The sequence below is a fragment of the Brucella rhizosphaerae genome (genome assembly GCF_002252475.1).
GTDB lineage: Bacteria > Pseudomonadota > Alphaproteobacteria > Rhizobiales > Rhizobiaceae > Brucella > Brucella rhizosphaerae.
This window is the reverse complement of sequence record NZ_NNRK01000029.1, coordinates 284,373-399,715: the sequence shown is the minus strand read 5'-3', so window position 1 is coordinate 399,715 and position 115,343 is coordinate 284,373. Positions and strand designations below refer to the sequence as shown.

Below are 115,343 nucleotides of genomic sequence, written 5' to 3'. Positions count from 1 at the left end.
CAAGCATACCCATGCACCAGCCGGGACGGGTTGCCATCTGCCAGATGTGCTTTGGTGTGAACTTTGGCGGAGCGGACAGCCCATTGCGCAAATCTTTGTGGCGCTGGCCGAGAATCTGAAGGTCAAGCGTGAGGACCAATGCGGAACAACCGGCAGCCTTGGCGCGGCTGATCAGGTTCTTCACGAACTCGCGGTCTTTCATCACATAGAGCTGGAACCAGAATGGCTTCCTGGTCACCGATGCCACATCTTCGATGGAGCAAATGCTCATCGTGGAAAGTGTGAAAGGAACGCCGAAGGCTTCAGCAGCCTGCGCTGCGAGCATTTCACCGTCTGCGTGTTGCATGCCGGTGAGGCCAGTTGGGGCGAGGGCGACAGGCATAGCTACCTTTTCGCCGATCATTGTTGTTTCAAGCGAGCGATTGGTCATGTCGACCAGCACGCGTTGACGCAACTTGATCTTTGCGAAATCAGCCTCGTTTGCGCGATAAGTAGACTCAGTCCATGCGCCGGAATCTGCATAATCGAAGAACATTTTCGGGACACGGCGCTGTGCAAGCCGCTTTAGATCGGCGATCTCAACGATGTTGGGCATTCTCCCACCCCTTGTGGTCAGTTTTCTTTACCAATCGCATGAAGGATTGCGCGCCTGAAATCAAGTGCGAACCATCAGCGCAACCGCAATCACTCCAATGTTTTATTCTGATGCACAGTTTCGCCCTGAACTCGTTGCACACTTTTTGGGGAGCGCACTATTTGATGGCTTGCTTAATTCCACTATACTACCAGATTAGTTTTCTGGGCTATCAGACGCGTTGTATGATTGGAATTTTGATGTCCTGTCAGAACGAGCAAAGAGACCTTTGCGACAATGATTGGCTATTTTTGGCGCATTGTGGTCGTTGAAAGAGTGAAAAATGTTGCATGGTTATGAGATACTCGTTGAGTGTGAAAAGCTATGCGATTGAGGATGATGACATGAGCAAAGCTGCGGGAACCAAGTTCATTGGCAAGCGATCAAGCGCCGCAGGTGGCTGGGGTGCATTGAAGAGCTGTGGCAAGCAATTGCTTGCCAGCGGGGCGCCGCTTACGGGTGCACGCGCTCTTCTCAAGGCTAACCAGCCCGACGGGTTCGATTGCCCGGGTTGCGCATGGGGTGATCCGGAGCATGGTTCGTCGTTCGAGTTTTGCGAAAACGGTGTGAAAGCGGTGGCCTGGGAAGCAACCGACAGACGCACAACGCCGAAATTTTTCACCGAACATACAGTTTCCGAACTGCAATCATGGACCGATTATACGCTTGAGAATACCGGACGCCTGACGCATCCGATGCGCTACAATCCAGCAACCGACAAGTATGAAGCGGTTGAATGGGATGAAGCTTTTGCGGCTATTGGCGACATATTGAATAGCTTTGATACGCCGGATCGTGTGGAATTTTACACATCGGGTCGCGCGTCTAATGAGGCGGCATTTCTTTATCAGCTTTTCGTACGTGCTTATGGCACGAACAATTTTCCTGACTGCTCGAACATGTGCCATGAGGCCAGCGGTGTGGCACTCAGTCAATCGGTAGGGGTGGGTAAAGGCACAGTTCTGCTTGAGGATTTCGAACAGGCTGACGCGATTTTTGTGGTTGGGCAGAATCCCGGTACAAATCATCCCCGCATGCTTGGTGATCTGCGCCGCGCTGCTGAGCGCGGTGCCCGTATTGTTGTTTTCAATCCGGTCCGGGAGCGTGGGCTGGAGCGTTTTGCTGATCCCCAAGACAAGCTTGAAATGATGCATGGCGGCAGCGAAGCTATCGCCAGCGATTATTATCAACCACGTCTGGGGGGCGACCTTGCCGCATTTCGTGGCATGGCCAAAGCGGTTTTTGCGGCTGATGATGCCGCTCTTGCCGCCGGAGAGCCTTCCGTTCTCGATCGAGCATTTTTAGCGGAGCACACGGCAGAACTTGAAGCCTATCGGACCGCTGTTGATGCGACATCGTGGGAAGATATTGAGGACCAGTCGGGCCTTTTGCGCCAGTCGTTGGAGCATGCTGCGCGTATTTACATGCAGGCCGGCAAGGTCATTTGTACCTGGGCCATGGGCATTACGCAGCATCGTCACTCGGTAATCACGATTCGTGAGATTACCAATTTTATGCTGCTACGCGGCAACATTGGAAAGCCGGGAGCCGGTCTGTGTCCGGTTCGCGGCCATTCCAATGTGCAAGGCGATCGTACTGTGGGTATCAATGAACGCCCTTCCGCAGCGTTTCTTGATGCACTGGAAAAGGAATTCGGCTTTAAAGCACCGCGCGAACCGGGCCACAATGTGCTTGGCGCAATTGGCGCGATGCTCGACGGATCGGCGAAAGCTTTCATCGCGCTGGGCGGAAACTTCGCGCGTGCAACGCCTGACAGTCCGATGATTATCAAGGCACTTTCAAGCCAGAGACTGACCGTTCACATTGCTACGAAGCTCAACCACTCGCATCTTTTGCCGGGACAGGATTCGTTCATTCTTCCATGTCTGGGGCGTACAGAGATTGATCTTAATTCCATAGGTGTTGCGCAGATTGTAACGGTCGAGGATTCCATGAGCATGGTTCATGGATCGGGTGGCATCAATCACCCCGCTTCGGCGCTACTTCGCTCGGAAGTTGCGATCGTTGCCGGTATGGCGAATGCAACATTGGGTCCAAAGCCGGTCGATTGGCTGGAGCTTGCCGATGATTACGATCTGATCCGCGATCACATGGCGCGCGTCTTGCCCGGCTTCTACGATTTTAATGTGCGTGTTCGGGTACCGCGTGGATTCCATTTGCGCAATGCAGCGCGGGAACTGGAATGGGTGACGCCAAACGGTAAAGCGAACTTCTGGAGCGGTGCGATGCCGGAGGCTGTCGAGCATCAGCAGGCGCGTGAGAAGCCGGGACACTATGTCTTGCAGACTTTCCGCAGTCACGATCAGTACAACACGACAATTTATGGCATGGATGACCGCTATCGGGGTATTTATGGCGAGCGACAGGTTGTTTTTATGAACCCCGCCGATATGTCGGACATCGGTGTCGAAGCTGGCGATCGTGCCGATATTGTTGGCGACTTTAAAGACGGTGTTGAGCGGATTGCACGCGACTTCCGCTTTGTTCCGTATGATATACCGCGAGGATGTATTGCCGGCTACTATCCGGAGATGAATGTGCTGGTGCCGCTCGGTAGTGCTGGCGACGAGAGCGACACCCCAACATCAAAATCAGTAATTGTTTCCTTCCGTCCTTTGCAGACGGTGAGCGCTTAATGGAAGAAGCCGAATATATGGCAATGGTGGATGCCATTGAGGCTGCATCGGGCAAGATTTCGCGGCTGGGCGCTGGTATTGTTGCTGCGCTCGCGCTTGATATAGCATCGGATAGCCGCAGTTTTTCACGAATACTTGGAGTAGCTCACGCTCTTGTGTTGCGTGAGGTTGTAGCACTTAGCGCCGATGGAGGTTATATCGACGTTCGACAGCGTGATGAACGAACGCAACGCACACGTTATGAGCTGAACAGAACGGGCAATCGGCTTATTGAAGAAATACAACTGTAGTTTATTTTGATTTATTATTTAGTTCTCTGCGTTCTCTTAAAACCTCTTTTGAGAGACGCATTTTTATATGCGAATATGATGATTAATGATGTTTTTAAAGCATGCTTTTCTCAGCATTCTTTTGGTTGCATTGTGCACTCCAGGAAACAAGCGAGAATCGTTTAAATGGCCACAAAACTTTATCCTCTTGTGAAAGCTGCACATGGTGCGCTTCAAGCGGTTGCGGGCGTTCTCGTCGTTACGACAGCGATCCTGGCTTCCGGGTTAAATGCGCATTCTGAAACGAGCGGTGTTGTTGCTGTGGCCGTGACAGAAAGCAAGTTGATCGACTATCAGCCAAAGCTGACGCTATCGGGTGCAATTGCAGCCCGCTCGCTGGTCAATGTATCATTCCGCGTCAATGGACAGGTTGTCGAGCGTATGGTCGAAATCGGTCAACATGTGGATAAGGGTGCCATCCTCGCGCGGATCGACAATGCAGAGCAGCAGTCCAATATGCGTGTGGCACAGGCATCCAAGGATGCGGCTCAGGCCCAGCTTGTGCAGGCAGAAGCGAGTTTCAAACGTCAGAAAGCCCTGCTTGCGCAAGGTTTCACCACACGTTCTCAATATGACCAGTCCGAGCAGGTGTTGCGTACAGCGCAAAGCACGTTGATGAATGCCGAAAGCCAGCTTGGCAATGCGCGTGACGAGCTTTCCTACACGGAGCTTCATGCGCCGGTTTCCGGTGTGCTGACGGCCCGCAATATTGAAACCGGGCAGGTTGTGCAGGCAGCGCAGACAGCCTTCGCTATCGCAGAAGATGGCCCGCGTGATGCAATCTTCGACGTGCAGGAAACGCTCGTAAATTATGCCAAAATTGGCATGGACGTCACCTTGGCTTTGCTGTCGGATGAAACGATCCAGTCAGAAGGCAAAATTCGAGAAATTTCGCCGGTGGTTGATGCACAGACTGGCACAGTGCGAGTCAAAGTTGGCATTGCCAATACACCCGCGCAGATGGCGCTTGGGGCGACGATAACCGGTACGGTCCATATGGAAAATCAGCAAGTTGTGATCTTGCCCTGGAGCGCCATGACGTCCGATTCCGGTCGTACTGCTGTCTGGAGAGTGGCAAAAGATACGCAGGTGGCGACGCTCGTGCCAGTCAAGGTGCTGGCCTATGAAAAAGAGCGAGTCATTGTTGCGTCCGGCCTTGGTGTCGGTGAGCTCATCGTTACCAAAGGTGCACAAATGCTTCGTTCAGGTGCTCAGACCGAGATTGTACAAGGTGCTGAAGGAGCGGGCGCACAATGAAACCGACCATGAAGCTCTTGAGCTGCCTCGCTCTTGCTGGTTCGCTCGTCACACTTGCGGCGTGTGGAAAGGATGATGACAAATCATCCGAAGTCGAAACAATTCGCCCGGTGCTTTACACGATTGCAACCCCCAGACCCGCAACCCAAACCAGTTTTGCCGGAACAATAGAACCGCGATATTCGACGGATCTCGCCTTTCGTGTGCTGGGACGCATCATTGCGCGCCCGGTTATCGTGGGTGATCTCGTCAAGAAAGACGAAATGGTTGCGATGCTCGACCCTTCCACGCTCGATCTTGCGGTGCAGTCCGCAAAGGCTGACCTTTCGAGTGCCGAAGCACAATATGCCAATGCCGCCGCCAGTGAAGAGCGTCTGCACATCCTGCTTAAAGGCAACAATATCTCGCAGGCCGATTATGATGCTGCAAAACAGGCGCGTGACAGCGCTCAGGCCGGGCTTGAAAAGGCACAGGCTGGTTTGCGGAAAGCCGAAGATCAGCGCGGCTATGCTGTATTGAGCCCGGATTTTGACGGTGTCATTTCCGCAACCAATGCCGAAGTCGGCCAGGTGGTCGCCGCCGGGCAGGCGGTTATGACGGTTGCAAGACCCGACATTCGTGAAGCTGTTCTCGATATCCCGGACAGTATGACAGAATATTTTGTGGCCGGAACGCCGTTTAATGTCCAACTGCAAGCTGATCCTACCGTGACCGGGCAGGGGACCGTGCGTGAGGTTGCGCCGCAGGCAGATGCTCAGACCCGCACACGTCGTGTTCGGATTGCTCTTGAGAACCCGCCGGAAGGTTTCCGACTTGGTGCGACCATCAGGGCGGGGCTTGCAAGAGCGGAAAAAGATCATGTGCTTTTGCCGATACAGGCTTTGCTCGAAAAAGATGGCAAAACCCAAATCTGGGTCATTGATCCCAAAGCACAAATTGTAAGCCTCCATGACATTCAGGTTGTCGAACGTCGCAGCGAAAATTTTATTGCCGATAATGTTGAAGTTGGCAGCTATGTGGCGATTGCCGGAGTAAACGAGCTCAAGCAAGGGCAAAAAGTCCGTCTGGATGCAAAGGGAAGCAGCCTATGAAAAAAGGTTTTAATCTTTCCGATTGGGCTTTGAACCACCGGTCGCTTGTCTGGTATTTCATGCTTGTTTTTCTGGTCGCAGGGCTTGTTTCCTATCTCGACCTTGGCCGTGCCGAGGATCCGGAATTTACCGTGAAAACAATGGTCGTTCAGGCTAACTGGCCGGGCGCATCCATTGATGAGACGATGAATCAGGTCACAGACCGGATCGAAAAGAAGCTCGAAGAGCTCGATACTCTGGACTATACGCGCAGTGTAACCACAGCGGGCAAGTCGGTCGTATTTGTGTTTTTGAAGGATACGGTTCGCAAGGAACAGGTCACAAAAGCCTGGTCTGAAGTGCGTCATATGCTCGATGACATCAAGCCAAACATGCCGGAAGGCGTTTATGGTCCTTATTATAACGACAAGTTTGGCGATGTTTTTGGCAATATCTTTGCGTTCACTGCGGATGGGCTGTCGATGCGGCAGCTGCGTGATTATGCCGAGGACGTGCGCACAAAAATTCTGACCATCCCCAATGCGGGTAAGGTTGAACTCATCGGGGCGCAGGACGAGGCAATCTATCTTGAGTTCTCGACACGGCAGGTGGCGGCACTCGGCCTTGACCAGCAGGCCATCCTGAAGGCGTTGCAGGATCAGAACGCCATCACGCCATCAGGCGTTGTGCAGGCCGGTCCTGAGCGGATCAGCGTTCGTGTGAGCGGTCAGTTCAACTCGGAAGCCGATCTGCGTGCGGTCAATCTGCGTGTAAATGATCGCTTCTTCCGCTTGTCCGATGTCGCAACAATCACGCGCGGTTATGTTGATCCACCATCATCGATTTTCCGGGTCAATGGTCAGGATGCGATTGGTCTTGGCATCGGTATGAAGCCGAACGGCAATCTGCTTGAGTTCGGCGAGAAGCTCGATACGCTGATGGAACAGGTGAAGGCGGAACTGCCGGTTGGTATCAATGTCTCGAAGGTTGCCGATCAGCCTGAAGTCGTTCAAGACGCGGTTTCAGGGTTTACGAAGGCACTCTTTGAAGCGGTTGTGATCGTTCTGGCTGTCAGCTTCATCAGTCTTGGCTTGCGGGCAGGCTTTGTGGTGTCGCTGTCGATCCCGCTGGTGCTGGCAATCACTTTCCTTGCCATGTCTTTGATGGATATTTCGCTGCAACGTGTGTCACTCGGTGCACTCATTATCGCGTTGGGGCTTCTGGTCGATGATGCGATGATTGCGGTGGAAATGATGGTCGCGCGATTGGAGCAGGGCGACCCCATCAACAAAGCCGCGACCTATGTTTATTCGCACACGGCTTTTCCGATGTTGACGGGTACGCTGGTGACCATCGCGGGCTTCATTCCGATTGGCCTCAATACCAGTCAGGCGGGCGAATATACGTTCACGCTTTTTGTCGTGATTGCGGTTTCTCTGATCGTTTCATGGATTGTGGCCGTGTTGTTTGCACCGCTTCTCGGTGTGACACTTCTTCCCAAGAAAATGAAGCATCACGAGGAAAAGCGCAGTCGCTTTTTTCAAGCCTTTGCGAGGACCCTTCTTTTGGCGATGCGCCATAAGTGGATCACTATTATCACGACAATCGCTCTGTTTGTCGTCTCGGTTTTCGGCATGGGCTTCATCGAACGTCAGTTCTTCCCTCAGTCCGATCGTCCAGAACTGGTGATCGACTGGACCCTGCCGCAAAACAGTTCCATTGCCGATACCAAGGCACAGATGGAGCGTTTTGAACAGACAATGCTCAAGGGCAATCCAGATATCGAGCATTGGAGCACCTATGTCGGCCAAAGCGCGATCCGTTTCATTCTGTCTTTCGATGTGCAGCCAGCCAATCCGTATTTCGGACAGATGGTGGTTGTGGCCAAGGATGTGGAAGCGCGCGATCGCCTGAAAGCCAAATTTGATGACGTCTTCCGCAAGGATTATGTCGGTACCGACGTTTATGTGAAATTCCTTGAACTCGGACCGCCGGTCGGGCGCCCGGTTCAGTATCGCATCTCAGGCCCTGATATTCAGAAACTGCGTGGCATTACGCAGGATTTTGCGGGCATCATGAGTGCGGATAAGCGGCTTGGCGTCGTCAACTACAACTGGAATGAACCGGGACGTGTTATCCGTGTCGACGTGATGCAGGATAAGGCGCGTAAGCTGGGCATTTCCTCAAAGGATATTGCCACGACATTGAATGGTGTGGTCGGTGGCATCAGCATCACGCAGGTTCGGGATTCGATCTATCTCATCGATGTAATTGTTCGCGCCCAGAAGCATGAACGCGATTCCATTGACACGTTGCAAAGCCTGCAGATTGCGACGGGTAACGGTAGCTCGGTCCCACTCGCAGCGATTGCCAATTTCCGCTACGAGCTTGAACAGCCGGTGATCTATCGTCGTTCACGCATTCCAACCATAACTGTTGCTGCTGGTATTGTTGATAAAACGATGCCCGATACGATCGTTAAGGAGCTGGAACCTTCGGTGAAAGCGTTCGTTGACAAGCACCCTGCAGGCTATTCCATTGCCACAGCTGGCACGGTTGAGGAAAGCGGTAAGAGCCAGGGACCGATTGTAGCCGTGGTGCCACTGATGCTGTTCGTGATGGCAACGGTGCTGATGCTGCAATTGCAGAGCTTCCAGCGTTTGTTCCTCGTGGTGGCAGTCGCTCCGCTGGGTTTGATTGGTGTGGTCGCGGCACTGCTTCCGAGTGGCAAGCCGCTTGGCTTCGTGGCGATACTTGGGGTGTTGGCACTCATCGGTATTCTCATCCGTAACTCGGTCATTCTGATCGTGCAGGTCGAGGAGCATATAACCGATGGCATTCATCCCTGGGACGCTGTGGTGATGGCCAGTCAGCACCGTATGCGGCCGATTGCGCTGACAGCAGCGGCCGCAAGTCTGGCACTGATCCCTATTGCGCGCGAAGTGTTCTGGGGACCGATGGCCTATGCCATGATGGGCGGCATCATTGCCGGTACAGCAATTACGCTTCTGTTCCTGCCAGCGCTCTATGTGGCATGGTTCCGCATTAAGGAACCTGACGCGGAACACACCGAAACAGCGGTGGAGCCGCAGCCACAACATTGATATGAAGAAGGCCCGCTTAAAGCGGGCCTTTACTTGTTTTGGAGAATGATCATGCAAACTGCTCCATCCCTTATGCTGAAAGAAACTGAACAGTCACCAGGTGTTGTGGCTAAACTTCTTGAAGCCGAGGCTGGAACATTTTCTGAGATTGGGCGACTGTTTGAGAAGTCACCAGCCGTCATAACCACTGCTGCGCGTGGTTCTTCCGATCATGCAGCTACATTTTTCAAGTATCTGATGGAAATTGCGACGGGTATTCCTGTTGCATCCATCGGCCCGTCCGTTGCTTCTGTCTATGGCGCAGAGTTGAAACTGAACGGTGGCCTGCACTTCACTGTATCGCAATCAGGCGCAAGTCCCGACATTATCGCCGTGCAGGAAGCGGCAAAGCGGGGCGGTGCAACAACTGTCGCCGTGGTGAATGTCACGGATAGTCCGCTGGCAAAATCTGCCGATATTGTTCTGGCACTTCATGCTGGCGAAGAAAAAAGCGTTGCGGCAACCAAGTCTTTCATCGCGTCGGTGGCCGCTCTGTCCGGGGTTGTTGCTGTGGCAAGCGAGGACAAAGGCTTACAGGCCGGATTGGGTCGCTTGCCAGAAGCTCTCGCTGCGACAAAGCCCGAAGGTCGTGAGATAGTCGAAGATCTGCTTTTCGATGCCCGGTCGCTGTTCACAGGCGGACGTGGCACGGCCTATGCTATTTCGCTTGAAGCGGCGCTGAAAGCCAAGGAAACTGCGAACATCCATGCAGAAGCTTTTTCGCTTGCCGAACTGATGCATGGCCCGATGCGTCTGGTGGAAGATGGCTTTCCGATCCTCTCTTTTATCCCGCAGGACGAGGCATTGAAAACAAGCCTTGAAGCACTCAACCGGCTCGGCTCGTTTGGTGCCAGTCTTGTATCATTCGGCAATGCTGAGGTTCCTGGTTATCGCATACCATCGGCCAGTACGGGCAATGGGCATCTCGATCCGCTGGTCTCGCTTATCAACTATTACCGCATCATCGAAGCTGTAACGCGTCGCAAGGGGTTCGACCCGGACAAGCCGCGTAATCTTGCCAAGGTAACGTCCACCGTTTGATGGTTCTCAATCGGCGGTTCACACTTTCCAGTATCTTTCCATCGATCTCTTCATCGTGACGCATTATCGACTTGATAGCGCAATCCGGTCAGTGCATTACGCATTCTGGCATGGCTTGTGCTGCGTCGTGCAGTAGAAATCACGATGTGGTTGTGCCTGCACGATAGAGTAGTTTCGGTTGAACGAAATCATAAGAACCACTCTATCATTTAGTTTTACGCACTGTCCGGCGCATTCGCTCCGTACTTTTGCTGGAAATGCTTTTGAGGAAGTCCGATGCATAACTTTGTCCTGACCGTCACCTGTAGATCCACGCGCGGTATCGTTGCCGCTATTTCCGGTTATTTGTCGGGCAAGGGTTGCAACATCGTCGACAGTGCTCAGTTTGACGATTTGGACACAGGTCGCTTCTTCATGCGCGTCAGCTTCATTTCTGAGGAAGGTGTGCCGCTTGAGGCATTGCGCGACGGCTTTACGCCGATCGCCGCTCCTTTCGAGATGAATTTTGATTTCCATGACAATGCACATCGCACAAAGACGCTGCTCATGGTGTCGCGTTTTGGCCATTGCCTCAACGATCTTCTTTATCGCTGGAAGATCGGGGCGCTGCCAATTGATATCGTCGGTGTTGTGTCGAACCATTTCGATTACCAGAAGGTCGTCGTGAATCACGACATTCCCTTCCACCACGTGGCTGTCACCAAAGCCAACAAGCCCGAAGCCGAACAGCGCCTTCTTGATATAGTCAATGAGACCGAAACAGAGCTGGTTGTTCTTGCGCGTTACATGCAGGTTTTGTCAGATCCGCTTTGCCAGAAAATGTCGGGCCGCATCATCAATATCCATCACTCGTTCCTGCCGTCCTTCAAGGGTGCGAACCCTTACAAGCAAGCCTATGAGCGCGGCGTGAAGCTGATCGGCGCTACCGCGCATTACGTGACCGCTGATCTTGATGAAGGCCCGATCATTGAGCAGGATGTTGCGCGTGTTACGCATGCGCAGAGTGCGGCGGATTATGTGTCCATCGGACGCGATGTCGAAGCACAGGTTCTGGCGCGCGCTGTTCACGCGCATATTCATCACCGCTCGTTCCTCAATGGCAATCGTACCGTTGTATTTCCGGCTAGCCCCGGCTCATTCGCATCAGAACGTATGGGGTGATCGACCAGTCGATATTTACGCACTGACGGCCTGCAAATGGCGCTTCTCTGCGCTTCCGGTGCTCATGTACCTTAAAGTACACTCCGCTCCGGTTCTCGAGAAAGCACCATTTTCGCCGCGTCATTGCAAAAATCTCAACCGGTCGATGCGTTGTGCCAATTCAAAGATTAAGCCAAAAAAACCCCGCCGGAGCGGGGTTTTCTTTTAATCTGAGATAAGACCAATTAGTCGATATCGAAGGAAACGCCCTGTGCGAGCGGGAGAGCCTTCGAATAGTTCACAGTGTTGGTTGCACGGCGCATATAGCCCTTCCATGCATCCGAACCCGATTCACGACCGCCACCGGTTTCCTTTTCGCCGCCGAATGCGCCGCCGATTTCAGCACCCGAAGTACCGATATTGACGTTTGCAATGCCGCAATCCGAACCTTCAGCCGAAAGGAAGCGCTCTGCTTCTTGCAGGTTCAGCGTGAAGATCGACGAGGACAGGCCAGCGCCAACTTCATTGTGGCTCGCCAGAACGTCGTCGAAGTCAGAATACTTCATGACGTAAAGGATTGGCGCGAAGGTTTCTTCGAGAACCGGACCCTGCTGCTTTGGCATTTCAACGATAGCTGGACGCACATAATAAGCATCTTCGTAACCAGCATCGACGCGTTCGCCGCCCTGTACGTTGCCGCCATGTGCTGATGCATCTTTCAATGCCTTCTGCATGTTGTCGAAAGCAGCCTTGTCGATCAATGGACCAACCAGTGCAGTGGTTTCGAGCGGCGAACCAACGGAAACGCTGGCATAGGCCTTCTGCAAACGCGGAACGAGCGTGTCATAAACGCTTTCATGCACGAACAGACGGCGCAGGGTGGTGCAACGCTGACCAGCTGTACCCATGGCACCGAAAGCAATTGCGCGCAGCGCCATGTCGAGATCGGCTGACGGGCAGACGATGCCTGCATTGTTGCCGCCGAGTTCGAGGATCGCACGAGCGAAACGCTTTGCAAGGCGTGGACCAACTTCGCGGCCCATACGGGTCGAACCGGTTGCCGAAAGAACCGGAACCTTCGGGCTGTCAACGAGAACTTCGCCAATGGTGCGGTCGCCGAGGACAACTTCTGAAAGACCTTCCGGCGCATCGCCAAAGCGCTTGAGGGCGCGTTTGAAGATTGCGTCACAGGCAATAGCGGTGAGCAGGGTCTTTTCCGAAGGCTTCCAGACAACTGCGTTGCCACAAACGATGGCGAGAGCAGAGTTCCATGCCCAGACAGCTACGGGGAAGTTGAATGCCGAGATAACACCAACTACGCCAAGCGGATGCCAGGTTTCCATCATGCGATGGCCAGCACGTTCGGTTGCGATGGTGAGGCCGTAGAGCTGACGCGACAGACCAACTGCGAAATCGCAGATGTCGATCATTTCCTGAACTTCGCCGAGACCTTCCGAAGGAATCTTGCCAGCTTCGAGCGAAACGAGACGGCCCAGATCGTCCTTGGAAGCGCGGAGTTCTTCACCGAGCAGGCGAATGAGTTCGCCACGCTTTGGTGCCGGAACATTGCGCCATACGCGGAAAGCTTCATCAGCCTTGTCGATGATCCTGGCTGCATCTTCCTTGCTGTGGGTCTTGACCGAAGCAATCTGTTCACCGGAAACCGGGCTGAAACCAGCAAGGTCACCCGACGTGTAGATCGAGGCTTCAACGCCGAGCTTCGAAAGCAGCTCTGCGGCTTCTTTCTTCACGTCGAGTTTTTTTACAGCGGTGTTCATGTTTTTCCTCTTGGTCTCTTTGTACTAGGGCAGTTCAAATTAAAACGCGTATCGCAGATACTGCTCTAGTTGTTCATCTTTACGCATTGTCCGACGCAAAACCGCGCCGCGCTTTTGCTGGAAATGCTTTATTCTGCTGCTTCAAGGCCACTCAGGCGAGCCTGTACAGCTTCGATGGATTCGCGCTCGATGCGACCATAATGCTCGAACTCATTAAGCACTTTGGCGCCAAGGTCTTCTTCGAAACGCTTTTGGTTCGGGCTTTCCACAAAATCCTGTGCGTCGTTGTCACCCAGATTGGACTGGAAGATACCAGCAGCACTGACCGGCAGGAAGTCTTCATAGGTGATAGGGTCGAACTGGACTGCGCCGCCTTCGATCAAGGTCTCAATATCGGTATCTGTTCTGAAGGCTGCAAGGCGTGCGGCATCCTTGACCGAGTAAGCGAAGTAGCCAAGGCCTTCTTCGCGAATGCCGGCCCAGGTGTCGGGGAAGGCCGCAAAAGTATCGCTCAGAGCCTGCACATAGGCAGTTGAGTTCGAGCCGTCCGGTGCAGGACGTGCAATAGCGCGAGTGTCGTTGAGCAGTTTGTCGTAAAGCGCGCGACCCTTGGGGGTGAGCGCTACGCCGCGCTGTTCGATTTCGCCGAAACGAGCGGTGTGCGAGCCAGGTGTCCATTTGCCATCTTCACCGATGAACGAGACTTCTTCTTCCAGCGCCTTGAAAGATGTCTGGCGCAGAAGAATCGCACATTTGCGCGTTGGTGGGCCCTCAACCACGGCTTTCGGATTAATGCCGCGTTCTGGCATCTGATTTTGAACGGCATCGATGTCGAGCGTGCGTGGGGTCAGGTGGTTGATATGTGGGCCCTTGAAGGACACGACGTCTGCAATCAGGCGATGTGCATCGTGGAGGCGATGATAAAGATCGGCGCTGACATTGGCATGATCGTGCCAACGGAAAGTTTCCAGAACTTCCTGGACGAGAGACTTGGCGTCTGCGTCACTAAGACCGCCTTCAGCTTCTGCCTTTTCGACGAGAGCGATTGCGCCCGGCGTGAAGATATTACGCTTGGAAAGAACCTCTTCCGATTCTGCACGCAGCTTTTCGTCAGAGATCAGATCAAGACGCAGCAACGATGTAAAAACACGGAATGGATTGTGCTTGAGTGCAGCATCGTCAATCGGACGGAATGCAGTTGAATGCACAGGCACGCCAGCAGCACTCAGATCGTAATAACCGACCGGGAACATGCCCATGACAGCGAAAACGCGGCGCATCATGGAAAGTTCGGCAGCGGTGCCGAGGCGGATTGCACCGTGACGCTCTTCGGAAATGCGCTCAAGCGAGTCGGTTTCCGTCAGGCGTTCGTGCAGATGAGTATCATCCGCCAAAACCTTGGCGTTAACGTCGGCGACGAGCTCCATCAGCGTGCCATAGGCGGGCACTTCTTGCTTATACATGGCCGACATCGCTGCTGAGAATGCAGAGCGAATGGCGTCTGGCGAAATGAATTTATGCTCGTTCATTGCGAAAGCTTCCGTAGAACTTGTGTCATCTTGGGGACGGACATGTTATTTGCGGGAGGAACATGCCGGGATTATGATGAAAATGTATCATATCAGCCGTTTTGCCGTTATGATCGCGACGAACGCAACTATGTTAATGCGAGATTGGAATGAAGCTTAGCAGGAGACTGATCCCTGACATTGCCACGCTACAGGCGTTTGAATGTGCGGCCCGACATGGCAGTTTCACGCAAGCGGCCAATGAACTCAATCTGACCCAGAGCGCTGTCAGTCGCCAGATCAAGGATCTCGAAAGCCAGCTTGGTGTGCTGCTGTTTGAACGTATCCGCCAGCGCATTCTCTTGTCGGATGCCGGGCGCAAATTCCTGCCGGAAGTGCGGCGTCTGCTCAACCAGACGGAAGACACGATGCTGCGCGCCATGGCGTCTGCACAATCGACCTCCTCTTTCAGTGTCGCAACTTTGCCCACCTTTGGTACGCGCTGGCTGATGCCGCGTATTCCGGATTTTATTGAAAAGCATCCCGGTATCGCGATCAATGTCGCGTCACGTTCCGGCGTTTTTGATTTTGAAGAGCAGCCCTTCGATCTTGCCATTCATTATGGTCAGCCGGTTTGGGCGCACGCGACCTGTACCTTTCTTTGCAGCGAAGTCATTGTGCCAGTGGCCAGCCCAAGCCTTCTCAAAGCACGTCATCCAGCCAGTCCCGAAGAGCTTGAAAACGAGCCGCTCCTGCATCTGGCAACGCGTCCCAAAATGTGGGCGCAATGGTTTGAGAGCTGTGGCGTTGAAGGCAAATCCGCCTATCGCGGCCATCGCTTCGATCAGTTTTCCATGGTGATTGGTGCAGCACTTGCCGGGCTCGGCTTCGCTTTGCTGCCACTTTATCTGATTGAGCAGGAACTGCGTGACGGCGAACTGGTCATGCTTTTCGAGCAGCCGATGCGCACCGAGAATGACTACTATCTCGTTGTGCCTGAAGGTAAACTCGAAAACCCACTGACCCAGGTGTTCTGTCAGTGGATTGCAGGGCAGGTCGGTAATACGGATTATTCAGGCTTGGTGGTCTGATTCCGACATTTGCATCCTCGATACAAGCGTTAAACAAATGTCGGAATCAAAAAGACCACTAGCAAGCATATGAATCTAGTGGATTTTTGGAATTTGACGTTTGAAAGAGCATTTGTGTCAGTCGGGGTTCAAACGTCAAACTCGATCCACTCGTTCATTCCGAACTGGAATGAACTGTTGCGTAAATATTGCTGTCCTTGAGACTTCCAGCGCGTGAAATAGTTTTGGCGGTAATTGCCGTCTGTTTTTCATTATATGAAATGGTTGCCGTTCATGCTCAACGATCCACGCTCTCATGGCCTTTGGGAAAAGACCGCTCCAGCCGCACCTGAAACCACCACGCTTAAAGGCGATCTGACTGCCGACGTGGTGATTGTCGGTGGTGGCTTCACCGGGCTTTCCACCGCGTTGCATCTCGCGGAAAAGGGCACGAAAGCAATCGTGCTGGAAGGGATCGAAATCGGTTATGGCGGTTCGGGCCGCAATGTCGGTCTGGTCAATGCAGGCATGTGGGTCATGCCCGACGATCTGCCGGGTGTGCTGGGCCAGAAGCATGGCGACCGTCTGCTCGACGTGCTTGGCAATGCGCCGAAGCTGGTTTTTGAACTGATCGAAAAGCACCGGATCGCCTGCGAAGTTGAAAAGCAGGGAACCTTGCATTGCGCAGTTGGCAAGGACGGGCTTAAGGAGCTTGAAGATCGCCATGAACAATGGGCGCGTCGCGGCGCTAATGTGAAGCTGCTCGATGCGAAGGAAACCGAAGCCAAGGTTGGCACCAAAGCCTATGCTGGTTCATTGCTCGATTTGCGGGCCGGAACAATTCAGCCGCTTGCTTATGTGCGCGGTTTGGCACATGCAGCGGTCGCCGCAGGTGCGCAAATCTTTACGGCAAGCCCGGTAACCGGTGCCAGCGAACAGAACGGCAAGTGGGTCGTGAAGACCGCCACAGGTACCGTGACAGCGGATTGGGTTGTGGTTGCAACCAACGCCTACACCAATGTGCCGTGGGCTGAGGTGCGCGCGGAACTGGTACATCTGCCTTACTTCAACATGGCCACCAAACCCCTTTCTGACAATGTGAAAAAGAGCATTCTCCCAGAACGTCAGGGCGCCTGGGATACAAAGGAAGTTCTGTCGTCTTTCCGTTTCGATCAGCAGGGCCGTCTTGTCTTCGGTAGCGTTGGTGCGTTGCGCAATACGGGTGCGGCTGTTCATACGGCATGGGCGAAAAAGTCATTGAAGCGCTTGTTCCCGCAAATTGGCAATGTCGAGTTTGAAGCTGAGTGGTATGGCAAGATTGGTATGACCAATGACAGTCTGCCGAAGTTCCATCGTCTTGACCGGAATGTCGTTGGCTTCTCCGGTTATAATGGTCGCGGTATCGCACCGGGCACCGTATTCGGACGTTTGCTGGCAGAACTCGTTTCCGGCGCCATCTCTGAAGATGATTTGCCTTTGCCCGTCAGTGATCCGAAGGCACAGAATTTCCGCAGCTTGCGTGAAGCCTATTATGAAGCTGGAGCACAGGTGGCACACGCAGCTGGGATAATCATCTGAAGCTGCCTCACACTGTCATATAATTGAAGCCAAAGCCCGTTATGGCATCCGCATCGCCTCCTGGTTGGAAGTGATGCGGAAGGCGAAATTGATCTATTCAAGTGATAGATGCCCTTCTGCAGAGTAGAAATCTGCCGGAGGGCATTTTGCTTTTCAAAATCGGTTCCGATTTTGAAGCATATGTTTTAGAGCTTGTTTGACAGGTGAGTCATGAACAGGAATGATCGCGCTTCTCAATACGACAGTATCTGCGCCCTTTCGGCCCGTATGCAGCGCCGTCACGCCGGAGCGGCAGGACACACTGCGGAAAATCACACGGAAATTCGAGGAGCCAACTCCATGAACAAGATGCTGAAGCGGGCCAGTGCCATCCCGGCTCTTCTTGCTCTCTCTATCGCCGTCGCTCAGGCCGATACGCTGACGCTTTATACGTCGCAGCCCGAAGCAGACGCAGCAAAGACCGTCGAGGCTTTCCGCAAGGCAAACCCCGATACGGATGTTCAGATTTTCCGTTCGGGCACGAGTGAACTTCTCACCAAGCTTGCCGCTGAATTTTCGGCTGGCGCACCGCAGCCTGACATTCTTCTCATCGCTGATGCCGTGACGATGGAAGGTCTGAAGAAGGACAAGCGTCTTCTTGCCTATCCGGAAGCTAAGGTCGATGGTTTTGCCGCAGATAGCTATGATGCCGACAAGACCTATTTCGGCTCAAAGCTCATTACCACTGGTATCGTCTATAACACGGGTGCCACGCAGAAGCCTGAACATTGGGCTGATCTTGCGACCACTGAGTATAAGGGGCAGGTGGTTATGCCAAGCCCGCTTTATTCGGGTGCTGCGGCTTACCTTCTGAGTGGTTTTGCGCTTAACAAGGATCTCAGCTGGGACTACTTCAAAAGCCTCAAGACCAATGAACTTGCGAGCGTTAAAGGTAACGGCGCCGTGCTGAAATCGGTTGCCAGTGGTGAGAAGCCTTACGGTATTCTGGTAGATTTCATGGCATTGAATGCCAAGGCAAAGGGTTCGCCAATCGAGTTCGTCTTCCCGTCGGAAGGCGTGCCAGCGGTAACTGAACCAGTTGCGATTATGGCGACTGCCAAGAATGTTGACGGCGCTAAGAAGTTTGTAGACTTCATCCTGTCCGATGATGGTCAGAAGCTTGCGCTTGAACAGGGCTATCTGCCTGCCAAGGAAGGCGTTGGCCGCCCTGCATGGCTGCCGGAAGGCACCAAGATCAACATTATGCCCATCGACACCCAGAAGGTGCTTGAACAGACTGACGCTGACAAGAAGCAGTTTTCCGAGCTCTTCGGCGGATAAGGCAAGACGTTTTTATGCGTATGTTTCGAGATATTCAGGGCCGTGATGCGGCCCTGATCGTTGGAATAACCCTGATTGTGGCGCTGCTATCGCTTTTGCCGATGGCACGCTTGCTCATTGAGCTTGTCGCACCGCAGGGCAGGTTATCTGCGTCCGTGCTGATCGAGACACTCGGCAACCAGTCGACATGGGTTGCGACCTGGCACTCCTTGCAGATCGGCATTGGCGGCACCTTGCTGGCGCTCATCTTCGGTATTGCAGCCGCATTGCTTGTCGGTCTCACCAATATGCGCGGGCGCAACGTCTTCGTCCTTTTCTATGTCACACCGCTGCTCATTGCCCCTCAGGTCACTGCATTGGCGTGGCTGCAATTGTTTGGGCCATCAAGCCAGCTTCTTAAAGTCATCGGTATGGCTCCGCCGCTCGGTAGCCGCAATCCACTCTATTCGGTCTGGGGCATTATCTTTCTGCTAGGCGTACAATACGGGCCGCTGGTCTTCCTGATCGTGCGGGCAGGCTTGCGCAAGCTGCCGCGTGAGCTGGTCGAAGCGGGCTTAAGTGCCGGTGCCAGCAAATGGATGGTCCTGCGCACGATCATTCTGCCACTGATGACACCTTCAATCATTGGTGCAGCCGCATTGGCCTTTGTCTCTTGTGTTGGCAATTTCGGCATTCCCGCGTTTTTAGGCATTCCATCGAATTATCTGGTCCTGCCGACGCTGATTTATCAGCGACTTGCAGGTGGTGGGCCAGCCGTGCTTTCGAGCGTTGCAGTGCTTTCTGTGCTGATCGGACTGATTGCCATGGCAGGTATTGCCGCGCAGGATTATGCGTCGCGCCGCCGTGATTTCCGCATTGTTTCGACATCTCTGCCAGCCGCACCCTTTATGCTGGGTCGTTGGCGGTTGCTGGCGGAAATTGCCGCGTGGCTGCTTATTATTATTGTGCTGTTTCTGCCGCTAATCGGGCTCACGCTGTCGGCTCTTGTTCCTGCTTACGGCGTGCCGCTGACATTTGCGACTGCAACGTCCGAAAACTTCCGTTTTGTGCTGCTTGAACATGGCGGTGCTGCGCGGGCATTTGCCAATAGTATAATGCTCTCTCTGGCTGCGGCCTTGTTTGCAGTTCTGCTGGCTGTGCCACTTGCCTATATGCTGGTATGGCGCAAGCGACGCTGGACGCCGATCCTTAATTTTGCAGCTGAGATGCCTTATGCATTGCCGGGTGTAGTGCTGGCCATCGCTTGCTTGTTGTTGTTCCTGAAGCCGTTGCCGGTGGTTGGCGTCGGTCTTTACAACACGATCTGGATCATCCTGTTTGCCTATCTTGCGCGCTTCTTCGTTCTGGCTTTGCGGCCAACGGTTGCCGGGCTTCACCAGATAGACCGAGCACTGGAAGAGGCGGCACGAATTGCAGGGGCTGGGCTTTTCTATCGCCTGAGAACCATTATATTTCCGCTGGTGGCTCCGGCTACGCTTGCAGGTGGCGTGCTCATCTTCATGACCGCTTTTTGCGAACTGACAGTTTCGGCGCTTTTGTGGGCGTCCGGATCAGAGACGTTGGGCGTGGTCATGTTCTCGTTTGAGCAAGCCGGGGATTCTGCTTATGCAGCAGCCATTTCCATTTTGGCTGTTGCGGTAACATTCATACTGATGCTTGCAACCAATCTGTTTGCGCGACGTCTTCCAAATGGAGTGCTGCCATGGCGCGACTGAAAATTGATCAGGTTTCCAAAACCTTTAATGACTTCCAAGCCTTATCCGAAGTGTCGTTGGACGTGAAGGATGGGGAGTTTGTCGCCATTCTTGGGCCTTCGGGCTGTGGCAAGACCACACTTTTGCGCATGATTGCGGGCTTTGAAGAGCTGGATGGCGGTGAAATTCATATCGGCGAAAAGCGCGTCTCGCATGTTGATGGCTCCAAAGGGGGCAGTGTGCCACCGGAAAAACGGCAGATAGGTATCGTCTTCCAGAATTACGCGCTATGGCCGCATATGACGGTTGCCGAGAATGTCGGCTATAGCCTGCGCGTGGCAAAGGTTGCGAAAGCGGAACGTGAACATCGCGTCAAGGAAGCCTTGGCGCTCGTCGATCTTGACGGGTTCGGGGATCGCCGCCCGGCTAATTTGTCCGGCGGTCAGCGACAGCGTGTGGCCCTTGCCCGATGTCTGGTGGCTGCGCCATCGCTCGTGCTGTTCGATGAGCCGCTGGCCAATCTCGATGTGCACTTGCGCGCTTCGATGGAAGATGAGTTTGCGGCATTCCATAAGCGCACGGGTACGACGATTATCTACATCACTCACGATCAGGCTGAGGCCATGGCGCTCGCTGATCGTATCGCGGTGCTTGATCAGGGCAAGCTTCAACAGTTTGACACGCCACGCAAACTTTATGAAGAACCGGCAAGCGAAATGGTCGCGTCCTTTATCGCCCATGGCATGGTCCTGCCTGGGGAGGTGCTTTCGTTCGCCGAGCGTGGGCATTGCGAGGTGTTGGCACTGGGAAGCCGCGCTCAGGTGCGGTGCTCTGGTATTGAAGTGCCACGTGCGAACGCGAAGCTCTGTGTCCGGGCAGAAGACTTGCAGTTGACTGAAACCGGCGGCATTCCGGTTCGGGTCAAACGTTCGGTTTATCGCGGCGGAGGTTCACGCATTGAAGCTCATGCGATCGCAAAGCCGGACATCCAGCTGCATTTTGAAGTGCGTGATCCTGTACGCCTTGAAGAGGGCGACGAAGTACGCGTCGCCATCCGCGATGGCTGGATTATCCCCACCGACGAGATGCCAGTGAGAAAAGTCTCAACCGGTTTTCCGATTGGCAATAAGATCTGAATGTAAAAAGGGCGGCTTTTTAAATCGCCCTTTTTCTTACTTCTTTTTCATCGCTTCCAGCAATGCAGCTCCGAAACCTCCTGTTGAAGGCTGTTCCTGCTTGCGCTGCTGGGCGAAGTTTTTGGTTCCATTCTGAGCAGGCCGTTGATCGCGGCTCGATGGCGCGCGAGGGGCAGGTGCTTCTCCGCCATCTTTACGCCCGGTAGCTTCGCCACCATCCTTGCGCATTGTGAGGCCGATGCGCTTGCGCGGCACATCTACTTCTGTAACGCGGACCTTCACCACATCGCCAGCCTTGACCACTTCATGCGGGTCTTTGACGAAACGGTCGGCCAGTTGTGAGACATGGACAAGACCATCCTGATGTACACCGATATCGACGAAAGCGCCAAAGGCCGCAACATTTGTCACAGTGCCTTCCAGCAACATGCCAGGTTTCAAATCCTTGATGTCGTCAATGCCGTCGGCAAAGGTCGCGGTCTTAAAGCCCGGACGCGGATCGCGACCTGGTTTTTCAAGTTCGGCAATGATGTCACGCACGGTCGGCAGACCAAAACGCTCGTCAACGAAAACGCGTGGATCAAGCGCCTTAAGTGCTGCGCTATCTCCCATAAGGCTGCGTACATCGCGGCCACAGGCGGACACGATTTTCTTGGCAACGCCGTAGGCTTCAGGGTGAACGGATGAGGCATCAAGCGGCTCCGTACCATTCGGAATGCGCAGGAAGCCCGCGCATTGCTCGAAAGTACGATTGCCAAGTCGCGCGACTTTCAGAAGTTCCTTGCGGCTTTTGAAAGCGCCCGCTTCATCGCGGTGGGCAACGATAGCTTCGGCCAAGGACTGTCCGAGCCCGGATACGCGTGCGAGCAGAGGTGCAGATGCCATGTTGAGGTCAACACCAACGGCATTCACCGCATCTTCCACCACAGCATCCAGCGCGCGTGCAAGGCGGATCTGGTCGACATCGTGCTGATATTGGCCGACACCGATGGATTTTGGCTCGATCTTGACGAGTTCTGCCAATGGGTCCTGCAAGCGGCGGGCGATGGAAACGGCACCACGGAGCGACACGTCGAGTTGTGGGAATTCAGCAGCAGCTGCTTCTGATGCCGAATAGACTGATGCGCCTGCTTCCGAAACAATGACTTTCAGCGGCTTTGGTGCCGGCATATCGGTAAGCATGTCGATGACGAGGCGTTCAGTTTCGCGGCTACCTGTTCCGTTACCGATAGCGATCAGTTCGATTTTGTGTTTGCGGATAAGGCTTGCCAGTGCTGCCTGTGTACCGCGCACATCGTTCTTTGGCGGGAAGGGGTAGACGGTCGTGGTGTCGAGCAACTTGCCGGTATCATCGACAATCGCGACCTTGACGCCGGTGCGGATGCCCGGATCAAGCCCCATTGTGGCGCGCGAACCGGCAGGCGCTGCAAGCAGCAGGTCTTTGAGGTTTCGGGCGAACACGTTGATTGCTTCTTCTTCTGCGCGCTCACGAAGATCCCGCATGAGATCAAGTGATAGAGAAAGAGACAGTTTGACGCGCCAGGCCCAACCTGCGACTTCCATCAGCCAACGATCACCGGGCAGTGTTGATCCAACATTATAGGCGGCGGCAATCTTGCGTTCGACAGGTTTCACAGGCGAAGTGTCGTCGGCATCGACTTCGATATCAAGTGACAGGAAATCTTCATTGCGGCCGCGTAGCATGGCAAGGGCACGGTGGCCCGCAACATTCGTCCAGCGTTCGAAATGATCAAAGTAGTCAGAGAATTTAGCGCCCGCTTCCTGCTTTTTATCAACCACACGTGAGCGCAGAACAGCTCGGTCTTTCATGTAGTTACGCAAGTTACCAATGAGTTCGGCGTTCTCTGCAAAGCCTTCAGCAACGATGTCGCGTGCACCATCAAGCGCTGCTTTGACGTCCGTGACTTCGCCGACCACATATTGTGCGGCGATATCAGCAGGTACAAGGCTGCGATTAGAGAGGATTGTTTCAGCGAGTGGACCAAGGCCACGTTCGCGGGCGATTTCTGCACGCGTGCGGCGCTTGGGCTTATAGGGGAGATAAAGGTCTTCAAGCTCCGCCTTGGTGGCAACGCCGGCAATTTTCAGTTCCAGCTCAGGCGTCAGTTTGTTCTGCCCGCGGATCGATTCCAGAATAGAGCTGCGACGTGCTTCGAGTTCACGCAAATAGCCGAGGCGCTCGGAGAGCTGGCGCAATTGCGTGTCATCAAGTCCGCCCGTGACTTCCTTGCGGTAGCGGGCGACGAATGGCACGGTCGAGCCCTCGTCAAGCAGGCCGATGGCGGCAATAGCCTGCTCCGGTCTTGCATTGATTTCCGCTGCGATAATCCCGGCAATGCGCTTTATGTCGTCGGCCATATACATTCCAATCTCAAATATTTGCAGCGAACATAGTCAGATGCCCGTTCGGCGCAATCAAGGCCGAAATGATGTTCCACAGAAAAGCAGCTATTAGAGCGGTTCCAGTTAAGATTGAATCGTTGGAACGGCTCCGACCATTTGTTTGACGCATTATCCAACGCGAAACCGCTTCGCACTTTTGCTGGGAAAGCTTGATCGTGTTCACGCGCATGTGAAGAGTTCGCCTCTTTTTAAATCGAATACAAGCGATACATATATCGTGAAATGACGATATGAACGAAGATTAGCGAGGTGATCATGATGTCGAACGTTCAAACCATAGAATTAGCTATGCCTTTGGACGAAATTCTCAAGGCGCTCGCTCATCCCGTTCGTCTCGAAATTTTAAGCTGGCTCAAACAGCCGGAGAAGCATTTCTCCGCTCAACACATGCCTCTGGAGATGGGTGTGTGTGCCGGTCAGTTTGAACGGTGTGGCCTCTCCCAGTCCACCGTTTCTGCCCATTTGTCCGTGCTGACAAAAGCGGGGCTGATCTCGCCCCACCGTGTCGGTCAATGGACGTTCTACAAACGCGACGAGGAGGCTATTGCAAGCCTGCTTAAGTCGCTGTCCGATCTTTGACCAACTTTTCCAATTCGCCCAATCTTTCCAATTTGAAGGAAATGCATCTATGGCCACATTGTTTGATCCCGTCACCATTGGCGATTTGAAGCTTGCCAACCGTATAGTTATGGCGCCCCTGACGCGCAATCGCTCGCCAAAGGCAGTGCCAAACGATCTCAACGTTACCTACTATGAGCAGCGTGCGAGCGCAGGTCTTATCATCACCGAGGCAACACCGATCAGCCATCAGGGCCAGGGCTATGCCGATGTTCCCGGCCTTTATTCGCCTGAACAGCTTGCTGGCTGGAAGCGTGTGACAGATGCGGTGCACAGTGCTGGCGGCAAGATTGTCGTTCAGATGTGGCATGTGGGTCGTATTTCGCACGACACTTTGCAGCCCAATGGCGGTAAGCCCGTTGCGCCTTCGGCCATCACAGCAAAGTCGAAGACTTATCTCGTGCATGATGATGGCACCGGAGAGTTTGCGCCAACGTCCGAGCCACGCGCGCTTGAAAAGAGCGAATTGCCGGAAATCGTTGCGACCTACGCCAAGGCTGCCAAGGATGCGGTAGAAGTTGCCGGTTTTGATGGTGTCGAAATCCACGCAGCAAACGGTTATCTGATTGATCAGTTTTTGCGTTCAGGCAGCAATCACCGCACCGACGAATATGGCGGCTCCATCGAAAATCGCGCACGCTTCCTTTTTGAAGTGGTTGACGCAATCACCAAGTCGGTTGCGCCGGGCAAGGTGGGCATTCGTCTTTCACCAGTGACACCGGCAAATGATGCTTCGGACCCGGATCCACAGCCACTGTTTGATTATGTGATCGAAAAGCTTGCCGATTATGGTCTTGCTTACATCCATATCATCGAAGGTGCGACTGGCGGTCCACGTGATTTCCAACAGGGTCCGCAGCCATTTGACTACGCGCGTCTCAAGCAGGTTTATCGCGATGCAGGCGGTCAGGCTGCCTGGATGGTCAATAATGGCTATGATCGTGAGCTGGCGGAAGAAGAGATCGAAAGCGGACGTGCTGACGTGGTTGCCTTTGGCAAGCCATTCATCTCGAACCCTGATCTTGTTCGTCGTTTGCAGGACAATTCCCCACTTAACGAGCTTGATCAGCAGAACATGTATGGCGGTGGTGCCAAAGGCTATACGGATTATCCGATCCTCGCCTGAGCATAAGAATAAAGAAGGCCGGAGTGTTCTCCGGCCTTTGTTTTCTGGTTTTTTTAAAAGCGTATATTGACCGAAACAGTTTTAGAGCCTTGCTCGCGTTGAGCGGGGTGTCGCAAGCAGAAGATTGGTTTCGCTGGCCTTGATGCCCGGCACCAGTCGGATCCGGCGCAAAACAGCATCGAAATCTGTGAGCGTTGCTGCACCCAGCTCAACCACCAGGTCGAAACGGCCATTCGTGGTGTGGATGGCGGATATTTCCGAAAAACCACCCAGGGATTTCACCACTCGGTCGGCAACATGCCCTTCGATTTCGATCATCATGATGCCGCGAACCGGCAGGTCAACGGCATCTGAGCGCAGGATGACGGTATAGCCGATAATGTCGCCAGAGCGTTCCAGTCGCTCCATGCGCGCGCGCACCGTTGCGCGGGAAACGCCAAGATCGATAGCGACATCCGAGATGCTGCGACGGCCATTATGGCGCAGGACGGTGATCAGCTTTTCATCCAGCTCGTCCATGATTTCTCCAATTTGAAATATAAATCTGCCATTTTGATAAAGCAAATCGATAAATTTGCCAATCCGTATGGTTCACATCGCCAAGGGTAAATGGTCAACCTTATCTAATAATTTCTCAGGAGTAGCACTTTATGCATTGCAAGATTTTGGGATTGCCTGTTCAGGAAGGCACTGGTCGTCTGGGCTGCAATATGGGCCCTGATGGTTATCGGGCGGCGGGCATTGCAGAAGCCATTCGTGAACTCGGGCACGAATTCACCGATCTTGGCAATCTGGTACCTGCTGAACTTCGTCCATTGAGCCATCCCAATCCTGCGATCAAAGCACTCCCGCAAGCGGTTGCCTGGATCGAAGCGATCAGCGAAGCAGCTTATCGTGAAAGTGCGGAAGGGTTTCCGATTTTCCTCGGTGGCGACCACCTTCTTGCTGCAGGTACCGTTCCGGGTATTGCGCGACGTGCAGCCGAACTAAACCGCAAGCAGTTTGTGCTCTGGCTTGATGCCCATACGGATTTTCACACACTCGAAACAACTGACAGTGGTAATCTGCATGGCACGCCTGTTGCATACTACACAGGCCAGAAGGGCTTTGACGGATATTTCCCGCCGCTGGCAGCAGCAATCGACCCGGACAATGTCTGCATGATGGGTATTCGCAGTGTTGATCCGGCAGAACGGGCCGCGATCAAGCAGACGGGCGTGGCTGTCTATGACATGCGCCTGATCGATGAGCATGGCGTAGCAGCACTTTTGCGCCGGTTCCTTCAGCGCGTGAAGGAAGAAAACGGCCTTCTGCATGTCAGCCTTGATGTCGATTTCCTTGAGCCCTCGATTGCGCCTGCCGTGGGAACGACTGTTCCGGGTGGAGCAACCTTCCGCGAAGCGCATCTCATTATGGAAATGCTGCACGACAGCGAGTTGGTGACGAGCCTTGATCTGGTGGAACTCAACCCGTTCCTCGACGAGCGCGGGCGCACTGCGACAGTGATGGTTGATCTGATGGCCAGCTTGCTTGGCCGCAGCGTTATGGATCGTCCGACTATCAATTATTGATCCACGAGACTGCATCCTGCGGCCAGATGCAATCGTCAGGCCGCGGGATGTTCTATCTCTTCGTTTTTACGCGCATCTTGTTCCGAAAACCGTTTCGCACTTTTCGGGATGCGCTTTAGGAGTAATGATGACGCAACCTAACCTCAATATCGTTCCTTTCGTCAGTGTCGATCACATGATGAAGCTGGTTCTTTCCATTGGCGTTGAGACCTTTCTGAAGGAACTCGCCGACTATGTGGAAGAAGATTTCCGTCGCTGGGAAAGCTTTGACAAGACGCCACGCGTCGCGTCGCACTCTGATGAAGGCGTGATTGAGCTGATGCCAACAAGCGACGGCACACTCTACGGCTTCAAATATGTGAATGGTCATCCAAAAAATACGCGTGACGGTTTGCAGACGGTAACCGCATTTGGCGTTTTGTCGGACGTTGGCAACGGCTATCCGATGCTTCTGACCGAAATGACAATCCTGACCGCGTTGCGCACGGCTGCAACATCAGCGGTTGCCGCCAAGCATCTCGCGCCAAAGAATGCTCGCACCATGGCGATCATCGGTAATGGCGCGCAGAGCGAATTTCAGGCAATGGCGTTCAAGGCGATACTGGGCGTCGACAAGCTGCGTCTTTACGACATTGATCGTAGTGCTTCAGAGAAGTGCGCACGTAATCTCGAAGGTGCGGGTTTCGATATTATGATCTGCAAGGACGTCGAGGAAGTTGTCGAGGGTGCGGAAATCATCACGACCGTTACCGCAGACAAGCTGAATGCCACGATTCTGACCGACAACATGGTTGGCGCAGGCGTCCATATCAATGCCGTTGGTGGCGACTGCCCCGGCAAGACGGAATTGCATGGCGATATTCTGCGTCGTTCGGATATTTTTGTCGAATATCCACCACAGACCCGCATCGAAGGTGAAATTCAGCAGTTGCCGGAAGACTATCCGGTCAATGAATTGTGGGAAGTTATTACCGGCAAGACTGAAGGTCGCAAGGACGCCCGCCAGATCACATTGTTCGATTCGGTTGGCTTTGCGACTGAAGATTTCTCCGCCCTGCGTTACGTTCGTGACAAGCTGCAGGATACTGGCTTCTACGAGCAGCTCGACCTGCTGGCTGATCCGGATGAGCCGCGCGATCTTTATGGAATGTTGCTGCGTCACAAACAGCATCTTCAGGCAGAGAAGACCAAACCTGCTGCATGATCGGAGCGGGTTCCCAATAAGACGTGCATTGATAACGATTGAACCGCCTGTCTCTGTTATCAGAGGCAGGCGTTTTCTTTTATAGCGGCTTGCGCGAATGGCGCGGTGCTGCGATCTGCCCGGAATGCGTGGCTATCGCCATTTCAAAACTGTCGGCGATGCGTCGGGCGCGATCAATAAAAATGATTGCACCTTCAGGCGGGAAAATATCGCGAGCCGTCTGTTCAAACAATTGCAGCCAACGATCGAAGTGTTCGTTTTTGAGGCCCAGGCGAAGATGCGGTGGCATCGGGCGGCCATCGTAACGGCCTGTTTTCAGAATGACGGATGACCAGAATTCGCTGATGCGTTCAATGTGATGGTCCCAATCCTCGACCGCTTTTGTAAAGACGGGACCGATGATGTCATCTTCGCGTGCTCTCCCATAAAAAGTGCTGACCAATCTGTCGATGGACGCTCTGTCTATGGATGGATGAGGCTGATTGATAAGAAGGGTCATTCTCTCTTGCCGGTTTACGTTGCGCCGAGGGAGGGCTCTCGTTCCTGATATAGTCTCGCAGAGTTGCTCTACCCAGTGAAGCATTGCCGCATGATGATGTCGAAGCGCGCGCTATCCGGTTTTACGCACGTCTCCATTCCAAATCCGATCCCCGTTTTCTAACAAACCGACGTTGCCATAGTTTCTCATAAAGAGCGGCTTCATGCGGATCGCGAAAAAACTGCCTTCCTGATCCAAGGGGTCTGCGCGAGTAGCAACGGTGAGTATGTATACCCTGATAAATGAGGTTAGAGCTTGGCATTCAAAGACCGTGAAGCTTGGCTTTTTCCAGCCCCAAATAACCATGGAATTATTGCTGCGTAGCTAATTTTCTACCCGTGCAACGGGTATTTTGCATATATCCATGACTTGAAGACTAAGTTTTTCTTTTGTCCGAATGAAACTGTGAAATAGAAAAAAATAACCGATCGTGTAAAATATATCCATTTATTGTATTTTAGAACGCGCTAAATATCAAACTACATCGAATTATGGGCTGGAATTAATTTCCAGGATTATATTATCGATTAATTTTAAAGATATTCACACAATTGGTAGGGAACGCATTTGATTTTTTTTATATTATTACTAGCTTGTCATGATCCAAAGTATCGATAACTATGGAGGGTATATGCCGAATACTGAGGGGAATTTGGTTGCATTCCACGACGTAGAAAATGTTGACGCGATTGAAGTCATTAGGACCAGCTCCAGCCAGGGTTGGAAGAATTTATACGCCTACACCGCACGGCTTCAGCCGTTCAGGTCGACATTCAAGCCTGTGGACTCGCTACTGGTTGCCATGGTTCTTGACGGCCATTTGCAGGGAACCTGGCAGATTGGGGATGAGCTGTCGGAACTATATTTACAGCCGGGATCGATAATTATAATCCCTCCTGACGAATCAGTAAAAGTATCCATAAATAGCAATGCGGAAATCATAAATATATACATTTCCAAGAAATTGATGGATGATATATTTATAGAGTTCTCATCTGTCAGTAACAGTCTTTTCAGGCTTGACTATAGTTTATCTATATTTGACGAATTTCTTGGTCAGACTATAAGTTCTATCAAGGATATATTGTATTCTGGAGGGCGTTTTTCTTCTATAGAAGTGCAATACATAGCGCGCGTTCTTGTGGCGCGGGTACTCTCGAAATATTCTACGCTGACCTCCGGTGATCTGAATTCTGAAGTAGGGCTTTCTCTTTCGACTATTCAGAAGACATTCGATTATATTGAGCAGAATCTGCATCGCCGTATCGTTATAGACAGGCTTGCGAATACAGCAGGTGTCGGGGCGGCGCAGTTTGCTCGATTATTCAAGCGAGCGACGAATGTAACTCTACATCAATATATAATACGGCGACGTGTGGAGAAGGCGCGAGATCTGTTGGTTGAAACGCAAATGCCCATTGCTGAGATCGCTCATGAGTGCGGATTTGCGGATCAGGTTCACCTCACTCGGTTTTTCGGACGAATTATAGGTACAAGTCCAGCATCATTCAGAAAAAAAGCCCAACGATAGTCTGTTAAAAATAAACAACTTAATTAGTAGCTTTTGTATTTATCGTACAAAAGGCGTCAATATCAGCATAGACAAACTTCTTCTGATAACGAAATTTTGAAACGGGTAGTTATCGTCTTTGAGGGGTGGTTTCAGCAACTATTGTGAAATGCAGGTTTTTGGCATTATTTTTTTCGAGAAGTTTTATACTTCTCGGCTAGGCCAGTTTGTATTTAATATTTAGTTCATATTTGAATCAATATTCCAGCCATAAAACAGTGCAGTCTCAATAGCCTTTGTTCTGTTTCACATCGACCCTCGAAGCTCAGTTTCGGATTGAGGAGAGAGTCATGGTTGCAGTTGTAACGAATAAGGCGAGTGGCAGTTCTCGCACCGTTGCTGGTAATGACATCATTTTGTCGGGGCCAAGCGTTGTAAAAATATCGCTTAATCCTAATGCAATTGCTGAATACCAGAAAATCGGTGACGATCTCCTTATTCGACTACACAACGGCGAAACAATTCGAATTGTTCATTTTTATACGCATTATCAGGATGGTCAGGACAATGACCTTGTCCTTCAGGATGAAAACGGCAAGTTGTGGGCCGGTAATCACAGTGATGGTCTTACCGATTTCAATTTCTCAGAAATACAATCTGTTGACCAACTCGCCGGCGGCGGTGGTGATCTGGGCCCAATTCTATTGGGCCTTGCTGGTTTGGGGGCTCTGGGTGCTGCAATTGGTGCAGCTTCTGGTGGCGGCGATGATAATGATGCGGATGCGGATTCCGATGCGGATGCCGACGCAGACGCCGATACTGAAGCACCGAATGCTCCAAACGTAACGATTGGAGAAGATGGTCGCACTCTCACGATCAAAGGCGAGCCCAATTCAACCGCTAAAATCTACAATGCTGCCGGTGATGTCATTGGTACGGTTGTTCTCTCGGGTGCAGGCACCGCTACATTCACACTGCCTGCAAGCAATGGGCAGGATGTCAAGGTTACGCTGACTGACGGATCAGGAAACGAGTCTTCCGAAACACCTGCTACTTTGCCAGATACGCTCGCACCCGGCGCACCGACGGTTGATGTGGGTGAGGACGGTCGCACGCTCACGATAACGGGCGAGCCGAACTCGACGGCAAAGATTTACAACGCTGCCGGTGATGTCATTGGTACGGTTGTTCTCTCGGGTGCAGGCACCGCCACGTTTACGCTGCCAGCAAGCAATGGGCAGGATGTCAAGGTTACGTTGACGGACGGGGCCGGTAACGCTTCTCCTGAAGCTCCGGCCACTTTGCCAGATACGCTCGCACCCGGTGCACCGACTGATCTTGTCGTGAGCGCAGATGGGACGGAGCTTTCCGGTAAGGGTGAGCCGGGTACAAAGGTGATTGTACGAGATCCCGACGGAAATATTATCGGCGAAGGTGTCGTTGGTGAAGACGGCAACTTCACAGTCACTCTTGATCCGTCACAGGGCGAGGGGCAGCAACTCTCAGTTACTCTCACTGATGCTGCAGAAAACGAGTCGGGTCCTGGCTCTGTGACTGCTCCTATTATTGATGATGGCGACGCAGATGCAGATGCCGACGCTGATGCTGACGCAGATGCGGATGCTGACGCCGACGCGGATGCCGACGCAGATGCTGACGCGGATGCGGATGCTGACGCCGATGCCGATGCCGATGCCGATGCAGATGCAGATGCTGATGCCGACGCGGATGCTGATGCCGATGCCGATGCCGATGCGGATGCTGATGCCGACGCCGATGCCGACGCAGATGCTGACGCTGATGCTGACGCAGATGCCGACGCCGACGCGGATGCTGATGCTGACGCCGACGCGGATGCTGATGCTGATGCCGACGCAGATGCGGATGCCGATGCTGATGCTGACGCCGATGCGGATGCCGACGCCGACGCTGATGCCGACGCAGATGCTGATGCGGATGCCGACGCTGATGCTGATGCTGACGCTGACGCTGACGCAGATGCCGACGCCGACGCTGATGCGGATGCCGACGCGGATGCTGATGCCGACGCGGATGCTGACGCAGATGCCGACGCTGACGCTGACGCTGACGCGGATGCCGATGCTGACGCAGATGCAGTCGATGACGATGTATCAGCAAAGGTAACGATCCAGCCGACGGAAACGGACGTTAATCACGGCAATGCGTCGTATCTTCTTCTGCTCGGCCTCGTTGGGCTTGATCTGCGGGTACTCAGTGTCGACGCTGTTGGGTTCCAGGTGCAGCAAGGTCACCAGCAAACCCTGACATTTGATTATTCTCAGCTGCTTGGATTGGATCTGGCTGCTGGAACTTCTATCATTGTCCAGAAACTAATGCCTGATGGCACTTGGGCAGCCGTTGAAGGTAGCGGTGATGCCACATTTCTGACGTTGAACCTTTTGGGCAATCGCGCGACAGCGGAAGCTACATTTGGGGAAGGCACCTATCGAGCATTCGTTGCGGTCAATGGTCTCGCGAATGTGGGCTTGGCTGGGAATCTCGGTGTTCAGGGCGAAGACCTGAATTATCAGGAACCAAGTGGCGTTACCGTAGAAACCATTCAGGGCAATGTTCTGGATAATGACGGTACTGCGATCGAAAATGGTCATACCGTCACCAGCGTTTCCGTAAATGGTGTCCCGACTGAGGTGCTTGATACACCACAGGGAACAACCATCGTCGGGCAGTATGGTACTTTGACCATCCATCAGGATGGTACATATAGCTACACACCGAACAGCGATATCTCGGCCATTGGTCAGGTCGATGTGTTCACTTACACATTGCACGACCCGATCAGTAATACCGATACGACTGCCAACCTGAACATTCGGATTGATAGTGATGGTCAGGGACTTGTCTGGAATGAAGAAAACTTCTCCGAGCCGGCAACCTATGACTTCGTGGCAACTGACGATGCAGCGACATCTGGGGTCGTGTGGATAAATCCGACTGACAATAATTTCTTTAATCAGACACAGGGTCTGCTTGCAGCTCTGGGCATCCAGCAGACAGCCAATGGTAATACGTTTACCATCGGTAACAATATGGATGCTACGGGAACGGTAGTCGTTTCGGTCACGGTGGCTGCAGCCGCAAATGGTACGGTTGCCGTCCAGCAGTTAGTTGGCGGTACGTGGGTGGATGTTGCTGGCACACGAGCACCCTTCACTATGGTGGTCGGTCTTCTCGGACCGGTGAGGACCATCGATTTAGATAGTCTCAACCTACCAGCAGGTCAGTATCGCATTCAAACGACGCTTACCGGTTTGCTTGGAACAGTCAGCACAGTGACGGATGTCAACGTCACTCATACGGATCAACATGTGATCCAGAGCAATCCAGGTGTTGAAGGCAATCTGTTCGAGAATGACGGAACCTTGCCGCTGAGTGCTAAATTGCAGATTCAGGGTTCTGGTGGGTTCGTAACGGTTAGTTCTGCCGGGACGGTCATTCAGGGTGTGCATGGCGATCTCACGATCTACAGCAACGGCGAATACAAGTATCAGCCGCATGCCAACCTGAGTTACGCAGATCGCGAAGCCAGTGAAAGCTTCACCTACAAGATCGTGTTGCCGAATGGTCACGAAACGACGGCTGAGCTTACTGTAGGGCTGCAGGATGGCGTTGTTGTTGCGAGGATGGCCGCTTCTGAGGACATCGTTGATGATGCGGTGGTTGCAGATCATCATGCAAATGATGTTGCAGCAGCCGATGATCATACGACGACAGATAAAGAGACGGATCATCATGCAGCTGACAACAGCCAGAGTGACGATGCTTCGCCTGATCATCAGAACGACGATACCACTCAGCCGGTGGATGAGCTGACAACTGCAAGCTCAAGCGATGTTGTGCCGCTAAGTGACAATCCAGATCACACAGATACGGATAGTGGACAACCTACGGGCGAGCATAATCTGACCGAAGCACTCATGCTCGACGATGGCAACGGCGATGTCACCCTGCCGTTCAATGATGATCAAACATCGGACGATGGCAGTGTGACGACTGAGACCACGGCGAACACGGAGGCTAGTGCGGAAACGCCAGTGGTCACCACCGATGAGACGATCGCAGTTGACGATCCGCTTGCTCATCTGGTGCCGAACCCGCTCACGCAGGAGGATGAGCTCAACAATCCGACGCATACGGTCTGATCTTCCAGCTTCAATCCTTCGCCGCTGATTTTCTCAGCGGCGGGGGCTCAGATGACAGATCACCGGTAATATGCCGGTCATAATGGAAAATAAATGCGAAAATTCCTAGTTTTTAGACGTTTCGCGGCCATATCCTTTACTTCATGCCTTTTGGCTGCGTGCCAAATGTCTGCAAACAATCTTGCTTTGACTACGGACACGCTTTCCCAGTCAAAGAAAACCGAGGCCTCACGGCCCCTGTCAATGGCGGGTTCCGCCCCCGTTCCTGCCGTTGACAGGGCAAACGTGACAAGTGCACTCCCTCCCAAGTCGCCGGACCGTGGTTCCCTGACAATGGAAACAGCGGTCCGGCGGGCCGTCGGGTGGCATCCGGTTGTTGATGAAGCTTCCGGCCGGATTTATCAGGCCGATGAACGCATCCGTGCTGCACAGGCTGGCTATTATCCAAAACTCAACGCGGGTGTAAATTCGGGCTATCAAAGCACCAATCGCGAAGGCTGGCGCCCGCAATTCAATGTCTCTGCCTCCCAATTGCTCTATGACTTCGGCAAGGTTTCAAGTGCTGTAGATGCGGAGCGGGCAGGCAAGGACATTAATCAGGCGCGCCTGCTTCTTGCAGTCGATAATCTGTCACGGGACACGGCCAATGCAGTGGTGGAAGTGCAGAGATATCGCAAGCTCTCTGCTTTCGCGCAGGAGCAGGTTGACGGCGTCAAGCGCATAGCCGGGTTGGTCACCGAAAGAACGGATAAAGGTGCAAGCACTATGTCCGACAAAGTGCAGGCGGACGCGCGTGTGGAATCGGCTCTCGCAACCCAACTGCAATATCAGTCCGAACTCAATCGCTGGCAGGTCGCCCTTTCCACACTGATTGGCGGTGGCTCTGCAAATCCCAGTTCCGATGTTCCTGCATGGCTTGGCAAGGCGTGTAATGTTGCGGCTCCCGATTGGGAAGACGTTCCGGCAATGCTGCAGGCCAAGGCTGAGAAAGAAGAAGCTGCCGCCCAATTGGCAGCAAGCAAAGCTGACGCTTTTCCGACCGTGTCACTTGAAGCGACAACCGGTTATGACCTGAATGCTTCCCGCGATAATACGTCGAGCAATGATCGTCAGCCGGAATATTCCGTTGGCGTGAATGTCTCCTCGAGCCTTTATAATGGTGGCCAGACAAGTGCACGCAAACGCGCTGCCACCTATGGGCTGCAATCCGCTGAAGCGGCAATTCTCACCGCGCGTATCGATATGGAGCGCAGTCTCATGGAAGCGCGTAGCCAGATCGGCACATTGAGCCGGCTCATGTTGTCTTTGGAATTGCGCGCCGAAATGATGGTCAAGACACGCGATCTCTATCGGGAACAATATGTGGAACTGGGCACGCGAACTTTGCTTGATCTGCTCAATGCAGAGCAGGAGCTGCACGAAGCGCGTTTTCAGACAGCCAATACAGTGCACGATATCAGACGGCTTAATCTGAATTGCCTCTATAGCTCGGGCAAGATGCGCCAGGGTTTTGGTCTTCAGGCATCAGCATTGCGAGGAGGCGGGAGCAATCAATGAAGCGTGGCGAAAACCCTCCTATCGTGGATCCGTTGCTTGAGCTTGGCCTGACTGGTGAACAGCTGGGCTCCGACGCAGCTTCCAGTTTCAATGTTGAAGATTGGCTGGAAGCTCTGCAACTTATTGCCAAGCATTACCGCATGCCGATGTCGGTGCAGGGTACGAAGCTCGCGGCAGCTGCGGATCTGAACATTGATGACAATGCAAAAATTCGTGCAATGGCCCGTCATATGGGACTTGGCGTCAGGTTGGTTGACCCCGCCAAAATAAGTCTCTCAACCTGGCATCTGCCTTTTGTTTTGATGTTTAAAGATAAGCAACTCGCGGTGGTTCACACACTGTCCAAAGATGGGCAGGCGAGCGTCTGGCTGAGTGGCGAAGAGGGCTTGGAACAGCCGTTTGCGCTGAACGATCTTCTTGCCGAGACTGAGCGGGTTGTTCTCGCCCGGCCATCGAAAACGGTACCGGATGCGCGTGTTGATGCTTACATCAAACCCTATGAAGAGAACTGGCTTCGACGGATCGTGTTTCGCGATATCAGCTCCTACGGACATGTGCTGATCGCATCGCTGATAGCGAACACGTTGGGTTTGGCGGGTGTTCTTTTCTCAATGCAGGTCTATGACCGCGTTGTTCCGGCACAGTCCTTCAATACGCTTTATGTATTGTTCAGCGGGGTTCTGCTGGCAATATTTTTTGATTTCATGATGCGCCGGGCAAGAATGGGCATCATCGACATGCTGGGCAAGCAAAGCGATTTGCAGATGTCCGATGTGGTATTTGGCCATGCTTTGCGCGTGCGCAACCGGGCAAGGCCAACATCGACGGGATCGTTTATTGCGCAATTGCGTGATGTCGATCAGGTGCGCGAATTGCTGACGTCGACAACAGTTTCGGCACTGGCCGATCTTCCGTTCTTCTTCCTGTTTCTCGTTATTTATTCAGCGTTGGTCGGCTGGATGGTCTTCATCCCGCTTGGCGCATTGGTTTTGCTTATTCTGCCGGGATTGTTCCTGCAGCGGCGCTTGAGGGTATACGCCAACGAGGCCATGCGCGAAGCATCTCTGCGTAACGCAATGCTGGTTGAAACTGTGCAAGGCCTTGAAGATATCAAGGGCCTACAGGCTGAAGATCGTTTTCAGCAGCAATGGAATCATTTCAATGCCGTTACGGGCGAAGCTCAGATCAGGCTTCGTGCGCTGACCAATAGCCTCAGCGTCTGGACACAGAATGTGCAAGGCGGCGTTTATGCTCTCACTGTGTTTGTGGGTGCGCCGCTGATCATTTCAGGGGATATGACCACGGGCGCGCTGGTGGGCGCATCTATTCTCGGTTCACGTATGTTGGCGCCGATGGGGCAGTTGTCTCAGATTATGGGGCGCTTGCAACATGCCCGTATTGCCAAGAAGGGCCTTGATCAGCTCATGAAAATGCCGGTCGATCACCCCGATAGTGAAACTCGTATTCACTGCCCGAAAATCGACGGTTCGTATCGGCTGAAAGATGCACTTTTCCGGTATGGCGACGAAAATTCGCTTCCGGTTCTTTTGATTAAGGATTTGAAGATCAAGCATGGCGATCGCATTGCTGTGCTTGGTCGCAATGGTGCTGGTAAATCCACGCTGCTGCTGGCTCTTTCGGGCCTGCTTGATGCAACCGAAGGCGAGGTGCTGCTTGACGATCTGGCACTTCCACAGATCGATCCGGCTGATGTGCGCCGCGATGTCGGGTTGCTGACACAGAATTCGCGTCTGTTCTTCGGCTCGTTGCGGGAGAATATCACTATGGGTGCGCCTGATGCTTCAGATGCGGAGATCCAGCGTGTCCTCGCTATGGTGGGCGCAGACAGCTTTGTGCGCCGTTTGCCCAAAGGATTGGAGCATCTTGTTCAGGAAGGTGGCGGGGGGCTTTCCGGTGGTCAAAAACAAGCGATCTTGCTGGCGCGCCTTCTGATCCGCGATCCATCGGTTGTACTGCTTGATGAACCGACATCGACAATGGACGAAGCAACAGAGCGCCACTTCATCGCACAGTTTGCGAAATGGAGCGTCGGGCGAACCGTTATCATAGCGACGCATCGAATGCGTGTGCTTGAGCTCGTGCACCGTCTGATTGTGATCGAAAACGGGCAGGTGGCGCTTGATGACAGCAAGGAGCGTGGTTTGCAGAGCCTGCTGGGGATGAGCAAAGTAGAGACACCGAAACAGGCGTAATCCGGAGGGATGCAGTATGGCGGCCATTGGCGGAGACTTTGGTGCCTGGGTAAACGGAAGCGAGCAGGGGCTTCAGCTTAAAAAGAAGAAGCGTTTTGTCCGGCTTGTCTTCGTTTTCTTTATCGTTTTGGTGGGTTGGTCTTATTGGGCTTTGCTTGCCGAGGTATCAAACGGCACAGGCAAGGTTGTGCCAACTTCCCAGGAACAGGTCATTCAGTCGCTCGAAGGCGGCGTTGTGGCAAAACTCATGGTGCGACAGGACGATGTCGTTGAACCGGGTCAGATACTGGCGCAACTCGATCCGACAGTAACTGAATCGAACGTGCAGGAAAGTGCTGCAAAATATCGAGCTGCTTTGGCCAGCTCAGCCCGCCTCAAAGCCGAAGTTGGCCAGACGGATCTCGAATTCCCTGCCGAGCTCAACTCATTTTCCTTGTTGAAGGCCGCTGAAATACAGCTTTTCGAGGCCCGTAAGCGCAGTCTCAAGGATGCTTTGTCATGGATAACTGAATCCAAGCAACTTGTGCAGGATGAACTCAACATCAGCCAGTCTCTGAGCAAGATGGGTGCTGCCAGTAATGTCGAAGTTATCCGGCTGAAACGACAGCTGGTCGAATTGCAGCTCAAGGAAACTGAGATAAAGTCCGATTATATAGTGAAAGCACGCGAAGAATTGGCAAAAGCAAATGCGGACGTGGATTCGCTTTCGTCTGTTGTTCGGGGGCGTTCGGACGCGCTTGCGCGACTGACCCTGCGTTCTCCGGTTCGCGGTATCGTCAAGAATATCGAAGTCTCGACAATCGGGGGTGTTGTGCCTCCAAATGGCAAGTTGATGGTTATCGTCCCACTGGATGAACAGTTGCTTATAGAGACGCGCATATCACCGAGAGATATTGCGTATATTCATCCTGATCAGCCGGCGACCGTCAAAATCACTGCCTATGATTATTCAATCTATGGCGGTCTCAAAGGTAAGGTTGTCAGCATTTCCGCCGACACAATCCAGGACGAGGCAAAACCTGAAAATTACTATTATCGTGTGTTCATCAAGACCGACACTGATGCGCTTCTGAACAAGCACGAAGAACGCTTTCCCATCGTGCCGGGTATGGTCGCAACTGTTGATATTCACACGGGCAGCAAGACGGTTCTCGACTATCTCATCAAGCCACTGAACAGAGCGAGCGAAGCTCTGCGTGAACGCTAGGGCACTTCAGTTCGATTGAACCAAATCTGGGCTCTAACTGTTAGTTTTAACGCGCATTCCGCAAACCGTTTCACACTTTTCGGGATGCGCTCAAGGGTTTCTGTCATGCGCATCATAGGCAGCAGGAAATGTTGGTCTGGGTCAGGGCGGGTTTTCTCGCTTGGCTTGTTTATGATCCTGTTCATCTGTCTCAATGCAAAAGCAGAGCAGTTACAGTGGAGCTCAAAGCCAGATTTCGCGATCTGTGAGCAGACGGACGATGCAGTCTGGGCTGAATATACTGCCGGACAGGATTGCATCCGCTTTTTCCCCGCAGGCGCTCTCAAAGATGCTCCTGTCGCAGTGGTCCTTCTGCGCGGAGATACAGAAGGCTGGGTGAGGCGCAAACCCGCTGATATTCCCGATAATACCGCTGAGGCGCAAAAGAACCGCGCGGATAGAACCGCTCAGGCCATCGGCCTGCCGGTGATCGTACTGGCACGGCCTGGAACTTTTGGTTCAAGTGGCAATCATTTGCGACGACGACAGGCAGCGGAGTTTCTGGCACTCAATGCAGCGCTTGATGCCATCCAGAAACGATACGGCATCAAAAGATTCGTGCTGATGGGGCATAGTGGGGGCGCAACGGCTGCAGCAGCGATTCTGACGCTCGGGCGAAAAGACGTTTCCTGTGCTGTTCTGACATCCGGTGCCTTTGGTCTTCTGGAGCGCGCGCAGATCTTGCGTGCCGAAGCCGGTGTTAAACAACGTCCGGGACGGGACACGACCGGTCTTACTTCGCCCTATGATCCGCTTGAGCATATAAGTGGGATAGCGCAGGATTCGCATCGCTCGATCATTGTCATTGGAAATCCAAGAGATCGGGTTGCGCCATTTTCTCTGCAACGGCGCTTTGTTGAGCTGCTCAATCTGAATGGACACGCGGTGCATCTGGTGACCCATGATGCTTTTCCGCCGAATTATCACAATCTGCGTGACAATATCGGTTTGAAGGAAGCCGCCGCCTGCGCGAGAAAAGCGTGATAAAGAATTTGCGCAATGTTGTGGGAGTAAAAGCTACTTCACAGTGAAGTGATGGTAGCGGAGGACGGATTCGAACCGCCGACACAAGGATTATGATTCCTCTGCTCTAACCTACTGAGCTACTCCGCCACACGCGTTGCAGTGAAACAGTTTCGGCGCCGTCTCCAGCGTTTTCCTGAACTGTGTTCATGCAAGGAATGGCGGCGGTATATGTGGGGAATGAAACCCTGTCAAGCACTCTTCGCATAGCTTTCGTCTTGTTTTCCATGATTTGCGTAGATAAGTAACTAGCGGAAAGCAAAGGCTTAGTTTTATGGCACCTCGTATTGCGGTTTTGGGTTGTGGCTATTGGGGCGGCAACCATATTCGTACCTTGAAGAGCCTCGGTGTGCTTCAGGGTGTATCTGACGCCAACCCGGAGAATGCGGAACGATTCGCCTCCGAGTTCAGTGTCCCCAATATTCCCGTCGATGAACTCTTCACGCATCCCGACATTGATGGCATCGTTCTGGCGCTGCCTGCGCAGTATCATGCGCAATATGCGATCGAAGCGGTGAAGAACGGCAAGGACGTTCTGGTTGAAAAGCCGATTGCGCTTGAAGTAGCGGATGCCGAAGCGGAAGTTGAAGCCGCACGCGCAAATGGCCGTATCTTCATGGTCGGGCACATTCTCCGTTTTCATCCAGCTTTTGAAAAGCTGCTCGAAATGGTCAAAAGCGGTGAACTTGGCGATATTCGCTATGTGCATTCGCACCGTGTCGGCTTCGGCAAGTTCCACGACAAGTTCGATGCACTCTGGGATCTGGCGCCGCACGATCTTTCGATGATTCTTGCTATTACTGGCGAAGAACCTTCATCTGTTCGTGGCGAGGGTACAGCTGTTATCGATAAGATCAGCGATTTCGCTCATGTGCATCTCGAATTCCCAAGCGGTATTCGCGGGCATCTTTTTGCCTCCAGACTGAATTCATATCGCGAGCGCCGGCTGAGTGTGACTGGAACCAAGGGCATGCTGGTTTTCGATGATGCTGAACCGTGGGATCGCAAGCTCGCCTTCTACAAGCACGAAGTATGGCGCGAGAATGATCAGTGGGCTTTCAAATCGGTCGATCCGGTCTATATCCCGGTTGAAGAAGGAATGCCGCTAACACGCGAATTGCAGCACTTCCTGCATTGCATCGAAACGCGCGAAACGCCGCGTACCGATGGCAGGGAAGCAATCAGCGTTCTGCGTATTCTGACCGAAGGTTCGGTAACTCATTCCAGGTAATCCGCTTGTGACGAAAGTTTCTGTCAAGCGGTGTTACGAAGTCAGTAAAACTTTGAACGCTCCACCCATGGCAGGGCGGGGCGTGAACGAATAAACAGGTTGCCGTGGATTCGTCTGTTCAGTGGGGCGAACCAGATAAATTGGAGCCAACATGCAGTTTATTGATCTTGGAGCGCAGCGCGCGCGTATCGAAGACCGTCTTAATGCCGCCGTTTCCAAGGTTGTTGCGGAAGGCCGTTACATTTTGGGCCCTGAAGTGGCTGAGTTCGAAAAGAAGCTCGGTGAATATCTCGGCGTTGAACACGTGATCGCCTGCGCCAACGGCACCGACGCCCTGCAGATGCCATTGATGGCGCGCGGCATTGGCCCAGGCCATGCAGTCTTCGTTCCGTCGTTCACATTTGCCGCGACTGCCGAAGTGGTCGCACTTGTTGGTGCGGAGCCGGTTTTCGTCGATGTCGATGCCGACACCTACAACATGAATATCGAGCAGCTGGAAGCCGCTATAGCAGCCATTCGCAAGGAAGGCCGTCTTGAGCCAAAGGCAATCATTCCAGTTGATCTGTTCGGCCTTGCTGCCGATTACAACCGTATTAGCGCAGTTGCGGATCGCGAAGGTCTGTTCGTGATTGAAGATGCAGCTCAGTCAATCGGTGGCAAGCGCGATAACGTCATGTGCGGCGCTTTCGGTCATGTCGGTGCGACAAGCTTCTATCCTGCCAAGCCGCTGGGCTGCTATGGCGATGGTGGCGCCATGTTCACCAACGATGCTGAACTCGCCGACACGCTGCGCTCTGTGCTGTTTCACGGTAAGGGCGAAACTCAATACGACAATGTTCGCATCGGTCTCAATTCGCGTCTCGACACGATTCAGGCAGCAATCCTTCTGGAAAAGCTTGCGATCCTGGAAGACGAGATGGAAGCGCGTGACCGTATTGCCAAGCGCTACAATGAGCTGCTCAAGGATGTGGTCAAGGTTCCGGGCCTGCCTGCGGGCAATCGTTCGGCCTGGGCCCAGTACTCAATTGAAAGCGAAAACCGCGATGGCCTGAAGGCTCACCTTCAGGCGGCGGGTGTTCCATCGGTTATCTACTACGTGAAGCCTCTGCATCTGCAGACAGCTTATAAGCACTATCCGATTGCACCAGGTGGCCTGCCTGTTTCGGAAGCTCTGCCTGCACGTATTCTGAGCCTGCCAATGCATCCGTATCTGTCGGAAGAAGATCAGGACAAGATTATCGGTGCGATCCGTGGCTTCCACGGCAAATAATCCGGGTCGAATATCTACTAGGAAAAGCCCGGCGAAAGCCGGGTTTTTTATTGGATCGCGTTTCACTCTGGTCGGATTATGCACTGGTGTAGTGGTTCTACTGAACAAGGTATCGTTGGAACCGCTTACTCGCTTTTGCTGGAAATGCTTTGTCGTTTGGCGATGCGCGAGGCAACGAAGCGCGCGATAGCCGGGCCTGCAAGCAGTACGATGAAAAAGCGGCTGGTTTGCATGGCGATGATAAACGGCAGATCGACATTACTTGACGCAGCAATGATGGCGACAGTGTCGGCCCCGCCGGGGCTGGTGGCGAGATAAGCGGTGAGCGGGTCAAGACCCAGCACATGGCCTAGTGTCATGCCAAACAAGCCGCAGACGGCAATCAGGATGAGGGCTGAAGCCAGAACCGCCGGAAAGGCTCGCGCTGCGTGCGCGATGATAGCGCGTGTGAAACCCAGACCAATGCGCCAGCCGATGAAGATGTAACTTGCAGCCAGCAGCCAGGGCGGAAGATCAATGATCATCAGACCGGTATCTTGCAGCAATGCACCAAGAGCCAGCGGTACGAGCATCGCTCCCGTCGGAATACGCGATATTTCGCCCAGAAAGGCACCGCAGACGATCAGGGCGAGCGTTGGGCCAAGGGTGTGCCAGTTAATCGCTGGGAACCATTCTACGGCTGCTGGAGTGATTGTTTCGACATCGGCCGTAAACATCACCACGAGCGAAGCGGTGGTTGCGACCAGAACAACCCGCAAATATTGCATGAATGCGATAAGCCGGGCGTCTGACCCGAATGATTCAGCCATCAGCACAATCGCAGTCGCAGCGCCCGGCGAGACACCCCATACGGCTGTGGTGCCGGGCAGGACACGGAAGCGTGCGAGAAGATAACCAATTGTCGTGCTGGCCAGCAGCGTAAAGCCGGTCGAAAACAGGATGATCGGCAGATGCTGCCCCATATTGCTGAAGAATTCAGCGGTCATCGCACGTGCGATTAATAGGCCGACGATAGCCTGTGCAAGCAGGGAAAAAGTTTTATGAACCCGGATCGTGCTTTCACGAGAAGCAAGCAAAATCGCTCCCAGCATTGCGCCTAATAGCAGCGCGGCGGGTAGACCCAGCCATTCCCCGATGAAGATCAGAAATGCAGATGCGATCAGCAGCAGACCCCACTGGACTGGCTTTGGTGTGTTGCTGAAAGTGAATTTATTGCGGGCCTTTTCTTGCCCGGGGGGGACGGGTTTCTGCATCGCGCTTCTTCCCTACAACTAGCCAAGGGCGGAATGCAAATGCGATTTCGTCTTTTTATGCAGATGCCGCGAGATGAGACTATCTCGCGGCAAGCTTCGATTGGAAAATAATCTGCCCGAAGTGAAACGGGGAACGTCGAGATTGTGCTTCAGAAAAAGCGCGCTTTAGAGGACAGTGCCGAATTCCATGCTTACGGGCTCAATGAAAGACAAAAAGGCATCGCATTCGGCGTTGCCTTGCCAGCTTGCGCAGATTTCGATTGCGCGGGGCTGGCTTGCGGCAAAAGCCAGATCAACGAATGTTTCGTCCGCGAGCTTTATGAGGTGTTGTGTGTGCCAGCCTGCCTGATGCGAAAGATGTTTGCTTACCATTGCAGCGTAAGCGTCGCGCATGGCTTGCTCACTTGCGTCTGCTTTTAATCGGAAACGCCCGATTTCTACGCCTTTTCCTGAAGATACCGGCTGTTGAAACACTGTCTGGGTTTCGTAACGGCCTATCGAAACCATCTGTTTCAAGGTTGCTCTGAATGCGGCAAATTCCGGGGCTGTGCCAATGCGCTTCGCGGCCTCAAGGGCATCATCGAGACTGGCCCAGGCGAGGAGATCAACGCGATCCTCGGTGGCGTTGGAGCCGGTAAACGGCATCCAGGAGATGAAGCCGGAAAGGGCGCTGATGTGTTCGCGTGCAGCCTCGCGTTCTTTGTCGGCGGTGGCGGCATCGTTAATCTTATAAACGACGATCTCGAAATATGGGCTGGTCATGATTTGCTCCTGTTTGTTTGGAGCGCTGCAAATACACGGGACCCCTGACAGTTTCTGTCAGGGGTGTGCTATAGGCTTTGCGCATGAAAACACTGCGGCTCTTCTCTCTGCTGGACCGGCTCCGCACTGCATCTGTGCCTGTTTCGGCGGAGGCACTGGCAAATATGCTGGAAGTGTCGGCGCGAACGATCTATCGCGATGTTGTGACGCTGCAATCTATGGGCGCCCCGATCAGAGGTGAATCTGGTCTGGGGTATCAGCTTGAGAAAGGCTATTTTCTCCCACCGCTCCATTTTGATGCCGATGAGCTGGAAGCGATCATGCTTGGAGTGAGGTTGATCGTTGCGAGAGGGGATGGTGAACTGGCGAGCGCTGCTCAGCGGGTTTCGGGTAAAATTAGTGCGTCGATGCAGGCCGGGGCAGGGGAGGTTTATAAAAACCTGCCGCTCAGAGCCGTGTCAAAACTGAGCGACGAGAATAGCAAAGCCAATCTGCATTTATCATTTCTGCGCCGCTGCGTACGCGACAGACTGGTTTTGAAGCTGGAATACCTCGATCTGAGAAATAAAACCACTGAACGCTATGTCCGCCCACTTGGGCTAACAATGTTTGACGCCGTCTGGCTGCTGACCGGATGGTGCGAGAGTCGCAATGATTTCCGGAATTTTCGTCTGGACCGTATCAACAAGGTTGAAGCTACCGGACAGGTGTTCAGGCACCAGAAGGGACAACGCTTCGAGGATTATCTGCTAACATTGTAGCGGACAGGCGCGAAAAAGGCACGGCTTCCCCTCAGAAGCCATGCCTCATTTTCGACTTTGAGAAAGACGCAGTAGCTTTAGCCGATCATGGCGCGGCGCTGGTTGACTGGGCGTTCGACGATTTCGCGAGGCGCTTTGCCACCATCACGTTCTTCGAGTGCTTCTGCCTTTGACAACTCAGTCTCAGCATACACCAGCTCTGCTTCTGCGGCTTCTTTCTGTGACATCAAATCGCGAATCGACCCGAAGAGGTTATCGCGTCGTTGGCGCGCTGCCTTTGCGAAGGTCGGATAGGCGAAATGATTGATGTCAGTGATGCCTGCCTTCTTCTCTTCGGATAGAATCTGGGCGTCGAGTTCTCCCGCCATACGTTCGAACTCGCCGATCATCAGGTCGAGCTGGCCCAGTTGACGGCGCTTTTCCTTCACCTGGAACAGTTTAAGCCTGACGAGGCTTTCACGTGGCTTCATACGCAATACTCCTTGAACACCAACCAGCTTTATCAGAGCCTGTCTCGATCTGGTTTCTGCCAGATCGGCGCCCTAACATTTTGTATTAACGTGCATCTTGTCCGAAAACCGTTTCGCGCTTTTCAGGATGCACTCTAATGTTGGGGCGTTCCCCCCGACTTTATTAACAGGCACATATGCCGGCGATTTTCCTGCAATATGCCGCGAAATCCGTTGCAACGCCTGGCTTTTCAGGGCCTGGGCTTTGCCGCCAATCATAAGAACAGTCTCCATAAGCGAAACAAAAAGTTAAGATTTTGCGCTTTTGGTAACCATTCCTTTACCGGCAACGTTAATCATACGCGTTAGGAATTAAGGCTCGGTAAATCTTGTGTGGTTTTTGGGTAACAGGTGAAACATAGAGTCGAATGAATCACTTAGAAGAATTTCTTAATGTGATTCATAAGCCTCAATAGAATTGAATAATTACATATGATTCAGTCGGATAAGAGTTTTTTCTAAACAGGATAGAATTATGCTTGCCAACACGAATCATATTTTGTTAACCATTTGCAGGCACCTTCATGCTATGGCAACGACAGTTCCGTCAGCTGCCGTGAGGGATATCTGGTCAGCGGCGGAAAGGGGATAAGATATGCGCGTCCTTTTAATTGAAGACGACAGTGCTATCGCACAGAGCATTGAGTTGATGCTGAAGTCCGAGAGTTTCAATGTCTACACCACCGATCTGGGTGAAGAAGGCATCGATCTTGGCAAGCTTTATGATTACGACATCATCTTGCTGGACCTGAACTTGCCGGACATGTCCGGCTACGAAGTTCTGCGTACCTTGCGCCTTTCCAAGGTCAAGACGCCAATCCTGATCCTTTCCGGTATGGCCGGCATTGAGGACAAGGTTCGCGGCCTTGGTTTCGGCGCAGATGACTATATGACGAAGCCGTTCCACAAGGATGAGCTGATCGCTCGCATTCATGCGATCGTCCGCCGCTCAAAGGGCCATGCTCAGTCGGTCATCACCACGGGCGACCTGGTTGTTAATCTTGATGCCAAGACGGTTGAAGTTGGTGGCCAGCGCGTTCACCTGACCGGCAAGGAATATCAGATGCTCGAGCTTCTTTCCCTGCGTAAGGGCACGACGCTTACCAAGGAAATGTTCCTCAATCACCTTTATGGCGGCATGGACGAGCCTGAGCTGAAGATTATCGACGTGTTTATCTGCAAGCTGCGCAAGAAGCTTGATGCCGTTTCCGGCAGCCAGAGCTACATCGAAACCGTTTGGGGTCGTGGCTATGTGCTGCGCGAGCCAGATGGCAGCGAGCTGCGTGAAAGCGCATAAGCGTTTTTGATTGCGAAATGAAAAAAGCTCCGCTTCGGCGGAGCTTTTCTTTCTAGTAAGAACCAAAGCAAAAGGCGCAGGGTAAAACCTGCGCCTTTTGCTTTGGTTAGTGCGTGCTCCGAAAAATTCGCAGCACGCTTTGAATCTGACTTATTGCGCTGCGAAAACGATGTCTTCCGCGGTCGCATGAATGGAAATCTCCATACCGGCTTCCTGAGCGAGCAGCAGCGTGTAATAGGGCTGCACGGAATGCGCATCGATAGGCTCTTCTGGTTCAGCACCTGAATGCAGTTCCAGGAATTTTGGCGGTACGCGCAGCATCCGGCCCTTGGCTGTAATGACAAAGCGTGGATCGGTATCGCCATTTTCCAGACGAACAGCCAGTGAGCCGCCACGCGGAATGGCAGCATTGCTGATAAGAAGCAGGTTCAGCAACAGCTTGACCTTGTTCTTAGGCAGCAGAACACGGGCGCCTTCCCAAGTCAGTTCTGGTTTTTCATTTTTGAAATATTCGGAGGCGACATGCTGTGCATCGCCGGTATCAATCTGCACGCCGGCTGAGCCCGCGGCACCAAAAGCAATGCGGGCAAACTGAAGGCGGGCGGAAGCATTGCGCGCACTGGATTTGATGAGCGCCATTGCGTCTTCATCAGCGCCGCCTTCTTCCAGCAATTCGAGGCCATTGTTGATCGCGCCGACCGGCGAGATGATGTCATGACAGATCCTGCTGCACAGAAGCGCACCGAGATCGAGTGCGGAAAGGGTAACGGGCATTGGCATGGTGATTTCTCCAGGCGCGAACCGACCCTGAAAATCGACACTCAAGCCGAATGACGGGTCGCTATCAGTTGGTGAGCATAAACCCTGACGAATCATCATCAGGAACCTTGGGAATCTGGATACACGCGACGTCCAGTTGCCGCAACAAAGCTGTTTTTCGCCGCCATTCTAAAGCCAATTTCGGAGCATAAAGATTTAGACAATAAATTCGCGGTTAGAATAAGCGCGATTCGGCAAAGCGTTCGCAAGAGACGTAGCAGCCAGGCTTTTAACAGGGCCGTCAGACAGAGAAGCTGGTAGGCAAAAGGAATTATAAATGGCCATACCGTCCCTGTCGCAGATCAGGTTCCGCAACGCGGCGTATTTTGTAGCGTTTTTTGCGGCATTTCTGATCTCCACTATCATCGTGCCGCACAAAGCGCAGGCACAGAGCAGCAACGCATACACGGCCGAGGAAGTTGTAGAATCCGGACATCGGTTCTTTGGTTCGACGTCTGGCGGAATTGCCAGTGCTGTCGAAAAAGCATTTCAGAGCTTTGGTCTCCCGAATGGATATATTCTGGGTGAAGAAGGGTCCGGTGCATTCATAGGTGGTCTCACCTATGGCGAAGGCACGCTTTATACGAAAAATGCGGGTGATCATCGCACATTCTGGCAAGGCCCGTCGCTGGGCTGGGATTTTGGCGGGCAGGGCTCACGCGTGATGATGCTCGTCTATAATCTTGACGATATCCAGAGCCTGTATGGCCGTTATGCGGGTGTTGCAGGTTCGGCCTATGTGATCGCAGGCGCTGGTTTTAATGTACTCAAGCGTCAGAACATTATGCTGGTGCCTATCCGCACGGGCATTGGCGCGAGGCTGGGCGTGAATATCGGTTATCTTAAGCTTTCAGCCGCACCGACCTGGAACCCATTCTGATACATGCTGCGCGGCGTAAGTCGCATGGATAGAGCGGTTTCGGTTCAAGCGAAATCACTGGAATCGCTCTACCGATCTGTTTCGAGCATGTAGCTCACGCAAAACCGCTTCGCACTTTTGCTGAAAATGCTCTAGCATCGTGGTTAGTGACCTATGAATAGCAACCAGCCATATCCTTTGGCTGGTCCTTTTTTCTTTTTGTGAAAAAGCCGTGATCCAGTCTGCGCTCATTTTCATACTTGGCGTTCTCGTGGCGGTTTTCGTCGTGGTTCTGCTTGGTCCTTCGGTTTGGCGACGTGCTTTTTTTCTGGCACGACGGCAGGTGCACGCCGAACTCCCTGTAACACTTGCTGAAATCAGGGCGGATCGTGATGGTCTGCGTGCTGAGCACGCGGTCGCTTTCAGCAAACTGGAACAACAACTCAGGCAGGAGCGTGAGAAATCTTCCGGGCAACTCATCCAGCTTGGGAAGCAGTATGACGAACTCAAACGTCTCGCTTCGCTTGAGAACGACATTGCTCAGCTTAGAAAGACGTTGAGTGAGCGCGATAAGGCGGTTGAAGAGACAATTATCGAGCGCGATAATGTTGCAGAAAAGGCCGAAATCGTTGAAGCCGAAGTGGAACGCCTTCAGAAACATCTTTCATCTCTGCAAAATCTGTCCGATACGCTTCGGATTGAGATAAGTGCCAAAGAGGCCGAACATGGTCGTCTGGTGAATGAGATGAGCGAAATGCGCCGGGAGCGTAAAGATGCGTCTGCCCGCTATAATGAGGTTTCGACACAATTGACCGCAGCACAGACTGAATTGAAAAGCGAGAGGCGTCGCAACACCGAGCTGCAGCAGAAACTGGATAAGCTGATTTCTGATTTTTCTGACGCGCAGGAGAAGCTGGAGCGTCATACGCGCAACGGCTCCAATTCAGTTGTAGGGGCAGTGCAATCTTCGGAGATTTCCCAAGAAAATGCTGCGCTCCGCGAAGAAATGGCTGCCTTGGCTGCGCGGATGGTTGCAGCTACTGCGGAAAAAGAAGGCGAAGGCTCGCCCATCGACGCTCTGTTAAATACAGACGGTTCGGAAGCCAGACTTATGAGCCAGGAAGGACGTCCTAAAAGCCTCGCCAGCCGTATCCGCGATCTGCGCTAAAGCACATCGCGAAAGTACTTTCCATTCCTGGAAAACGTTGACTGGCTGTCTGATTCTGAGATTTGCAACGGGATCAGACCGATCGCTTAGGGCGTTCACCTATTCAGTTTCTATTACATCTGACCAATCTGCATGCCGTTTGACCTGCACCCGCATGAAGCTGCAGCGCGGAATGATTTTCCAGCCGGTTTTGCGAGCATCTTCAACTGCGTTCAATGCCAGTGCCTGTGCGACGCCTTTGCCGCGCATCGAATCGGGCACGAATGTGTGATCAATGGAGATCAGAGCCGGTCCCAGCTTGGTGTAGGTCATCTCTGCTTCGTCACCATCGATGACGACAAAGTAACGCCCACTGTCAGAATCATCGGTTTTCTGAATTTGGATATTTTCGCTCATCTGCGATCTCCTTCACATGGCTTGCGGTTGTCTATCCAATATAGGTGGGATCGGCCAAAGAAAAACCCCGGCCGATTGAACCGGCCGGGGCTTAATTTGCACATCTGCTGTTTCCGGAGAAACTGGCAGAATCTTAGTGTCTATACTGCTGGATACGTGTGGTCCGTAGACCGGCGAGACCATGCTCATCGATCGAAGACTGCCAGCCAAGAAATTCCTCCACCGTCAACGTATAACGCTGGCATGCTTCCTCAAGGCTGAGAAGGCCACCGCGTACAGCGGCGACAACTTCGGCCTTTCGGCGAATGACCCAGCGCCTCGTAGTGGCGGGGGGAAGGTCTGCGATGGTCAGCGGACTGCCATCAGGACCAATAACATATTTTATACGCGGTCTTGTCAGATCGGTCATTGTACTCTCTACACAACACTCAAGGACCTAATCGAGACCGAGACTAGCGCGACAGCTTTAAGAATTACCTAAACAGGCGGTAACTCTCTGGTAACACTTGCAAAAAAATGCCTTATTTGGAGCGAAAGTCATAAAAAAACCCGGTTATGCCGATATTTTTTTGTTTGTCTCACGCGAAATTGTGACTGTAACGCTGCAAAATGCGCGTTGTTTTTACTGCGACATCTTGGCAAGCACCCTTTGTGTGACCTATATAGGGCGCAAACCTAAACTATGAGAAGCAGGGCATTTGCCCGGAAGCTGGAATCAATCATGAGCCTGAACAGCCTCGATCTGCCGGGAAAGCCGGAAGACACGCGCGTTGTCGTTGCCATGTCGGGTGGCGTCGATTCTTCCGTTGTGGCGGGGATACTCAAACGTGAGGGCTATGATGTCGTCGGCGTAACGCTGCAGCTTTACGATCATGGTGCGGCTGTGCATCGCGCCGGTTCATGCTGCGCTGGCCAGGACATTGAAGATGCCCGTCGCGTTTCGGAAAGCCTTGGCATTCCTCATTATGTACTGGATTACGAAGCACGCTTCCGCGAAGCGGTCATCGATCCATTTGCCAACTCCTATGTGAGCGGCGAGACGCCGATTCCGTGCGTTTCTTGCAATCAGACAGTGAAATTTGCTGATCTTTTGCAGACTGCACGCGAACTGGGTGCCGATGCACTGGCGACAGGTCATTATATCCGCAGCAGCCTGAATGGCGATCATCGCGCGATGTTCCGTCCGGTAGATTCCGACCGGGACCAGAGCTACTTCCTGTTTGCGACCACGCAGGATCAGGTTGATTATCTGCGCTTCCCGCTGGGACATCTGCCAAAAGCACAGGTTCGCGAAATTGCTGAAGAAATGGGCCTGACCGTCGCTAAAAAGCAAGATAGTCAGGACATTTGCTTTGTTCCGCAGGGCAAATATTCAGACATCATTTCCAAATTGAAGCCGGAAGCAGCGACGCCAGGTGATATTGTGCATATCGATGGCCGCGTGTTGGGTCGTCATGAGGGTATTGTGCATTATACCGTTGGCCAGCGTCGCGGGATTGGTGTCGCTACGGGCGAGCCGCTTTATGTGGTGCATCTGGATGCTGCCAATACGCGTGTGATTGTTGGTCCGCGTGAGGCGCTGGAAACGCATAAGGTGTTTCTGCGCGATGTGAATTGGTTGGGTGATAGTTCACTTGATGCGCTTCCTGAAGGCGGCGTAGAGGTATTCGCCAAGGTTCGGTCAACGCGTCCGCCACGTCCGGCTGTTCTTCATCATGTTGATGGAAAGACATGGGTGGAGCTCGTGGACGGCGAAAGCGGAATTGCACCAGGACAGGCTTGCGTTCTTTATTCCGACGACAGCAATACGGCACGCGTGTTTGGCGGCGGATTTATCGGGCGCTCAGAGCGCGAACCACACGCAGAGGAAATGCTTCGTCGTCTGGTTGCCAATGCAGCGAATGTATCAGCCGCCTGAAAGTGAAAACCTTTCGACCATGAATATCAAAGCCTTCGACATTGGTCGGAGGCTTTTTTCGTGGGCGCGGTTCCAGTCAGATCCCAAAGCAATACGTCCGTATTTTCGGGATGCAGTTTTATTCAGCTAAAACGGCTAAAACGGGAGAGGGCAATGCCGGAAGCGGTCGCGACATTCAGGCTGTCGAACTCTTTGGACATAGGAATACGCGCGCCGGTCAGCCGCTGCAGCAGATGAGCGGGAAGGCCGTCCCCTTCAGTGCCGAGCAGCAGGGCTTGGCGTTTATGGTGGGGAGTCTGATAAATATTCATTTCTGAAGAAGGGCTTAGCGCCAGTATGTCAAAATTGGCTGACTGCAGTGCGCTGATAATGTCTTCGATGGGTGATCCGTGAAAATAGGGCGTCTTCAACGTTGCGCCCACTGAAACGCGGATTGCTTTTCGATAAAGCGGGTCGCAGCAGGTTTCGTCCAGCAGAACGCAATTGGCTTCAAAAGCGGCGGCGTTACGAAAAATGGACCCGACATTGTCGTGATTGGAAATACCGCATAAAATTACCACAAGTGCCGTTTCCGGCAGGTGTGCTATCATTTCCGAAAGCTGAGGCTGGGGTCTGCGTCTTCCAACTGCCAGAATGCCGCGATGTACATGAAATCCCGCCACCTCATCCATGACGGACTGGGGCACGGAATAAACGTGAACCCCTGCTGGTAACTGCTCGAATTGTTCTTGAAGTCCATTCAGACGATTTTCGAGAATGAGCAGCGATTCTGTTTCGAACCGGGCTTGTTCAGAAAATAAAACATTCAGAACGACTTTGCCTTCAGCAATGAAACGCTGTTGGCGACCGACAAGATCTTTTTCCCGAATATTCGTATAGGGGGATAAACGACTATCGCTAGAATCAGTAATCCTTACGACAACGTCGTGCGATCCGGTTTGTTCTTCCTTCATCGCACGACGTATGCCTCATGGATGTGCGTTACTGATGTATGACCGCCGCCATTTCACGTCGACGCGAAACAGGACTCATATAGAGACTTGAAAGCGTAGACAACATCAACTCAATGTGGGGTGAAGATACCATATAATAAATTGTTTGCGCATCACGTCGCGTGGATACGAGATCAAGTGCCCGTAGTTTTGCGAGGTGCTGAGATAATGCTGATTGGCTAAGATCAATCGCCTTTGCTAAAGCACCAACAGACATTTCATTGTGAAGTAACTTGCACAAAATAAGTAGTCTTTTGTTGTTAGCAAGAGCTGAAAGAAAATCAGCCGCTTGATCTACGTTTTCTATCAAATCAAAAAAATTATGTTCATTCGTCATTTGCAGTCATACCCCCGTAAGACAGCATTAGGTTAAAAAAATGCCCACGTAACATTTGTCGAAGGCATCCCAAAATTAATACTATACGGAGAAATTGAAAAGGGGTTGCTTATATTTACCAACTAAAAAAACTATAAATTTGTCCCAAAACTATCGGAGTTTTGTTTCAGCTGTCGGTTTTGAGCAAGCCTGTCAGCATTTCCAGTGCGTTATCGCCAGAATCGGCCTGTGCTGGAAAATGAGAACGAGTGATGTGATCACCGCTCGACAGATTGAAGCCATCGCGATCGATGCTTGTTATTTTCCACCGGCCGGATGCCGCATGATTATGGCGTTTCGCATAGCGGCCGATTTCGCCTTCGTAATTGCTGTTGAGGCCATCAATGACGTCTTGTTCAGACGAGGCAATGTTTTCCGCAATTTCCGGCGTATTTATAAGGTCGTCACGGCCCAGATTGAAGGCTTTGCCAAAGCCACCATTGAGGCTGGCTGATTCTACAATCAGTTTGAAGAATACGAAATCACCCAAATCGACATACAAGGCACCCTTGGAATTATGGTTCAGATAGCGCCGTCGTGTTTGAGGATAGTCGGTTGAGAGGCGTTCAATTTTGAGCGTCTGACAATGAAGTGTGATGCGAGGGTGTGCAAGAGGGTCTCCTTTTCCTGCTTCTCCTAATAACAGTGAGCAGGCGGGATTGGCGATCAAACCCGGCGTATGAGCTGCCAGTCCCGACACAAGAATAATAGGTGTTCCATCGGCGTCTGTGGCAACAGCTACGCGACTGGCCAGTGGTCTTCCCGTTAGTGGATCGAGTACGGCGATTGCACCATAGCGAGAGGTACGCATCAGCGTTTTGGCCAGCTGAATTGCTTCCGGAGTAGTCGGTCGAATGGGATTCTTGTCTTCGGACATGAACACAGGCTCGAATATGATGAGAATTCTGCGGTTCATAGCTGGGTAGGCTGAAAGAGTATAGCGCCATATCGATTTAGTTTTTCCACAGCGCGGTGCAATATGACTGGAACACATTCTTGGATCGTCAGCCCATAGCAATCACCAACTTCTGACACAATGGAAACGAGGAAATGGGAGGATTCTGGCCACGCGCCTATACCTCGCCATACTAAATGAGCGCGTGGTTTTGCATATATTTTAAGCGCGAAGATTATTATAATTATGTGGCATTTAGCGCAATTTTCTAAAACATACCCTCTCAGTGGAATATGAATCTAATAATTCTGGGCAAAATCGGTTGAGAATATGACTGGATTCTAAAAATTGCGCTTGCATTGTGACAAGGCAAGCGTTTCGATAAGGCCTGGTTGCGCGCTTAGGGTGCGCGCAATATTATTTCCGTGGAGGCGGGCACTAAATGAAATTCTATAAAACACTTCTGGCGGCAACGGCAGTCGTCGCTCTGATGAGCGGCGCGGCATCGGCAAAGACCTTTGTATATTGCTCGCCAGCCTCTCCTGAGGGTTTCGATCCAGCAGCTTATACCGGCGGTGACACGTTCGATGCGTCTGCGCATCCGGTCTATAACCGTCTTGCAGAATTCAAGAACGGCACAACAGAAGTTGTGCCCGGTCTTGCAGAAAGCTGGGAAGTTTCGGAAGACGGCAAGGAATACACCTTCCATCTGCGCAAGGGCGTCAAGTTTCATTCGAGCGATTATTTCACACCGACCCGTGATTTCAACGCTGACGATGTGATCCTTTCCTTCGACCGCATGGGCAACAAGGAAAATCCTTGGCACGAATATACGGCTGGCATTTCCTACGAATATTTCGATTCGATGGAAATGGGCTCTCTCATCAAGGAAATTCAGAAGGTTGACGACAACACCGTTAAGTTCATTCTGAACCGTTCGGAAGCTGCCTTCCTCGCCAACATCTCTATGCCTTTCGCTTCGATCATCTCGAAGGAATACACCGACAAGCTCGCAGCTGACGGCAAGCAGAGTGATCTCAATCAGGTTCCAGTTGGCACTGGTCCTTTCCAGTTCGTGGCTTACCAGAAGGACGCCGTCGTTCGTTTCAAGGCCAATGAAAACTATTGGGGCGACAAGCCGAAGATCGATGATCTGGTTTTCGCAATCACGACCGATCCTGCCGTCCGCGCGCAGAAGCTCAAGGCTGGCGAATGTCACCTGATGTCCTATCCTGCTCCAGCAGATATCAAGGAACTTCAGGCCGACAAGAATCTCAAGGTTGATGAGCAGGCTGGTCTGAACATTGCTTACTTCGCTTACAACACGCTCGTTCCGCCATACGACAAGCCGGAAGTGCGCAAGGCCCTCAACCAGGCTGTAAACAAGCAGGCAATTGTTGATGCAGTATTCCAGGGTCAGGGACAGGTTGCCAAAAACCCGATCCCGCCGACAATGTGGAGCTACAACGACAAGATCAAGGACGACGAGTACGATCCAGATGCTGCCAAGGCGGCTCTCGAAGCCGCGGGCGTCAAGGATCTCAAGATGAAGCTCTGGGCTATGCCTGTCAGCCGTCCTTATATGCCAAACGCACGTCGTACTGCTGAACTCATGCAGTCGGATTTTGCCAAGGTTGGCGTCAATGCTGAAATCGTTTCGATGGAATGGGGTGAATACCTCAAGAAGTCGGGCGAAAAGGATCGCGACGGCGCTGTCATTCTCGGTTGGACGGGCGACAATGGTGATCCGGATAACTTCCTCGGTACGCTGCTCGGTTGCGCTGGTCTTGGTTCAAACAACCGTGCACAGTGGTGCTACAAGCCGTTCGAAGACCTGATCCAGAAGGCAAAGGTTTCGACCAACCATGAAGAACGCGTCAAGCTTTACGAAGAAGCTCAGGTGATCTTCAAGGAGCAGGCTCCTTGGAACACCATTGCGCATTCGACCGTTTTCGTGCCGATGTCTGCTAAGGTTACGGGCTTCAAGCAGAGCCCGCTTGGTGATTATCGCTTCGAAGATGTCGATATCTCCGAGTAAAATCTGACAACACCAGCGGCCGGGTGTGGAGGTTTCCTCCACACCCGGTCGGAGTTTTTGTATGTTTCGTTTTATTTTAAACAAACTCCTCTATCTGGTGCCGACCTTTATCGGCATCACGATCGTTGCATTCGCCTTCGTCCGCGTATTGCCGGGCGACCCGGTGCTATTGATGGCAGGTGAACGCGGCGTCAGCCCCGAGCGCCATGCGCAGCTATTGGCCCAGCTCGGATTTGACCGTCCGCTTTGGGAGCAATATCTCAATTATGTCTGGAACCTTCTGCACGGTGATTTCGGCCAGTCTCTGGTAACGAAGAAGCCGGTGCTGGTGGAATTCTTCGCTCTGTTCCCGGCAACGATTGAGCTTGCTGTCTGTGCGATCATTGTCGCCATTCTTGTCGGCATCCCAGCGGGCGTTATCGCAGCTGTGAAGCGCGGTTCATGGTTCGATCAGGGTCTGATGGGCATCTCGCTCGTCGGCTATTCGATGCCTATTTTCTGGTGGGCGTTGCTGCTGATCATCTTTTTCTCAGGCACAATGCAGTGGACACCGGTTTCAGGCCGCATCTCATTGCTTTATTACTTCCCGTCAGTCACGGGCTTCATGCTGATCGACAGTTTGCTGTCGGGGCAAAAGGGCGCATTCGCCTCTGCCGCCTCGCATCTCATCCTGCCGACCATCGTGCTTGCAACAATCCCGCTTGCGGTGATTGCACGTCAGACACGTTCGGCGATGCTTGAAGTTCTCGGTGAAGATTATGTCCGTACAGCACGCGCAAAGGGCTTGCCGGTTCGCCGTGTCATTGGTCTGCATGCGCTGCGCAATGCGATGATCCCGGTTATTACCACGATCGGCCTTCAGGTCGGTGTGTTGATGGCGGGTGCTATCCTGACGGAAACCATCTTCTCATGGCCCGGAATTGGCAAATGGATGCTCGATTCCATTTCGCGTCGCGACTATCCGGTCGTTCAGAGCGGATTGCTGATCATTGCGTTCATTATCATGATCGTGAACCTGATCGTCGATCTGCTTTACGGCCTGATCAATCCGCGTATCCGGCATAAGTGAGGGTATCATGACACACTCAGCAATTCAGCCGGAAGCCGTGAGCGAAGTCGGGAAAATCCGTGCTTTGAAAGACTTCTGGTTCTATTTCAGCGTCAATCGTGGCGCTGTCATCGGTCTTTTTGTATTCATGGCGCTTGTCGTTGTGGCAATTCTTGCGCCTGTTATCGCTCCACACAATCCTTCGGAGCAGTTCCGCGATTTCATGCTGGTGCCTCCATTCTGGGAGCAGGGTGGCAACACCCAGTTCCTTCTCGGTACAGATGCTGTCGGTCGCGATATGCTGTCTCGCCTGATCTATGGCGCTCAGTATTCGCTGCTTGTCGGTTTTGTCATCGTCATCATTTCGATGTGCATTGGCATCACTATCGGCCTTATTTCCGGTTATTTCGGCGGTGGTGTTGATACGGTCTTCATGCGTATCATGGATGTCATTCTGGCGTTTCCATCGCTCTTGCTGGCACTGGTTCTGGTTGCGATTCTCGGACCTGGCCTCATCAATGCCGTTCTTGCGATCACGCTTGTTCTGCTTCCACACTTTTCACGCCTGACCCGCGCAGCTGTGATGGCTGAAAAGGAACGCGAATATGTGACCGCAGCGAAGCTCGCCGGTGCAAGCAAACTGCGTCTGATGTTCAAGACCATTTTGCCAAACTGCCTTGCGCCATTGGTCGTTCAGGCCACGATGTCGTTCTCCAACGCCATTCTTGACGTTGCAGCTCTTGGCTTCCTTGGTATGGGTGCACAGCCCCCGACACCTGAATGGGGCACGATGCTTGCTGAGGCCCGCGAATTCATCATGCGTGCTTGGTGGGTCGTGACCTTCCCGGGTATCGCAATCCTGATCACTGTTCTCGCGATCAATCTGATCGGCGATGGTCTGCGCGATGCGCTTGACCCGAAACTGAAGAGGAGCTGATCGATGGCTCTGCTTGAAATCAAGAACCTTACGGTTTCGTTCGACACTTCGACTGGTCCTTTCAAGGCGGTCGACGGTATCGATATCTCGGTCGATAAGGGCGAAGTGCTGGCAATTGTTGGCGAGTCGGGATCGGGCAAGTCGGTCGGTATGCTTGCGGTCATGGGCTTGTTGCCCAAGACTGCGACCGTCACTGCCGACAGCATGACATTTGACGGCAAAGACCTGTTGGGAATGTCCGACAAGGAACGCCGCAAGATCATCGGACGCGATATTTCGATGATCTTCCAGGAGCCGGTTGCCAGCCTCAATCCGTGTTTCACGGTCGGTTATCAGCTTGAGGAAGTTCTCAATCGTCATATGGGCCTTCACGGTTCAGCCAGCCGTGCGCGGGCGATTGAATTGCTTGAACTGGTTGGTATTCGCGATGCAGCCGAGCGCTTGAAGAGCTTTCCGCATCAGATGTCCGGTGGCCAGTGCCAGCGCGTCATGATCGCGATTGCGATTGCCTGTAAACCAAAGTTGCTGATTGCCGATGAGCCGACAACTGCGCTCGATGTGACGATCCAGAAGCAGATTCTCGATCTGCTGATGCGTCTTCAGGTCGAACACGGCATGGGCTTGATCATGATCACCCATGATATGGGCGTTGTTGCTGAAACGGCGGACCGGGTGATTGTGCAGTATAAGGGGCACAAGATGGAGGACTCCGACGTGTTGTCGTTGTTCACTGCGCCAAAGCACCCCTATACGCGTGCGCTTCTTTCGGCTCTGCCCGAAAATGCGACCGGTGACCGTTTGCCGACGGTTTCTGACTTTGTTTTTCAAAATAGTGCCGCAGGAGAAGCGTGATGAGCGAGATCGTTCTCGAAGCGCGCGATATCAAGCGCGATTACCATGTTGGCGGCGGTCTTTTCGGCAAGCCTAAAGTCGTTCATGCTGTCAAAGGTGTGAGCTTCAAGGTTGAAAAGGGCAAAACACTCGCCATCGTCGGCGAATCGGGTTGTGGTAAGTCCACCCTTGCTCGCATCCTGACAATGATCGATCCGCAGACATCTGGCGATCTGATGATCGGTGGACAGGATGTGAACATTGCTCGTGACGGACTGACAGCCGAGATGCGCCAGAAGGTGCAGATCGTTTTCCAGAATCCGTATGGCTCGCTCAATCCACGTCAGAAAATTGGCGATGTGCTGGCGGAACCTCTGCTGCTAAACACCAATATGTCGGCTGCCGAGCGTCGCGAAAAAGCGATGGAAATGCTGTTGAAGGTTGGCCTTGGCAAAGAGCACTTTAATCGCTATCCGCACATGTTCTCGGGTGGTCAGCGTCAGCGTATCGCTATTGCGCGTGCATTGATGCTCAATCCGAAGCTGCTCATTCTTGATGAGCCGGTATCGGCGCTTGATCTTTCGGTGCAGGCTCAGGTGCTCAATATTCTTGCGGATTTGCAGGAAGAGTTCGGTCTGACCTATGTGTTCATCAGCCACGATCTTTCGGTCGTGCGCTACATCGCTGACGACGTGATGGTGATGTATTTTGGTGAGGTGGTTGAATACGGGCCACGGGAAGAGGTTTTCACCAATCCCCAGCACGATTACACGAAGAAGCTTTTTGCAGCCACGCCCCGCGCGGATGTAGATGCGATCCGTGCGCGTGTTGAAGCGCGTGCCGCAGCACGCGCTGCGGCTCAGGCTTAAAGCCTTTATCCTGATAATAAAAAACGCCGCCCTTTGAGGCGGCGTTTTTGGTTTCAAGCAGCTTCTGCAAAGCCGGTTCCCACTTTTCGGGATCTGCTCTAGTGCTGTCCGCGTTGCTGGTGCCACGCAAGCGCCCGCACGATGTCGTCGGCAGCAATCTTTCCGATGACCGCGCCATTCTCGACAATACCCACATCGCCGCTGCTGTCTGCAATAGAGCCCATCAGGTCGCGAATGAGTGTTTCGCGCCGAGCGGTTGCTGCAAAAGGGCGAGGTGCTGCGGTTCGGTCAAACGGCGTCATGATATCGCCGGCGCGCAACACACCAAGCGGGTTCATGTGTGCCACGAAGTCGGCAACATATTGATCGGCCGGCTGCAACAGGATTTCCTGCGGTGTACCACACTGGACAATCCGTCCGCCTTCCATGATCGCAATTCGATTGCCAATCTTCATGGCTTCATCAAGATCGTGGCTTACGAAAACAATGGTCTTCTTGAGCCGTGACTGGAAAGCCAGAAGTTCATCCTGCAAGCGGGTGCGGATAAGGGGGTCGAGTGCTGAGAAAGGCTCGTCCATAAGCAGAATCGGCGCGCCGGTTGCAAAGGCTCTTGCCAGGCCGACACGCTGCTGCATGCCGCCGGAAAGTTCACTCACCTTGCGTTTGGACCAGTCCTGCAGGCCAACGAGTTCAAGCTGAGTGCGTGCCTGTGCAAGCCGCTCTTCCTTGCGCATGCCCGAGATTTCCAGCCCGAAAGCAACATTTTCTTCGACCGTGCGCCATGGAAGAAGACCGAACTGCTGAAATACCATTGAGACCAGTTCTGTTCGCAGATGCCGCATCGTTCCCCGATCGGCCTTGCCCACATCAATGGTTTTCTCGCCATCGCGCACTATCACGCGGCCGCGTGAAATCGGATTGAGCCGATTAATCGCGCGCAGGAGGGTCGATTTTCCCGAGCCAGAGAGCCCCATCAGAACCAGTATTTCGCCTTCCTGAATATTGAGCGAGCAGTCATGCACGCCCAAAACGAGGTCGGTTTCGGCCTGAATTTCAGACCGCGAAGCGCCGCGATCCGCCAGTTCGAGCGCATTATCGACATTCTGGCCGAAAATGATGCTGACGTCTTCAACTGCAATAATCGTCATAGCCGAATCCCCTACTTGTCTCGTGCAGCGCGGAAGATGCGGTCGAGCACGATGGCGACCACGACGATGACGAAGCCCGACTCAAAACCCAGCGCGGTGTTGACCGAGTTGAGTGCGCGAACCACAGGCACGCCAAGCCCGTCAGCCCCGACAAGTGCTGCAATCACGACCATCGAGAGCGACAACATGATCGTTTGAGTGAGACCAGCCAGAATCTGCGGCATGGCATAGGGGAGCTCGATCTTCCAGAGAAGCTGGCTACGGGACGCACCGAAAGCTTCGCCCGCTTCGATCAGCGAGGAAGGTGTCGATGAGATGCCAAGATGGGTAAGACGCACGGGTGCGGGCAACACGAAGATCGCGGTAGCGAGCAAACCCGGAACCATACCAATTCCAAAAAATACGATGGCCGGGATCAGATACACAAAGGTCGGCAGCGTCTGCATCAGATCGAGAATCGGCCGCAGAACTGCATATAGGGTGGGGCGATGGGCCGCTGCGATACCGAGCGGTACGCCGATTGCCATGCAGAGAAAGCAAGCCGACAGAACCAGCGTCAGTGTTTTGAGCGTACCGTCCCAATAACCCTGATTGATGATGAACAAAAATCCAATAATCGTCAGGATAACCACTGATATGCGGCGCTGTATGAACCAGGCAACCACCGCGAAAATGGCGATCAGGACGAGTGGATGGGGGAGTTGCAGCAAATATAACAACCCATCGATGAGCCACTGCATGATAGCAGCCAGCGTATCGAAAAATCCGCCCATATTGTTCGTGAGCCAATCGACCACCGACTTTGCGGTTGGCCCGACTGGAATTTTATAGTCCGTCAGCCAGTTCAACGATCATGTCTCCTGCTGCGTGCTTGTCTGTTTATCTTAAAGCGCATCCTGTCTGAAAACAGGTTCCCATTTTGGGGATGCGGTTCGATAGTTTACCCACAAAAGAGTAGGCCGCGGTGATCCGCGGCCTGGGGCTTTGAAGATTACAGGCCGAGTTCCGCCTTAACGGCTGGCAAACCTTCCTTGCCATCCGTCGTGGTGACACCGTCGAGCCATTTATCGAGAACAGCAGGATTTGCCTTGAGCCAGGCGGTTGCAGCCTTTGCTGGATCTTCGCCGTCGTCGAGGATCTTACCCATGATCTCGTTTTCCATTTCAAGCTGGAATTCGAGATTGGTGAGGAATTTGCCGACATTCGGGCATTCCTGCGCGTAGCCTGCACGGACATTGGTTTCGACTTTGGCGCCGCCGAGGTTCGGGCCGAAGAAGTCGTCACCACCGGTTAGATAAGCGATCTCGAAGCGCTTGTTCATCGGATGCGGCTCCCAGGCGAGGAACACGATCGGCTCTTTGCCACGAACGTTTTTGCCGACCTGTGCAAGCATGCCCTGTTCAGACGATTCAGCGAGCTCAAATGACTTCAGGCCGAAAGCATCCTTGCTGATCATGTCAAGGATCAGACGATTGCCGTCATTGCCGGGTTCGATACCGTAAATCTTGCCGCCAAGCTTGTCTTTGAAAGCAGCAATATCTTTGAAGTCCTTGAGGCCCTCGTCATAGGCATATTTAGGTACGGCGAGAGTATACTTTGCGCCAGTCAGATTGGTGCGGAGTGTTTCGACGGTCTTGTCATCCAGATAAGGCTTGAGATCGGCGCTCATGGATGGGTTCCAGTAGCCAAGAAACACATCGATGTCTTTCTTGCTGAGCGACGCATAGGTCACTGGCACGGAAAGAACCTTGATGTCGGTCTTGTAGCCGAGGCCTTTGAGAATCTCAGTGGCCACCGCCGTGGTGGATGTGATGTCGGTCCAGCCCACATCGGAAAAACGAACGTTGGAGCAGCTTGCGGGTTCTGCGGCGAGGCTGGTGCCCGGCAGTGCGAATATAGCTGTCGTTAAGGCTAGCGTGCTCAATGCAAACTTGAGTGTGGACGTCGATGTGGACTTCATTTCTCTCTCCATTAACCGGGCCGTTTTGACGGTTGATTGTTTTTCCGGTTCCGGCTTTTAGCAAACACCAAAGATTTCGCCGATCAAGTACCATTGCGGCGAAAATATTTCTGATTGCGACTTTGGGGTGTGTTGTACTCTTTTTTCTGGACCGTCAGTCAAAAAGGTTCTGCAGATGAGGCGTTATCGCATCGGTCCAACAATCGGAATCGATTTTTGGAAAGCACGATGCGCAGGTTTAAAAATTAGAGCGCCTTTGTATGTCTGTTCAGACGTAAGGTGCTCTGAATGCCGAAGCAGTGCGAAGTGGCGCCATGTTACGCAAGGGCCATCTTGTTTCAACCCTTGAGCACTGAAAACACGCGATAAAGTCAGAGACAGGCTCGTTCACGGTTGTCGAAAAGCTTGTCGCACTCTATTTGAGAAGTGTGAAGCTAATCAAACGAAGCTGATCATTGGTCAGCGGCTTTTCGGGCCTGTTGCCTGGATAAGAAAAAATGTCGGATAGCCTGCAATTGCAGGCAAGAGGAAGGAATTTTTACGGTGTGGAATGCAGTACGGGGCGTTTTATCCTTCCTTGGTCGATTTATCGCGGCATTGGCCCGTTTGATAGCAGTGCCGCTGGGCGGTTTGTGGCGGCTTTTTCTTAAATTAGGAAATTTGTGGAAAGTTGCGATTGCTGTCGCTGTAATCGGACTTGGTGGCCTTTATATCTATTTTGTCTGGCAAACGCAGGTCTGGACCAACTTCAATCCTGACTACCCAGCCAAGTACAGTTATCAGACTGCGATTACACCCGGTGAGGAGGTGCAGACGACACCTGCGCCGTTGGTTGCAACGCCTGCACCGACAACACCTGCACCTGCTGAACAGGGTGCGGGCAGCACGGATACGACCCCTGCGACCGGCTCGGGCGATACAACCACGCAGCCCGAAACGCCGACACAGTCGCAGCCAATGCAGGCCGCACAAATCCCATCGACGGCACGTAAATGTTCGCCTTCAGCAATTGCTGAAGTTGCGGCCGATCTTACTGACTTCAATGTGAACCAGAATGCGTGGATTTCCTCCATGCTGCTTTACAAGGTTGGTTTCTTTGGTCTCGATTGGGATCGCACGCCGTTTCTCGATAACAAGGCGTCGTTCCAGCGCGGCATCAATGCAGCAGTGCGTCGTACAGCCATTGAGCTGGTAGACAATATCGGTCGTCTGCGCGGTACATCGCAGATTGATGGCGATCTGCAAAAAGCACGTGGCAATCTGCAGTTTGCAGAAGATGCCTGGTATTTTGGTCTGAGCCCGTTTGGCCCCAAGACACCAACGCCAAGCTATTATCGCTCGGCGATCAAAGATCTGCGTTCGTTCAATACGCGCCTTGAAAACTGTCAGGCAACCTTTGATGCCCGCGCTGACAATCTGATCCAGCTTGTTGACCGTATCGCGAGCGATCTGGGCTCGACTTCGGCGATCCTCAAGGATCGTGCCGAGAATTACCATGCCGGTTGGTTCGATACGCGCGCGGATGATCGCTTCTGGTTCGCCTATGGTCAGCTCTATGCATATTATGGCCTGCTGCGTGCCGCTCATTCGGATTTCCGCGGCGTTCTGGCTGAAAAGCATCTTGATGGCGTTTGGGACGAAATGGAACGGCAATTGCGTTCGGCGCTCGATATGCAGCCATTCATTGTTTCGAATGGAAGCCCGGATGCATGGTTTACACCGTCACATCTGACCACGATGGGCTTTTACATTCTGCGCGTTCGGTCCAATCTGGTCGATGTCAAACAGGTTCTGGAGCGCTGATCTGCGATGGAATTGCCATCGGTATTGCGTCAGGCTGTAGATGTGGCGCTTGAGGGAGTGGCTCTGGCCGACCTCAAGCGTGCGTCTGAAGTTCTGTCCCGGCGCTATCGCGCGGAGACGCGTGATGGACACCTGCATATTTCAGATGAACTTGCCGCCAAGGCCTATCTCGCTGCACGGCTGCCTGCGACCTATGCGGCAGTGCGGGCAAGTCTTGAGAGTGTTGCGGCAGTGTGTCCGGATTTCACGCCTCAGACTATGCTCGATGTCGGCTGCGGGCCGGGGACGGCACTGTGGGCCGCACGCGAATGTTGGCCCGATCTCTCATCGGCAACGATGATAGAAGCAAGCCCGGCTATTCGTGCGGTTGGCAGCAGGCTTGCAGAAAATGTTGGCGTTGAGACAGAGTGGCGTGCTGGCGATCTGGTCAAGGAAAAACTTGATTTTCCGCAAGCCGATCTCGTGACGATTGCTTATGTTCTCGATGAGCTGGCGCCTTTTGATCGCAAGGCGCTTGTTGAACGGCTATGGGCTTCGGCTCGTCATTTGTTTGTGATTGTCGAACCCGGCACACCCGCCGGCTGGCAGCGCATTCTGGACGCTCGAACCCTATTGATTGAGCAAGGCGCGAAAATTGCCGCACCCTGCACACATCAACTGGAATGCCCGCTGATTGCACCCGATTGGTGTCATTTTTCTCGCCGCGTTGCCCGCTCGCGCATTCATCGTCTGACCAAGGATGCGGAAGTGCCATGGGAAGATGAGAAGTTCATCTATCTGGCTGCAACGCGCGATCCGTCGCTTGCTGTATCGGCACGGGTGATCGCGCCGACGCGCGTGGGCGGAGGCAAGGTAGCGATGAAGCTCTGTAACGATGACGGAAACGCTGAAAACCGGCTAGTCACCAAACGTGATGGTGAATTTTTCCGTTGGGCGCGCCGTGCCGATTGGGGCGATGCAGCTCTGGGAAGCTAAGTGATGAAGATCAGTCTTGTTCAGTTGAGATTGCTCGAAGCGGTGGTTGAAACCGGCAGTGTGGGCGGGGCTGCGAGAAAGCTCGGCCTGACACAATCGGGGGCAAGTCAGGCGCTTGCAACGCTCGAAAAAATTCTGGGGCTGGATCTTTTGGCCCGTAAACGTGACGGCGCCGTGCTCACGGCCTTCGGCCACACCATTCTTGAGGATGCACGCAGCGCCCTCTCAGCTGTTGATCGTATTGAAGCGCAGGCGCGCAAAATGATCACCAATGTACCCAACAAGCTGCGCGTTGCAGCCATTCCAAGTCAGCTTGAATATGCGTTGCCTGATCTGCGTAAAGCATTTCAGCGTCTTCATCCACGGGTGGAATTCAGCACCTTTGAAGGCGGCCATGATGATGTGAGCCTGTGGGTAAGCGAGGGTATTGCCGATATAGGCATCACATCGCTGCCGTTTTCCGGTCTGGAAGCGGTTGAGATAGGGCAGGAAGAGCTGGTTGTGGTTGGTCGGCGTGATGATCCATTCATGCGGCGCGAAACGGTCGCGCCCAATGATCTGCGTGATCGCCAGCTGATTGCGGCTGCGGGTTGCGAGGTGATCATTGACCGTATCATTCATGCGGATGGCGGAGCACGAAGCGAGCAGGTCAGGACGCGCGATGTTGCGACCGTTCTTGAAATGGTACGGCATGGCATCGGCATGACGCTATTATCTGAGATCAGCTTGCCGGGTGCCAACTTGCATGATTTGCGCGCAATCAAACTAAATCCGCCGACGTTCAGAACGGTCTATATCGTTTATCGTGCCGACTGTTCTGTACGGCATCTGATCGATAGTTTCTGCGCTATCGCCAAAGAAGCAAACATCAAAGCGGCATAAGAATTTCTAATATCTTATATCTGACTTATCCATGCTGCTGGTGCTCAGCGTTTCTGCAATAGTCGCCCGACTATTCCACGAACCAGAGCACCACAGATATGACGGCCACCACTGATACGACAATTCCAGTCTCCGCATCCGATACGATAAGGGGCCTGATATGGGGGCTTTCAGGGGTCCTTGTCTGGTCAGGCTCTTTCGTGCTGACACGCTTCGGCTTTAAGACAGCACTTATGCCATCCGATATTATCGCCCTGCGTTTCGGCGTGGCGGGTTTGGTGCTGCTGCCGGTCGTCTTTGCAAAAGGCTTCGGCTTCCGGCAATTGGGGCCGCTTGGCTTCGTACTTCTCGCTTCAGGAGCTGGTTTTCCCTATGCATTGCTGACAGTTTACGGATTGCAGTTCGCGCCCGCGTCTCATGCTGCGGCGCTTATCCCCGGACTGATGACCGCACTCGTTGCGATCCTCGGGGTGCTTCTGCTTCAGGAGCGTCTCGTTCTGTCGCGTTGGGCCGGGGTTGTACTGATCTTGATTGGGAGCGGGCTGATTGCCGGTCTGTCACAATTGGGCGGGCAGGAGATGATAGGGCACCTCTCTTTTTTTGCTGCTGCGCTTGTCTGGTCAATCTATGTGATGGTGTTTCGTAAGAAGGGCATGGACGGACTTCATGCCACAGCAATTGCAGCAGTAACATCTGCGCTGGTGTTTCTGCCGATTTACGTCGTTTTCCTGAATAAGGGCATTGGCGAAACACCCTGGAGCGACATCGCCTTGCAGGGCTTTTATCAAGGTGTGCTGACATCGGCCTTTGGCGTCTTCGCTTTCAACCGTGCTGTCGTGCTTTTGGGAACGGCAGCAGGGGCGGCACTATCCGCCCTCATACCGGTTGCAACTTTGGTGCTGGGCCTGTTTCTGCTCGGTGAAGTGCCGGGCTGGACCGACACCACCGCTGCCCTTCTGATCAGTCTCGGTGTTCTGGCACTGAACAGAAAGGGCAGGAAGCGATCAGCACTCTGATCAGTTGTTTCACGCATCTTTTCCGAAAACCGCTTCAGACTTTTGGCGATGCGCTCCAGCTTCATGAAGTCTGAAGTACAGGGCGGCGAGAGGGGCGATTGATAAGGAATACCATCGCCGCCGCAGCGAAGCACATGGCACCTGCCAGAATGAGCGCAGGTGTGTAACTATCGTAATCTGTGCGAACATAGCCTGCAAAAGCTGCTGCCGCAGCCGCGCCGACCTGATGGCCTGTAAATACCCAGCCAAACACCATGCCGGCCTTTTCCGGGCCGAATTGCTCTGCTGCCAGCTTCACGGTTGGCGGTACTGTGGCGACCCAATCAAGGCCATAGAACACTGCGAAAAGCGCCAGCTCGTAAAGTGTGAAGTCGGTGAATGTCAAATAGATCAGTGACAGGCCACGCAGGGCATAGAACCAGAACAGGAGCCAGCGATTGTCGAAGCGGTCGGTAAGCCAACCGGAAGCGATTGTGCCGATGAGATCGAATGCGCCGATCACCGCCAGAATGCCTGCTGCACCAACTGGAACGATACCGAAGTCTCCGCAAAGTGCGATCCAATGGGTCTGGATCAGACCGTTTGTGGAAAAGCCACAGACGAAAAATGTGACAAACAGCACCCAGAAAGTGGTTGTGGATGAAACTTCACGCAAGGTCACCAGTGGCGAGATGAGCATGGAAACAAAGTGCTTCTTAGGTTCCGGTGCGGGCATCGGGGCGGTGCGGCCATAAGGCTTGAGGCCGATATCGGCCGGATTGTCACGCATCAACGCCAACACCAGCACAAGCGCTGTCAGCAAGAACGAAATAACAATAGTAAGCGACGTACGCCAGCCGATCGACTGACTGACGCTGGCCAGAATTGGCATGAAGATAAGCTGTCCGGTCGCGTTGCTGGCCGTCATCATGCCGACCACCAGACCGCGCCGCTTTTCAAACCAGCGTGCGGCAACGGTTGCTCCCAGCACGAGCGCTGTCATCCCGGTGCCGAGCCCGATGACGACGCCCCAAAGGGCAACCATCTGCCATTGCTCAGTCATGAAAATCGAACCGACAAGTCCCAACGAGATCATGATCAAGGCGGCCATGACGACCCGACGCAGACCAAACTGGTTCATGAACGCAGCCGCAAACGGCCCCATCAGTCCGAACAGGACAAGACGCAAGGCCATGGCGAAGGAAACATCCGCGTTGGTCCAGCCGAACTCACTCTGAAGCGGTTCAATCAATATGCCCGCCGACCCCATCGCAGCAGCCGTTGCCAGCATGGTGAGAAAGGTGACAGCAGCGACGACCCATCCATAATGGATGTTTCTTTGCGCAAGAAAGCTGGCAAGGCTGGCTGAAATCATTTTCGGCGCTTTCGAGTTCGAGCTGGATTTCGACCAGCCGCGGATTGGAAGGCGAAACCGCTTGCCGTCTATCGGCTGCGCAGGTTCCTGTCATTGTTCGTAGTCAATTTAATCGAGAGGGCTGGGCTTCATGAGATGGCACTGAGCAGGGCTTGCAGTTGCTCAATACCTTCATCTCCAAGCCGCGCTTCTATTTCATCTTGCGCTTTATCCCACAGGGGTGCGCCACGTTCGACAATGTCACGACCCGCATCAGTTAGTGTGACACTCGTCTCGCGATGGTCATCGCTAGCGGCAGGTTCAATCAGACCCATGCGTTGCAGCACCTTTGCATTGCGACCCATGGTCGAACGATCAAGTTCTGCCTTTTGAGCAAGCTCGGTCAGCGAAATAGAACCAGCACGCGAGATTTTTCGCAGCAGGCTGAACTGCGCAATATTGATGCCAAGGGGCGCCAGTGCCTCATCGTAGACGGCTGAGGACTTACGGGCAGCTTGACGCAGAAGGATGCAGATACAGGGCTTGGACATTATGCGGGTATATACCCGTAAAAAGTAATTTGCAATAGGTCCCGATGATTGGGTGGAGTGAGGCCATCAGGCTGAGAAAAACGCGGTAGGCCGAATGACGAATAACTTTGGTTTGATCAAAGCGCCAGTTCGCCGTTCGTGGTGAGCAATTTCCGCGAAAACCGTGTCACGCTTTCGGGCGCGCTCTAAACTGCGAGATGTGACGTTTCCTTGACCTCTTCCATGACCGCATAGGTGTGTGACTCACGTACGCCGGGCAAGGAAAGCAGGGCCTCTGACAGAAAGCGCCGGTAATGGTCCATGTCGGACACGCGTGCTTTGATCAGATAGTCGAACCCGCCAGCAACCATGTGGCATTCCAGAATATCGGGATTGCCACGCGTGAAAGTAGAAAATGTCTCAAAGACTTCGGGTGTTGTGCGGTCGAGTTTGATCTCAATAAAGACCAGCATTGATCGGTCCAGCATCTTTGGTGAAAGATGCGCAGAATAGCCGAGAATGTAACCTTCTCGCGTCAGGCGCTTGACGCGTTCTGCGGTTGCCGTCTGGGAAAGATTAATGCGATCAGCGAGTTCAGTATTGGTCAGTCGGCCATTTTCCTGAAGCGCGTGCAGAATACTCCTGTCCATCGCATCTAGATTTTTCATCGTTGTCCCCATTTGACGGCCTGCTTGGGCGTCTTTTTATTGTTGAATTATAAATGATTTGCTTGCGAAATGAATCCGAATTCTGCGTTTGGCGCAAGACCAAATTTTTGAACATGAATAAATTGGAATCCATTCACACGGTGGAGTAGTGGGGTGCCACGATAGCATTAACAGTTGTGCTGAAATGCAATCTAAGGTAGTGGACGAGCATACTGAAAGTGATATTGCATTTATAAAGTTATGACTTGTGGCTGGTGTTATACCTACTGATTGCCAGTAAAGGTACGTTCACCATAGGTCGCTTTGCGTTTTCGGCGCAGGTTCTGATGGGGGATCTGGTCGTCTTGTAAGGTTCGGATTGTTTTTTCATAGATTGATCAGAGGTAATCTGAAAATTCCATTCTGCTGTGAAACTGACAAAGCCGACAGGGATCGTATGGCTCTGTTCAGGAGCGCAAATTTACAGTTGCAAGCGATGCGCGGGAAGGATAACAGTAGCGTCATGAACATTTCGCGCATTGACATCAAAGGCTGGTGGTGGGCTCGCTAAAAGCGGCCACGCAGGCGTTTGCGCATTTGCGTTATAGAGACAGGCCGCTGGGATTATCCGGGCGGCCTTTTTATTTGGCTGTTTGAATGAGACCGGCGGCAAGGGGAACCAGGTTTCGGAAGTGTTCGAAAACGAAAAAAGATTTGGGATTTGCCAGCCATGAACGCGAAGATTGCGGATAGCGAGATATTCAGGCACGAGACAGCGGGCGGCATTGTTGTCGAACGCGTGCGTCATCTGACTGCTTATAAGGGAGCGATCGAGACGTATATCGATGCTCTGAACGAGCGTCGGGGTGCGGTCTTTTCTTCCAACTACGAATATCCGGGCCGCTACACGCGATGGGATACGGCGATTGTCGATCCGCCTGTTGCGATCACATCGCGGGCACGGCAGATGCGTATTGAGGCACTGAACAAGCGCGGCGTTATTCTGCTGCGCCCGATCCTCAAGACGGTCAAAGCTCTCGCGGAAGTGAAAGTCGACAAGGCTGATGAAGACTGCATTGAGCTCACAATTGCTGAGCCGAGCGGCACTTTTACTGAAGAAGAGCGCTCGCGTATGCCGTCGGTCTTTACGGTCCTGCGTGCAATTGTCGGCCTGTTCTTTTCTGAGGAAGATGCAAATCTTGGCCTCTATGGAGCGTTTGGTTACGATCTGGCCTTCCAGTTTGATCCGATTGAGTACAAGCTCAAACGTCCTGATGAGCAGCGCGATCTGGTGCTCTTCATTCCGGATGAAATCTTTGTGGCGGATCATTATTCGGCGCGTGCCTGGGTGGATCGTTACGAGTTTGTTTGCGGCGGTTCATCCACGCATGATCTTGATCGTGCCACGCCAGTGCAATCCTTTAAGCCCGCTGAGCGCGATTTGCCGCGCGGCGATCATAATCCGGGCGAATATGCCAGGCTGGTCGAGCGCGCCAAGGCCAGCTTCCAGCGTGGTGATCTGTTCGAGGTTGTTCCGGGACAGACGTTCTATGAACGCTGCCACACGGCCCCATCCGAGATTTTCCGTCGCCTGAAGACGATCAATCCTTCCCCTTATTCCTTCTTCATCAATCTTGGTGAGAACGAGTATCTGGTAGGCGCGTCGCCTGAAATGTTCGTGCGCGTCAATGGTCGCCGTATTGAAACCTGCCCGATTTCGGGCACGATCAAGCGTGGCGAAGATGCAATTTCTGACTCCGAGCAGATATTGAAACTGCTCAACTCCAAGAAGGACGAATCCGAGCTCACCATGTGCTCGGATGTCGATCGTAACGACAAGAGCCGTGTCTGCGAACCGGGCTCTGTGCGCGTAATTGGTCGCCGCCAGATCGAAATGTATTCGCGCCTGATCCACACTGTAGATCACATCGAAGGCCGTCTGCGTGATGGCATGGATGCGTTTGACGGCTTCCTCAGCCATGCCTGGGCCGTAACTGTGACCGGTGCTCCGAAGCTCTGGGCCATGCGTTTCCTTGAAGAAAACGAGCGCAGCCCCCGTGCGTGGTATGGTGGTGCCATTGGCATGATGCACTTCAATGGCGACATGAATACCGGCCTTACACTTCGCACGATCCGCGTGAAAGATGGCGTGGCCGAGATCCGTGCCGGGGCAACCCTGTTGTTCGATTCCAATCCGGAAGAGGAAGAAGCGGAAACAGAACTGAAAGCCTCCGCCATGATTGCTGCTGTGCGCGAAGCACAGAAGAGCAATCATGTAGTTGAAGAGCGCGTAGCGGCAAAAGTGGGCGAGGGGATTTCGATCCTGCTTGTGGATCACGAAGATTCTTTCGTGCACACGCTCGCCAATTATTTCCGCCAGACTGGTGCAACCGTTTCGACCGTTCGTTCGCCCGTTGCGGAGGAGGTGTTCGACCGGGTCAAGCCGGATCTCGTCGTGCTTTCACCCGGGCCGGGCACGCCGCAGGATTTCGATTGCAAAGCGACCATTGATAAGGCGCGTAAGCGCCAATTGCCAATCTTCGGTGTCTGTCTTGGTTTGCAAGCGCTCGCAGAGGCTTATGGTGGCACACTGCGTCAGTTGCGTGTTCCAATGCATGGCAAGCCGTCGCGCATTCGGGTCTCCAAACCTGAACGCATTTTCTCAGGCCTGCCCAAGGAAGTGACGGTTGGTCGTTATCACTCGATCTTTGCTGATCCTGAACGTCTGCCGGATGATTTCCTGGTGACGGCGGAAACGGAAGACGGTGTCATCATGGCGTTTGAACACAAGAAAGAGCCAGTGGCCGCTGTTCAGTTTCACCCCGAATCCATCATGTCGCTTGGCCAGAATGCAGGTATGCGGATGATTGAAAACGTGGTGACGCATTTTGCCGGCAAGCATAAAGCACGTCGCACCAACTACTGATCGCATTCTCACTTTACAAATTGCAAAACCGGCCGTGGTGAAAACTGCGGCCGGTTTTTGTATTCAGGGCCTTATAAAACCAAGCCTTTTTCGACCTGCTTTGGCGAACCATTTGCAACTGTAATGCATTGCATTCGCAAGAGAAAATTAAATACGCGAAGTAAAAAAACAGGGTTTCGAATTTTGAATTTTATGGGCTATAGAACGGCTATCGAAATGCTGCTTACCGGCCTCGCCGGGGTGAATGCGCAATAGGCTTCTCAGTTAGCCTGAGCCCGCTTGTCGGGACTAAAATTTAAGAATTGAAGGTTCCTTATGGACGCGAGTGTAAAAGTTCGGCGGCTAGCCGCTTGGTCAATACCCGTTGCCCTTGGCGTCATGGGCCTGAAATACATCGCTTATGCACTGACCGGCTCGGTTGCACTATATTCCGACGCCCTTGAATCGATCGTCAATGTTATTGCAGCGATTGGTGCCTGGTGGGCGATCAGCGTCAGCTATAAGCCAGCTGATGATAACCACCCGTTTGGTCATCACAAGGCAGAGTATATTTCAGCAGTTGTCGAAGGTGTGCTGATTACGATTGCTGCCCTTTTGATTGCAAACGAAGCATGGTCCGCTCTTGAGAACCCGCGTCAGCTCGATGAGCCATGGCTTGGCCTTGCGATCAATACAGGCGCTGCCGTCATCAACTGTCTCTGGGCAATGCTGCTCATTCGTACCGGGCGCAGTGCGCGTTCGCCAGCTCTTGAAGCAGACGGCAAACATATCATGACCGATGTGTTCACCTCGGTAGGTGTTCTGGTTGGTCTTGTTGGTGCCGTTATCACTGGTTGGGCTATCCTCGATCCGCTGCTTGCAATTCTGGTTGCCATCAACATTCTTTGGCAGGGCTGGGGCGTCATCAATTCATCCGTACAGGGACTGATGGATATTGGCGTTGAGCCTGCCGAGGAAATGCGCATTCGTGATGTGATTTCTGCCAATGCTGGTGGGGCCATTGAGGTTCATGATCTCAAGACACGTATTGCCGGTCGCGTAACTTTTGTTGAATTTCATCTGGTTGTGGCGGCCGATATGAGCGTGGGTGACGCGCATATCATTTGCGACCGAATCGAAGATGCTCTGAAAACGCAGGTCGAAAGCGCGCGCGTGGTGATCCATGTCGAGCCAGAAGATGAGGCAAAGCTGCCGTTAGGCACCAGCTCTGTGCCGTTTGCTTAGAGCGCATTTCCTGCTCTTTGTATCGGCCTTGGGGTGTTTTTTCCGTGAGCTGGGTTACGGTTTTCAGAATGTACATAGTAAGAAATATCGTCTTGCGCGTTTCATACCTCGCGTGTAAAAGCTTCACCATGGTTATGAAGAACGCAACATCTATGGGATATTCCGCAGCGGACACTTCCGCGCGTGTGAATGTTTGCGTTCTAAACTCGCTTCTTACCCTCGGCCTTAGCGGCGATCGCCGGGCTCGTTGAAAGGAGCGTCCGGCGGTCGATAGCGATCCCGCCGACGTATGCTCCTTTCTCAAAATCCACATTTGAATTTTAAGACGAGATATCCGTGTCGTTCGGGCAGTTTAGTACTGTCAGGCAGGCCGGGAGGATGAGAAGACCATGAATCAGAATGTAAACACCTCGAATTCTGCCCCAAAGCAAAAGGGCATGCCTGATGCCGGCGTAAAATATTCGCCGTTCCCATTTCCAAAACTCGATGATCGTACCTGGCCTGCGAAGCGCATCGAAAAGGCACCGATCTGGTGTTCGGTTGATTTGCGTGATGGCAATCAGGCCCTGGTTGACCCAATGGGCCACGACCGCAAGGAACGCATGTTCCGTTTGCTCGTCGATATGGGCTTTCCTGAAATCGAAATTGGCTTTCCTTCAGCTTCGCAGACTGATTTCGACTTCTGCCGCTGGGCAATCGAGCAGGGCGATGTGCCAGATACCGTTGATTTGCAGGTGCTGGTGCAATGCCGCCCTGAATTGATTACGCGCACGTTTGAATCTCTGGAAGGGGCCAAGACGCCTATCATCCACTTCTATAATTCAACCAGTGAATTGCAGCGTCGTGTGGTGTTCAACAAGGACGTCAAAGGCATCAAGCAGATCGCAACCGATGCGGCCAAGATGATCATGGATATGGCTGCAAAGACAGGCGGCGGCTATCGCTTCCAGTATTCGCCTGAAAGCTTTACTGGTACTGAATTGGATGTGGCGCTGGAAATCTGCAATGCCGTGACTGAGATCGTCAAACCGACGGCTGAGAACAAACTGATTTTGAACCTGCCATCGACCGTCGAAATGAACACGCCGAACGTCTATGCCGATCAGATCGAATGGATGTGCCGCAATCTCGACAATCGCGAAAACCTGATCATTTCGCTGCATCCGCACAATGATCGTGGTACCGGCATTGCTGCGACCGAACTGGCCTTGATGGCGGGCGCTGACCGCGTTGAAGGCACGCTGTTCGGCAATGGTGAGCGCACTGGCAACGTCGATCTGGTGACGCTGGCACTGAACATGTACACGCAGGGCATCGACCCTGAGCTGGATTGCAGTGACATCAATCGCATGAAAGATGTCTACGAATATTCAAACCAGCTGAAGATCGCCGAGCGCCATCCTTATGTGGGTGAGTTGGTTTATACGGCTTTCTCCGGTTCGCATCAGGATGCGATTAACAAGGGCATGAAGGTTCGCAAGACGGCCAATTCTCCGGTTTGGGAAGTGCCATATCTGCCGATTGATCCGCAGGATGTTGGTCGTTCTTACGAAGCGATCATCCGCATCAATTCCCAATCGGGCAAAGGTGGTATCGCTTACATTCTGCAGGCCGATTATGGCTTGAACCTGCCGCGCAATCTGCAGGTGGAATTCCGCGAAATCATCCAGAACATAACGGATGAAGAAGGCAAGGAACTCCCGTCCAGGCGTATTCATCAAGAGTTCCAGAAACTTTATGTCGAGCAGGCAGAAGGCCGTATCAAGTTCGTGGATCACCATACCTATGCTGATCCTGAGCAGAAGGGCCGTCGCATTATGAACGCCGAAATCACCGACAACGGCGTGACCAAGAATATTGAAGGCAAGGGCACAGGTCCGATTGATGGCTTCATCGACGCGCTGTCGAAATATCTCGGTGTGAAGATGTCAGTTGTCGATTATTCCGAGCATTCACTACAGCAAGGTTCGGATGCTTCGGCTATTTCCTATGTTGAAATCGCTTATCCCGATGGCAAGCTGTTCGGTGTCGGTATCAACGATAATATCGTGAGCGCTTCGCTTGAAGCTCTGGTCTCAGCAGCCAATCGTGTTATTGGTAAGTAACTGAAAAGTATAATTAAAAAAGGCGGCATCATGTGCCGCCTTTTTTCTGGAGATGCTTTAATAGAGTTTCTGCTCTGAAATTTTGATGATGTGTTCGCTCTCATCTTCGATACCGTGCTGTTCCCATTGGCACAGCCAGCCGCCTTCCGGCTTACGGTCGATATTAAAGATGTTATAACGTGCAGGCGGCTTATGCCCCCCAAAATTCTGGCTTGCCGATGGTACACAGATCACTGGAACCTTACCGTCCGGCCCATCTATATCGTAGCGTGTAGCGAGATGTGTATGGCCATGAATGACCAGTTCCGCCCCGTGTTGGCGGATGACTTTCTGGAAGCGACGGATGCCGTATAGCCGCTTGTGCGCTGGTGTAGCACCATGGATTGGCGGATGGTGGATCATTACGACACGAAACAGGCCACGCGCGCCAGCTTCATCGAGTGCCAAAGCCAGACGTTTGGCCTGCGCTGAGCGAAAATCGCCGCTCGCCATGAAGGGTGCTGTAGCGCGAGCCGAGGAAACGCCGATCATGGCAACCGGATCGCGAGCGCGCATGTAAGGAAATATCGGTCGTTCACCGTGATTATCGACGCCGTCGCCATGCATCCATGGTTCCCACTTGCGGCAGGATTTATCGAGCGCACCAGGAACATAAGCATCGTGATTGCCGGGCACAACGGACACATTGTCCGGATTGCCCAGGCTTGTGAGCCAATCGCGGGCGATGTCGATTTCCAGATTGAGCGCCAGATTAACAAGGTCACCAGTGACCGCAATATGGTCTGGCTTGTGTGCCAGCATGTCGGCGATCAAGCTGTCCAGCACCGTGCCGTGCATTGCATTCTTACGGTTTCGCAGCCAGTTAATGTAGCCTGTAATGCGTTTCGACGCCAATTCGCGATAGCGAATACGTGGCAGAGGCGACAGGTGGATGTCTGAGATGTGGGCAAGGCGAAACATATAGTGGGTGTACTGTATTATTATTTAAATCGAAACCGTGTTTAGCGACTTTTTGTTGATGTATTTGTAGCAAGATTCAGAGAGCAGAATATTTTTACGCATTTGCCTCATGCAAAACATCTAAGCAGTTTTGCCGGAAATGCTCTTGGAGTGACGGTATGCGCTTCCGCCATTTTTTATTTCATACGTATTTTTTGATAAGGCGTCCCATGACTTTGGGCGTCAGGGCGATTGTTTTTGATGAAGAGAAAAATTCCGTGTTTCTGGTGAAGCATACTTATGTTCCCGGTTGGCAATTGCCGGGTGGTGGTGTCGATAGCGGCGAGACATTCGGGCAAGCACTTGAAAAGGAACTGCGCGAGGAAGGCAATATTCGCCTTACGGGAAAGCCGGAGCTTTTCGCGCTTTACAAGAATGCTCATGCTTCACCTCGGGACCATGTGGCGCTTTATGTCTGCCGTGACTTTGAACAGACAGAACCAAAAAAGCGTGACAGGGAAATAGCAGAGGCTGGCTTTTTCCCGCTGGATAATCTGCCGGAAGGCACCACATCCTCGACGAAGCGTCGCTTGCAGGAAGCGTTGCACGATCTCGATCCGCTTCCAACGTGGTAATGGAAAGGGCGCTTTCGCGCCCTCATTTTTAGAGATTAGAAGCGATAAGTAATACCTGTACCGATCAGCCAGGGATTGAGTTTGGCCTTGCCGCTGACCTGCGTAACACCATCAGCAAGTGTCGCGTCGAATTTCGGTTCAAGAAAAAGCTTCTTCACGTCGAAGTTCACGCCCCAATGTTCGTCAATCATATAGTCGAAGCCGACCTGAAGCGCGCCGCCGAAGGTGTTCTTGACTTTCAGGTAGTCAACGCCGGATGCATCCTGATTAAAGAACATGGTGTAGTTCACGCCTGCACCGACATAAGGCTTGAAAGCGCCGAAGTTGGTGAAATGATATTGCAGTGTGAGGGTTGGCGGCAGAATCCAGGTTTTGCCGACCTTGCCCAAACCTTCGATGGACCCAGTGCCGTTAATATTGGCATAGGTCGTTCCGAGAATGAGTTCAGCTGCGAGATTGTCGGTGAAGTAATAGGTGATGTCGAGTTCGGGGGTAATTGATTTTGAGTAATCAAGGCCCGAACCGGGAACTTCGTTCACATAACCTTTGTTCTCAGCAATGACACCAAGCGCGCGTACGCGAATCTGCCATGGCGTCAGCGCCTGCGGGACGGCAATGATCTCGGTTGCCGGTTGGGCGATGATCGTATCAGCGGCAAAGGCGGCTGGTGCTGCAAAGGTGATTGCGGTTGCGGCCAGAAGCCCTTTGGCAAAACGGTTCATCTGTCTCTCCTTCAAGTCTTGGGTAGCGATGCGGGTAATCTGAACCGCGTCGCGAGCCGCCCCATTGATCGAGATCAAAAGGGGCGAGCAAGATTTGAGGAAGTGCTGATGTTCTGGTCAGACTGTTGCAGGAAAGGCTCAGTTATCGAATCTTGCCCGATCGTGTGGCGCAGCAAAATCTATTTCCGGGCCCAACGGAACGATCCCTGTGGGGTTGATCGTCTTGTGACTGCGGTAGTAATGGCCCTTGATATGTTCCATATCGACGGTCGTGGAGACACCCGGTATCTGATAAAGCTCACGCGTGTAATTCCATAAGTTTGGGTAGTCCGCGATACGGCGCAGATTACATTTGAAATGCCCGACATACACAGGATCAAAGCGTATCAGCGTTGTGAATAGACGCCAGTCGGCTTCTGTAAGGGGCGAGCCCGTCAGATAGCGCTGTTTTGAAAGTGTATCTTCCAGCTTGTCGAGTGCCTTGAACAATTGGCCGAATGCTTCTTCATAAGCATCCTGTGTCGTGGCAAAGCCCGCACGATAGACGCCATTGTTGATGTTCGGGTAGATGAAGTCGTTCAGCGCATCGATCTCACCGCGCAACTGCTCTGGATATAAATCAAGCGATGCATCGCCGAATTCATCAAAGGCGCTGTTGAGCATACGAATGATTTCCGCCGACTCGTTGGAGACGATTGTGCCGCGTTGCTTGTCCCAAAGAACGGGCACGGTCACGCGACCAGAATAATGCGGATCGGCGCGCGTGTAAATTTCATGCAGGCGCTTAGATCCATAAAGCGCATCGCCTGTGCTGCCTGTTGTCCCGTAAAAGGTCCAGCCTTCTTCCACCATAAGCGCATCAACCACCGATACGGAAATGACGTCTTCAAGTTTTTTGAGCGCGCGGAAGATCAGCGTACGATGCGCCCACGGGCAGGCGTAGGATACATAGAGATGATAGCGATCAGGCTCGGCCTTGAAGCCGCCTTCGCCGCTTGGACCTGCACTGCCATCCACTGTGACCCAATTTCTGAACTGCGATTTAGAGCGCTCAAAGCGGCCTTTGGTGTTCGCGGTGTCATACCAGACATCATGCCACTTGCCGTCTACCAGAAGTCCCATGTGATTTCTCCTTTTGATAAGGAAAATAGTCGGAAAACTGCCGTTTGACAGCCTACCAAGCCGTGAACAGTGCGTAACGGTGCCAAAAAGGTAAGTCGATGCTGCCATTTTGAAAGAAATTGTTTTACCTCTGACCAATTTGGTGCTAGGCAACTGTCAAATTGCGGCATTGCCCATTTATCCGCCGTGAAGGAGAGAACTATGACCGGAATGCGTTTCATCCGACGATGAAATTAGAACTGCGCTCAATGCGTGCAGAATGCATTCCCTTGGCTTCATCTGGCCGTCGACTTCTCCTTAGGCAATTTTACCCATGCAGCAGCTTGAACTGACCTACGCGCAGGAAGATTCTGCGCACGATATCGAGATCGAAGATATGAATGCGGAAGCATTCGGACCCGGCCGTTTCACCCGTGCAGCGCATTTTATTCGGGAAGGCGGCCCTCACGATGAGAGCCTGTCTTTCGTTGCACTGATGGGCGGTATCGTTATCGGATCGCTGCGGATGACGCCCGTTGTCGTTGGAAAAACCCCAGCATTGTTGCTAGGGCCTCTTGCTGTACGGCCTGATTGGAAAAAGCGGGGCATCGGTGGCACGTTGATGCGGATGTCGTTGGAAGCGGCCAAGAATGCTGGCCATAAACTTGTCGTTCTCGTTGGCGACCAGCCTTATTATGGTCCTTTCGGATTTAATATGGTTGAGCCTGGTTCGATGATAATGCCTGCGCCGGTTGATCCACGGCGGATGCTCGCTTGCGAGCTGGTGCCCGGTGCACTGGCTGGCGCCAGCGGTATCGTGCGGCACGCCAGTCGCGTTTAGAGCGCCGTGCGCCCTCTTGGGCGCACAAAGGTCGCTCTAACAGATTAAATTTGCTGCATAATTTTACCTTAAACTGATTCAAGTTTAAGGAATTATGCAGTAGTAATCCCTTTTTGTCCTTCGAGACGCCGTTTTATACGGCGCCTCATGATGAGGGGCATTGGTGGGTGCCAAGGGGTTATATGGGCGATTTTACCGCCCTTCGCGATACCACATACTGCCGAATATGAAGAGCAGTGCGGCGAGAGCCGCCAGGCCAGAGAACAATGGCAGGCGGTTTACGCTCTTTAGCTGGGTATCCGATGTCTCAAGCAGACCAATCCAGTCATTGCCGCTTGCAGAGCGCCCAGCACCGACAGCAGTGATGGCAGGCACCTGAACTGAGCTGTTGGCACTCGCATGTACACGATGGACCGATCCGCCGGTTGCATCAGCGAGTGGCTTCAGACGATCTGGTGTGGAGATGCTGTCCGAAAACTCAGGCGCGTCCACCGGACCCACATGAGCGAGCGTTTCATAGTCGCCGTTTTTAATGCGGAAGATGCCGATTTCATCTGTCTGCAATGTGCCGTCGAACAGACCGGGCTTGTTCTGGGTCAGATTGACTTGCAGTTCTTTGCCGGATGGCGTGGTGATCGAGGCTATTCCGGGATTATCGCCCATCGTCTGACGATGAATGGTCAGTGTACGGCCATTACCGCCAGCAGTCAGAGCTTCTTCTTCAAGTTCTGGTTCCTGCATCAGCCAGTGGGCGATACGGCGATAAAGTGCTGCATAAGGACCGCCGCCTTCAAATCCACGTGCCCAGAGCCAGCCCTGATCAGACAAGAACATGCCCACACGGCCTTTGCCGACGCGGTCGAGCACCAGAAGAGGCTTTCCATCAGCACCACTCATAACGGTTTCACCTCGCGGCTGGCCGATATCGATGGTGCGGAACCAGCGGCTCCAATGTGGAGGCTCCTGTTCGCTGCCATCAAGACCGCGCGTGACAGGGTGACGTTTGCCAAGATTGGTCAGACGTGGATAGAAGGCTTTTTCTGTGACTGATCCGGTAGGCATGGCGGGCAGGGCGCTATAAAGCGGCGTGCGCGCAATCGACATGTCGCCTGCATATTCAGGCCCGGCTGCAACCAGCAATGCGCCACCATTTTCCACATACTGCGCGATGTAATCATAATAGAGCAGCGGCAGCACATCGCGATGCTGGTAGCGATCAAGGATGATGAGATCGAACTCGTTGACCTTGTCGACGAAAAGCTCCCGCGTTGGGAAGGCGATCAAAGACAGCTCGTTGATCGGTGTTCCGTCCTGCTTTTCAGGGGGGCGCAGAATGGTGAAGTGGACGAGGTCTACTGCCGCATCAGACTTCAGCAGATTGCGCCATGTACGCTCACCATTATGCGGCTCACCTGATACGAGCAGTACACGCAGGTTTTCGCGGATTCCATCAACCGTCGCGACCGCGCGATTGTTGGCATCTGTCACTTCGCCCGGAAGCGTTGGGGTCGAAATCTCGACAATATTGACGCCTGCGCGCGGCAGCTCGATGGTGACGGGTGTCTCTTGACCGACCTGTGCCTGTTCTTCACTAACAGCTTCGCCATTGACGCGAATTTCGACAGGCGCAGAACTGCCCAGGCTCTTGCCTTCATCGATAACGGTGAAAGACATTTCCATCGGCTTGCCGCTGATGCCGTAGCGTGGGGCTTTGTTGAAGCGAATGCGGCGGTCAAATTCGTCTGGCTTGCCCGTGACCAATGCATGAACCGGCGCATCGAAGCCGAGGGTATTTTTATTAGCCGGAATGTCATGCACCTGACCATCGGTGATCATGATCGCGCCTGCGACGCGCGACGGTGGCACATCGAGCAAAGTGCGGGCGAGCGGGCCGAATAGACGGGTTGCATAACCGTCTTCATTCTCCACCGGCTGGGCTGCTTCAACTATGCGTGTTTCAAACTGCGGCATGGTTGCGAGCTGATCCTGCACGGCCTTAAGAGCCGCATCCGTGTCAGTTCGACGATCACCCAGCTCCTGGCTCTGGCTGCGATCAACAACAAGGGCGACGACGCTTTTCAGCGGCTCACGCTCTTCACTGATGATCACGGGATTGAACAGTGCCAAGGCAAGGGCTGCGGCTGCAAGTAAACGTATCAGCCCGCCGCGCATGCGCAGCGCAATCGTTGCCAGAACGAGAAGTGCCAGCGGAACCAGAATGCCAATGAGCCATGGCAGGGAGAGGAACGGTTCAAAATCGATATTCATGTTCATCACCCTAATTACCAAGCCGCTCAAGCAGGGCCGGAACATGGACCTGATCGGATTTGTAATTCCCGGTGAGCATATACATGACAATATTCACGCCGCCGCGGATTGCATAAATGCGCTGCATTGGATCGTTCGGTACTGTTGGCAACATTGGGTTGCCTTGTTCGTCCACGGCCCAGGCCCCTGCAAAATCATTTGCGGTGATCATGATCGGTGAGACACCATCACCAGTGCGAACCGGGCGGTCCTGCGCAGGATTGGTCGGTGCGGTCGCCTCTACCCAAAGCGGACTACCCTCGTAACGACCGGGAAAATCCGGCATGATGAAGAAGGATTTGGTCAGTACATGATCGTCCGGCACAGGCTCGAGTGGCGGTACGTTCATGCCATTAAGAATGGTCCGCAAGCGCTGGTTGGCTGGTGAAGCGGCCGGATCAAGACTTTCACCCGCCTGTAACTGGTCACGCGTGTCGAACAGAACCGTGCCGCCTTGCTGCATATAGGCGTCAACCTTGGCGATGGCCTCTGGACTGGGCATTTGAGCATCCGGATCAATCGGCCAGTATATCAGGGGGTAGAATGCGAGTTCGTCCTTGGCAGGATCGACACCGATTGGATCACCCGGTTCCAGTGCGGTCTTGTCCAGGAGGGCAAAGCTTAAACCGCGCAGGCCAGCCTTGCTGATATCATCAGTCGCGGCATTGCCGGTGATGATATAGGCAAGATGGGTCTTTGAAACGGAGTTGATAATAGCCTCGTCACCCGGCTTGCTGTCGTCGTGCGTTTGTGGTTCTTGCGCGCGCGCTGGAGGGATCGCTGCGGGCATCAGGCTGATGGCCGATGTTGCGGCAATCAGAACTACAATACTGGCGACTTTCGAGCGAATTTTCATGCGGCGGCGAAACGCGCCGCGCAGCCAGAGCATTAGCAAAGTGTCGAGTGCGAGCAGCATCGCAGCCACAGCAAAGAACGGGCCTCGCAGCGAAATCGATTGATCAGCATTGTAAGATGTCGGGGTTATGCCGACAGAAAGCACCGGTTGGCTGATCGGCTGCAGCTTGATATCGCTCCCCTCGAAGATATTGAGCGCTTTCAGGCCGTCTTCATTGCCGTAAAAACCGGGGGGCGTATTGATGCTGACATCAGGCAATTTGTCTTTTTCAACGATCAAGGGTTTGGCTTCCGATGATGGAGGTGCCAGTTCACCAGATGCTGAAAGAAGCTGGAATGGCGGGAGCGAAATGGATTGTTGATCGTTCTGCGCGCCGGTGCGCTGCGACAATGATACGATCCGGCGCAGCATCTCGACAAACGAGCCGGAAATCGGCAGGCTCGACCAAGTTGCATCAGGTGAAATGTGGAAGAGCACGACATTACCGCGTCCGCGGGTCTCGCCAGTAACAAGCGGCGTTCCGTCTGCCAGTGTCGCATAGGCCTTGTCATTGAGGTCAAAGGAGGGTTCTGCGAGAACTTGTCGGCTGACAGTCACGTCATCAGGCACAGAAAGTCCCGCGAAGGGGCCTTTGTCTGAGAATGAACGTAGCTTTTGCGGCTCCGACCAAGACAAAGTGCCGCCCAGTGCACGCTCGCCTTTTCGCAAACGGACTGGCAGAAGCGGATCATTATCGCTGGCACCAGCAAGGCGCGGTCCGGCAAAACGGATTAGTGTCCCACCGTCTTCAATCCAGCTTGAAAGCTGATCTTCAATTGGTTTAGGCAAAGTGCCGATATCGGCCATGATCAGAATGGACGGCTTGGCATCAAGCAATTCCGGTACGGTTTTCATCAGATCTGCGGAACGGGGTTCGATAAGATTCGCAAATGGTGACAGCGCACGCGAAATATAATGCAGTGGAGACAAAAGTGGCTGTGCAAGGTCGCCATCACCACTGGCTAGAAGGCCGATGGTGCGGCGCTCAGAGCCGGCATCGATCAATCGCGTTGCGCCTGCCTGCTGGCTACCGTCAATACGGACCATGTGAAAGTCGTTACGCAATTCGACTGGCAGGTTAAAGCGGGCCATCCCCTCATTGCTTCCGACGGCAAAGGATAATGGTGCTTCTGCAATACGCCGACCTTTGTCATCAAAGGCTGAAGCCATCAGCGTGCGCGGCATTGTGATGCCATCAGGGCGGATAGCCTTTGCTTCAAGACTATCGGCCTTGTTCTCGATGCTCGTAAGAGCGAGCACACGGTCCAGGTCTGCGGCATACCAAAGGACGGACGCGAGGCGGTCATTCTGATCCAGCGTTGCGAAAGCGTCTTTGTCGGAAGCCTGAGCCAAACCGTCGTTCATGAAAGCCAGACGGATTTTTTCGCCCTGCGGCAGAGTTGATGCAAGACGATCCAATGCGGCTTTACGATCAACCGGAATCGGGCGCGGTTGCAATGCTTGCAGACGTTCGGTTGCACGGTTGCTATCATAGGGGCCAATCTCTGTATTGGCCGGTTCTGCGGTGCCAAGCACATAGATTTGCGTATTGGTGGCTTCCGCATCCGCAATCAGCTTTTCCGCAGCGGTTACACGCTCAGTCCACTCTTCGGCAGATGCCCAACCATTATCGATGACGATTGCCAGTGGTTCATTGCCGGAAAGGGCAATCGGACGCGGGTTCCAGACCGGCGAAGCAAGGGCGAGGATAACCAATGCCGCGATCAGCAGACGCAGAATCGTCATCCACCATGGGCTTTTAGATGGCACCTCTTCGCGCTTGAAAACCTGAGCAAGAATTCGCAGCGGAGGGAATGTTTCTTCTTGTGGACGCGGTGGCGTCATCCGCAGCAGCCACCAGATGACCGGAAGTGCGATAAGGCCAGCCAGAATCAGGGGCGAACCAAAGGCGAGCGGCAGAAAGTTCATGTGCGTGCGCCTCCCATGGGGGAGGTATGGGAGGATGCGCTCAGAACATCATGCAGTCGCGACAATGCCTGTGTGGCAGGGCTGTCTGTACGATGCACGGTAAAGCTCCAGCCAAGGCGCCTGCAAAAATCCGCCAGCGTATCTCTGCGCGCAACATAGAGGCGGCGATAGTCTTCGGCATAGGTTTCAGCGCGACCGGCAACAAGTGTGGTTCCTGTTTCGGGGTCACGAAACTCGGTGCGACCGGAATAGGGGAAGGTTTCCTCTGCCGGGTCCGCGGCTTCTACCAAATGAGCACGAACGCCACGACGCGCCAGATTATCGAGCAATTCAGTCAGTTCATCCAGAGGATGCAGGAAGTCGGAAATCAACACCACTTCGGAGAAGCGGCGTATCTGATCAATGTCGGGTAAGGGACGGGCAGAACCATCGTGCATTAAAGCACCAGCCAGTCGCTCCGCACCATTGCGGGCCGAAAAGGGCTGCAACAGTGATGGGAACGCAATGCGCTCACCGGATCGCGAGAGCAGTTCTGCCAGTGCCAATGTCAGAACAAGCGAGCGCGCTTCTTTTGAAACTGGTGAGAGTTGCGAGCGATAAAGCATGGAGGGCGAGAAATCGCACCATAGCCAGACCGTATGGGCAGATTCCCATTCGCGATCACGGACATAGGTATGATCGTCTCGGGCTGAGCGTCGCCAGTCGATGTGGGCCAGCGATTCGCCCTGCACATAAGGGCGGAACTGCCAGAAGTTTTCGCCGGGTCCACGTTTGCGACGGCCATGCCAACCGTTCATCACAGTGTTGACGACACGCTGCGCTTCGACCAGCAGATCAGGGATACTGGCTGCCCGTGCCCGTGCACGAGCCAGTGTATCCTTGCGATCTGACGATGAAACTTCTGCGCCAATCACCATTAAGCAGCAGCCTTCACCAGATTGGCGATGACATCGCGAACATGCATGCCATCGGCACGTGCTGCAAAATTGAGCGCCATACGATGCTGCAGGACCGGTTCGGCCAAGGCTTTCACATCATCAATGGATGGGGCGAGACGACCTTCATAAAGAGCACGTGCGCGGGCGCAGAGCATCAGGGCCTGACTGGCGCGCGGTCCCGGGCCCCAGGCAATGTGCTTGTTGGCATGTTCATTGTCTGCGTCGGGACGTGCCGAGCGTACGAGCTTCAGGATTGCATCGACCACGCTTTCGGAAACGGGCATGCGGCGCACAAGTGCCTGCATCTGACGCAGTCGGTCAGCATCGAGAATTGCGTGGGCCCGGGCCTCTGTCACACCTGTTGTTTCGAGCAGGATACGACGCTCGGCGTCCAGTTCAGGATAGAGAATATCAATCTGCATCAGGAAGCGATCAAGCTGCGCTTCAGGCAGAGGATAGGTGCCTTCCTGTTCCAGAGGGTTCTGTGTGGCAAGCACGTGGAACGGGGCTGGCAGGTCATAACGCTGACCAGCAACAGTCACATGATATTCCTGCATGGCTTGCAGAAGGGCTGACTGGGTGCGCGGTGACGCACGGTTGATTTCGTCGGCCATCAGAAGCTGGGTAAAGATCGGCCCCTTGAGATAGCGGAAGGATCGGCGGCCATCGGCATCCTGTTCCATCACTTCCGAACCGATAATGTCTGATGGCATCAGATCGGGAGTAAACTGGATACGCTGGCCCGACAGGCCAAGAACAGTTCCCAGAGTTTCGACAAGCTTCGTCTTTGCAAGGCCGGGAACGCCGACGAGCAACGCATGACCACCGGCAAGAATTGCCACGAGCGCGCGTTCGATGACGCTTTCCTGCCCGAAAATAACGGTGCCGATATTCTCCTTGATGCGTGCGATGTCAGCTAAGGCGCGTTCGGCTTCTGCAACAATTTCATCGGGGTTAGCGGCTTCGGGCGTAACAACAACGCTCATAGGGACCTCGCAATATTTCCGCATATGATTGGGCGGAGAACCGGACTTAAGGCGACTGCCTCTGAAACTTAAATCGCACTATAATGCTGACAAGCCGTGAAACGGTGACTATTTCATGACTCTATGCATTTTAATCACATTCGAGCAGGAATAACCGAGTCGGATGACAAAAAGCACCCCTAACGGCAAACAAGAGCCGCAAAGTTCAATGAAGGCGGCTGCCAGTACCAGCGGACTGGAGGCTTTGATTGCGCGCGCTCACGCCGATGCCCATAGCGGGCCGGCGACGAACGAACGTGGCATTCCGCCCGTGGAACGCTGGAATCCGGAGTTTTGCGGCGATCTGGACATGGAAATCCGGGCCGATGGAACATGGTTCTATATGGGAACACCCATTGGACGTCCTCAGCTTGTGCGGCTGTTTTCAACAGTGCTACGCAAGGATGACGACGGTAAAACCTATCTTGTAACGCCAGTGGAAAAAGTTGGAATCCGCGTAGAAGATGCGCATTTCATCGCTGTCGAAATGCAGGTGTTGGGCGAAGGTGAGACGCAGAAGCTGATTTTTCGGACCAATGTCGGAGATGTGATCGAAGCGGGTGATGAGCATCCGCTACGTTTTATCATTGAAACGGAAAGCGGTGGTCTCAAACCTTATGTAATGGTTCGCGGTCGGCTGGAAGCATTGCTGGCGCGGGCTGTGATGTATGACCTGGTGGCGCTCGGCGAAGAGATCGAGGTCGATGGCGTGGCAATGTTTGCGGTGCGTTCAAATGGGGTGGTCTTTCCAGTCATGCCCGTTGATGCGCTGGAGGCTGCAATCCAATGAATAACCGTGCGTCTCATCTGTTCCCGGCTTTTTCTGCGGGTGATTTTGCCGAGCGTGTGCGTAACTGGCAGCCGGATCATGACGATCTGACCGGCGATCACTTGCTGAATCCGGCACTCAACCCGGAATTCACGCAGGCGATGGTCACATCGAAAATGCGTGATGCTGCCGTACTCGTGCCAGTGGTGGATCGTGGGCCAGAGGCCACATTGCTGTTGACGCGACGCACGGAGAAACTGCGCAAGCACTCTGGCCAGATTGCTTTTCCCGGTGGTGCGATCGACCCGCAGGACGGTACAGCTGAAAATGCGGCACTGCGCGAAGCCAATGAGGAAATCGGGCTCATCTCAGAACGAGCCGAAATCATCGGTCATATGCCGCGCTATCTGACTGGAAGCGGGTTTTCGATTACCCCTGTTCTGGCGGTCGTTAACACACCATTTGATGTCTATCCCAATCCGGACGAGGTGGCCGACATATTTGAAGTGCCGCTTTCTTTCCTGATGAACCCGGCCAACCATCGGCGCGAAAGCCAGATGTTCAACGGTCGGGAACGCTTTTATTACGCAATGCCCTATCACGAACGATTCATCTGGGGCGTGACCGCAGGCATCATTCGCGGACTTTATGAAAGGCTCTACGCTTGAGCGAGACACTTATTCATTCAATCAATATTTCCACCCGCGCCGACTGGTTGAATTCCAAGTCGCTCAAGGCGCTTTTTGCAGCTTTGAATCGTGAGGGTGGCGAGGCGCGCGTAGTTGGTGGCGCTGTACGCAATACGCTGCTGGGCACAAAAGTCAGCGACATCGATTTAGCGACCACACATCTGCCACAGGATACTGTACGGCTTGTCCAAGACGCAGGTTTCAAACCTGTGCCCACTGGTATCGAACACGGCACAGTGACGGTTGTCGTTCAGGGGCAACCTTTTGAAGTGACGACGCTGCGTAAAGATATCGAAACCGATGGTCGTCATGCCAAGGTGGCTTTCGGTACTGACTGGAAGACGGACGCTGAGCGACGCGATTTCACGATCAATGCGCTTTATGCAACAGTCGATGGCGAGGTGATCGATTTTGTTGGCGGTCTTGCTGATATCGAAACGCGGACATTGCGTTTCATTGGCGACGCTGAAGCGCGTATCCGGGAAGACTATTTACGCATCCTGCGCTTTTTTCGCTTCTTTGCCTGGTATGGTTCGGGCCGTCCGGAAACGACAGGTCTGCGCGCCAGTGCGCGTCTCAAGGATGGCCTTGATCAGCTTTCGGCCGAACGTGTCTGGTCGGAACTGAAAAAGCTTCTGGCGGCCCCAGATCCTTCACGTGCGCTTTTGTGGATGCGGCAGGCGGGTGTCCTCACGGCCATTCTGCCGGAAAGCGAAAAATGGGGCATCGATTCGATCCACGGACTTGTGCGCACCGAAGGCGATCTTGGCTGGCCAGTGGATGCCTTGTTGCGGCTTGAAAGCATGATCCCACCCGATACAACTCGCGTTGATGCGATGGGAAAACGGCTCAAAATGTCAAATGCGGAACGCGCGCGTCTTGAAGCATGGGCGCGGACTGATGTCATCAAGCCGGAAATGTCCGAACAAGCGCTGAAAAAACTCGTCTATCGCGGTAGCAAACAAGCTGTTCTGGATCGCATTCAGCTCAGCTACGCTCACGCACGCAATGAAGCGATTGGCAGTGATGAGGCGATGATCCGTGCAGGTGGCTATGCCCGCCTGCTTGAATCGGTTCAAAGCTACGAAGCGCCGGTCTTCCCTGTGACGGGTGGAGATCTACTTCGTCTTGGCATCGAAAAAGGCCCGGTTTTGGGGGAAAAGCTGCGCGAGCTGGAAACTCTCTGGATTGACTCAGGTTTTAGTCTTGACCACGAAACGCTTCTGGACAAACTTGATCGCAATAAAATGAACGATTGACGGCTGATTATACAAAATCATGCCGCGATTTTCTGAGTTTATATCATAAGTTCCGTTTTAAGCGCCTGATTTGAAAGAGCAATGAATGTCCAGTTCCGATACATCGACTTCGCAGAAAGCGACCTCTGATCCCAAGCAGAATTTTGGCACTGACGGTATCGCGCCCATGGACCGTCCGGGCGCGGTAACACGTTTCTTTATGGGAATTGTTGCATGGGCGGAACGGCTTAATCTCAAGCACGCAAAACTTGGTAATCCGCCTGTCTATGACAATGCTATCTTTCCATGGGTTGCAGAAGTCGAGAAGGAATATCCGGCTATCCGTGCGGAGCTTGAAAAGGTTTTGGTGCGCCAGAGTGAACTGCCGTCCTTCCAGGATATTTCCTCAGACGTCAAAACGATCTCGACCGACAATCACTGGAAGACTTTCTTCCTGCTTGGCTTTGGCGTGAAGTCGGAACAAAATGTTCGCGCGTGTCCCAATACATGGAATGCCGTGCAGAAAATTCCGGGCCTGACCACTGCCATGTTCTCGATCTTTGAACCGGGCAAACATCTGCCGCCGCATCGCGGCCCTTATAATGGCGTGTTGCGTCTGCATATGGGCATGATCGTGCCAGAGCCTGCCGACAAGCTTGCGATCCGGGTCGATAAGCAGGTCTGCCATTGGCAGGAAGGTAAGGTCCTGATTTTCGATGATGCCTACGAGCACGAAGCGTGGAACCATACCGACCATACGCGTGTCGTGCTATTCGTCGATTTCGTAAAGCCGCTGAAGTTTCCAGCCCGTTTCGTAAATTGGGCATTGATGAATCTTGCAATCTTTACGCCCTTCATCAAGGAAGGGCTGGATAACCACAATGAGTGGGAAAAGAAGTTCTATGCGGAAGCGGAAAAACTTCGCAACCAGCCAAAAGCCTGAACGATTTGACTTCAAGCTGCTGTGCTTTTAAATGATTTTTTTGGAGGGCTCTCGGGCCCTTCAGTCTTTTGAGCCTGTATGAGTGGGCCAGATTAAAAGGAATTGTTGATGCTGGAGATTGTCGGAAGCCTCTGATCGTTCCGAACGATAGCTGCGAGTTTTAATCCCGCAGATGTTCAGGGACGGGAACGGCATTGGCCGTGGGTAAGCTCTGCTTATCCGCGAGAGCTGGTGCTTGTCATGGTTTCCATCCAGGCATTAACGACAATGAATATCTCACGCATTGAACAGCGCGTTCTGCACGTGCTGGCGCAGGGTGGTTTTATCCGCCATCTGCGCGAAGACGGACGTATCTGCGAAATCGAATGTTATACCCGCGAAGGTTATCTGCTTTCCGATTGTACAATGGCTGTTTTCCAGCAATTGCGGCGGAAGCGACTGATCGAATCCCGTGCGGGCGGCGCGTATCGCATTTCGCTTAACGGGCGCATGAATGTCCGCGCACAAGCTAATAACCGATGAAGGAGGCAGAATGCTTATCCGCGAGGAACAGCCCGAGGATATTGCTGCAATTCGTCTCCTGACTGATGAGGCATTCCGCGGGGTGCCTTATAGCAATCAGAAAGAAGCCGCTATCATCGAAGCACTTCGTTTGGCATCGGCACTGACTTTGTCACTGGTTGCTGAGGAGGACGGTGCTCTTCCTGGTCACGTGGCTTTTTCGCCCGTTCTCATCGATGGCGCTGATTGCGACTGGTACGGGCTTGGGCCCGTATCAGTTCAGCCGGGCAGGCAAGGTGAGGGGATTGGCAGCGCGCTCATCCGCGAAGGTCTTTTGCGGCTGAAAGAGGCGGGAGCCAAAGGCTGCGTATTGCTCGGTGATCCCGGCTATTATCAGCGTTTTGGTTTCAAGGCTGATGAACGGCTCAGGCTTGAAGGGGTGCCAGCTCAATATTTCCAGCGCCTCATTATCGAGGGGGAAATACCACGAGGCAAGGTGACCTATAACGCAGCATTCGATGCATAAAAGAAGGGCCGGATAATCCGGCCCTTTTCATTTTTAGAGAACGTACATCTTAGAAATCATGGCCATTTCACAACCGGTGGCATGGACGACAGAATGGAATTCACATTGCCGCCGGTTTTAAGACCGAAGATCGTGCCACGATCATAGAGCAGGTTGAACTCGACATAGCGTCCGCGGCGGATGAGCTGCTCTTCGCGGTCTTCCGGTGTCCAATCCTTGTTAAAGTTCTGGCGAACCAGATGCGGATAAACGACCGAGAACCCACGACCCACATCGCGGGTGAAAGCGAAGTCTTTATCCCAGCCGCCCTGTTCTTCAGATGAATGCAGCCAATCATAGAAGATGCCGCCAATCCCGCGTGCTTCGTCACGATGAGGCAGGAAGAAATATTCGTCGCACCATTCCTTGACGCGCTGGTAATCGACGATGTCTTTGTGCTTTTCGCAGATGAAGCGGAACGCTTTATGGAAAGCGAGTGTATCGGGATCTTCCTGTGTGCGGCGACGATCGAGCCCCGGCGTCAGGTCCGCACCGCCGCCGAACCACTGGCGCGTGGTAACCACCATGCGCGTGTTCATGTGGACTGCCGGAACATTCGGGTTCTGAGGATGCGCGATCAGCGAAATTCCGCTGGCCCAATAGCGCGGGTCTTCTTCGGCGCCCGGTATCTGCTTGCGAAACTCGGGCGAGAACTCGCCATGAACAGTGGAGACATGCACGCCGACTTTTTCAAAGACACGACCATGCATGATCGACATAACACCGCCGCCACCATTGCCATCATCCTTCTGCCAGGGCGTGCGAACAAAGCGGCCCGGTTCCTGATCGGAAAGCTGTCCCTTCAAGTCGTCTTCGAGTTGCTCGAAGCTTGCGCAGATACGATCACGCAGCTCTTCAAACCAGTTCTGTGCCGCTTGCTTTTTATCTTCGATATCTTGCGGGATGATTGCCGGAATCTCGTCGCGCTGCATTTTTTATCCTCTCACGCAATGTACCGTGCGACTGGAGAAGCCGCGAAAATTTAAACTTCTATTTTCCTGACTTAGCAAAGTCCTGCAGTCTGGCAAAGCCCGAACACGATGCACTTGGAGCACAGGATTTCCTCTCCCCAAGAAAAGACTCGTCATCAAGTCGTTGCTTCCCTATCTTAAGCCTCCAAGGGATTGGATGTACCCTGTTTCGGGAGGCTACTGCATGACCGCATCACCGCCCCGCCCACCGCTTGAAGGACTGCGCAGGCAGCTCGAAAAAGGCCGCGCGAATAAGAGCCGCCTTCCACGCGATGGGTTTATCCGAGAGACGTTTGCTTTGCCGCGACAGGCTGCGCGTGAAAAGGCGCGCGAATGGTTTGAGACCTTTCCCAAAGCCGCATATTGGACTGAAATCGAAAGCTGGTGTGAACGGCCTGACGACGTGATCGAATTTACGATGCGGCGGTTGCCAACTTCTGATTAACGCGCTGCTCCGATTAATCCGGGGTTGGATTGTCGTTCGGGAACTGATTCAGTTTGTGCTGTTAAGTTGTTGAAACGAGATTCAGATTAGCCATTTAAAAAAGCGCCCTTCGGTTTTACCGAAGGGCGCTTTCATTTGTGAGTCGTTATACCGTTACCAGCTTATTTTGCTTCGGTCTGTGGCGCTTGCTCCCAGGACTTCCAATCCTTGATGATGCTGTCGGCATAGACCTTGCCAACGCGATAGGCATTGGTCGTTGCAAGCGGGAAGCCGCCCGATTTTGCAGCAAGCGATTGCGCTGCGGTCTGATCTTTGCCCTGACGGTCGAAGTTGGAAGCGGTCCGCAGCAGCGCGATACGGTTGTAATCAAGCTTGCCAGCATCTGCTGCACGCTTGAGCGAAGTGAGCGTCGCATTGTCTTCCATTTGCGAAGTGCAATATTCAGCCTTGCCGTCGGTCAGGAGCTTTGACCACTGTTCCATGGCTTCGCCGAGCTTGGTTCCATGCCAGTAGGTGTCACCCGATGCCGTATCACAGATCGTAACCATCGGAGCGCTGGTTGCTGCTTCCTCGGTGTAGTGCTCGCGATATGTCTTCGCATCGTCACTGTCGAGAAGCTCCACGCCCTTGGTCGTTGCCAATGCGTAATCGGCAAGCTTGCCATTCAGTTCAAACACTTCCGTGCCCGCAGCCCACTTTGGCTTTTCGCCTGGCTTTTCTGCGCCAAGGCCAAAGAAGTCTGTCGGCCAGCCTTCAGGCGCTTCGCGGATATCAATGCGGTGATTGAGATTGGCGTCGATTGCATATTTTGCCCAATGCGCCGAACCCAGCGTACCGTGCTTTGGATCAACGCCTGCAATGCCTGCGATGAGGAAATAGGTGTGGGTGAGATCAAGCTTGTCGCTTAGTGCCATTGCCGTGACGGCGCTTGCCGCATTGGCGAAGCCCATGGCCGTCGTCATGTGACAAAGACCCTCAGCCGTGCAATCAACCTCTGGATATTCAGGGCTCAGGCCCGGCAGCTTCAGCTTCTGCGTGAACTTTTCGCCTTCCAGCCAAGGCTTTGCTTCTTCGCCGAACATGGTGATGACCATGACCTTTGGCGAAATGGTTTCTGCGCCTTGTGCGAATGCAGGTGCTGCCGCGAGCATCGAGAGGGCGGACGCAGCAAAAGTGAGATTACGGAGCGATGACTTCATCGAAAGAGAGCCTTTCAGACCGGAGATCAAAAGAGGATCGCTGAGCACAACCGGCATTGTGCAAAGCATATTGAACACACTTCGGGAACTGATTCCGTTTGTTCCTCTAGAGGCTTGAAAGGGAATCGCTTTCCAGTTTTTGCTGGCGCATAGCTTCGCCCGCGGTCAACGCTACCGAAACCGCAAGATTTAGGGATCGTGCGCCTGGCACCATCGGAATAATCAGCCGTGTTTCAGCAAGGTCCTGAATACTGTCCGGCACGCCGGCGGATTCACGACCGAAAAGCAGAATGTCATTTTTCTGAAACTGATAATCCGTATAGGGAACCGCAGCTTTGGTCGAAAGCAGAACGAGACGTTTGCCTGCCTGCTGACGCCAGTCATTGAAATGTTGCCAGTCGGCATGACGGGTGAGGGCGGCCTGTTCCAGATAATCCATGCCGGCGCGTTTCAGCGATCTGTCGGAGACGTCGAAGCCTGCAGGCTCGATCAAATCCACCGCGAAGCCGAGGCATGCGGCCATGCGCAGGATGGTTCCCGTGTTGCCGGGAATGTCAGGCTGGTAAAGAGCGATACGCAGTTCCATATGAGGCGGGTAACCCACAAACTCTGTTGCTGCAAGCACAGAGATTGAATGTTTCCGCCACGTCAACACATCAATCATGCGCGATTATGCTGCCGGGAGCAAAACTGTTCTCTGATCACAAAAATATTCCCTTTTTGTTCCTATTCCGTCTTGGCAATTTTTGTTGCGACACATAAAAGGATCGCCATGTTTAGATGGTTTGAAAAACGACTCGAAGCCTATCCCGAAGAACCTCCGCGTGAGCCTCCGCGCGGGCTGGTGGCCTTCTGCCTTTATTATACCCGTGGCGCGTGGCCATGGATTATCGGTATGGCGATTTTCACAACGCTGATCGCGATTATCGAAGTGTCGCTGTTTGCCTTCATGGGCAACATTGTCGACTGGCTTTCGCATCAGTCGCGCGAGACGTTCCTCAGCAATGAAGGTTGGCGGCTTGCGATGATCGCGGGCGTTGTCCTTGTCGGCTTGCCGGGTGTCGTGCTCGCCCATTCGCTGCTCATTCACCAGACGCTGCTGGGTAACTACCCGATGCGCGTGCGCTGGCTGATGCATCGTTATCTGATCCGTCAGTCCATGTCGTTCTTTCAGGACGAGTTTGCCGGGCGTATTTCGACCAAGCTGATGCAGACCGCTCTCGCCGTGCGCGAAACGGTGATGAAGCTGCTCGACGTGCTGAACTATGTCATCGTCTATTTTGCAGGCACGCTGTTCATTGCGGCTTCCGCAGATATTGTTCTGATGATCCCGTTTGCGGTCTGGCTTATCGTCTACATGATCCTGCTGCGCTTCTTCATTCCGCGTCTGCGGGTGATTTCCGAAGAACAGGCCGATGCGCGTTCATCGATGACCGGACGTATTGTCGATAGCTATACCAATATTGCGACCGTCAAACTGTTCTCGCATTCAAGTCGCGAAGAGTCATATGTGAAGGAAAGTCTCGACGGCTTCCTTAGTACTGTGCATCGGCAGATGCGTCTCATTACGATGTTCCACTTCACGCTCTATATGGCGAATTGTATTCTGCTGTTTGCTGTGGGTGCGATTGGCATCAAGCTCTGGATGAATGAAGCCATCTCCGTTGGTGCGGTTGCGGTTGGTATTGGCCTTGTGCTGCGTCTCAACGGCATGTCGCAGTGGATCATGTGGGAAATGTCAGCGCTGTTCGAAAATATCGGAACGGTGGAAGACGGTATCACGACGATTGCACGTGCCCATGAAGTGGTGGACGCGCCGAATGCGCCTGCGCTGCACGTCAGCAAAGGTGCGTTGGATTTCGACAAGATTGGTTTCCATTACGGTAAGGGCAAGGGCGTAATTGAAGGCCTGTCACTGGACATTCAGGCTGGGCAGAAGATTGGCCTGGTCGGACGTTCAGGTGCGGGTAAATCCACTCTGGTCAATCTGCTGCTGCGCTTCTACGATCTCGAGAAGGGCCGCATTCTGATTGATGGGCAGGACATTTCCAAGGTCACGCAGGACTCGCTTCGTGCCAGCATCGGCATGGTCACGCAGGATACGTCATTGCTGCATCGTTCGGTGCGTGAGAACGTGATGTATGGCCGTCCGGATGCGACGGACGAAATGGTCGAGCGGGCAATCCGTCTGGCACAAGCTGATCAGTTCATTCCGCTGCTGACTGACGCGAAAGGTCGGCGTGGGCTTGATGCGCATGTCGGCGAACGTGGCGTGAAGCTTTCGGGTGGGCAGCGTCAGCGTATCGCTATCGCTCGCGTGATGCTGAAAGATGCGCCGATCCTCATTCTGGATGAGGCAACATCTGCGCTCGATTCGGAAGTGGAAGCGGCCATTCAGGACAGCCTTAATACGCTGATGGAAGGCAAGACGGTTATTGCTATTGCACACCGTCTTTCGACCATCGCAGCACTTGATCGTCTCGTTGTGATGGACAAGGGCCAGATCGTTGAAGATGGGACGCATGAGGAACTTGTTGCGCTCGGCGGCATTTATGCCGGACTATGGGCACGACAGTCGGGCGGCTTCCTTGGGTTTGATGAGCAGGCCGAAACAGAACTGGTAAAGTAAGGATAAGGCATTTGATGAAAGCGGTTTATAGCCTGTTCGAGCGCTGGGTTGACCCCTTCCGCGAACCGGACAAGCTTAGGCCGCCTTCAACAACGCTGGCTTTTCTCTGGCATTACGCTCGTCAGGCTAAATGGCCGCTTGCAGCCTCGCTGGTTATTGGCGGTCTTTTGCCACTGGTGGAGGCTGGTCTTTTTTACTTTACCGGCAGGCTGGTCGACATTCTCGATCAGGCAGGCAAGGCGGGGGCCGAGCGCAGCTGGTCCGCGCTGTTTCAGGCTGCTGGCCCGGAACTGCTGTTCATGGGCGTTACCGTTCTCGTCATCCGGTTTGTCGTCACCGCAATAAACACGTTGCTTGAAGGCCAGACCCTGTCGCCGGGTTTCTATAATATGATCCGCTGGCAGGCCAACTCTTACGTCCAGCGCCAATCCTATGCGTTTTTTCAGAACGATTTTGCCGGACGAATTGCCACCAAGGTCTGGCAGGCGGGGCAGGCTGCGGGCGACCTGATTGAAAGTCTCATTCAAGTCGTCTGGTTCATGGCGATTTACAGTATCACAACTCTGTTTCTCGTTGGTCGCCTCGACTGGCGGCTGGCTGCAGCCGTTATCCTATGGATCGCGGTTTTTGGTCTCATTGCCCGGCACTATCTGCCACGGATTCGCAAGAGTGCTGAAGCGTCCGCAGAAGCGGGCTCAATGATCAATGGCCGTATCGTCGACAGCTATTCTAATATTCAGACGATCAAACTTAATACTGCTGACGACGATGAACGCTACATGCGTGAAGGCTTTATGCGGTATCTCGCTGCGATCTTGCCTTTCATGCGCTCGCTCACCGGCGTGCGTCTCGCTATGACGGCACTTTCTGGTGTGATGATCGTTACAGTTGCTGCGATCACCATCGATTTGTGGACACGCGATGCGATCACCGTTGGACAGGTGTCCTTCACGCTTGGTCTTGTTTTGCGACTGAACATGTTGCTTGGCCGCCTGATGATGCAGCTCAATGGTATGTTGCGTCAGCTCGGTCTGATCGAAAATTCGATGAAGCTTGTTTCTGCCCCGCTTGGCCTTGAAGACAAGCGAGATGCAAAGACCTTGCAGATCACAGAAGCGCGGATCGATATCCAGAATGTTACCTTTCATTATGGCAAGGCAGCGGGTGTCCTCGATAGTATCAACTTCACCGTTAAGGGCGGCGAGCGCATTGGACTGGTTGGTCATTCGGGTGCGGGTAAGACGACTCTCGTCAATCTGATCCTGCGCCTTTATGATGTCGAGAAAGGCGCGATCCTTGTTGACGGGCAGGACGTTCGCGATGTGACGCAAGCCTCGCTACGCCGTGCTTTTGCGGTTGTCAGTCAGGAGACGGCACTGCTGCATCGTTCACTGCGCGATAATATCATGCTGGCACGTGACGATGCGAGTGATGAAGAACTGCTTCAGGCAACACGACAGGCAGAAGCAGACGAGTTCATCACCAAACTGGAAGATTTCAACGGGCGCAAGTCGTTCGATGCATTTGTTGGTGAAAGAGGCGTCAAGCTTTCTGGCGGCCAACGTCAGCGGATCGCGATCGCGCGTGCTATCCTGAAAGATGCGCCTATTCTTATTCTGGACGAGGCGACTTCCGCGCTCGACTCAGAGGTGGAAGCTTCGATCCAGGAGAATCTTCGCCAGCTGATGGAAGGCAAGACTGTGATCGCCATCGCGCACCGGCTTTCGACCATTGCAGCGCTTGACCGCCTCATCGTGATGGACCAGGGGCGGATTGTCGAAGAAGGCACTCATGATGAACTTATCGCGCGTGGCGGCATCTATGCTGGCCTCTGGGCGCGTCAGTCCGGCGGTTTTCTCGGCATTAACCGCTAATATGCTGTATATTTGAGCTCTGTTCAGTTCCTCGCCCGAAGCAACATTCGGGTGGGGTTGTTTGTCTGCTGACTTTTAAAACCTCCCTACAAAACAGCCTGCGACATGGTGCCGTCCTATGGGGTTGGCGTCTGGACAAGGCTTTTCAACCTGCCTAAACCTCAATGTTGAGATGGAGGGAATTTCGTTCTGCAAGCAATTGTAGAACTGCTTTTTGCGTGAGCGCAAAAGGCTGGACTGCTTTTGCGCAAGTGCAAAGGAACGAGGGGAGATTTCAATTGGATATCCAGGTTAAAAAGGAATTGGCACGTGAGCGCACACGACACGGCTGAGCCGACACGGCGTGATTTTTTGTATATTGCGACGGGAATGGCCGGTGTCGTCGGTGTCGGCGGATTGGCATGGCCGTTTATCGACCAGATGCGTCCCGACGCTTCGACGCTTGCTGCAGCGTCTATTGAGGTTGATGTGACTTCTCTCGCAGAGGGCGCATCACTCACCGTTAAATGGCGCGGAAAGCCAGTTTTCATCCGCAACCGTACGGCCAAGGAAATCGAAGACGCCAAGACGACTGCTCTTGGCGATCTGAAAGACATCGCGGCCCGTAATGCGAACCTTCCAGTTGATGCGGAGGCGACCGATGTCGCGCGTTCTGCTGGTGAAGGTAAGGAAAACTGGATCATCATGATCGGCGTTTGTACCCACCTTGGTTGCGTACCGCTCGGTGAGTCGGGTTCTTTCGGTGGCTGGTTTTGCCCATGCCACGGTTCGACCTATGACACCGCGGGTCGTATCCGTAGCGGTCCAGCGCCGGAAAACATGCACATTCCGGCATACGCATTTGCTTCCGATACGGTCATCAGGATCGGCTAAAACAGATCTTGGGGAGAGAAAACATGAGTGGTGGACACTCCACATATACGCCCACGACCGGCATCGAAAAATGGGTCGACGAACGACTGCCATTACCGCGTCTCGTCTATGATTCCTTTGTTGCCTATCCGACGCCACGTAACCTGAACTACATGTATACGTTTGGCGGCATCCTGGCATTCATGCTGATCGCGCAGATCATTACCGGCATTGTGCTGGCGATGCATTATGCTGCGGATACAGGGATCGCATTCAATTCCGTTGAAAAGATCATGCGCGACGTCAATTCCGGTTGGCTACTGCGCTACATGCACTCCAACGGTGCATCATTCTTCTTTATCGCGGTTTATCTTCATATCGCTCGCGGTCTTTATTACGGTTCTTACAAGGCGCCGCGTGAGCTTCTGTGGATTCTCGGTGTCGTGATCTTCCTCCTTATGATGGCAACCGCCTTCATGGGTTATGTGCTGCCCTGGGGACAGATGTCCTTCTGGGGTGCAACGGTTATCACGGGCTTCTTCACTGCATTTCCGGTGATAGGTGAGCCCATCCAACAATTGCTGCTTGGTGGCTTCGCTGTCGATAATCCGACGCTGAACCGCTTTTTCTCGCTGCATTATCTGCTGCCGTTCATGATTGCAGGCGTTGTTATCCTGCACGTCTGGGCACTGCATGTAACCGGCCAGACCAATCCAACCGGGATTGAAATCAAGTCGGAGACTGATACGCTGCCGTTCACGCCTTATGCGACCATCAAGGACGCTTTTGGTGCGCTCGTCTTCTTCATCTTCTTCGCTTATTTCGTCTTCTATATGCCGAACTTCCTTGGTCATCCGGATAACTATATCCCGGCCGACTCACTGAAGACACCGGCACACATTGTCCCGGAATGGTACTTCCTGCCGTTTTACGCGATGCTGCGCGCCATCACCTTCAACATCGGACCGATCGACTCGAAGCTCGGCGGCGTTCTCACCATGTTCGGTTCGATCGCAATTCTCTTCGTTGTTCCATGGCTTGATACGTCAAAGGTTCGTTCGGCGGTCTATCGCCCTTGGTTCAAGCTGTTCTTCTGGCTGTTTGTCATTAATGCCATTTTCCTTGGCTGGCTGGGCTCGCGTCCTGCCGAAGGCACTTACACGCTGCTGGCGCAGTTCGGTACGCTTTACTACTTCGCATTCTTCATCGTCATCATGCCGGTTCTCGGCCTGATCGAGACGCCAAAGCGTCTGCCGAACTCGATTACCGAGGCGGTACTGGAGAAGGGCGCAGGCAAAGCTGAGATTGCTCCAGTGGACATCAAGGCGTGAAGCAGCGAAAAATGAAGGACGTAACAATGAAAAACATCCTCAAGAGTTTCGCTGCTTTCGGTATTGCTCCGCTGGTTGCGCTGGGTGTGACGATGGGCGGTGCTTTTGCCGCTGGTGGTGGTGAAGGGGAACCGGAACATTTTCCGATTCACCATCCAAAGCAGGAGAAATGGACCTTCTCAGGTCCATTCGGAACCTATGACAAGGGGCAGCTTCAGCGCGGTCTCAAGGTTTATAAGGAAGTCTGCTCTGCATGCCATTCGATGAATCTGGTAGCCTTCCGCACGTTGGAAGACCTTGGATATTCGCCTGAGCAGGTGAAGGCATTTGCTGCGGAATATGAAACTCAGGATGGTCCTAATGCAGATGGTGAAATGTTCACCCGCAAGGCAATCCCGACAGATCATTTCCCGTCACCATTTGCCAACACGAATGCAGCCGCTGCCGCCAACAATGGTGCAGCTCCGCCGGACTTTTCGTTGATCGCTAAAGCCCGGGCGGTTGAGCGTGGGTTTCCGACTTTTGTCTTCGATATATTCACGCAATATGCTGAAGCAGGTCCGGACTACATTCATTCGCTGCTGACTGGCTATGATGAACAGCCGCCAGCTGGAATGCATATCCCGGAAGGCACGCACTACAACCCGTACTTCATTGCGGGTAAATCGCTTGCCATGGCAAAGCCGCTTAGCGACGATCAGGTGACCTACGATGATGGTTCGCCGCAGACGGTCGACCAGTATGCGCGTGACGTTTCGGCATTCCTGATGTGGGCTGCTGAACCACATCTTGAAGACCGCAAGAAAACGGGTTTCCGGGTCATCATTTTTCTCATCCTGTTTGCTGGCCTTGTCTACATCGCCAAGCGTTCGGTTTGGGCGAATGTGAAGCATTGATTGTTTAACCGAGCTGAACTGTTTCAAAGGGCGCCGTGAGGCGCCCTTTTTGTTGGAAACAGCAGAAGCCGTTCAAAAATGCGCGAACGTGCTTGGCGCAATGCGCATATCGTGATTGAAGAGAGTTTAATATAAATGAGTCAGCCGACACAGCACTTGTAACAACATGTCGGCTTACCCTCTGAAAGGACTGAAAATGGAATCCGGATTCAAAGCGACTTTGAAGGACGCGATCAGAACCATTCCGGATTACCCGAAACCCGGTGTTCAGTTCCGCGATGTGACAACGCTTATGGGCGATGCTCAGGCTTTCCGCCGGTCAGTGGATGAACTGGTTTATCCCTTCGCCGGGAACAAGGTGGATAAGGTTGCTGGTATTGAAGCGCGCGGCTTCATTCTGGGTGGCGCGATAGCGCATCAGCTTTCGGCTGGTTTTGTACCAATCCGCAAGAAGGGGAAGCTGCCGCGCGATACCGTGCGCATTGCTTACAGCCTCGAATACGGCATTGATGAAATGGAAATGCATCGCGATGCCATCGAGAAGGGTGAGCGTATCATTCTCGTCGATGATCTGATTGCAACGGGAGGCACGGCGGAAGCTGCGGCCAAACTTCTTCTGCAGATGGGCGCGAATATCGTTGCCGCATGCTTCATCATTGATCTGCCGGACCTTGGTGGCCGCAAGAAGCTCGAAGCGCTGGGTGTGCCGGTGCGCACGCTTGTTGAGTTTGAAGGTGATTGAGATTTAAAGCCATATGATAAAAGCCCGGATTTGATCCGGGCTTTTTTATTGGCCTTATGAGGGCAGCTTTATCATGGCACTATTATCGAAAGACAGAACCTTCTCGCCATCCTGATTAAAGGCACTCGTACTCATGCTGAGCATCGACCAACCCGGACGCGAGGTAAGAGGGCGTACCGCGTGCACAGTGCGCTTATATGTGATTGTGTCACCGGCATAGACCGGCCTCACCCATTTCAGATTTTCAAAACCAGGTGAGGGGCCAAAAGTAGGAGGTACTTCGCCACGCTTCATGGCGTCTTTTGTCGCCTCAACGATAGAGGCCACGTTCAACTTCATGAATACGGCCGTTGTGTGCCATCCAGAAGCACACAGACCACCCAACACGCTGTTCTTGGCGGCTTCCGCATCAAGGTGAAAAGGTTGAGGATCGAATTTTGATGCGAAGTGAATGATTTCTGCTGCAGTGAAGGTATAGCTGCCAATTGTCAGCTCTTCACCAAGATGCTCTTCGATAAAGCTCATGCGGCATCTCCTTCGTTCTCGGGATTACGAAGGCCGACCATGGCCGTATGTTGCAGTTCGCACACCACTTCTCCACGCTGATTGACGATCTCATTGTAGACAGTGAGAAAGCCTACATGGGGCATGGATTTTGAGCGGCGGCGATCAAGCACGGTTGAGAAGCCGCTGAGTGTGTCGCCTGCAAGCACAGGACGTTTCCAGCGATTGAACTCGATGCCCGGGCTGCCTTGCGATGTCGAATCCTTGAGATAAGCATCCCAAACCATTCGCATGAACAGCGACACGGTATGCCAACCCGATGCAGCGAGGCCACCAAGCACACTTGCCTTGCCTGCCGCCTCATCCAGGTGAAAAGGCTGTGGGTCGAATTCGCGGGCGAATTCGATGATCTCTTCTTTAGTTACAGTGCGCGGACCGAAGGCCAACTTCAGTCCTTGCGTGAAATCTTCATAAGCATATTTGGGCGTCTTATCAGTCAATCCGGTGTCCTCCCGACCAGAGCAGTTTTCATAAAGTCTGATATTGCTACCGCTCTGTCTCTTTGTCTGCGCAGGTCTTTACCCCCATCGTAGCGGGATAAAAAAATCAGTCCAGTGAACTGATTTTCCCGCGAAGGCGGTTCCCACTTTTTGGAGACGTGCTTAGAAAAAAGGCCACCGTTTTCACGGTGGCCTGATCGTATCAGGTATTGAAGCGGAAAAGCATCACATCGCCGTCATGGACGATGTATTCTTTACCTTCGTCCCGCGCTTTGCCTGCTTCCTTGGCACCGACTTCACCGTTGAACTTGATGTAGTCTTCATAAGCGATGGTCTGCGCGCGAATGAAGCCGCGCTCGAAATCGGTATGAATGACGCCTGCAGCACCCGGAGCCTTTGTTCCGCGCTTGATGGTCCAGGCACGTGTTTCCTTGGGGCCAGCCGTGAAATAGGTGATCAAGTCGAGAAGCTTGTAGCCCGCGCGAATGAGACGATCGAGGCCGGGTTCTTCGAGGCCCATGGCATCGAGATATTCCTTGGCTTCTTCGTCGGCCAGCTGGGCTACTTCTGCTTCGATGGCAGCCGAAATGATAACGCTTTCAGCGCCTTGTTCCGCAGCCATTTTCTCAACGGCCTGGCTATATTCATTTCCCTTGGAAGCATCGCCTTCGGCAACATTGCAGACGTAAAGGACTGGCTTAGAAGTGAGCAGGTTCAGACCCTTGAGGATCAGAAGATCGTCTGGTGCAATGTCTTTCAGCATCAGGCGAACCGGCTTACCATTCTGCAACAGCTCCAGCGCCTGCTCCATGATCGGCAGAACGGTGGTTGCTTCCTTGTCCTTGCTGCTGGCGCGCTTACGGATCTGGACGATGCGGCGCTCAATGCTTTCAAGGTCAGACAGCATCAGTTCCGTTTCAACGGTTTCTGCGTCTGACACAGGATCGATGCGGCCTTCAACATGGGTGATGTCGTCGTCTTCAAAGCAACGCAGAACATGCACGATCGCATCGACTTCGCGGATGTTGGCGAGGAACTGATTGCCCAGGCCTTCGCCCTTGGATGCGCCACGCACCAGACCTGCAATATCAACGAAGTTGATGCGGGTAGGGATGATTTCCTTCGAGCCTGCGATTTTCGCAATGCCGTTCTGGCGTGGATCGGGAACGGCCACTTCGCCGGTGTTTGGTTCGATGGTGCAGAACGGATAGTTTGCAGCCTGTGCTGCGGCCGTCTTGGTCAGCGCGTTGAAGAGCGTGGACTTGCCGACATTAGGCAGGCCGACGATGCCGCATTTGAAACCCATGATATTCGTCCCTTATCGCTTGACGCGGTAAATTGAGCGCACGGCGCCATTATGAAGCGCATTGGCGGATTGCAAATCCAGCCAGTAGCGTGATGAATTTTTGAAAGCCGGTTTTCCGCTTCCCAGAATGACCGGAATAGTTCCTATATCGATGATGTCAAGCAGACCGGCATCGAGAAATTGCCGCGCCAGATCGCCGCCACCCATAAGCCAGATGCGACCGTTTGCACCCAAGGCTTTCAGCTGCGCAATCAGCTCGTCTGGTTTTCCAGCCATTGCGGCGGTGTTTGCGGGCAGATTGTCGAATTTCTGATGCGTCGCAACAACGACTGGCAGCGAGCCATAAGGCCATTCGGGAATGGAACATATGACATCATATGTTTCGCGTCCCATAACGATTCCGGTAATGCCCGCCATAAACTCGTCGAAGCCAAAGCCGTCATCTGGCGGAAACTGTTCGAGCCAATCGAAGCTGCCATCGTCATTAGCGATAAAGCCGTCGAGACTCATGGCGAACATGTAAACGACTTCGTTCATAGTTCAGTCTTTCTTGCCGAGCAGCTTTTTCAGCATTTCAGCCATCGGGCCACTCGCGGGAATGTTTGGCTTGGCAGAGCTCTGGCGTGCCTGGCGGATATGGCTCTGTGCCTTGGGCGGACCCTTTGCTGCCTGCTCGGGATCTGCTTTGAATCCACTTGGGCGCTGGCTACCATCACCCATGGCGATGGCCACACGGTTCATGAAGCTGTTGTCTTCCTTCTTGGCCAGTAAGCCGATGTTGTCAGCAATAGCGCCGAACAGCTTGTCGAGCCACTCGCTGTCAACCTTGGCGAAATCACCCAGAACGTAATTGTGAACCAGCTCTTTAGCGCCGGGATGGCCGATACCAAGGCGCATACGGCGGTAATCTTTGCCGCCCGGGAATGCCTGCACATGCGCGTCGATGGATTTGATGCCATTGTGGCCGCCGGAGCCGCCGCCTGTCTTGATGCGCAGCTTTGCAGGCGCAAGGTCAAGTTCGTCATATATCACGACGAGATCGGCAGGGTCGAGCTTGTAGAAGCGCATGGCTTCCCCAATCGACTGGCCAGAAAGATTCATGAAAGTCATTGGCTTGATAAGAAGTACCTTTTCGCCGTCGATCACGCCATCGGCGATTTCAGCTTTGAATTTCTTCTGCCAATTTGAAAATCTATGGCGGCGGAATATTTCGTCCACCGCCATAAAACCGATATTGTGTCGGTTATGTGCATATTGGGGCCCCGGATTGCCAAGTCCTGCGATGAGCAGCATGGTTCTGAGCCCCTTAATGCAGAAAGCGATTATTCGCCTTCGGTCGTTGCTTCGTCTGCGCCTTCTGCATTTGCTTCCGACTTCAGGCCGGCAGGTGCAGCAATAGTGGCGATCGTGAAGTCACGGTCCTGAATGGCAGCAGTTGCACCCTTCGGCAGCTTGATAGCCGAAATGTGAACCGAGTCACCGATTTCGAGACCCGTCAGGTCGAATTCGAGAGCTTCAGGAATTGCATTCGCTGGAACGATCAGTTCAACGTCGTGACGAACGATGTTCAGAACGCCGCCGCGCTTGATGCCCGGTGATGCTTCTTCGTTCTTGAAGTGAACTGGAACGTTGACGTGGACAACCGACTTCGCGGAAACGCGAAGGAAGTCGACGTGCTGCGGGAAGTCACGAACCGGATCAAGCTGGTAGTCCTTCGGGAGGACCTGAATCTTCTTGCCGTCTACTTCGATCGTAGCGATTGTGGTCTTGAAGCCACCGCCATGGATCTTGTAGTAAACTTCCTTATAAGGAATGGCGATTGCGAGGGGCTCCTGCTTGTCGCCATAGATGACTGCAGGAATCTGGCCGTTGCGGCGAAGTTCGCGGGAGGACCCCTTACCAACCCGGCTGCGCAGATCGGCCTTGAGCACGTAAGTATCGCTCATGGCATTACCTTTCAAAGTTACTGGAGTGTCGCTCGCAGTTTTTATCTGACCATGATCTTGTCCGAAAAGCGGTTTTCACTTTTCCAGATCATGCTCCTGCAAACAACATGAAACGGCCCGACATGCCTCTCACAAGGTGAAAGGCCGGACTGCTTCATTCCGCGTTGCCTCCAAGGGTGTCTACGCGGATGGCAGGCCTATAGACCATAGGCTTTCCATGTGCAAGTTTTTTGCCTGTGAAACACAGCTCCTGTGGGCTTTTCCTTTATCGGGTGGCATTGGCTGCGTCAAAAATGTTAAGCGGGTGCCTGACTGATCGCGGGTTCTCCTGCCGAGTCGTCCCAACATTCACGGAACAAAAGGAAACGAGATGCAGGTCGGTATCGACATGGGTTCTGTTGCTGGAAGCGGTACTGCTGCGGCGGGTGCGCTTGGTGGTGGCAAACAGGCCATGCTTGATCTTGAAGAGCTTCTCGCAACCCGCCTGCTGGTTCAGGGAAATTCCGGATCGGGCAAGTCGCACCTGCTTCGCCGCCTGCTTGAGCAGAGCGCGCAATGGGTGCAGCAATGCATTATCGATCCTGAAGGCGATTTCGTCACGCTTGCCGATATTCACGGCCATGTTGTCGTTGATGCTGCCCGTACCGAAGCCGAACTGACACGGATTGCCGGTCGTATCCGTCAGCACCGGGTTTCCGTCGTGCTCAATCTCGAAGGCCTCGATGTCGAGCAGCAGATGCGTGCCGCAGCTGCATTCCTCGGCGGTTTGTTCGATGCCGAACGCGATTACTGGTATCCAATGCTTGTGGTGGTGGATGAAGCACAGCTCTTCGCGCCGGCTGCTGCGGGCGAGGTGTCTGATGAAGCCCGAAAACTATCGCTGGGCGCGATGACCAATCTGATGTGTCGTGGCCGTAAACGTGGCCTTGCAGGTGTGATTGCCACGCAACGTCTGGCCAAGCTTGCCAAGAATGTTGCCGCTGAGGCCTCGAACTTTCTGATGGGGCGCACGTTTCTGGATATTGATATGGCGCGTGCTGCCGATCTTCTCGGTATGGAACGACGTCAGGCGGAAATGTTCCGCGACTTGCAACGCGGTCATTTTGTAGCGCTTGGACCTGCATTATCGCGACGTCCATTGCCAATTAAAATCGGCAAGGTTGAAACCTCTGCACGTTCATCATCGCCGAAGCTTATGCCGTTGCCAGATGCTCCGGAAGATGCGCGCGACTTGATTTTCACGCCTGCACCCCAGGAAATTCGTACGGTTGTGCGTCGGACACCGCCACCACCGCCGCCGCCATCCACTGCGGAAATTCTGGCGCAGGTGGCAAAGCCCAAGCTTGAAGCGGAACCAGTTGAAGCCCCGTTGTTTCCTGGCATTGTGGAAGCAGAGCGCGAAGGACTGCTTGAAAAGGTGATGCGCGAGATCGTGGATGACCCGGAAGCGTCGTTCCGTTCGGTAGCCGTGCTTTATCAGGATTTTCTGGTGCGGTGTCGCATCCACCGCGTGCCGGGTAATCCTTTGGCACTTCCGGCATTCCGCCGCCGTCTCGCGGTTGCACAGGCAAGTATTGAGGGTGATGCCGCTGCTGGCGAAACCTGGCAACAGGCGCTTGCGCTTTCGGAAAGCCTCACTGACGATGTACAGGGTGTGTTCCTGATCGTTGCGCAGGCGGCGGTGACTGGCGCGCCGTGTCCTTCTGATGCAGCCCTGGCGCGGGCCTATGGCACACATTCATTGAGCCGTGCGCGACGTCTTCTGACCTATTTCGAAGAGCGTGGCCTTCTTGTGCTGCGCAATGATTTTAAAGGTCTTCGCATCGTCAACTTCCCTGATCTTGGTTGTGAAACGGCACCCGGCGATCCCAATGCGCCTGACGATCAGGTTGAAGAAAGTACGGCTGCCGAGTAACGGGCTGTCTGTGCAAATTGTCATCAACCTGTAATGATCCTCAGCAACTGCTTGGAGGATTATGCAGAGTGAGAACATGACGACAGAGCCGCAACCGGATTTCAGAGAATTATTCGTTACATTTGGCAAGATCGGGTTGCTGTCTTTTGGTGGTCCTGCCGCACAGATTGCCATGATGCAAAGGGTGATCGTGGATGAAAAGAAGTGGATGGATCAGGAGCGCCTGATCCATGCTCTCAATTTCTGCATGCTTTTGCCCGGGCCCGAAGCCATGCAACTTGCTACCTATTGCGGCTGGGCGGCAAAGGGCTGGCGCGGCGGGCTGCTTGCTGGATTGCTCTTTGTTCTTCCCGGTGCTGCGGTCATGTTAGTGCTGTCGGCGCTCTATGTGGCCTTCGGTCATGTTGATGTGGTTGACGGTCTTTTGTTTGGGCTGAAAGCCGCAGTTCTGGCGATTGTCTTTGAGGCGCTGTATCGAATGGCCCGGCGCACACTGGCGTCTGGGTTTTCCTATGCAATAGCAGTGCTGGCATTTATGGCAGTCGCTTTCCTCAAACTGCCATTTCCTTTGGTGGTGGCGCTTGCGGCGCTGACAGGTGGGGCGCGTTACTGGTTGCAGCGCGATGGGCACGGGGTGCCACATGGTGCTGTTAGCCCGAATGCAATGCGTGTAGCGACGCAGCAGGCGCTCATCTGGGGAACGCTCTGGCTCCTGCCACTGTTAGCAATTTATCTGGTGTTTGGCGGTCAGCATGTTTTCACGACAGAGGCTGCCTTTTTCTCAAAGCTTGCAGCGGTGACATTTGGTGGGGCTTATGCAGCGCTGTCCTATACGGCGCAGCAGGCCGTCGAGCATTTTGGCTGGATGAAGCCCGGTGAAATGCTGACAGGGCTTGGGCTTGCTGAAACCACGCCGGGGCCGCTGATCCTCGTGCTGGTTTTTGTCGGCTTTGTAGGCGCTTCCAATCTGTCGGGCCTGCCACCGCTTATTGGCGGCTTTTTTGGCGGACTGATTGCCTTGTGGTTTACCTTCGTGCCGTGTTTTTTATGGATTTTTGCAGGTGCACCGTTTCTCGAGCGACTGCGTAAAGTGCATTGGTTATCGGCCATGCTGGGTGGAATAACAGCCGCAGTTGTTGGCGTGATTGCCAATCTTGCCCTGTGGTTTTCACTGCATGTGCTGTTTGGAAAAGTGGTCGATCACCAGATCGGGGCTTTAACTCTGCCGTTGCCGGTGGTGAGCACAATAGACAATGCCGCCGTCCTGATCGCAGGCGCGGCGGCATTCTTACTTATCGTTTTGAAGCTCAACATGCCGCTCGTGCTTCTGCTAGCGGCATGTTTCGGAATTGGTATCCGCTTAATCGAACAGGCTTGAAACCGATTCTTCGGATGCGGTGCGTGCGACCGCTTCACCGATGAGGCTGGAGATCGACAGAACGCGAATATTCGGAGCGTCGTTGATCGCAGTCGTTGGCTGGATAGAGTCGGTGATGACCAGCTCTTTCAGCTTTGAAGAAGCGATACGGGCAACAGCGCCGCCGGAAAGAACGCCGTGCGTGATATAAGCGGTGACGCTCTTTGCGCCCTTGGCGAGCAGGGCTTCAGCTGCATTGCAGAGTGTGCCGCCGGAATCCACGATATCGTCAAACAGCAGGCAATCTTTACCGGTCACGTCGCCGATAACATTCATGACTTCCGATTCACCCGGACGTTCACGACGCTTGTCGACGATTGCAAGCTGCGCATCGATGCGCTTTGCAAGCGACCGGGCGCGAACCACGCCGCCAACGTCAGGCGAAACGACCATGCAATTGCCCGTCGCATAGTTCGCCTTCACATCACGTGCGATGACTGGAACAGCGTAGAGATTGTCAGTCGGGATATCGAAGAAGCCCTGAATCTGACCCGCATGAAGATCAAGCGTCAGAACACGGTTTGCGCCCGCTTCAGTGATGAGGTTTGCGACGAGCTTCGCCGAGATTGGTGTGCGTGGGCCTGGTTTACGATCCTGACGCGCATAGCCGAAATAAGGAAGAACGGCTGTGATGCGGCGTGCCGATGAACGACGGAACGCGTCAATCATGATGAGCAGTTCCATCAGATTGTCGTTTGCCGGGTAGGATGTCGATTGCAGTACGAATACGTCTTCGCCGCGTACGTTTTCCTGAATCTCTACAAAGATCTCCTGATCGGCGAAACGGCGTACAGTTGCCTTGCCGAGCGGGACGTTGAGATATTGAGCAACGGATTCGGCAAGAACCCGGTTGGAGTTGCCTGCGAAAAGTTTCATTCTTTTTGCCTCTGAAGCCGGAGCAGTTTCGTTCTGTCGCAAAAAGTCCGTGAAACGGACGTAATCTCTGGTTTGAGCGATACCCAACACAAATCCGGGTGTGCTCTGTCATTCTTGAAAAACTTTAAAGCCGCGAGTTCTATGACGATTGGTCAAGTACCGCAGCTTGCAAGGTTTTCTCGAATGTGCGGCCTATTGCAAAGAGTCACCGCCATTGCAAGGCCTGAGGGAAAACAATTGCAGTAAAAAGCCATCGCGAAGTGCTTTCCCACAGGGCTGACACGCGATTCAGCAAAAGATTTCAGTCTTTTGCTGTTTCACCTCGTTCTCATGCGCGATTTGCCGCAAGCCAGGTGGAATACTGCTGCATGGTCTTATCAGCGATAGATTGCATGGCCGATGGCGGGACAATGCTCCATGAGTCTGCGGACGCGCCGGGCACTTTTTCCTGCCCCTGTATGCGGTGAAGGCGGTTGCCAGAAGCATCCATCACGTCCCAGACGTATAGAACCGTTGTCTGGTTATCTTCAGACAAAACCGAGAAATAACCCTTCATGACATAAGCGGCGTCGGTGCCATTGGCTCCAGCCAATTCTATACTCTTCGCGCGCGCATCGTCATTGATGCGGTGGGTGAGCGGTGTCACAACACTGACCGGTGCACCAATGATGGGTGCAATGTAAAGCTTGCCGGGCTTGAGTGAGGCCGTACGCGTGGGCGGTGTCGCCGGTGTTGTTGTTTGCGCAGGCGCAGTAGCCACAGGCGTCGATGCGGCGTCAGCCTGGCCCGCGGGAGGTGTTGTGGTTTGCCCAGATTGCTGGTTGGTTCCCTGCACGTTTAATGCAGACTCGGTGCTGTTGCAGGCGGCAAGCAGTCCAGCAAGCAACAACATCATAGAAAGATGTGCCTTGTTCATGTTCGGCTTCATGCTCCTGAAAGCGCAGACCACTCCTGCGCTATGAACGGAGTTTATCGCTTATCCTGCGTCACTTGACAATCATATCGAGTGAATGACGGGACAGCGGGACAGCAGCACCATTTGTTGTCAGGTAAGTCTGGCCAAGTGTCATTGCCGTTTCGGTGTCGGAATCCATAATGATCATGTGTGCAAACAGCGTCATGTCCGGCTGGATGCTCTCCGGATTGCCCGAATAGAACATCTGCGGATCCATCCATGATGGCGTAAAGCGTGCGCCAACCGAATACCCGCAAGCATTCAGGCGATGGCGTGTGAGGCCATGTGCTTCCATCGTGCGGGAATGCGCATCGAACACGTCGCCAAAGGTGGAAGCCGGCGTCATGGCTGTCTCGACCGCTTCCAGCGCTTCTCGTGCTGCATCATAGAGCTTCTGATGCTCTGCCTTTGGCTGACCGATGATGATGGTTCGCATCATGGGCGCATGGTAGTGGCGGAACACGCCAGACCATTCCAGTGTCAGCTGATCATTCGCGGAAAGTGTGCGACGGCCTGCTTTGTAACGGCACAAAAGTGCGTCAGCGCCTGAGCCGATAATATATTCATTGGCCGGATAATCGCCATCGCCTGCAAAATTTGCGCTCATCATCGCGGCCAGAATGTCAGCTTCGCTTGCGCCTGCTTTTGTGAGCTTCAATGCAGCATCGAGCGCATCATCGCTCAATTCTGCGGCACGTTTGGCATAGGTGATTTCTGCAGGGCTTTTCAGAAGACGCAAGCGGTCGACCATCCCGGAAGCATCATAAAGCTTGGCAAAGCTTTGCAGCTGTTCATCAAGCTTGCGTGCATTGGCACCGGTCAGGCCGTGGGTCTGATATTCGATGCCAATGCGTGTGCCGAGCAGATCAAGCTCGGTCAGGATATTTCGCAGATCTATGGCCGGATTGGCATTGTCGCGATCGGTCCAGACCGTAATGTTTTCAATATTGGAGGTGTGTCGCGCCTGCCTCAGATCGGCAGAGCGGGTCATCAGCATGGTAGATCCATCAGCTTTAACCACGAGGCACTGGAAGAAGCAAAAGCCAAACGTGTCATAGCCGGTGAGCCAATACATGCTTTCCTGCGCAAACAGCAGCAGAGCATCCAGCTTTTCTTCCTCCATCTTCAAGATCAGACGGTCGCGACGTGCGGCGAATTCTTCCGGCTCGAAGTGAAGGGCCATGTGGTTCTCCTAATCGTTTACGATAGCGATGGCGGCGATCTGACGACCGTAATCGGGCTCTTTGCGATGCGTCGTGCGCCGGTAGGAATAGAACTGATCTTCATTGGCATAGGTGCACTGACGCAGTGCTTCGGCTTTCACATTTGCCTTGGTCAGACGATCAGTTATGAACGCCCACAGGTCGAAAAGCTTGTGATTTTCTTGTGCCGAGGGTTGGAAATATTTGTCATAGCTTACGTCTTTTCCAGTGAATTCAGCATAGAATTCTGGTCCGACTTCGTAATTTTCGGGACCGATTGTGGGCCCAAGAACCGCAACGATATTCTCGCGTTTTGCACCAAGCTCGATCATGGCATTGATGGTGTTTTCGAGAACGCCGGTAAAAGCACCTCGCCAGCCAGCATGCGCTGAGCCAATGACG

The 115,343-nt window shown here is 53.4% G+C and carries 99 protein-coding genes and 1 tRNA gene (2 of these 100 cut by a window edge); 58 read left to right on the top strand and 42 right to left on the bottom strand.

Annotated elements, in window-relative coordinates:
• A protein-coding gene (locus tag CEV32_RS14615) for an alpha-hydroxy acid oxidase (protein WP_094577816.1) crosses the window boundary here: on the bottom strand, positions 1–595 show its 5' portion. The gene continues 554 nt to the left of window position 1, outside the view; 595 of the gene's 1,149 nt are visible here — the first part of the coding sequence; the start codon lies at positions 593–595; its stop codon lies off the left edge, out of view.
• Positions 596–978: 383 nt separating this feature from the next.
• Between CEV32_RS14615 and CEV32_RS14610 the strand changes: the two genes are divergently transcribed.
• The 7 genes from CEV32_RS14610 (at position 979) to purU (ending at position 11,292) form a co-directional block, all read left to right on the top strand.
• Complete coding sequence (locus CEV32_RS14610; protein WP_094577900.1) at positions 979–3,291, top strand: FdhF/YdeP family oxidoreductase; 2,313 nt, start codon at positions 979–981, stop codon at positions 3,289–3,291.
• Positions 3,291–3,581 carry a hypothetical protein gene (locus CEV32_RS14605; RefSeq protein ID WP_094577815.1) on the top strand — a complete coding sequence of 97 codons (291 nt, stop codon included), beginning with the start codon at positions 3,291–3,293 and terminating at the stop codon, positions 3,579–3,581. Before CEV32_RS14610 ends, CEV32_RS14605 begins: the two co-directional genes overlap by 1 nt.
• A gap of 165 nt (positions 3,582–3,746) precedes the next feature.
• The gene (locus tag CEV32_RS14600) at positions 3,747–4,877 is read left to right on the top strand and encodes an efflux RND transporter periplasmic adaptor subunit (protein ID WP_094577814.1); all 1,131 of its coding nucleotides are present in this window, start codon (positions 3,747–3,749) and stop codon (positions 4,875–4,877) included.
• Positions 4,874–5,968, top strand: coding sequence for an efflux RND transporter periplasmic adaptor subunit (locus CEV32_RS14595; RefSeq protein WP_094577813.1), 1,095 nt, complete (start codon positions 4,874–4,876; stop codon positions 5,966–5,968). Before CEV32_RS14600 ends, CEV32_RS14595 begins: the two co-directional genes overlap by 4 nt.
• Complete coding sequence (locus CEV32_RS14590; RefSeq protein WP_094577812.1) at positions 5,965–9,051, top strand: efflux RND transporter permease subunit; 3,087 nt, start codon at positions 5,965–5,967, stop codon at positions 9,049–9,051. The genes CEV32_RS14595 and CEV32_RS14590 overlap by 4 nt, the downstream gene beginning before the upstream one ends.
• Before the next feature lie 51 nt (positions 9,052–9,102).
• Positions 9,103–10,131: an SIS domain-containing protein gene (locus CEV32_RS14585; protein ID WP_094577811.1), complete on the top strand. Its 1,029-nt coding sequence runs from the start codon at positions 9,103–9,105 to the stop codon at positions 10,129–10,131.
• A gap of 276 nt (positions 10,132–10,407) precedes the next feature.
• The gene (gene purU / locus CEV32_RS14580) at positions 10,408–11,292 is read left to right on the top strand and encodes a formyltetrahydrofolate deformylase (RefSeq protein ID WP_094577810.1); all 885 of its coding nucleotides are present in this window, start codon (positions 10,408–10,410) and stop codon (positions 11,290–11,292) included.
• A gap of 224 nt (positions 11,293–11,516) precedes the next feature.
• Here purU and amaB read toward each other — a convergent pair whose 3' ends face one another.
• Together amaB and hglS are read right to left on the bottom strand one after the other, a co-directional pair.
• Positions 11,517–13,049, bottom strand: coding sequence for an L-piperidine-6-carboxylate dehydrogenase (gene amaB, locus CEV32_RS14575; RefSeq protein WP_094577809.1), 1,533 nt, complete (start codon positions 13,047–13,049; stop codon positions 11,517–11,519).
• Between the two features lie 128 nt (positions 13,050–13,177).
• A complete protein-coding gene (hglS, locus tag CEV32_RS14570; protein ID WP_094577808.1) occupies positions 13,178–14,578 on the bottom strand; it encodes a 2-oxoadipate dioxygenase/decarboxylase HglS in 1,401 nt (466 codons plus the stop codon).
• A 149-nt stretch (positions 14,579–14,727) separates the two neighbouring features.
• Between hglS and CEV32_RS14565 the strand changes: the two genes are divergently transcribed.
• From CEV32_RS14565 to CEV32_RS14545, 5 genes are all read left to right on the top strand, one after another.
• Entirely contained in the window at positions 14,728–15,648 is a 921-nt protein-coding gene (locus tag CEV32_RS14565) for a LysR family transcriptional regulator (protein WP_094577807.1), read from the top strand.
• A gap of 273 nt (positions 15,649–15,921) precedes the next feature.
• The gene (locus CEV32_RS14560) at positions 15,922–17,205 is read left to right on the top strand and encodes an NAD(P)/FAD-dependent oxidoreductase (protein ID WP_094577806.1); all 1,284 of its coding nucleotides are present in this window, start codon (positions 15,922–15,924) and stop codon (positions 17,203–17,205) included.
• A gap of 339 nt (positions 17,206–17,544) precedes the next feature.
• Positions 17,545–18,525: an ABC transporter substrate-binding protein gene (locus CEV32_RS14555; protein WP_094577805.1), complete on the top strand. Its 981-nt coding sequence runs from the start codon at positions 17,545–17,547 to the stop codon at positions 18,523–18,525.
• 14 nt (positions 18,526–18,539) lie between these two features.
• On the top strand, positions 18,540–20,240 hold the full coding sequence (locus CEV32_RS14550; protein WP_094577804.1) for an ABC transporter permease: 1,701 nt from the start codon (positions 18,540–18,542) through the stop codon (positions 20,238–20,240).
• Positions 20,228–21,355, top strand: coding sequence for an ABC transporter ATP-binding protein (locus tag CEV32_RS14545; RefSeq protein WP_094577803.1), 1,128 nt, complete (start codon positions 20,228–20,230; stop codon positions 21,353–21,355). The genes CEV32_RS14550 and CEV32_RS14545 overlap by 13 nt, the downstream gene beginning before the upstream one ends.
• Before the next feature lie 36 nt (positions 21,356–21,391).
• Here CEV32_RS14545 and CEV32_RS14540 read toward each other — a convergent pair whose 3' ends face one another.
• Positions 21,392–23,734 carry a Tex family protein gene (locus CEV32_RS14540; protein ID WP_094577899.1) on the bottom strand — a complete coding sequence of 781 codons (2,343 nt, stop codon included), beginning with the start codon at positions 23,732–23,734 and terminating at the stop codon, positions 21,392–21,394.
• Between the two features lie 303 nt (positions 23,735–24,037).
• Between CEV32_RS14540 and CEV32_RS14530 the strand changes: the two genes are divergently transcribed.
• Together CEV32_RS14530 and CEV32_RS14525 are read left to right on the top strand one after the other, a co-directional pair.
• Complete coding sequence (locus CEV32_RS14530) at positions 24,038–24,358, top strand: ArsR/SmtB family transcription factor (protein WP_094577898.1); 321 nt, start codon at positions 24,038–24,040, stop codon at positions 24,356–24,358.
• 49 nt (positions 24,359–24,407) lie between these two features.
• Positions 24,408–25,523, top strand: coding sequence for an alkene reductase (locus CEV32_RS14525; RefSeq protein WP_094577801.1), 1,116 nt, complete (start codon positions 24,408–24,410; stop codon positions 25,521–25,523).
• Between the two features lie 81 nt (positions 25,524–25,604).
• On the opposite strand, the gene CEV32_RS14520 is transcribed toward CEV32_RS14525, so the two are convergent.
• Positions 25,605–26,042 carry an Lrp/AsnC family transcriptional regulator gene (locus CEV32_RS14520; protein WP_094577800.1) on the bottom strand — a complete coding sequence of 146 codons (438 nt, stop codon included), beginning with the start codon at positions 26,040–26,042 and terminating at the stop codon, positions 25,605–25,607.
• A 131-nt stretch (positions 26,043–26,173) separates the two neighbouring features.
• Between CEV32_RS14520 and rocF the strand changes: the two genes are divergently transcribed.
• Together rocF and CEV32_RS14510 are read left to right on the top strand one after the other, a co-directional pair.
• Positions 26,174–27,094, top strand: coding sequence for an arginase (rocF, locus tag CEV32_RS14515; protein WP_094577799.1), 921 nt, complete (start codon positions 26,174–26,176; stop codon positions 27,092–27,094).
• Between the two features lie 127 nt (positions 27,095–27,221).
• Positions 27,222–28,298, top strand: coding sequence for an ornithine cyclodeaminase (locus CEV32_RS14510; RefSeq protein ID WP_094577798.1), 1,077 nt, complete (start codon positions 27,222–27,224; stop codon positions 28,296–28,298).
• A gap of 79 nt (positions 28,299–28,377) precedes the next feature.
• Here CEV32_RS14510 and CEV32_RS14505 read toward each other — a convergent pair whose 3' ends face one another.
• Positions 28,378–28,797 (bottom strand): group III truncated hemoglobin, encoded by a 420-nt coding sequence (locus tag CEV32_RS14505; protein WP_094577797.1) that lies wholly within the window; start codon positions 28,795–28,797, stop codon positions 28,378–28,380.
• Between the two features lie 670 nt (positions 28,798–29,467).
• On the opposite strand from CEV32_RS14505, the gene CEV32_RS14495 reads away from it, so the two are divergent.
• The 6 genes from CEV32_RS14495 to CEV32_RS14470 all read left to right on the top strand — a co-directional run bounded on the left by CEV32_RS14495 (position 29,468) and on the right by CEV32_RS14470 (position 40,527).
• Entirely contained in the window at positions 29,468–30,367 is a 900-nt protein-coding gene (locus tag CEV32_RS14495; protein ID WP_094577897.1) for a helix-turn-helix domain-containing protein, read from the top strand.
• Positions 30,368–30,696: 329 nt separating this feature from the next.
• On the top strand, positions 30,697–34,527 hold the full coding sequence (locus tag CEV32_RS23465) for a BapA/Bap/LapF family large adhesin (RefSeq protein ID WP_143128830.1): 3,831 nt from the start codon (positions 30,697–30,699) through the stop codon (positions 34,525–34,527).
• Between the two features lie 333 nt (positions 34,528–34,860).
• A complete protein-coding gene (locus CEV32_RS14485) occupies positions 34,861–36,084 on the top strand; it encodes a TolC family outer membrane protein (protein WP_235818828.1) in 1,224 nt (407 codons plus the stop codon).
• Positions 36,081–38,297, top strand: a complete 2,217-nt coding sequence (locus CEV32_RS14480) for a type I secretion system permease/ATPase (protein WP_094577794.1) — start codon at positions 36,081–36,083, stop codon at positions 38,295–38,297. The genes CEV32_RS14485 and CEV32_RS14480 overlap by 4 nt, the downstream gene beginning before the upstream one ends.
• Positions 38,298–38,313: 16 nt before the next feature.
• Entirely contained in the window at positions 38,314–39,504 is a 1,191-nt protein-coding gene (locus CEV32_RS14475) for an HlyD family type I secretion periplasmic adaptor subunit (protein ID WP_094577793.1), read from the top strand.
• A 171-nt stretch (positions 39,505–39,675) separates the two neighbouring features.
• Positions 39,676–40,527 carry an alpha/beta hydrolase family protein gene (locus tag CEV32_RS14470; RefSeq protein WP_235818827.1) on the top strand — a complete coding sequence of 284 codons (852 nt, stop codon included), beginning with the start codon at positions 39,676–39,678 and terminating at the stop codon, positions 40,525–40,527.
• A 52-nt stretch (positions 40,528–40,579) separates the two neighbouring features.
• On the opposite strand, the gene CEV32_RS14465 is transcribed toward CEV32_RS14470, so the two are convergent.
• A tRNA-Met gene (locus tag CEV32_RS14465) sits at positions 40,580–40,656 on the bottom strand.
• Between the two features lie 184 nt (positions 40,657–40,840).
• Here CEV32_RS14465 and CEV32_RS14460 point away from each other — a divergent pair.
• Both CEV32_RS14460 and CEV32_RS14455 read left to right on the top strand, forming a co-directional pair.
• The gene (locus CEV32_RS14460; RefSeq protein WP_094577791.1) at positions 40,841–41,797 is read left to right on the top strand and encodes a Gfo/Idh/MocA family protein; all 957 of its coding nucleotides are present in this window, start codon (positions 40,841–40,843) and stop codon (positions 41,795–41,797) included.
• A 151-nt stretch (positions 41,798–41,948) separates the two neighbouring features.
• Complete coding sequence (locus CEV32_RS14455) at positions 41,949–43,067, top strand: DegT/DnrJ/EryC1/StrS family aminotransferase (protein ID WP_094577790.1); 1,119 nt, start codon at positions 41,949–41,951, stop codon at positions 43,065–43,067.
• Between the two features lie 125 nt (positions 43,068–43,192).
• On the opposite strand, the gene CEV32_RS14450 is transcribed toward CEV32_RS14455, so the two are convergent.
• Both CEV32_RS14450 and CEV32_RS14445 read right to left on the bottom strand, forming a co-directional pair.
• Positions 43,193–44,320, bottom strand: coding sequence for an AbrB family transcriptional regulator (locus tag CEV32_RS14450; protein WP_094577789.1), 1,128 nt, complete (start codon positions 44,318–44,320; stop codon positions 43,193–43,195).
• A 165-nt stretch (positions 44,321–44,485) separates the two neighbouring features.
• A complete protein-coding gene (locus CEV32_RS14445) occupies positions 44,486–45,082 on the bottom strand; it encodes a hypothetical protein (protein ID WP_235818826.1) in 597 nt (198 codons plus the stop codon).
• An 83-nt stretch (positions 45,083–45,165) separates the two neighbouring features.
• Between CEV32_RS14445 and CEV32_RS14440 the strand changes: the two genes are divergently transcribed.
• Positions 45,166–45,843: a helix-turn-helix transcriptional regulator gene (locus CEV32_RS14440; protein ID WP_094577787.1), complete on the top strand. Its 678-nt coding sequence runs from the start codon at positions 45,166–45,168 to the stop codon at positions 45,841–45,843.
• A 77-nt stretch (positions 45,844–45,920) separates the two neighbouring features.
• On the opposite strand, the gene CEV32_RS14435 is transcribed toward CEV32_RS14440, so the two are convergent.
• Positions 45,921–46,313 (bottom strand): hypothetical protein, encoded by a 393-nt coding sequence (locus tag CEV32_RS14435; protein WP_024899365.1) that lies wholly within the window; start codon positions 46,311–46,313, stop codon positions 45,921–45,923.
• A gap of 634 nt (positions 46,314–46,947) precedes the next feature.
• On the opposite strand from CEV32_RS14435, the gene ctrA reads away from it, so the two are divergent.
• Positions 46,948–47,649 carry a response regulator transcription factor CtrA gene (gene ctrA, locus CEV32_RS14425; protein WP_094577785.1) on the top strand — a complete coding sequence of 234 codons (702 nt, stop codon included), beginning with the start codon at positions 46,948–46,950 and terminating at the stop codon, positions 47,647–47,649.
• A 150-nt stretch (positions 47,650–47,799) separates the two neighbouring features.
• On the opposite strand, the gene chpT is transcribed toward ctrA, so the two are convergent.
• Positions 47,800–48,429, bottom strand: a complete 630-nt coding sequence (gene chpT / locus CEV32_RS14420; protein ID WP_094577784.1) for a histidine phosphotransferase ChpT — start codon at positions 48,427–48,429, stop codon at positions 47,800–47,802.
• Positions 48,430–48,745: 316 nt separating this feature from the next.
• On the opposite strand from chpT, the gene CEV32_RS14415 reads away from it, so the two are divergent.
• Both CEV32_RS14415 and CEV32_RS14410 read left to right on the top strand, forming a co-directional pair.
• On the top strand, positions 48,746–49,348 hold the full coding sequence (locus CEV32_RS14415; RefSeq protein ID WP_094577783.1) for a DUF1134 domain-containing protein: 603 nt from the start codon (positions 48,746–48,748) through the stop codon (positions 49,346–49,348).
• A gap of 235 nt (positions 49,349–49,583) precedes the next feature.
• Entirely contained in the window at positions 49,584–50,495 is a 912-nt protein-coding gene (locus CEV32_RS14410; RefSeq protein WP_208620856.1) for a coiled-coil domain-containing protein, read from the top strand.
• A gap of 99 nt (positions 50,496–50,594) precedes the next feature.
• Here CEV32_RS14410 and CEV32_RS14405 read toward each other — a convergent pair whose 3' ends face one another.
• A complete protein-coding gene (locus CEV32_RS14405; protein WP_094577781.1) occupies positions 50,595–50,891 on the bottom strand; it encodes a GNAT family N-acetyltransferase in 297 nt (98 codons plus the stop codon).
• A gap of 133 nt (positions 50,892–51,024) precedes the next feature.
• Positions 51,025–51,300, bottom strand: a complete 276-nt coding sequence (gene sciP, locus CEV32_RS14400) for a CtrA inhibitor SciP (RefSeq protein ID WP_007876112.1) — start codon at positions 51,298–51,300, stop codon at positions 51,025–51,027.
• Between the two features lie 312 nt (positions 51,301–51,612).
• Between sciP and mnmA the strand changes: the two genes are divergently transcribed.
• The gene (mnmA, locus tag CEV32_RS14395) at positions 51,613–52,809 is read left to right on the top strand and encodes a tRNA 2-thiouridine(34) synthase MnmA (RefSeq protein ID WP_208620854.1); all 1,197 of its coding nucleotides are present in this window, start codon (positions 51,613–51,615) and stop codon (positions 52,807–52,809) included.
• Positions 52,810–52,931: 122 nt separating this feature from the next.
• Here mnmA and CEV32_RS14390 read toward each other — a convergent pair whose 3' ends face one another.
• From CEV32_RS14390 to CEV32_RS14380, 3 genes are all read right to left on the bottom strand, one after another.
• A complete protein-coding gene (locus CEV32_RS14390) occupies positions 52,932–53,762 on the bottom strand; it encodes a TrmH family RNA methyltransferase (RefSeq protein WP_094577780.1) in 831 nt (276 codons plus the stop codon).
• Positions 53,763–53,790: 28 nt separating this feature from the next.
• Positions 53,791–54,138 (bottom strand): ArsR/SmtB family transcription factor, encoded by a 348-nt coding sequence (locus tag CEV32_RS14385; protein WP_094577779.1) that lies wholly within the window; start codon positions 54,136–54,138, stop codon positions 53,791–53,793.
• Positions 54,139–54,304: 166 nt separating this feature from the next.
• On the bottom strand, positions 54,305–55,054 hold the full coding sequence (locus CEV32_RS14380; RefSeq protein WP_094577895.1) for a HugZ family pyridoxamine 5'-phosphate oxidase: 750 nt from the start codon (positions 55,052–55,054) through the stop codon (positions 54,305–54,307).
• Positions 55,055–55,514: 460 nt separating this feature from the next.
• Here CEV32_RS14380 and CEV32_RS14375 point away from each other — a divergent pair, with 460 nt between their 5' ends.
• From CEV32_RS14375 to CEV32_RS14355, 5 genes are all read left to right on the top strand, one after another.
• On the top strand, positions 55,515–57,110 hold the full coding sequence (locus CEV32_RS14375) for an ABC transporter substrate-binding protein (protein WP_094577778.1): 1,596 nt from the start codon (positions 55,515–55,517) through the stop codon (positions 57,108–57,110).
• A gap of 61 nt (positions 57,111–57,171) precedes the next feature.
• Positions 57,172–58,179 carry an ABC transporter permease subunit gene (locus tag CEV32_RS14370; protein ID WP_094577777.1) on the top strand — a complete coding sequence of 336 codons (1,008 nt, stop codon included), beginning with the start codon at positions 57,172–57,174 and terminating at the stop codon, positions 58,177–58,179.
• 7 nt (positions 58,180–58,186) lie between these two features.
• Entirely contained in the window at positions 58,187–59,095 is a 909-nt protein-coding gene (locus CEV32_RS14365) for an ABC transporter permease subunit (RefSeq protein WP_094577776.1), read from the top strand.
• A 3-nt stretch (positions 59,096–59,098) separates the two neighbouring features.
• Entirely contained in the window at positions 59,099–59,947 is an 849-nt protein-coding gene (locus CEV32_RS14360; protein ID WP_094577775.1) for an ABC transporter ATP-binding protein, read from the top strand.
• Positions 59,947–60,795 (top strand): dipeptide ABC transporter ATP-binding protein, encoded by an 849-nt coding sequence (locus tag CEV32_RS14355; protein ID WP_094577774.1) that lies wholly within the window; start codon positions 59,947–59,949, stop codon positions 60,793–60,795. Before CEV32_RS14360 ends, CEV32_RS14355 begins: the two co-directional genes overlap by 1 nt.
• A 98-nt stretch (positions 60,796–60,893) precedes the next feature.
• On the opposite strand, the gene choV is transcribed toward CEV32_RS14355, so the two are convergent.
• From choV to CEV32_RS14340, 3 genes are all read right to left on the bottom strand, one after another.
• Positions 60,894–61,943: a choline ABC transporter ATP-binding protein gene (gene choV / locus CEV32_RS14350; RefSeq protein ID WP_094577773.1), complete on the bottom strand. Its 1,050-nt coding sequence runs from the start codon at positions 61,941–61,943 to the stop codon at positions 60,894–60,896.
• 11 nt (positions 61,944–61,954) lie between these two features.
• The gene (gene choW, locus CEV32_RS14345; RefSeq protein WP_094577772.1) at positions 61,955–62,791 is read right to left on the bottom strand and encodes a choline ABC transporter permease subunit; all 837 of its coding nucleotides are present in this window, start codon (positions 62,789–62,791) and stop codon (positions 61,955–61,957) included.
• A gap of 143 nt (positions 62,792–62,934) precedes the next feature.
• Positions 62,935–63,903 (bottom strand): choline ABC transporter substrate-binding protein, encoded by a 969-nt coding sequence (locus tag CEV32_RS14340; protein ID WP_094577771.1) that lies wholly within the window; start codon positions 63,901–63,903, stop codon positions 62,935–62,937.
• A 543-nt stretch (positions 63,904–64,446) separates the two neighbouring features.
• On the opposite strand from CEV32_RS14340, the gene CEV32_RS14335 reads away from it, so the two are divergent.
• The 4 genes from CEV32_RS14335 (at position 64,447) to CEV32_RS14320 (ending at position 68,579) form a co-directional block, all read left to right on the top strand.
• Positions 64,447–65,706, top strand: a complete 1,260-nt coding sequence (locus CEV32_RS14335) for a DUF2333 family protein (protein WP_094577770.1) — start codon at positions 64,447–64,449, stop codon at positions 65,704–65,706.
• A gap of 6 nt (positions 65,707–65,712) precedes the next feature.
• On the top strand, positions 65,713–66,681 hold the full coding sequence (locus CEV32_RS14330; protein WP_094577769.1) for a small ribosomal subunit Rsm22 family protein: 969 nt from the start codon (positions 65,713–65,715) through the stop codon (positions 66,679–66,681).
• A gap of 3 nt (positions 66,682–66,684) precedes the next feature.
• Entirely contained in the window at positions 66,685–67,563 is an 879-nt protein-coding gene (locus tag CEV32_RS14325; protein WP_094577768.1) for a LysR family transcriptional regulator, read from the top strand.
• A gap of 98 nt (positions 67,564–67,661) precedes the next feature.
• Positions 67,662–68,579, top strand: a complete 918-nt coding sequence (locus CEV32_RS14320) for a DMT family transporter (protein WP_094577767.1) — start codon at positions 67,662–67,664, stop codon at positions 68,577–68,579.
• Between the two features lie 61 nt (positions 68,580–68,640).
• Here CEV32_RS14320 and CEV32_RS14315 read toward each other — a convergent pair whose 3' ends face one another.
• The 3 genes from CEV32_RS14315 to CEV32_RS14305 form a co-directional block, all read right to left on the bottom strand.
• Positions 68,641–69,933, bottom strand: a complete 1,293-nt coding sequence (locus tag CEV32_RS14315) for an MFS transporter (RefSeq protein ID WP_094577766.1) — start codon at positions 69,931–69,933, stop codon at positions 68,641–68,643.
• A gap of 128 nt (positions 69,934–70,061) precedes the next feature.
• Entirely contained in the window at positions 70,062–70,463 is a 402-nt protein-coding gene (locus CEV32_RS14310) for a MarR family winged helix-turn-helix transcriptional regulator (protein WP_094577765.1), read from the bottom strand.
• A 185-nt stretch (positions 70,464–70,648) separates the two neighbouring features.
• Positions 70,649–71,110 carry an Lrp/AsnC ligand binding domain-containing protein gene (locus tag CEV32_RS14305; RefSeq protein ID WP_094577894.1) on the bottom strand — a complete coding sequence of 154 codons (462 nt, stop codon included), beginning with the start codon at positions 71,108–71,110 and terminating at the stop codon, positions 70,649–70,651.
• 709 nt (positions 71,111–71,819) lie between these two features.
• Between CEV32_RS14305 and CEV32_RS14300 the strand changes: the two genes are divergently transcribed.
• The 3 genes from CEV32_RS14300 to leuA all read left to right on the top strand — a co-directional run bounded on the left by CEV32_RS14300 (position 71,820) and on the right by leuA (position 77,344).
• The gene (locus CEV32_RS14300; protein WP_094577764.1) at positions 71,820–74,015 is read left to right on the top strand and encodes an anthranilate synthase component I; all 2,196 of its coding nucleotides are present in this window, start codon (positions 71,820–71,822) and stop codon (positions 74,013–74,015) included.
• Positions 74,016–74,330: 315 nt separating this feature from the next.
• Positions 74,331–75,239: a cation diffusion facilitator family transporter gene (locus tag CEV32_RS14295; RefSeq protein WP_094577763.1), complete on the top strand. Its 909-nt coding sequence runs from the start codon at positions 74,331–74,333 to the stop codon at positions 75,237–75,239.
• Positions 75,240–75,628: 389 nt separating this feature from the next.
• Positions 75,629–77,344 carry a 2-isopropylmalate synthase gene (leuA, locus tag CEV32_RS14285; RefSeq protein ID WP_094577761.1) on the top strand — a complete coding sequence of 572 codons (1,716 nt, stop codon included), beginning with the start codon at positions 75,629–75,631 and terminating at the stop codon, positions 77,342–77,344.
• A gap of 57 nt (positions 77,345–77,401) precedes the next feature.
• Here the strand turns inward: leuA and CEV32_RS14280 are convergent, their stop codons facing one another.
• Positions 77,402–78,304: a metallophosphoesterase family protein gene (locus tag CEV32_RS14280; RefSeq protein ID WP_094577760.1), complete on the bottom strand. Its 903-nt coding sequence runs from the start codon at positions 78,302–78,304 to the stop codon at positions 77,402–77,404.
• Between the two features lie 158 nt (positions 78,305–78,462).
• On the opposite strand from CEV32_RS14280, the gene CEV32_RS14275 reads away from it, so the two are divergent.
• Positions 78,463–78,918, top strand: a complete 456-nt coding sequence (locus CEV32_RS14275) for an NUDIX domain-containing protein (RefSeq protein ID WP_094577759.1) — start codon at positions 78,463–78,465, stop codon at positions 78,916–78,918.
• Between the two features lie 35 nt (positions 78,919–78,953).
• Here the strand turns inward: CEV32_RS14275 and CEV32_RS14270 are convergent, their stop codons facing one another.
• On the bottom strand, positions 78,954–79,640 hold the full coding sequence (locus CEV32_RS14270; protein WP_094577758.1) for an OmpW/AlkL family protein: 687 nt from the start codon (positions 79,638–79,640) through the stop codon (positions 78,954–78,956).
• A 138-nt stretch (positions 79,641–79,778) separates the two neighbouring features.
• Positions 79,779–80,762, bottom strand: a complete 984-nt coding sequence (locus CEV32_RS14265; protein WP_094577757.1) for a glutathione S-transferase family protein — start codon at positions 80,760–80,762, stop codon at positions 79,779–79,781.
• A 313-nt stretch (positions 80,763–81,075) separates the two neighbouring features.
• Here CEV32_RS14265 and CEV32_RS14260 point away from each other — a divergent pair, with 313 nt between their 5' ends.
• Positions 81,076–81,582 (top strand): GNAT family N-acetyltransferase, encoded by a 507-nt coding sequence (locus CEV32_RS14260; RefSeq protein ID WP_094577756.1) that lies wholly within the window; start codon positions 81,076–81,078, stop codon positions 81,580–81,582.
• 192 nt (positions 81,583–81,774) lie between these two features.
• On the opposite strand, the gene CEV32_RS14255 is transcribed toward CEV32_RS14260, so the two are convergent.
• The 4 genes from CEV32_RS14255 to CEV32_RS14240 are packed head-to-tail and all read right to left on the bottom strand — an operon-like array spanning position 81,775 to position 88,637.
• Positions 81,775–83,850: a hypothetical protein gene (locus tag CEV32_RS14255; RefSeq protein ID WP_094577893.1), complete on the bottom strand. Its 2,076-nt coding sequence runs from the start codon at positions 83,848–83,850 to the stop codon at positions 81,775–81,777.
• A gap of 10 nt (positions 83,851–83,860) precedes the next feature.
• Positions 83,861–86,713: a DUF4159 domain-containing protein gene (locus CEV32_RS14250; protein WP_094577755.1), complete on the bottom strand. Its 2,853-nt coding sequence runs from the start codon at positions 86,711–86,713 to the stop codon at positions 83,861–83,863.
• Positions 86,710–87,630 (bottom strand): DUF58 domain-containing protein, encoded by a 921-nt coding sequence (locus CEV32_RS14245; protein WP_094577754.1) that lies wholly within the window; start codon positions 87,628–87,630, stop codon positions 86,710–86,712. The genes CEV32_RS14250 and CEV32_RS14245 overlap by 4 nt, the downstream gene beginning before the upstream one ends.
• Positions 87,630–88,637, bottom strand: a complete 1,008-nt coding sequence (locus CEV32_RS14240) for an AAA family ATPase (RefSeq protein WP_094577753.1) — start codon at positions 88,635–88,637, stop codon at positions 87,630–87,632. The genes CEV32_RS14245 and CEV32_RS14240 overlap by 1 nt, the downstream gene beginning before the upstream one ends.
• A gap of 163 nt (positions 88,638–88,800) precedes the next feature.
• On the opposite strand from CEV32_RS14240, the gene CEV32_RS14235 reads away from it, so the two are divergent.
• The 6 genes from CEV32_RS14235 (at position 88,801) to CEV32_RS14210 (ending at position 93,342) form a co-directional block, all read left to right on the top strand.
• The gene (locus tag CEV32_RS14235; RefSeq protein ID WP_094577752.1) at positions 88,801–89,466 is read left to right on the top strand and encodes a DUF1285 domain-containing protein; all 666 of its coding nucleotides are present in this window, start codon (positions 88,801–88,803) and stop codon (positions 89,464–89,466) included.
• The gene (locus tag CEV32_RS14230) at positions 89,463–90,113 is read left to right on the top strand and encodes a CoA pyrophosphatase (RefSeq protein WP_094577751.1); all 651 of its coding nucleotides are present in this window, start codon (positions 89,463–89,465) and stop codon (positions 90,111–90,113) included. Before CEV32_RS14235 ends, CEV32_RS14230 begins: the two co-directional genes overlap by 4 nt.
• 11 nt (positions 90,114–90,124) lie before the next feature.
• The gene (locus CEV32_RS14225) at positions 90,125–91,393 is read left to right on the top strand and encodes a CCA tRNA nucleotidyltransferase (protein WP_374882983.1); all 1,269 of its coding nucleotides are present in this window, start codon (positions 90,125–90,127) and stop codon (positions 91,391–91,393) included.
• Between the two features lie 85 nt (positions 91,394–91,478).
• The gene (locus CEV32_RS14220) at positions 91,479–92,315 is read left to right on the top strand and encodes an aspartyl/asparaginyl beta-hydroxylase domain-containing protein (RefSeq protein ID WP_094577750.1); all 837 of its coding nucleotides are present in this window, start codon (positions 91,479–91,481) and stop codon (positions 92,313–92,315) included.
• Positions 92,316–92,582: 267 nt separating this feature from the next.
• The gene (locus CEV32_RS14215) at positions 92,583–92,837 is read left to right on the top strand and encodes a YjhX family toxin (RefSeq protein ID WP_094577891.1); all 255 of its coding nucleotides are present in this window, start codon (positions 92,583–92,585) and stop codon (positions 92,835–92,837) included.
• Between the two features lie 10 nt (positions 92,838–92,847).
• Entirely contained in the window at positions 92,848–93,342 is a 495-nt protein-coding gene (locus tag CEV32_RS14210) for a GNAT family N-acetyltransferase (protein ID WP_094577749.1), read from the top strand.
• Positions 93,343–93,398: 56 nt separating this feature from the next.
• On the opposite strand, the gene hemF is transcribed toward CEV32_RS14210, so the two are convergent.
• On the bottom strand, positions 93,399–94,313 hold the full coding sequence (hemF, locus tag CEV32_RS14205; protein WP_094577748.1) for an oxygen-dependent coproporphyrinogen oxidase: 915 nt from the start codon (positions 94,311–94,313) through the stop codon (positions 93,399–93,401).
• Between the two features lie 223 nt (positions 94,314–94,536).
• On the opposite strand from hemF, the gene CEV32_RS14200 reads away from it, so the two are divergent.
• Complete coding sequence (locus CEV32_RS14200; RefSeq protein WP_094577747.1) at positions 94,537–94,797, top strand: hypothetical protein; 261 nt, start codon at positions 94,537–94,539, stop codon at positions 94,795–94,797.
• 161 nt (positions 94,798–94,958) lie between these two features.
• Here CEV32_RS14200 and CEV32_RS14195 read toward each other — a convergent pair whose 3' ends face one another.
• Positions 94,959–95,996: a purine-nucleoside phosphorylase gene (locus tag CEV32_RS14195; RefSeq protein WP_094577890.1), complete on the bottom strand. Its 1,038-nt coding sequence runs from the start codon at positions 95,994–95,996 to the stop codon at positions 94,959–94,961.
• 106 nt (positions 95,997–96,102) lie between these two features.
• A complete protein-coding gene (locus CEV32_RS14190) occupies positions 96,103–96,582 on the bottom strand; it encodes a tRNA (cytidine(34)-2'-O)-methyltransferase (RefSeq protein WP_094577889.1) in 480 nt (159 codons plus the stop codon).
• Positions 96,583–96,768: 186 nt separating this feature from the next.
• On the opposite strand from CEV32_RS14190, the gene CEV32_RS14185 reads away from it, so the two are divergent.
• The 6 genes from CEV32_RS14185 (at position 96,769) to CEV32_RS14160 (ending at position 104,320) form a co-directional block, all read left to right on the top strand.
• Positions 96,769–98,625, top strand: a complete 1,857-nt coding sequence (locus CEV32_RS14185; RefSeq protein ID WP_094577746.1) for an ABC transporter ATP-binding protein — start codon at positions 96,769–96,771, stop codon at positions 98,623–98,625.
• 14 nt (positions 98,626–98,639) lie between these two features.
• The gene (locus tag CEV32_RS14180; protein ID WP_094577745.1) at positions 98,640–100,499 is read left to right on the top strand and encodes an ABC transporter ATP-binding protein; all 1,860 of its coding nucleotides are present in this window, start codon (positions 98,640–98,642) and stop codon (positions 100,497–100,499) included.
• 309 nt (positions 100,500–100,808) lie between these two features.
• Entirely contained in the window at positions 100,809–101,372 is a 564-nt protein-coding gene (petA, locus tag CEV32_RS14175; protein WP_094577744.1) for a ubiquinol-cytochrome c reductase iron-sulfur subunit, read from the top strand.
• Positions 101,373–101,395: 23 nt separating this feature from the next.
• Entirely contained in the window at positions 101,396–102,682 is a 1,287-nt protein-coding gene (locus tag CEV32_RS14170) for a cytochrome b (protein WP_094577743.1), read from the top strand.
• 26 nt (positions 102,683–102,708) lie between these two features.
• A complete protein-coding gene (locus CEV32_RS14165; RefSeq protein ID WP_208620852.1) occupies positions 102,709–103,578 on the top strand; it encodes a cytochrome c1 in 870 nt (289 codons plus the stop codon).
• A 196-nt stretch (positions 103,579–103,774) separates the two neighbouring features.
• Positions 103,775–104,320: an adenine phosphoribosyltransferase gene (locus CEV32_RS14160; RefSeq protein WP_094577741.1), complete on the top strand. Its 546-nt coding sequence runs from the start codon at positions 103,775–103,777 to the stop codon at positions 104,318–104,320.
• A 54-nt stretch (positions 104,321–104,374) separates the two neighbouring features.
• On the opposite strand, the gene CEV32_RS14155 is transcribed toward CEV32_RS14160, so the two are convergent.
• The 6 genes from CEV32_RS14155 to CEV32_RS14130 all read right to left on the bottom strand — a co-directional run bounded on the left by CEV32_RS14155 (position 104,375) and on the right by CEV32_RS14130 (position 108,576).
• Complete coding sequence (locus tag CEV32_RS14155; protein WP_094577740.1) at positions 104,375–104,845, bottom strand: MaoC family dehydratase; 471 nt, start codon at positions 104,843–104,845, stop codon at positions 104,375–104,377.
• The gene (locus CEV32_RS14150; protein ID WP_094577739.1) at positions 104,842–105,324 is read right to left on the bottom strand and encodes a MaoC family dehydratase; all 483 of its coding nucleotides are present in this window, start codon (positions 105,322–105,324) and stop codon (positions 104,842–104,844) included. Before CEV32_RS14150 ends, CEV32_RS14155 begins: the two co-directional genes overlap by 4 nt.
• A gap of 202 nt (positions 105,325–105,526) precedes the next feature.
• A complete protein-coding gene (gene ychF, locus CEV32_RS14145; RefSeq protein ID WP_094577738.1) occupies positions 105,527–106,630 on the bottom strand; it encodes a redox-regulated ATPase YchF in 1,104 nt (367 codons plus the stop codon).
• Between the two features lie 12 nt (positions 106,631–106,642).
• Positions 106,643–107,167 carry a dihydrofolate reductase family protein gene (locus CEV32_RS14140; RefSeq protein ID WP_094577737.1) on the bottom strand — a complete coding sequence of 175 codons (525 nt, stop codon included), beginning with the start codon at positions 107,165–107,167 and terminating at the stop codon, positions 106,643–106,645.
• A 3-nt stretch (positions 107,168–107,170) separates the two neighbouring features.
• Entirely contained in the window at positions 107,171–107,923 is a 753-nt protein-coding gene (gene pth, locus CEV32_RS14135) for an aminoacyl-tRNA hydrolase (RefSeq protein ID WP_094577736.1), read from the bottom strand.
• A 29-nt stretch (positions 107,924–107,952) separates the two neighbouring features.
• Positions 107,953–108,576 (bottom strand): 50S ribosomal protein L25/general stress protein Ctc, encoded by a 624-nt coding sequence (locus CEV32_RS14130; RefSeq protein WP_094577735.1) that lies wholly within the window; start codon positions 108,574–108,576, stop codon positions 107,953–107,955.
• A gap of 370 nt (positions 108,577–108,946) precedes the next feature.
• On the opposite strand from CEV32_RS14130, the gene CEV32_RS14125 reads away from it, so the two are divergent.
• On the top strand, positions 108,947–110,491 hold the full coding sequence (locus CEV32_RS14125) for a helicase HerA domain-containing protein (protein ID WP_094577734.1): 1,545 nt from the start codon (positions 108,947–108,949) through the stop codon (positions 110,489–110,491).
• A gap of 76 nt (positions 110,492–110,567) precedes the next feature.
• Positions 110,568–111,869, top strand: a complete 1,302-nt coding sequence (gene chrA, locus CEV32_RS14120) for a chromate efflux transporter (protein ID WP_094577888.1) — start codon at positions 110,568–110,570, stop codon at positions 111,867–111,869.
• Here chrA and CEV32_RS14115 read toward each other — a convergent pair.
• From CEV32_RS14115 to pgeF, 4 genes are all read right to left on the bottom strand, one after another.
• Positions 111,852–112,784: a ribose-phosphate pyrophosphokinase gene (locus tag CEV32_RS14115; RefSeq protein ID WP_094577733.1), complete on the bottom strand. Its 933-nt coding sequence runs from the start codon at positions 112,782–112,784 to the stop codon at positions 111,852–111,854. The genes chrA and CEV32_RS14115 overlap by 18 nt on opposite strands.
• Before the next feature lie 328 nt (positions 112,785–113,112).
• Positions 113,113–113,712 (bottom strand): hypothetical protein, encoded by a 600-nt coding sequence (locus CEV32_RS14110; protein WP_094577732.1) that lies wholly within the window; start codon positions 113,710–113,712, stop codon positions 113,113–113,115.
• A gap of 58 nt (positions 113,713–113,770) precedes the next feature.
• The gene (locus CEV32_RS14105) at positions 113,771–114,922 is read right to left on the bottom strand and encodes a M24 family metallopeptidase (RefSeq protein WP_094577731.1); all 1,152 of its coding nucleotides are present in this window, start codon (positions 114,920–114,922) and stop codon (positions 113,771–113,773) included.
• Between the two features lie 9 nt (positions 114,923–114,931).
• Positions 114,932–115,343, bottom strand: partial view of a peptidoglycan editing factor PgeF gene (gene pgeF, locus CEV32_RS14100; RefSeq protein WP_094577730.1) — the 3' portion only. 386 nt of this gene lie beyond the right edge of the window; the window shows 412 of its 798 coding nt (coding positions 387–798); its start codon lies beyond the right edge, outside the window; the stop codon is at positions 114,932–114,934.

Bases quoted from the DNA above. Each gene is read 5' to 3' on its own strand.
- CEV32_RS14315 (WP_094577766.1), bottom strand. From the start codon at position 69,933: ATGATTTCAGCCAGCCTTGCCAGCTTTCTTGCGCAAAGAAACATCCAT.
- CEV32_RS14255 (WP_094577893.1), bottom strand. From the start codon at position 83,850: ATGAATATCGATTTTGAACCGTTCCTCTCCCTGCCATGGCTCATTGGC.
- CEV32_RS14390 (WP_094577780.1), bottom strand. From the start codon at position 53,762: ATGAAGGAAGAACAAACCGGATCGCACGACGTTGTCGTAAGGATTACT.
- CEV32_RS14250 (WP_094577755.1), bottom strand. From the start codon at position 86,713: ATGAACTTTCTGCCGCTCGCCTTTGGTTCGCCCCTGATTCTGGCTGGC.
- CEV32_RS14155 (WP_094577740.1), bottom strand. From the start codon at position 104,845: ATGAGCTTTATCGAAGAGCATCTTGGTGAAGAGCTGACAATTGGCAGC.
- purU (WP_094577810.1), top strand. From the start codon at position 10,408: ATGCATAACTTTGTCCTGACCGTCACCTGTAGATCCACGCGCGGTATC.
- amaB (WP_094577809.1), bottom strand. From the start codon at position 13,049: ATGAACACCGCTGTAAAAAAACTCGACGTGAAGAAAGAAGCCGCAGAG.
- CEV32_RS14540 (WP_094577899.1), bottom strand. From the start codon at position 23,734: ATGGCCGACGACATAAAGCGCATTGCCGGGATTATCGCAGCGGAAATC.
- CEV32_RS14435 (WP_024899365.1), bottom strand. From the start codon at position 46,313: ATGAAGCCACGTGAAAGCCTCGTCAGGCTTAAACTGTTCCAGGTGAAG.
- CEV32_RS14525 (WP_094577801.1), top strand. From the start codon at position 24,408: ATGGCCACATTGTTTGATCCCGTCACCATTGGCGATTTGAAGCTTGCC.
- CEV32_RS14365 (WP_094577776.1), top strand. From the start codon at position 58,187: ATGACACACTCAGCAATTCAGCCGGAAGCCGTGAGCGAAGTCGGGAAA.
- CEV32_RS14320 (WP_094577767.1), top strand. From the start codon at position 67,662: ATGACGGCCACCACTGATACGACAATTCCAGTCTCCGCATCCGATACG.
- CEV32_RS14130 (WP_094577735.1), bottom strand. From the start codon at position 108,576: ATGAGCGATACTTACGTGCTCAAGGCCGATCTGCGCAGCCGGGTTGGT.
- CEV32_RS14160 (WP_094577741.1), top strand. From the start codon at position 103,775: ATGGAATCCGGATTCAAAGCGACTTTGAAGGACGCGATCAGAACCATT.
- CEV32_RS14370 (WP_094577777.1), top strand. From the start codon at position 57,172: ATGTTTCGTTTTATTTTAAACAAACTCCTCTATCTGGTGCCGACCTTT.
- CEV32_RS14600 (WP_094577814.1), top strand. From the start codon at position 3,747: ATGGCCACAAAACTTTATCCTCTTGTGAAAGCTGCACATGGTGCGCTT.
- CEV32_RS14610 (WP_094577900.1), top strand. From the start codon at position 979: ATGAGCAAAGCTGCGGGAACCAAGTTCATTGGCAAGCGATCAAGCGCC.
- CEV32_RS14325 (WP_094577768.1), top strand. From the start codon at position 66,685: ATGAAGATCAGTCTTGTTCAGTTGAGATTGCTCGAAGCGGTGGTTGAA.
- CEV32_RS14545 (WP_094577803.1), top strand. From the start codon at position 20,228: ATGGCGCGACTGAAAATTGATCAGGTTTCCAAAACCTTTAATGACTTC.
- CEV32_RS14210 (WP_094577749.1), top strand. From the start codon at position 92,848: ATGCTTATCCGCGAGGAACAGCCCGAGGATATTGCTGCAATTCGTCTC.
- CEV32_RS14445 (WP_235818826.1), bottom strand. From the start codon at position 45,082: ATGACCAGCCCATATTTCGAGATCGTCGTTTATAAGATTAACGATGCC.
- CEV32_RS14245 (WP_094577754.1), bottom strand. From the start codon at position 87,630: ATGGTGATTGGCGCAGAAGTTTCATCGTCAGATCGCAAGGATACACTG.
- CEV32_RS14360 (WP_094577775.1), top strand. From the start codon at position 59,099: ATGGCTCTGCTTGAAATCAAGAACCTTACGGTTTCGTTCGACACTTCG.
- hglS (WP_094577808.1), bottom strand. From the start codon at position 14,578: ATGAACGAGCATAAATTCATTTCGCCAGACGCCATTCGCTCTGCATTC.
- CEV32_RS14230 (WP_094577751.1), top strand. From the start codon at position 89,463: ATGAATAACCGTGCGTCTCATCTGTTCCCGGCTTTTTCTGCGGGTGAT.
- CEV32_RS14200 (WP_094577747.1), top strand. From the start codon at position 94,537: ATGACCGCATCACCGCCCCGCCCACCGCTTGAAGGACTGCGCAGGCAG.
- CEV32_RS14585 (WP_094577811.1), top strand. From the start codon at position 9,103: ATGCAAACTGCTCCATCCCTTATGCTGAAAGAAACTGAACAGTCACCA.
- CEV32_RS14460 (WP_094577791.1), top strand. From the start codon at position 40,841: ATGGCACCTCGTATTGCGGTTTTGGGTTGTGGCTATTGGGGCGGCAAC.
- CEV32_RS14340 (WP_094577771.1), bottom strand. From the start codon at position 63,903: ATGAAGTCCACATCGACGTCCACACTCAAGTTTGCATTGAGCACGCTA.
- mnmA (WP_208620854.1), top strand. From the start codon at position 51,613: ATGAGCCTGAACAGCCTCGATCTGCCGGGAAAGCCGGAAGACACGCGC.
- CEV32_RS14165 (WP_208620852.1), top strand. From the start codon at position 102,709: ATGAAAAACATCCTCAAGAGTTTCGCTGCTTTCGGTATTGCTCCGCTG.
- CEV32_RS14385 (WP_094577779.1), bottom strand. From the start codon at position 54,138: ATGACGAATGAACATAATTTTTTTGATTTGATAGAAAACGTAGATCAA.
- chpT (WP_094577784.1), bottom strand. From the start codon at position 48,429: ATGCCAATGCCCGTTACCCTTTCCGCACTCGATCTCGGTGCGCTTCTG.
- CEV32_RS14405 (WP_094577781.1), bottom strand. From the start codon at position 50,891: ATGAGCGAAAATATCCAAATTCAGAAAACCGATGATTCTGACAGTGGG.
- CEV32_RS14450 (WP_094577789.1), bottom strand. From the start codon at position 44,320: ATGCAGAAACCCGTCCCCCCCGGGCAAGAAAAGGCCCGCAATAAATTC.
- CEV32_RS14185 (WP_094577746.1), top strand. From the start codon at position 96,769: ATGTTTAGATGGTTTGAAAAACGACTCGAAGCCTATCCCGAAGAACCT.
- CEV32_RS14260 (WP_094577756.1), top strand. From the start codon at position 81,076: ATGCAGCAGCTTGAACTGACCTACGCGCAGGAAGATTCTGCGCACGAT.
- sciP (WP_007876112.1), bottom strand. From the start codon at position 51,300: ATGACCGATCTGACAAGACCGCGTATAAAATATGTTATTGGTCCTGAT.
- CEV32_RS14455 (WP_094577790.1), top strand. From the start codon at position 41,949: ATGCAGTTTATTGATCTTGGAGCGCAGCGCGCGCGTATCGAAGACCGT.
- CEV32_RS14215 (WP_094577891.1), top strand. From the start codon at position 92,583: ATGAATATCTCACGCATTGAACAGCGCGTTCTGCACGTGCTGGCGCAG.
- CEV32_RS14270 (WP_094577758.1), bottom strand. From the start codon at position 79,640: ATGAACCGTTTTGCCAAAGGGCTTCTGGCCGCAACCGCAATCACCTTT.
- CEV32_RS14550 (WP_094577804.1), top strand. From the start codon at position 18,540: ATGCGTATGTTTCGAGATATTCAGGGCCGTGATGCGGCCCTGATCGTT.
- chrA (WP_094577888.1), top strand. From the start codon at position 110,568: ATGACGACAGAGCCGCAACCGGATTTCAGAGAATTATTCGTTACATTT.
- CEV32_RS14220 (WP_094577750.1), top strand. From the start codon at position 91,479: ATGTCCAGTTCCGATACATCGACTTCGCAGAAAGCGACCTCTGATCCC.
- CEV32_RS14355 (WP_094577774.1), top strand. From the start codon at position 59,947: ATGAGCGAGATCGTTCTCGAAGCGCGCGATATCAAGCGCGATTACCAT.
- CEV32_RS14125 (WP_094577734.1), top strand. From the start codon at position 108,947: ATGCAGGTCGGTATCGACATGGGTTCTGTTGCTGGAAGCGGTACTGCT.
- CEV32_RS14595 (WP_094577813.1), top strand. From the start codon at position 4,874: ATGAAACCGACCATGAAGCTCTTGAGCTGCCTCGCTCTTGCTGGTTCG.
- choV (WP_094577773.1), bottom strand. From the start codon at position 61,943: ATGACGATTATTGCAGTTGAAGACGTCAGCATCATTTTCGGCCAGAAT.
- CEV32_RS14475 (WP_094577793.1), top strand. From the start codon at position 38,314: ATGGCGGCCATTGGCGGAGACTTTGGTGCCTGGGTAAACGGAAGCGAG.
- CEV32_RS14310 (WP_094577765.1), bottom strand. From the start codon at position 70,463: ATGTCCAAGCCCTGTATCTGCATCCTTCTGCGTCAAGCTGCCCGTAAG.
- CEV32_RS14605 (WP_094577815.1), top strand. From the start codon at position 3,291: ATGGAAGAAGCCGAATATATGGCAATGGTGGATGCCATTGAGGCTGCA.
- CEV32_RS14470 (WP_235818827.1), top strand. From the start codon at position 39,676: ATGATCCTGTTCATCTGTCTCAATGCAAAAGCAGAGCAGTTACAGTGG.
- CEV32_RS14235 (WP_094577752.1), top strand. From the start codon at position 88,801: ATGACAAAAAGCACCCCTAACGGCAAACAAGAGCCGCAAAGTTCAATG.
- CEV32_RS14510 (WP_094577798.1), top strand. From the start codon at position 27,222: ATGACGCAACCTAACCTCAATATCGTTCCTTTCGTCAGTGTCGATCAC.
- CEV32_RS14190 (WP_094577889.1), bottom strand. From the start codon at position 96,582: ATGGAACTGCGTATCGCTCTTTACCAGCCTGACATTCCCGGCAACACG.
- ctrA (WP_094577785.1), top strand. From the start codon at position 46,948: ATGCGCGTCCTTTTAATTGAAGACGACAGTGCTATCGCACAGAGCATT.
- CEV32_RS14520 (WP_094577800.1), bottom strand. From the start codon at position 26,042: ATGGACGAGCTGGATGAAAAGCTGATCACCGTCCTGCGCCATAATGGC.
- CEV32_RS14590 (WP_094577812.1), top strand. From the start codon at position 5,965: ATGAAAAAAGGTTTTAATCTTTCCGATTGGGCTTTGAACCACCGGTCG.
- CEV32_RS14170 (WP_094577743.1), top strand. From the start codon at position 101,396: ATGAGTGGTGGACACTCCACATATACGCCCACGACCGGCATCGAAAAA.
- CEV32_RS14505 (WP_094577797.1), bottom strand. From the start codon at position 28,797: ATGACCCTTCTTATCAATCAGCCTCATCCATCCATAGACAGAGCGTCC.
- CEV32_RS14105 (WP_094577731.1), bottom strand. From the start codon at position 114,922: ATGGCCCTTCACTTCGAGCCGGAAGAATTCGCCGCACGTCGCGACCGT.
- hemF (WP_094577748.1), bottom strand. From the start codon at position 94,313: ATGCAGCGCGACGAGATTCCGGCAATCATCCCGCAAGATATCGAAGAT.
- CEV32_RS14375 (WP_094577778.1), top strand. From the start codon at position 55,515: ATGAAATTCTATAAAACACTTCTGGCGGCAACGGCAGTCGTCGCTCTG.
- CEV32_RS14560 (WP_094577806.1), top strand. From the start codon at position 15,922: ATGCTCAACGATCCACGCTCTCATGGCCTTTGGGAAAAGACCGCTCCA.
- CEV32_RS14195 (WP_094577890.1), bottom strand. From the start codon at position 95,996: ATGAAGTCATCGCTCCGTAATCTCACTTTTGCTGCGTCCGCCCTCTCG.
- CEV32_RS14115 (WP_094577733.1), bottom strand. From the start codon at position 112,784: ATGAAACTTTTCGCAGGCAACTCCAACCGGGTTCTTGCCGAATCCGTT.
- leuA (WP_094577761.1), top strand. From the start codon at position 75,629: ATGAATCAGAATGTAAACACCTCGAATTCTGCCCCAAAGCAAAAGGGC.
- CEV32_RS14480 (WP_094577794.1), top strand. From the start codon at position 36,081: ATGAAGCGTGGCGAAAACCCTCCTATCGTGGATCCGTTGCTTGAGCTT.
- CEV32_RS14275 (WP_094577759.1), top strand. From the start codon at position 78,463: ATGCGCTTCCGCCATTTTTTATTTCATACGTATTTTTTGATAAGGCGT.
- CEV32_RS14305 (WP_094577894.1), bottom strand. From the start codon at position 71,110: ATGAAAAATCTAGATGCGATGGACAGGAGTATTCTGCACGCGCTTCAG.
- CEV32_RS14265 (WP_094577757.1), bottom strand. From the start codon at position 80,762: ATGGGACTTCTGGTAGACGGCAAGTGGCATGATGTCTGGTATGACACC.
- CEV32_RS14110 (WP_094577732.1), bottom strand. From the start codon at position 113,712: ATGAAGCCGAACATGAACAAGGCACATCTTTCTATGATGTTGTTGCTT.
- CEV32_RS14440 (WP_094577787.1), top strand. From the start codon at position 45,166: ATGAAAACACTGCGGCTCTTCTCTCTGCTGGACCGGCTCCGCACTGCA.
- CEV32_RS14300 (WP_094577764.1), top strand. From the start codon at position 71,820: ATGAACGCGAAGATTGCGGATAGCGAGATATTCAGGCACGAGACAGCG.
- CEV32_RS14495 (WP_094577897.1), top strand. From the start codon at position 29,468: ATGCCGAATACTGAGGGGAATTTGGTTGCATTCCACGACGTAGAAAAT.
- CEV32_RS14415 (WP_094577783.1), top strand. From the start codon at position 48,746: ATGGCCATACCGTCCCTGTCGCAGATCAGGTTCCGCAACGCGGCGTAT.
- CEV32_RS14555 (WP_094577805.1), top strand. From the start codon at position 17,545: ATGAACAAGATGCTGAAGCGGGCCAGTGCCATCCCGGCTCTTCTTGCT.
- CEV32_RS14140 (WP_094577737.1), bottom strand. From the start codon at position 107,167: ATGAACGAAGTCGTTTACATGTTCGCCATGAGTCTCGACGGCTTTATC.
- CEV32_RS14380 (WP_094577895.1), bottom strand. From the start codon at position 55,054: ATGTCCGAAGACAAGAATCCCATTCGACCGACTACTCCGGAAGCAATT.
- rocF (WP_094577799.1), top strand. From the start codon at position 26,174: ATGCATTGCAAGATTTTGGGATTGCCTGTTCAGGAAGGCACTGGTCGT.
- CEV32_RS14530 (WP_094577898.1), top strand. From the start codon at position 24,038: ATGTCGAACGTTCAAACCATAGAATTAGCTATGCCTTTGGACGAAATT.
- ychF (WP_094577738.1), bottom strand. From the start codon at position 106,630: ATGGGTTTCAAATGCGGCATCGTCGGCCTGCCTAATGTCGGCAAGTCC.
- pth (WP_094577736.1), bottom strand. From the start codon at position 107,923: ATGCTGCTCATCGCAGGACTTGGCAATCCGGGGCCCCAATATGCACAT.
- CEV32_RS14295 (WP_094577763.1), top strand. From the start codon at position 74,331: ATGGACGCGAGTGTAAAAGTTCGGCGGCTAGCCGCTTGGTCAATACCC.
- CEV32_RS14180 (WP_094577745.1), top strand. From the start codon at position 98,640: ATGAAAGCGGTTTATAGCCTGTTCGAGCGCTGGGTTGACCCCTTCCGC.
- CEV32_RS14330 (WP_094577769.1), top strand. From the start codon at position 65,713: ATGGAATTGCCATCGGTATTGCGTCAGGCTGTAGATGTGGCGCTTGAG.
- CEV32_RS14240 (WP_094577753.1), bottom strand. From the start codon at position 88,637: ATGAGCGTTGTTGTTACGCCCGAAGCCGCTAACCCCGATGAAATTGTT.
- CEV32_RS14485 (WP_235818828.1), top strand. From the start codon at position 34,861: ATGGAAACAGCGGTCCGGCGGGCCGTCGGGTGGCATCCGGTTGTTGAT.
- CEV32_RS14280 (WP_094577760.1), bottom strand. From the start codon at position 78,304: ATGTTTCGCCTTGCCCACATCTCAGACATCCACCTGTCGCCTCTGCCA.
- CEV32_RS14565 (WP_094577807.1), top strand. From the start codon at position 14,728: ATGAAGCTTAGCAGGAGACTGATCCCTGACATTGCCACGCTACAGGCG.
- CEV32_RS23465 (WP_143128830.1), top strand. From the start codon at position 30,697: ATGGTTGCAGTTGTAACGAATAAGGCGAGTGGCAGTTCTCGCACCGTT.